This is a genomic window from Thiothrix fructosivorans (assembly GCF_017349355.1).
In the GTDB taxonomy this organism is placed as follows: domain Bacteria; phylum Pseudomonadota; class Gammaproteobacteria; order Thiotrichales; family Thiotrichaceae; genus Thiothrix; species Thiothrix fructosivorans.
In genome coordinates this window covers 1-115,343 of record NZ_JAFMPM010000005.1, presented here as the reverse complement: position 1 = coordinate 115,343, position 115,343 = coordinate 1, and the positions used below count along the sequence as shown (strand labels likewise).

Below are 115,343 nucleotides of genomic sequence, written 5' to 3'. Positions count from 1 at the left end.
CACTCTCCATATTCTACATGCCAAAGGAAAAAGCTTGATTCTAGACATAAAACTGCACGTTGTAGCTATCCAGCTATAGCAAAGCCTGTATACTGCCGAATAGATGGATGTCGAAAACCCAACACAATAGCTGACTTGGGAATTCCCGCATCCATCAATTCATTAGCAATCCCATATTCCGTACCGTCGTACTGCACCCAAATCTTACCATCAATCAACTGAATATGAATAACCGCACCTTGCAGATAATCATCCCCACGCCACCCTGCTTGCAATAAAACATAATTGCCATGCTCATCATCAAAACTCACACTGGATTTGATAACATCATCTGCGGAATCGTACTTGAGGTATTCCAGCAGGATTTTCTTGATGATTTCAGGGTAATTCAATTCGGTAGCCATTGCGTAATGACCTCGCTTTCAGGATCAAACACCAGAACTTTAACAATATTGCCATCCAGTAATATCTGACCGATTTCAACAGAGAAAATGGTATTCGCCACTTTATTGGTGACAGCCAGAAACAATTCCCGATCAGGCTCGGTTTGCAGCATGATTTGTTTATACAGGACGTATTGACCAATAGCCTGCTCCAAATCGTTGACATCGGATGCACCCGTAAAGCTCTTGATCTCAACCACAATCCGGCGCATACCTTTTTCTGCACTGAGGAGCATTTCCGCACCCAGATCAGCGAACAGGCGTTTCTTGCCAATGGTCAGTTTGTATGGGTCATGCGTGATCGTCCAACCGTCCTTGACCAAAGCATGTTTGACCGTTTCGTGGTAAATATCCAAGCGGGGCATGACTATCCTTTGCTGCAACCATCATTATGCTGAACATAGCACGGCTGGCAAACCGTCGCCATCCCGATTGAAACGCTCTGGGGGAAACATGCTACGCTTACCTAATTGCTTCATGCAGGAACACACCATGCAAATCACGTTAGACATTCCCGATCAATACCTTATCGACCAATCCCCCGAAGAATTAGGCAAACGCATCAAATTGTACGCTGCCCTGATGATGTTCCAAGAGGGAAGTTTGTCGGCGGGTGCTGCATCCGAGTTTGCAGGTGTTGACCGTTTTACCTTCATCGCCGAATGCCAGCAGTACAACATCCCGCTGGTTGATTCCGCACCGGAAGCACTGGATAGAGAACTGAAAGATTTGCGGAAGATTACTTGATACAAGCCATTCGATCTGAATCCCATTTCCCACCAGCATCTAAGCAGCTATCTACGGTCAAATAATCGTACAGCACATATCCAAGACCCTGTACTGCTAGAAAGCCGACAATCAACACCCGCTTCATTCTGCCAATACCTGACGATAAATATCCGCCACACTCAACACCATATCCAAACAAGGCAGCGCAATTTCATCATCCAACCGATCGAACTGCTGTAATCCCCAGCTACCATCCGCCAAACGCACCAACATATCCACCTGCACCTTATCCTGCGCAACCACCAGATAGGCTTGCAAGGAAGCAATGCTCTGATAAGCCAAGGATTTTTCCATATAGTCTTTACGAATGGTGGAATCAGAGGCAACCTCAACAATCAAACACGGCTTTTCAAAATAGTATTCATCAGCCTCATCATCTGCCGAACAACTCACCACCACATCAGGGTAATAATAGGTTTTGTATTTTGCTACCCGCACTTTTACGTCAGAGAAAAACACCTCGCAGCCTTTGCGGTTGGCTGCATCCTCCATTCGATTAATGAAGTTTCTAGCAATACGATTGTGCCGCTTGCTTGCGCCTGCCATCAGGTAAGTTTGCCCATCCACGTATTCGTGACGTTCAGCAGCAAGTTTTTCACCATCCAGATACTCAGCCTCGCTAAGGTATTGCCCCGACAGTTGACGCGCTAAAGGCATAACATTCTCCTACAACACCCGCCGATAAATATCTGCCACCCTAACCCGACATTGCAGCGTGCTGATTTCCACAACATCCTGCATGTCATGAAACTCGGAATAGACCCACTGCTTATCCGCTTGCCGCTGGTATTTTTCCACGCGGCAATAATCCTGCGCCACCAACAGATATTCCTGCAAAGACGGGAGCAGTTGGTAGTGGAAGAATTTCAGCCCACGGTCATAGGCTTCGGTGGATGCCGACAGAACTTCAATAATCACCAGCGGATTCAGCAATACATCGCCGCTTTCATCCTCAAATTGCTCATCGCCGCAAGTCACAACCACATCGGGGTAGCTGAACTTGTTGATTTTGTCGGTGCGAGTCCTGACTTTCATATCGCTGGAGTACACCCCACAAGGTTTCTCCAGCAGTTGCGCCCCCAGCGACACCACAAAGTTGGTGGAAATTTGGTTATGTTCGCGACTTGCCCCCGCCATCGCATAGACTTCGCCGTTCAAATATTCGCTTTTGAACTCGGCTTGGCGTTCGCGCTGGAGGTATTCCGCTTCGCTCAACAGGTAAGCAGGTTGCGCTGTCATGGCTCATTTCCCTTACATCGTTACCCCTGAACATAGCACAGGCAAGCAGCCACGCAAATCAGTTATAATCCGGCATCAAATCATCATGCACACGAGACACCCATGACCCTGAACACCCTCCTAACCCAACTCGCCACCGCCCCCGAACAAATCCGCTTCGCCGACGTACTCGCCACCATTGCGGCAAACTACACCTACACCCCGCAAACCTTCACCAACGGCAGCGGCGACGACACCGTAACCAACCCCGCAGGCACAAACGAAGGTTCATGCAAACTCTTCGCCTTCGCCCACCTGCAAGGTTTAAGCGCAACGCAAACCCTCGCCTGTTTCGGCGAACACTACCGCGACGTACTCGCCACGCCCACCGACACCAACCACGCCAATATCCGCACCTTCATGCGCCACGGCTGGGCAGGTATCCATTTCAACGGCAACGCCCTGCAAGCCAACCCTTAACTGGTAACACTATGACCCGCTACTTAACCATCACCCTCACTGCCCTGCTCCTCGTCGGTTGCCTCGACAAATTCGACAGCAAGCCTGACAGCAAACTGCAAGCGCAACTCCCCCCCGGTGCGACCATCACCAACGACGGCATATTGCTAGCCCAAGGGCGCGTCGTGGGTGTCAGCGATGGCGACACCATCACCGTGCTTGCCAGCAACAAACGCCAATACAAAATCCGCTTGCAAGGTATCGACGCACCCGAAAAAGCCCAACCTTACGGGCAAAAGTGCAAAGAAGACCTGTTGACACAGGCCGTCAACCTCACCGCGAACGTAGAAGCGCACAAGCTCGACCGTTACGGGCGCGTCCTCGGCAAAGTTACCGTCGAAGGCAAAGACCTCGCGCTCACCCAAATTCAAAACGGCTGTGGCTGGCATTACACCGCCTACGCCAAAGAACAAAGCGAGGCCGATCAAACCGCTTACGCCGCCGCCGAAAAGCAAGCCCGCAAAGCCAAACGCGGCTTATGGAAAGAAAAGCAACCCGAAGCCCCGTGGGATTTCCGCAAACACAAAGCAAAATAGGCGCAAGCGTCCTATGCTTGGGTAAGAACACAACAACACAGGGCGTTACTATGCAAGCCATACTCCCCGACTTACCCCCGCTGCCGCGCATCCTCGCAGGGCCTATCCTGCGGCGCGTCACCGTTGACAGTGCCAACGTTTGGCTGGCAACCAGCAGCGAATGCCATCTGGAATTACGCATTCTGGATGCCAACGGCACACGCATTAGCCAACCACCCGACCCCAAACCCCCACGCCGCCGCGCTCGCGTCACCCCGACAAGCTGGCAACTCGGCGCAAAGCTCTGGTTCACCTTGCTGGAAGCCTTGCCACTCGATGACGCAGGCACATTCCCTACCGACACCCTATTGTGCTATGCCATTGTTGACAAAACCCTTCAGCAACCACTGGATCTCAGCGATGTGTGCCTGCAAGGCGCGACTCACCCCAATTTTTACATTCCCAGCCAGCTCGGTGTGATTGCCTACGGCTCATGCCGCAAAGCACACGGTTTAGCCTTCAATGATGACGGCAAAGTGCAGCACCACGATTCCCTCGCCCTGCTCACCGACCAGTTGGAAGACACCCAACACGACCTCAGCCAACGTCCTGCGATGCTGTTTCTGGTGGGTGACCAGATTTACGCAGATGATGTGCTGCCGGAACTCATGCCCTACCTGCAAGCCCTCTCCCTGCAACTGATGGGCAAAAATATCCTACTACCCGATGGCAGTGACGTGTGCAGCATCAATACCCAAGAGCACATCGCCACCTTTAAAAAAGGCTGCGGCTTAACCTCCAGTTCGCAACACGCGCACGTCCTCAGTTTTGGGGAATACGCCGCCTTGTATTTGGTGACATTCGGCAATCGCGTCGGCTTTCAATACACGGCGACACGGCAAAATTTGACGCACTTTTCCAACAACGACCTTGATGACCTTGAACGCCTGAGCTTGCAAACCTTCCTCGACAGCCAGCCGCAAGCCCGCAAAGCCTTGGCGAACACCGTCACCTACATGAATTTTGACGACCATGACATTACCGATGACTGGAATCTCAATCGCAGTTGGTACGACAAACTGAGTAGCAGTGACAATGGCACACGCGTCATTTCCAATGGGCTGGCGGCGTATTGGGCATTCCAAGGCTGGGGCAACAACCCCGATAACTATAATGAGCGCTTTATCCGCGTCATTAAAGATCATCTGGATGACCCCACTGATCGGCGTAAATGCGCTGAATTCGATTTTCGCCTGTGGAAATTCCGCCGCTGGAGCTTTGTATTACCCACCACACCGCCGATTTTTGTGATGGATTCACGCACGCAACGCGATTTCGGCAGCAATAACCAACCGCCGCAATTGATGGATCGTTACGCACTGGATGCCATGCGCGGCGAATGGCTGGACATTGCCAATCAGCAGCAAACCCCGATTTTCATCACGGGAACACCCGTATTCGGCTTTTCTTCCATCGAATGGCTGCAAGATGTGCTGTACCGCATCGGCGTATTACTGGGCGGTTTCACCGGTCTATTCAGTGCCAGCGGCATGGACGTGGAAAGCTGGGTAGCGAATCGGCGCGGCTTTGCGTTTTTCCTCGACACCTTGCTGATGCGCATGAAGTTGCGCAACGTCACGTTTCTGTCAGGCGATGTGCATTACAGCTTCGCCAACCGTGCCAATTACAGCAACCGCAGCAATTTGCATGAACCGCCATCAGACACCAACAACTGGTGTTATTCCCCGACTCTGCACTGCTTGCAACTCACCAGCAGTGCGATGCGCAATACGCCCAAATCAGGGCGCTGGCTAGAAACGTTCCTCGCCAATTGGACGGTAAAAGTGCGTCTCGGTGCGTGCAGCCCTGAAACCTTGCCGTGGTGGGAACGGGTGTTTTTCTGGCGCTTTTTCCGCTACAACACTTGGGCGGTGGAAGTGAATGGCATTGCGGGACAAACCGACCAACCACCACCGCTTAAACCGTGGTGGAAGATCTTCCTGTTCTGGCGCATCATCAAAATCGAAAATTGGCGCATCAGCTTGCAGATGGATTTGAACTGGATCACCAGCCGCCCCAATGTGGCTCTAGTGTATTTGCAGAAAGGCGCAGTGGTGAAACAAGTCTTGCTGTCGGGCGATGCACGGGAAAACAATCTGACGTACCTCATGCCTGTAACAAACCAACCGTCACCAGAATCGGCGGCTTCATCGTAAGACACACACACGGGTTAGCATTCACCGCTACGATTTTTTTGTGGTTAACACGTCCCTCTACACAAATAAATGAGTAATACCGATGACTAACGCTATCCAGAACAAACCGACCTGCATTGGGTCACAAGACATCCAACGGCTTGCCCAACAAGGGCAAACTCGCGCTTTAAATGCGCGGGGTAATACGGCGAATGTAGGTGAAAAGACTGAGAAAAATCTCGGTAATTTGCTGTCAAATTGTGCCACTTCCATCGTAGCAGGCGGCAAACCTGCCAAACAACCGCCAACAACCAAACCGCCCGTCATCGCTGGGGGCAAACCTGCCACACCGCCGCCCACAACTAAACCGCCGATTATTGCAGGTGGTATGCCTGCCCCTACCAAACCGCTCGAACCACCCGTCGTTGCAGGCGGTATCACGGTTCAACCCGCACCGTTAGCCACTTGCTGAGAGCTGCACCATGTCCACTGAAATGAAGACACTCTGCCCCAGCGCCAACCATAAAGAAGTCGATGCTGTATTATTCGCGGTTGTTGGGGGAACGCCAGAACGCCCTGACGTGGCTTATTTGGATCAAACCCAGCCGATCACGGATGAAATCTTGCAATTGGCGGGCGAAGTAGACCCGACCGAAGTGTTTCGGTTTGCCGCGCCTTGCGCCACGACAGGGTGTCAACATTTCAATGGCGAGCAATCTTCCTGCCAATTAGCCGCCAAGGTCGTCACGCTTGTGCCGATGGCGGTGGCTAAACTCGCGCCTTGTGCGATTCGTAGTACTTGCCGCTGGTGGCAACAGGAAGGTGTCGCGGGTTGCCAACGTTGCCCGCAAGTGGTGACATTAAATTACGCCCCCAGCGAAGCCATGCGTACTGCCGCGACCGAGCACCTTAGCCCTTAAATGACCGGCGTTTTCGCTGGTTCGCCTACGACTTCACGTACCAGCTTGGGCACGAGAAAACCGGGAAGGCATTGGCGAACGACGGCGAGCAAACGCACAGCTTCAGCGTCGGGTACTTCAAAATGCGCCGCGCCTGCGACACGATCTAGCACATGCAGGTAATACGGTAAGACACGCTGGGCAAATAAATTTTCGCTCAGCTCGACCTGTGCCTGCACACTGTCGTTCACACCGCGCAATAGCACTGCCTGATTCAGCAACGTTACGCCTGCTGCATAGAGCGCGGCTAACGCTTGCCGCACATCCGCCGCCGCCAATTCTTGCGCGTGATTGGCATGGATCACCATGACCACTTGCTGTGGAATGGCTGCGATTACCTGCAAAAATCCCGCATCAATCCGCGACGGCAACACGATAGGCAAACGTGAATGAAACCGCACCCGCGTTACATGAGGAATCTCTGCTAATTGCCCGAAAAACAGCGCTAGACGTTCATCGGAAAGCGTTAGTGGATCGCCACCGCTCAAAATCACTTCGCGCACATCGGGATTAGCACGGATATACGCCAACGCGCCTTCCCATTCGCCCTTCACCGGATTCGAGTCGCTGTACGGAAAATGCCGCCGAAAGCAGTAACGGCAATGCACCGCACACGCGCCCGTCGTTACCAGCAACACCCGCCCGTGATACTTGTGCAATACGCCCTCTGCCACCAACGCGTGCTGATCGCCGACGGGATCGTAGTTGAAGCCTTCCACTACTTGCAACTCGTCATCCAACGGCAAGACTTGGCGTAACAACGGGTCGTACCAATCGCCGTGCTTCATACGAGCGATATAGCTGTGAGGAACTAGCAGGCGAAACTGGCGAGCAGCGTCCGTGCTCACACCTCTCCCTTCCAGCCCCAACGCCTGCATCAGCACCAGCGGATCACGCACTGCACCTGCTAGTTCACGCTGCCAAACGGCTATCGGTGTTTGTTTAGAAAGCAACATAAGGAATATCCGAATGGTTGAAATCATCACCTTTGAACAACAACGGCTCACCCGCGTACTTCGCCAGTGCATACGAACAGCAATCGCCGATATTCAACGCGGCACGATGCCTCCCCTTCCCAAATTGCCGCCAACCTTCGCGGACAAGCTGCGTCTGTTCGGCATTCATGTCCACAATTTCAACCTGCAAGCGGTACAGCAGCAAATCCAGCTCACGCCCGCCAGCTTCGCCTTTGCGACTTTCAATCACGATGCTGCATTCCAGCAAGGAAAAGGCACTCATCAAACGTTTGGGGTCATCGAGGATAGCTCTGGAGATAGCTTCGGCTTCTGGTTCACCCAATAAAATGGCGATAATGGCAGAGGTATCAATTACCACAAGGTATTTACCCCGTGTTCGTCATAACCGAGGATTTCATCGGGGCTACGGGTATCAAGATTAGGCAAAGCACTGCAACGCCGAGAGATCGCCATAATCTCATCCAGCTTGCTGTTCACCCTGCGGAAACGCCGCAGACGCTCCAATTTTTCTTCTAATGCCATAATGATAGCGGAAGTCATGTTATACCCCGTCAGTTGCGCGATTTCGCGAGCCAACTGTTCGGCGCGTTCGTTGCGAATGCTGAGTGCCATTTCACACCACCGTTGTATTGAATATAAAGGATTGTATATACAATACGGCATTATGTAACTTCATGCCAATTTCTACCTGATTTTTTATCTGGATTCCGGTTATCATAGCGGGCTATTTTACGTTTAGATGATTTTGGAGACGGACTAATGGCCACCTATGGTAGCAATGATTTAAGAGTTGGTGTGAAGATTATCCTCAATGGCGACCCTTACACTGTCGTGGAAAGCGATTTTGTCAAGCCCGGTAAAGGTCAAGCCTTCACCCGCGCCCGCGTCCGCAACCTCAAAACCGGACGTACTATCGAACAAACTTTCAAATCCACAGAAACCCACGAAGGTGCTGACGTGGAAGACCGCGATATGGAATACCTCTATACCGACGGCGAAAACTGGACATTCATGGACAGTGCCACTTTTGAACAGCTCGAAGCGGGTGCAACCGCGATGGCTGATACTGTCAAATGGCTGAAAGGCAATGAAAAGTGCATCGTCACCCTGTGGAACGGCGTACCGCTCCAAGTGACTGCACCCAACTTTGCCGAACTGAAAATCACCCAAACCGACCCAGGTGTACGCGGTGATACGGCTACTGGCGGCACAAAACCGGCTACATTGGAAACTGGCGCTGTCGTCAAAGTCCCGCTTTACATGGAAGAAGGCGAAATCCTCAAAATCGACACCCGCACTGGCGAATACGTTTCCCGCGTCAAAGCGTGAATCTAACCGCCTTGCACGAACGCGCATCCCTGAACCATCAGGTGCGCGTTTTTTTTGCCGAGCGCGATGTGCTGGAAGTCGAAACCCCGGCACTCTCGCAAGCGGGCAATACCGACCCGTTCATTGACAGCTTCAGCGTCAATACGCCGCACGGCTTGCGTTATTTGCACACCTCGCCGGAATACCCGATGAAACGTTTGCTGGTGGCAGGTGCAGGCGACATTTACCAACTCTGCAAAGTATGGCGACGCGATGAAAGCGGCACGCGCCATAACCCCGAATTCAGCTTGCTGGAATGGTATCGCCTCGGCTTTAGCTGGCAGCAACTGATGCAGGAAGTCGCGGAACTGTTGCACACGCTGATTCCGCACTTAGCCAAGCCGCCGCGTTTTTGTAGCTATCGCGAATTGTTCCTTGAAACGCTGCGACTTGATCCCCATCTTGCAACAGAAGCGGAACTGTCCGCCTGCGCCCGTGCGCACGGGATCAACCTAAGCGGCGTCATGCCCGCGCAAAGTTGGCGGGACTTGCTGTTAACCCATTGCATTGAACCGCATTTCCCAACTGACCAATTAACCTTCGTTTACCACTACCCTGCCAGTCAAAGCGCATTAGCGAAGGTTACAAACGTTGATGGGCAAACAGCAGCAGAACGTTTCGAGGTGTATCTTGGTGCGTTGGAACTCGGCAATGGCTATCAGGAACAGACCGATTCTGCGCAGAATCGGTTGATTCTGGTACAAGATGCCCAAACACGTGGCGACGACATCCCCGTGGATGAACGGTTTCTTGCGGCGCTCGAACAAGGCTTGCCAGAATGCGCAGGCGTGGCATTGGGGGTCGACCGTATCCTGATGTGTCGAATGCAAGTGAATGACCTGAAACAAGTTATCGCTTTTCCGTGGGAGGTGGCATAATAGCCACCGAAAATAACATTCAAGGAGATTGAACGTGGACTTTCTGATATCTAACGCTCATGCTGAAGGTGCTGCCGCACCAGCGGGTGGTGGCATTGAAATGATTTTGATGATGGCGGTTTTTTTCGCCATTATGTATTTCATGATTATTCGTCCTCAGCAAAAACGTGCTAAAGAGCACAAGCAAATGCTGGACGCGTTGAGTAAAGGTGATGAAATCGTCACCGGCGGTGGTGTACTCGGCAAAGTCGCAAGCATCAACGAAAACTTTGTCGAACTGACCATTGCTGATAACGTCGTCATCAAAGTACAAAAACAAGCGATTACTTCTGTCCTGCCTAAAGGCACGATGAAAGGCGCTTAAAAAGGTGAGTGAGGGGTCAGCCCCCTCACACCCAACCCACACGGAATCCTATAACAATGAATCGCTATCCACTCTGGAAATACCTGATGATCGCCGCAACGTTGGTGATCGGGCTACTCTACTCTATTCCCAACTTCTTCCACCCTGACTATGCGGTGCAACTCGTCCCCAAAACAGCGCAAATCTTGCTTGACCCAGCGGCGATGCAGCAGTTTGACACCGTACTGAAAGCGCAAGGGCTAGCCGCAACCGCCAGCGAAAATGACGGTAAACTCAGCGTATTGCGCTTTAGTGACGACACCACCCAAGGCAAAGCCTATAAAGCGCTCAAAGAAGCGGTGGGTGAAAACTACGTGGTTTCTCTGAATTTGGCGGCAACGACACCGAGTTGGTTACGTGCCATCAATGCCAGCCCGATGACCTTGGGTCTCGACTTGCGCGGTGGGGTGCATTTCCTGATGGAAGTCGACATGAAAGCCGCCGTGGATAAGCAGCTCAATCGCTATGACGACGAATTTCGCGATTTGATGCGCAGCAAAAACATCAAATACCAAGGCATTGAACGCCAAGGCGACACCTTGCTGGTAAAATTCCCCGATGCGCCTAGCCGTGATGCTGCGGATCAGATCATGCGTGAGGAATACAGCACCGCCTTGCAATTCACGCCGGTAGTAGCTAGCACGAACATTCAAGTCAGCATTGCGCAGACAGAATTGCTCACCATTCAAAAATCAGCATTGCAACAAAACATCACCACCTTACGCCGCCGCATCAATACCCTCGGCGTAGCAGAACCCGTGATTCAACAGCAAGGCATGAACCGCATTGTGGTGCAGTTACCGGGCGTACAAGACACGGCTGAAGCCAAACGTGCCTTGGGTGCAACCTCTACGTTGGAATTCCGTTTGGTGGACATGGAAAATGACCCAACGGTAGCGAAACAATCCGGCAAAGTCCCGGCCAGCTCGCAACTGTATCAAAGCCGTGATGGACGCGATGTCCTCCTCAAACGCAAGGTTATGCTGACGGGTGAATTCATCGTCAATGCGATGTCAGGGCGTGACAATCAAAACGGTCAGCCGATTGTGAGCATTACCCTCAACAGCGCGGGCGCAAAACGTTTCAGCAAAGTCACCGGCGAAAATGTCAAAAAAGACATGGCGGTGGTGTTGATCAGCAATGTGTCAGAGACTCAGGAAATCGACGGCAAAACCGTGCTGAAAACCAACCAAGTGGAAGAAGTCATCAGCGTTGCCACCATTCAAGAACAATTGAGCAAAAACTTCCAAATCAGCGGCTTAGATTCTCCGCAAGAAGCGCATGAATTGGCGATGGGTCTGCGTGATGGTGCATTAGCCGCACCGGTTTACATCGTGGAAGAACGCACTGTTGGCCCTAGCATGGGTCAGGAAAATATCGAAAAAGGCTTTAACTCCAACTTCTGGGGATTTGTCGCGGTCGTCGCTTTCATGCTCGTGTATTACCGCATGTTTGGGGTTATTTCCAGCCTCGCGTTGGCCGTCAATGGCTTATTCCTGTTTGCGTTATTATCCATTATTGGTGCAACCCTCACTTTGCCGGGTTTGGCGGGTATCGCCTTGACATTGGGTATGGCGATTGACGCAAACGTGCTGATTAACGAACGTATTCGTGAAGAATTACGCGCAGGCGCACCGCCACAACAAGCCATTTTCGCTGGGTATGACCGCGCGTGGGGCACTATTCTTGACTCCAACTTGACGACCTTGATCGCGGGTATCGCCCTGTTTATGCTGGGTTCTGGCCCAATCAAAGGTTTCGCGGTGGTGTTGTGCTTGGGTATTTTGACCTCCATGTTCAGTGCCGTTACCGTTTCCCGTGCGATGGTGAATCTCATGTACGGTTCTAAATCACGTCTAGAAAAGATCGCCATTTAAGGGGGCTGTATCATGTTAGAGTTTTTTCATTTCACTAAAAGCATACCGTTTATGCGGTATGGCAAAATCACTACCGCGACTTCACTGGCAACATTCTTGTTCTCGGTGTTTGCGCTGGCGTTTTATGGCTTGAATCTAGGCGTAGACTTTACGGGCGGTACGGTAATGGAGGTGCGTTACGCACAAGCCGCACCGTTAGACACCATCCGTGAAGCCATCAAAGCCACCGGCTACCATGAGGTTGCCGTGCAAAACTTCGGTTCGACGCAGGATGTACTGATCCGTTTGCCGTTGAAAGAAGGCGTGTCCAGCGCCCAAGTCAGCGAGCAAATCATGGGCGTGCTGAAAACCAGCACCCCTGATGTTGCCCTGAGCAAAGTCGATTTTGTCGGCGGGCAAGTCGGGCAAGAGCTGTATGAAAACGGCGGGCTGGCACTGATTCTGGTGGCAGCGGGTATTATTATTTACCTCGCCTTCCGATTCGAGTGGCGCTTTGCGGTTTCTGCAGCGATTGCAAACTTGCACGACATTGTGATTATTCTGGGGCTGTTTGCCTTCTTCCAATGGCAGTTTGATTTGACGGTATTGGCAGGTGTGTTGGCGGTATTGGGTTACTCGGTGAACGAATCGGTGGTCGTGTTTGACCGAATTCGGGAAAATATCCGTACCATGCGCGATGAAACCATTCCCGACATTATCGACAGTGCGATTACTACCACGATGTCGCGTACCATTATTACCCACTTAGCCACGCAAACGATGGTAACGTCCATGCTGTGGTTTGGTGGTGAAGCTCTGCATAACTTTGCCTTAGCACTCACTATCGGGATTATGTTTGGTATTTACTCATCGGTATTGGTGGCAGCGCCACTGCTGCTGCTGTTTGGCCTGAAACGCGAACACATGTTGCCGAAAGAGAGCGAAAAGATCGAAGGGATGAATGCCGACGGTTCTGTTGTATAAAGTAATTCCATCGCTGTATAGGTGAGACAACCACGTAAAAAATACCACCTTCCTTATTGGCAGGTGGTATTTCCACACAAATAAACCCTATTTATTTAAACAACACTAGAATATTCGGTATATTATTCCAGATAAACGAGCTAACGATCATTAGGCAGAGAATCTCCAGACTGGTAGTATGTTAAGTCTTAGCAACCACTCATGGATGGGGCAATACAATGGAAATATACCGTTTTAATTGTCGTACTGATGATAAAACCGCATGGAAATGTTCAGCCGACATTATCAATAAATCTTCTGACATCAAAAAAGAATACAAAACGTTCAATACGCCTGAATATACCGGCTTGCGAGACAAAATCGCTGAATACATTAGCAAAAATCAAGACAAGCTGCTCCCCGGCAACAATACCGTAGATATTCCAGCAAGCATTCTCGGTGATGCATTACAAAGCAAGGCAAAACAAGACAGCAACAAAAATAAACAGCCATTAAATACACAAGCTAATAAAAAAGCCGCCATCCAAGGAAAACACCCTATTCAGTACATGGGTACTGTTCAGAAACGCTACCCTGAAGAAGCGAGTGAGTTTACATCTGAACTGCTGTCATTCTGTAACAAACACCGCATTGAACCTAACACCCTAATGAAACTAATGGCTGTAGAAACAGGAGGGAAGTTTGATACCACAACACAAAATGAGGATGGGTACGCATTTGGTTTAATTCAATTTACACGACAGGCTGCAAATGACATAGGCGTTCCATGGGAAACGATCAAAAGTGCATCATTGGTTGAACAATTTCAATATGCTGAAAAATATCTAGAAAAACAGGCGCGCAACCAAGGTGTAAATCTCGCTGATCTGAATTTGGAAAACCTTTATCTATTAATATTGTATCCAAAAGGCATTAAGTCTCCACCAGATGCTGATGCCATTGTCATTCCTGCAACTGATGTAAGGAGCTACAACTCAAACATCTCAATAAATGAAAAAGATGGTGACAATGATGGTTTTATCGAACGGGGAGACATTAGAGCGAGAATTGCAAAATGGTAAAACCAACTATATATAAACAATACCTGATAATTATTTTCCTTGCTGCACTTTGGATATCCTCCCCCGTATTAGCGGACGATGGATACTATTATTCTTACCCCATAACTGCAAAGCCAAGCTCTCCAGATTGGTGGCAACGCGTTAATGGTGGCAAGCTGAAACCGCCCCCTATCACTGACATTGACGGTTTGATTGAGCCAGAACTGTTTGAAAAGCACTGGCAAGCCCTATGTTCTATATCAAATCAAAACACACCTGACTTCAATACAATTCCAAAAGGATATGCAGGGCAACTTATCTTGGTCGATGACCATTACCATGAAGCAGGTTACAAATGTTACCGTAACAAGGGTAAAGATGGATACAAGGTTATTTTGCAAAAAGAAAACAACGGATTTCGCTTTATAGCACCTATCGAATATATAACCGATACCGCAAAAATATTTCATACAGAAGAATACCACCTCGCCCTCTATGACTTTCTCGCAAGCGATGTGCGAACGGATGTCACACTTTACAAAGGTGCTTACGACAGCAGAATGGGGTTCTATGATTTTATTATTAAGACTGGAAACAAACTGTCGGGTATCGAATTTGATGAACTGGATTGGAAATACGTATTCTTTGACCTGACCCCAGATGAAATAGAAAGATGGTATGTGCGTCACAACACACGCGATACCTATCAATCATCAGACTCACACTCTCATAGCAAAGGCAGCACAATAAGCGATGGGACTCAGTACATATTTAGGGAAACAGGCGGACTAACGATCTTGTCCGACAAGGGAAAATTGAAAAATCTCCCCGTTTTGGTCACTTACCCGCACTGGAAAAAAGTCAGATTCATCCCTGCTTCTGATGACAATCAAAAAAACCTTTCTGATCTAACCGTCTTGATAGGCCAAAATCTCACTCGCATGAAAGGCGAAGAATCTGCTTGGGCAAGCCATTGGATAACTGGCGAAGGTATGTTGACCCTTGATAACGGGCAGCAAGTAAAAACCACTAACGCACAACGTCTGCAAACATGGCTAGAACGTTACTTACGTAAACAAGATGTCAGCCTCAAAAAGGTGCAGGAATATTTCTTTACGCAAGATATCTGGGTTTATCTATCGATGGATCATCAGTAAGTCAGCCAAGCGTATTCCTACCCCAAACGCACTTGCTGGTAATCATCGCTCTGCATTTCATTCAAGCGGCTCAACGCCCGCTGAAACTCGAAACGTAGCCGATGCCCCTGATACAGGTTTTCCAGCGCAATCGTCGTCGAGAAAATGAACTGCACATTGCGATCATACAATTCGTCGATCAAGTTGAGGAAACGGCGTGCTGCCGATTCATGCTCTTCAGTCAACACATGCAGCCCAGACAGCACAATGTAATCAAAGCGTTCCGCTAATTCGATATAGTCGCTGGTAGAACGCGCTGTTTCGCACAAGGTCTGAAAATCAAACCACACAATATTCTCAGCCACGCGATGAGTTGGCAAAATGCGCCCTTGCACTTCAATGTCATGCCCGATCACCACCCTGCCCGTTGCCAGCTCCGCGAAACACTTTTCCAACTCGTGTTCCACCAGCACTGCGTCATCGTCTTCCAGAAAACTGTCATGACTGACGTGTTTCAACATGCGGTAATCAATGTGGTTATCCAGCTCCACAACGTGCGTGTGCTTTTTCAGCAACGCAATCGCAGGCAAGAAACGTTCACGTTGCAAACCGTTCAAATACAAATCATCCGGTGGACGGTTCGAGGTCGTCACTACCGTAATACCGTGCTTGCACATCGCATCCAACAAGCCGTGTAGCAACATGGCATCGACAATATCCATCACATGAAATTCGTCAATGCATAGCAAACGTACTTCCTGTGCCAATTGCGCCGCCATCGCTTCCAACGGGTTACGATGGTGTGCAAGTTTTTTCAGCTCTTCATGGATGAAAAACATAAAATGGTGATAATGCATCCGGCGCTTTTCCGCCAGTGGCAGACGGGCATAGAACATATCCATCAACCACGTCTTACCGCGTCCGACGCCGCCCCATAGGTAAGCGCCGCGCACCGGCTCAATCACAGCAGAAACGTTATGCTTCTTGGAAAACATCGCCAACAACCCACGCGAGCGCGACATAGGCGCTTGCTCCACAGGTCTGAGCAAGCCATTCCAGACTTCCTGCAATACCTTGATACCTTCGAGTTGAGCAGGATCTTGCTGGATCGCACCCTCCTTGATGGCATCGTGATAATGCTTCAGTAATGGCATAACGCTTCCTTCTTTCATGACACAATAATTCCTAAGGCATTATTAACCAATTCTTGTTGCTGTGCAGCATGAACTTTTGAACTACCGACCGCTGGCGATGCCGATGCCGGACGGCTGGAAACATCCAAACGTGCCAAACCACCCAACACAGTGCGCAATGACGGCTGAATGCTCAACCATGCACCTTGATTCAACGGCTCTTCCTGACACCAGACATTCACGTCGATGTTTGGATAACTATCCAGCAACGCATTCATATCCGCTTCGGGGAAGGGATACAACTGTTCGATACGCACAATGGCAACGTGATCCAAACCGGATTTACGACGCTGTTCCAACAAATCGTAATAGACCTTGCCGCTGCACATGACCAAACGCGTGACGTTGAGTGGATCAAGTGCATCCATTTCGTCGATGACATTTTGGAAGCCACGCTCTGTCAGGTCTGCCATATTGTTCACCGCCAACGGGTGGCGTAACAGACTTTTCGGGGTCATCACAATCAGTGGAGTACGGTAATCACGCACCATTTGGCGACGCAACATATGGAAGGCTTGCGCGGGCGTACTCGGCACACACACCTGCATATTATCTTGAGCGCACAATTGCAAATAACGTTCCAAACGTGCCGAGGAGTGTTCTGGTCCTTGACCTTCAAAACCGTGTGGCAGCAACATAACTAAGCCGCACAGCAAACCCCATTTTTGTTCGCCAGAACTGATGAACTGGTCGATAACCACTTGCGCACAGTTAGCGAAGTCACCGAATTGCGCTTCCCAAATGGTCAGGGTATTCGCTTCAGTGGTAGCGTAGCCGTATTCAAAGCCCAGTACCGCTTCTTCTGACAACAACGAGTCAATGACCACGAAAGGTTCTTGCTCAGGGGTCAAATGCTGCAAAGGTATATAGGTTTCGCCCGTTTCTTGCTCATGGAAAACCGCATGGCGGTGGAAAAACGTACCACGACCACAGTCTTCACCGGATAAACGAATCGGGAAACCGGCTTCGATCAAGCTGGCATAAGCCAGATTTTCGCAGAAGCCCCAGTCCATTGCCTGTTCGCCAGCCGCCATTTTCTTACGGTCAGCAACAATACGGGCGACACGCGAATTCAGCTTAAAGCCTTCGGGTGCAATAGTGAGTTTTTCACCCAGCTCACGCACTTTCGCAGCCGTAATGGTGGTATCCGCAGGCATATCCCACTGACCACCCACAAACTTCTTCCAGTTCACTGGATGCTGGTTTTGTACTTCGCCTTTTTCCAGCAAGTAGGGCACAGTTGGTGCGCCTTCGGTCAATTGCTGGCGACAACGTTGCACGCGTTCTTGTGCGTCTTCCGCCGTAATAACACCCTCAACGGTCAATTGCTGAGCGTAACGCTCACGCGTACTCGCCATTGCGCGGATTTTGCGGTACATCACTGGCTGCGTTGCGGATGGCTCATCCGCTTCGTTATGACCGTGGCGGCGGTAGCACACCAAGTCAATCACCACATCTTTCTTGAAGGTAGCACGATAATCCATCGCGATTTGCGTGATCAGCAACACCGCCTCAGGGTCATCACCGTTAACGTGGAAGACAGGTGAATCCACCATTTTAGCAATGTCGGTACAATAGAAAGTGGAACGCGCATCCGCTGCTGCACTGGTGGTAAAGCCGACTTGGTTATTGATCACGATATGGATCGTACCTGCTGTGCGATAACCACGGGTATCTGCCATTTGCAGCATTTCCATGTTCACACCTTGCCCTGCGAAAGCAGCATCACCGTGCAACACCACTGGCACAATTTTGTTATCGCTGTCTTCAGTCCAACGGTCTTGCCGAGCGCGAACCGCTCCTTCCACTACTGGTCCCACTATTTCCAAATGCGACGGATTGAACGCCATCGCTACGTGCACCGCACCACCCGGTGTCATCATGTCAGACGCGTAACCCATGTGGTATTTCACGTCGCCCGTGCGACCGCTGAACGCATATTTGCCTTCAAACTCGCCGAACAACAAACCAGGGGCTTTACCTAAGACGTTAACCAGCACGTTCAAACGTCCACGGTGCGCCATGCCGATTACCATTTCTTGCGCACCCAACTTACCGGCGTGTTGAATCAAGGCATTGAGCATGGGGATTAAGCTTTCGCCGCCTTCCAATGAAAAACGTTTTTGCCCAACGTAATTGGTATGCAAATAACGCTCTAAACCTTCCGCTGCGGTAAGGCGATCCAAAATTTCGAGTTTTTGATCGGCGCTGTAAGCGGCTTTGGAACGTACTGTTTCCAGACGTTGCTGAATCCAACGCTTTTGTTCGGTGCTGGTGGTGTGCATGTATTGCACGCCAACATGCCCACAATACGTCTGTTCCAATTGCGCCACGATGTCCCGCAAGGTCATCTGATCCGGTGCACACAATGAACCTGTGTTAAAGGTAGTGTTCAGATCAGCTTCGCTGAGGGAATGGTAAGCCAGCGTCAACTCTTTAACGAAAGCCGGGGCATTTTCATCCAGTGGATTCGTTTTTGCGTGGAAGTGTCCTTGGAAACGGTAAGCATTGATAAGCTGTAACACTTTTACTTGCTTGCGTTCATGTTCCAGATCAGCGCCGCTATTGGCAGCAGGTGCAGCATAGGCTTGTGGCTTAGCTGCATACGCACGGAAATAGTCTTTCACTAAGGAATGGCGGGTATCGCGATCGTGTCCATTGACTTGTGGCAGTGCATCAAAATAGTGCTGCCAACTCGTCGGGATTGCCGTGGGATCTTGCAAATAGCGTTCGTACATTTCTTCTAGGTACAGGACGCTGTTACCGTCTAATTGTGTATCCGCATTCCAAGCCATAGCCTGCCCGTCTCCTTTGTTCATGTTTCCAACCTACATTGATGGTAAATATCAAACATTTGTGACTTGACGCGGTGCAGCAAATTAGTGCATTGTCGACACATTGGTATGCAGATGTGCATTGCTACCCCGTTTTTCAGGTCAAACACTGTCATTTCTTGGTTATAGTGTCGACATTATAGCTTTAAAGTGTCAACAATGTCAGGATGTTTTTCTTGAAAAAACGCTGTTTCGCGGTATTATTGTCAACACAATAGACAAGATGTCGACAAAACGAGGTAGCACCATGGCTTTTCTGACTGCTTGCAAATTGCAAGATCCGGTAACGATTGCAGACAAATTATTCCTTGATCTTCGACGTGCCATTCTGGAGGGTGAGATCCCCGCTGGAAAGAAAATTAGTGAGCCAGAACTGGCAGCTTCCTACGGGGTGAGTCGCGGCTCATTGCGTGAAGCCATTGGCAAGCTGGAAAACTGCAACTTGGTGACACGCAAGCCCAATATTGGTGCACGCATCATCGGATTTTCCACAGAATAACTGATGGAAATTTATCAAATCCGCGAAGCCACCGAAGGTATGGCTGCACGGTTAGCTGCTGAGAACATGACAGAAGAGGAATTGGAGCGTTTGCGCAAGATTTTAGCACGCCACCAAGCCGAAATTGCTCAACATCAGGACTACTCCCAGCAAGATGTTGACCTCGATTTCCACTTCTCCATTATTCAAGGCAGCAAAAACAGACGCCTGATTCGCATGTTGTGTCAGGACTTGTACGACCTCGTGCGGTTTTACCGCTTCCGTCTCAAGTCCGGCTTCAACCGCAGCGAGCAGGCGTTTCAGGAACACAACCTGATTGTGTCCGCCATTGAGCGGCGCGATGGGGAAATGGCGGAAACGCTGATGCGCCATCACATCCGTGCCTCGCGGGATTATGCCCGCAAGATGCTGGAAGAGATGCCGCAAGCGGAAAGCTGACCGCAAACACGACTTTCTATCAACGGGGATTATTCATGAAGACCGCGAACAAACGACCGCTTTCACCCCACTTGCAGGTGTATAAGCCACAACTCACCTCGGTGCTGTCTATTCTTCACCGCGCAACGGGTGCTGCTTTAGCTGTGGGCACACTGCTAGTGACGTATTGGCTCACCAGTATAGCTGGGGGTGAAGAATCTTTTAACAGTGCCAATGCCATCCTCGGTTCGTGGTTTGGCAGGTTGGTATTGTTCTTCTGGTCTTGGGCATTGTTTTACCACTTAAGCAACGGCATTCGCCATTTGATGTGGGACAGCGGCTTTGGCTTAGATCTGCCCACCGTTTACAAGAGCGGTAAAATTATGGTGGGCGCATCCTTGGCGCTAACGATTCTGCTTTGGCTTGTCGCCTAAACCCTGTTGAGGAATTGCTACAATGAGTTTATTGACACCTTTTAAACGTGCCAGCGGCTTAGGAACGACCAGTGATGGCGTTAAACACTGGTGGATGCAGCGCGTGACAGCGGTTGCATTAATTCCACTGACCTTGTGGGTCGTGTTTGCCGTTGCAGCTCACTCAGGCGACGATTACGCCACTGTTGCAGCATGGTTTGCCACACCGTTTACCACCACGATGCTGACCTTGTTCGTATTCACCGCATTCCTGCACGCCATGCAGGGGTTGACCGTGGTTATCGAAGATTACATCCATCATGAAGGCTATAAAATAGCTGCCATGATCGGCATGAAATTGATGTTGGTGTTGCTGGGGACTAGCAGCGTCTTAAGTATTTTACGGGTCGCTTTCGCGGGCTAATGACAGAGGTTGATCACACAATGACTGAATACAAAATTGAACATCACACCTACGATGTTGTGGTCGTAGGTGCGGGCGGTGCAGGCTTGCGTGCTACGTTCGGGATGGCGGTAAAAGGCTTGTCTACCGCCTGTATTACCAAAGTTTTCCCTACCCGTAGCCATACCGTGGCAGCACAGGGCGGCATGTCCGCAGCCCTCGGCAACATGGGACCCGATAAATGGCAATGGCACATGTACGACACCGTAAAAGGCTCGGACTGGTTGGGTGACCAAGATGCGATTGAATACATGTGTCGCGAAGCGGGCCCGGCGGTGATCGAACTGGAACATCAAGGTGTGCCGTTCTCCCGTACTGAAGAAGGGCGTATTTATCAACGTCCTTTCGGTGGTATGACCACCGATTTCGGCAAAGGCATTGCACACCGTACTTGTGCAGCGGCTGACCGCACGGGTCACGCGATTTTGCACACGCTGTATCAGCAATCCTTGCGTCACGATGCGGTGTTCTTCATTGAACATTTCGCGACTGACTTGATTATGGATGAGGAAGGCGTATGCCGTGGCGTACTCGCTTGGGATTTGGCTAACGGCATTCTGCGCATTTTCCGGGCGCAAAAAGTCGTACTGGCAACTGGCGGTTACGGACGCGCCTACTTCTCAGCCACCTCTGCACATACGTGTACCGGTGACGGTAACGGCATGGTGACTCGTGCGGGCTTGCCATTGCAAGACATGGAGTTCACCCAGTTCCACCCAACCGGCATCTACGGCTCTGGCTGTTTGATCACCGAAGGGGTGCGCGGCGAAGGCGGCTACCTGACCAACTCCAAAGGTGAACGCTTCATGGAACGTTACGCACCGAATGCCAAAGACTTGGCTTCGCGTGACGTGGTAAGCCGTGCCATGACTATCGAAATCAACGAAGGGCGCGGCGTAGGTAAAGACAACGACCATATCCATCTGCATTTAGAGCATTTGGGTGCAGAAGTCATTCACGAACGTCTGCCGGGTATCGCCGAAAGTGCGCGTATTTTCGCAGGCGTGGATGTCTCAAAAGAACCTATCCCCGTATTGCCAACCGTGCATTACAACATGGGCGGTATTCCCACCAACTATCACGGCGAAGTCGTTACCCTGAAAGACGGCGAACCCGATACCGTTGTACCGGGTTTAATGGCTATCGGTGAATGTGCCTGCGTATCCGTGCACGGTGCAAACCGCTTGGGTTCAAACTCCTTGCTGGACATCGTGGTCTTCGGGCGTGCCGCTGCAAACCGTTGCGCCGAAACCCTGACAGCAGGTGCAACTCAGCACGAACTGCCTGAGGCGGGCGTGCAAAAAGCCTTGGATCGTTTCAAACGCATCCACAACGCTAACGGCAGCAAGAGCACCGCGCAAATCCGTGATGAAATGCAACGCACCATGCAGAAACACGCAGCGGTCTTCCGTACCGGCGAGTCCATGAAAGAAGGCGTGGCGAAAATGAATGAGATTTACGCCAGCTTCAACGATGTAGCGGTCAAAGACCGTGGCTTGGTGTGGAACTCTGACCTGATGGAAACCTTCGAGCTGGCTAACTTATTGGATTGTGCGCAAACCTCCATTAACTGCGCCTTGAATCGTGAAGAAAGCCGTGGCGCACACGCCCGTGAAGACTTCCCCGATCGCCACGATGACGAGTGGATGAAGCACACCATTGCATGGCTTGATGAATCCGGCAAAGTCTCCATCGACTACCGCCCCGTCCACACTTACACGTTGACGGATGAAATTGAATACATTGAACCGAAGAAACGGGTCTACTAAGGAGCATTGTCATGGCTGAATTTACCTTACCTGCCAACTCGGTTGTTAAGAGTGGCAAAACATGGCCTGCTCCAACTGGTGCAACCCGTGTAAAAAACTTCCGTATTTACCGTTACGATCCCAGCACCGGTGAAAATCCACGTTGGGATACGTACCAAATCGACCTCGACCAATGCGGGCCGATGGTGTTGGATGCGTTGCTGAAGATCAAAAATGAGATTGATCCGTCCTTGACCTTCCGTCGCTCCTGCCGCGAAGGGATTTGCGGTTCTTGCTCTATGAACATCGGCGGCACGAATACGCTGGCGTGCATCAAGGCGATTGACGCATTTGAGGGCGACCTGCAAATCAGCCCCCTGCCACACATGGAAGTGGTGAAAGACCTTGTGCCAGACTTGACGCATTTCTATGCACAATACGCGTCGATCAAACCGTGGATGCAGACCCAAACCCCTGCGCCACCCGACCGTGAACGCCTGCAATCCCCTGAAGACCGTAAGAAATTGGATGGTTTGTATGAGTGTATTCTGTGCGCAAGCTGCTCCACGTCTTGCCCTAGCTACTGGTGGAACAGTGACCGCTATTTAGGGCCTGCGGTACTGTTGCAAGCAAATCGTTGGGTCGTGGATAGCCGTGATGAAGCCACTGGCGAACGTCTGGACAATCTGGAAGATCCATTCCGCTTGTACCGTTGCCATACCATCATGAACTGTACCAATACGTGTCCGAAAGGCTTGAATCCTGCCAAAGCCATTGCCGAACTCAAGCAAAAAATGATCGAACGGAGATAATATCCCCCCATCCCCAGCCCTTCCCCCGCAAGGGGTGAAGGGAGCGGACGATAACAACAGGACATACTGCATCATGAGTGAACTTTCCCGTCTAAAAATGCGCTGTAGGCGCGGCTTGAAAGAACTGGATGTCATCTTTCAGCATTATCTAGAATGCCACTACGCCACTGCTAGCCCCGCAGAAATTCAGCAATTGGATGAGCTACTCACCCTACAAGACCCGATAATCTGGGATATGTTGCTGGACATGACCCCCATCCCCGTCCCTTACACAGGCCTGATTGCCAAGCTCAGAGTCGTCAATGACTGAACAGCATCAGGCAGAAAGAATGGTGCGCCTACGCTGGGCTTGTCGGCGTACTTTGCAAGTATTGGATAGTCCACTTGGTGAATTCTTGCGAGATTGCTTTCAGGATTTGACGATGGGCGAACAATTTGCGTTTGAACGCTTATTAAAATCCAAAGATCAGGAGATTCTCGACTGGTTAATTGGCAATCGCCAACCCAGAGACACCGGAATGTGCGCTATTATTGAGAAAATACGCCAACATCATGACCTGACCGCCGGAGAATAACCCATGCCTGAGTTACATGACCTTTCCCCTGCTGCCGCTTACGCGTTGCTGCAAACGAATCCAAACAGTGTTTTGATCGACATTCGCTCGTCGATGGAATACTTATTTGTGGGGCATCCGGTAGGGTCAGTACACATTGCGTGGATCGACGAACCCGATTGGTCTCCCAATCCGCATTTTGCTGCTGAAGTCGAGCAATTATTGACGGGGAAATTCAAAGGCTGTCAGCCACACACGGATATTAGCGTTATGCTCATTTGCCGCAGCGGGAAACGTTCACGCGACGCAGGCAATGCCTTGTTATCCGCAGGCTTTCAACAGATCATGCACGTTGATGAAGGCTTTGAAGGTGAACGTGACGACGACCATCATCGCAGCACCTTGGGTGGCTGGCGTTTTCACGGTTTGCCTTGGGAACAATGCTAATATAACCGACCTACTAATGGTCAGTGGCTTCCTACCATTCATGCTATTTTAACCCTATTGATTATCAGGTTGTAATTCACTGTATTGCATACTATAAAAAGTGTGTCCTGTGACTTAATCTGATAATGACTCAAGAAAAGGAGTTTCGACTGCATGAAAGCAAAATCATTAATCGTGCTATTGCTAGCCGGTATTTGGGGGGTAGGTAGCTGGTGGTGGTATACCTGCAAAGTCAAAGGCTTCTGTGGTGCGGATACGGCTGCACAAATGGCCAGTGGCGCGGCGGCTACGGCAGGAAAATCCGCTCAAGGCGATATTGACAGCGATGGTGATGGTATTCCTGATGCAAAAGAAGCGTCGATGGGCTTGGATGCCAATAAAGCCGACAGTGATGGCGATGGCATTTCCGATTTCATCGAATTGGCACGTGATCCACAAGATACCGATGGCGACGGTAAAATTGACGCTATTGATGACGATGATGACGGTGACGGTGTACTGACCTCTGCTGAAAATCCTGACCCTAATGGTGATGGCAATACGGATGACGCAGCGGATGCCAATGGCAATAAATTGGCTGATTACCTTGATGCAGGTGCAACTGGCGCAGGCAATGCTGACAAGCAAACCACCGATGCAAATAAAACCGTTGCCGACGACAAAGCTAAAGCTGACGCAGACAAAGCCACTGCCGACGCAAAGGCTAAAGCTGACGCAGACAAAGCCGCTGCCGACGCAAAAGCTAAAGCTGACGCAGACAAAGCCGCTGCTGATACCAAAGCCGACGCAGATAAAGCCGCTGCCGACGCAAAAGCTAAAGCTGACGCAGACAAAGCCGCTGCTGATACCAAAGCCGACGCAGATAAAGCCGCTGCCGACGCTGGCAAAGTCACGATGGAAACTGGCGCAGCAACTCAAGGTAGCGATATTGGCCCTGCAACCCTGCACTTCCCAACCGGTTCAGCCAATCCACAACTAGCAGCAGAAACCAAAGCCTACTTTGAAAAAGTTGCCAAGTTCTTAAAAGACAATAGTACGGCGAAAGTAACCATCGTTGGACATACGGATAACAAGGGTGATGCTGCTAAAAACAAAGCATTGGGTCTGAAACGTGCCGAAATGCTCCAAAAAACCCTCATTGGTCTCGGCGCACCGCAAGAGCGCGTCACTGCCTCCTCTGAAGGCCCTGACAAACCGATTGCAGACAACGGTACTGAAGAAGGTCGGACAAAAAATCGCCGTGTCGAAATCAATCCTGTAAAATAACCTGATTTGGAGTTGTCACCATGTTTAACGACATTACCAGCCGTCTCCCCGACATGACCAGCGCCAGTCTGGATGTCATTGTCATGCTAGCAGGCGCGTTTCTGCTGGGTTTTCTGTTCTGTTATTTCCGCAACCGCTCAAGCCACGGGGAGTAAGCCATGAAGCAAACAAGTGCTGACTACACCTTTGGCATTGCCAGTGTTGAGATCATCTTATTGCTCTTGGGCGCATTCTTGCTGGGCATGTTGTTATGCTGGTTGCTGCGCAAAATGGGGATTTGCTGCAAAACACGTAACCTAAACGTAGAACATCGACCCAGTTCAGCCAGCGTCTCATCCAACACGCAAGAAGGTGGACGTACCCCGCGTGAGTTTCCGGGGGCAGATCTTAAGACAGGTGGTTACACCGCCGACATCAACAGCCTCTTGCGTAACCGTGAGCCCGTGCCGCCACCCGTGCCTTCCACCCCCAGCCGTGCCGCGACTACCGTTGACCTATCAACTGGCGGAATCGCCACGACAGCCACTGGTTTCTCGCTGGCTGGCATGGCGGCTAGCGGGCATAAAGACGACTTGAAAAAGCTCGAAGGCATTGGTCCCAAACTGGAGCAAGTGCTCAACGCCGTCGGCATTCAAAACTTTGAACAGCTTGCTGGCATGACACCCGAACAAATCAAACCGATATTGGAAGCGGCTGGGAATCAATTCAGAATGCACGATCCCAAAAGCTGGCCTTACCAAGCTGAGCTGGCGCAAAAAGGTGAATGGGAACGCCTCAAGGAATACCAAAATTTGCTCATTAGCGGGCATGATTAACCGTTAGTTCCCCCTAAAAACCGGCAATTGTTGCCGGTTTTTGCTAGCAGGATGCTAGCCGCGCCCCACATGAATAAGGAATGACACTCATGGACACCGCCAATAACACCTATACCTTCGGCATGGCAACAGGCGAGATCGTCAGCCTGTTGCTGCTCACTTTTCTCGTAGGTATGTTGCTATGCTGGCTGCTTCGCCAAGCAGGGCTTTGCTGCAAAACTCGCAAAACATTCACACCATTACCGAACAGTAAATACCATACCCGTGACTTCGACATAAATACGACCAATGCCCATGCCAAACAGGCTGTGCCGGACGTGTATGTCCCCAAAGTTAAGATGCAACCCAGACTGGTGGAAATACCCGAAGAAATAACGCTACCGGCATGGATAGCAGCCATCGACCCGCACAAACCGATCATTGACCCACCCGATATGACATTGGCTACCGACACGGATCTGACGGTAGATACTGATTTTACGCTGGATACCGATCTGGATATGCCCATCGTGCAAGCATCCTCATGGTCGCTTCCAGCAGCTCCCACTAGCATCGAACTACCAGAAATTGATCCATTACTAGCTGCAATAGATCCACACAAACCCATCATCGACCCACCTGATATGGAATGGGAAACACCACTATCACTGGAAGCACTGACCATGCCAATTGAACCACCGAGTGCCGATCTCGACGAGCCACCGCACGATCCGCTACTGGCGGCAATTGATCCACACAAACCTATTATCGACCCACCTGATATGCCCGAAGCAACACCAACCACTGGTAATCTTTTGAATAGCTGGTTACACAAAGCCAAAGAAGGTGTCGAACACCTCACCGAAAAAGCGACACCCGCAACCAACGAATGGCTACACAAAGCCAAAGAAATCGGCAACGAAATCTCCGCCAAAAGCAGCTCACTCACGTCTGCTGAAACACTCGCCAAAGGTGGTTCTACCCTCGCCGCACTAGCCGCCAGTGCCAAGGAACTCACCGAAAAGCTCGCCAGCAATCTGTCGACCAAACACGATGATCTGCAAAAACTGGTCGGTATCGGTCCTACTTTTGCCTCGGTATTGCACCGTGCAGGCATCCACACCTATGAGCAGTTATCGGAAACATCTCCCCAAAAACTCCAAGCACTGCTGATTGTGGAAGACGAACAGTTCAGCAAACACGACACCTCAAGCTGGCCTAAGCAAGCAGCTCTCGCTGCTTACGGTGAGTGGGCACAACTCAAAGCATACCAAGACAGCCTGTCACCCTAATCCTTAAAAGCACTGCGCAGGTACTGCACCATCGACCAAACGGTCAGTACCGTCGCCACTGCCAATGCCACCATACCCCATTCCCGCAGCGGAAAAATCCCAAACAAATCTTGATTGTAGAGCAAGAAAATCAACGCAATGATTTGCGCGGTGGTTTTCAACTTGCCGATAAAAGCCACCGCTACTTTGGAACGATTGCCGGATTCCGCCATCCACTCGCGCAACGCTGAAATCACAATTTCGCGCCCAATAATAATCGCCGTTGCCAAGGTAATCCAAACATTGGTTTCGCGTTCCACCAGCAAAATCAACGCCACGGCAACGATCAACTTATCCGCAACGGGGTCAAGAAATGCGCCAAAGCGTGATTCTTGCTGCCACAACCGCGCCAGATAACCATCTGCCCAATCGGTCACGCCCGCAATCCCGAATAAGGTTGCCGCCGCCAACGGTGCCCAAGGTCGATCCAAATAAAACAGAAATACCAACAGCGGAATAAACGCAATTCGCAGCCACGTCAGCAACACCGGCAGGTTGAACACCATATCAACTCTCTTCCCCGTTAAAGAAATCATAAATTTTACGGGCGAGTGTCGCACTGATGCCGGACACTTTCGCCAACTCTTCTACACTGGCTCGCTCAATCGCTTTCAAGCCACCAAACTGTTGCAACAATACTTGCCGCCGCTTTGCACCCAAACCCTCGATTTGTTCCAACGGCGACTGGGTACGTGCTTTTTGACGACGCGCCCGATGCCCCGTAATCGCAAAGCGATGCGCCTCATCACGGATTTGCTGAATCAAATGCAACGCGGCGGAATGTTCCGGCAAGGCTAAACGCCCTGTACCCTGCTCAATAATCAAGGTTTCTAAGCCGGGCTTGCGTCCCTCGCCTTTCGCGACACCGACCACTTCCACGCCCGTAACGTGCAACTCGCGCAAGACATCCAACGCTTGCGCAACCTGACCTTTACCGCCGTCAATGAATAGAATATCAGGGAGTTTGCCTGCTTGCTCGACAGCATGACGAAATCGCCGAGTCAGCGCTTGATGCATGGCTGCGTAATCATCACCTAGCTGGATACCGTCGATATTATAACGGCGATATTCCGTTTTTACTGCGCCATTCAGATCAAATACTACACAAGATGCCACCGTTGCTTCACCCATTGTGTGGCTGATGTCGAAACATTCCATACGCGCAGGCAAACTGTCCCGCTGCAAGGCTTCCTGCAAGGCGAACAAGCGTTGCTGCATTCCCGCTCGTGACAAGACCTGCATTTGCAAGGCTTGTTCGGCATTGCGTTGCGCCAGTTCGACCCATTTGCTGCGTTCACCGCGTTGCGGCTGGCGAATCACCACTTTGCGACCTTGCTTGAGCGTGAGCATATCCGCCAACACATCGACATCATCGGGCATTTCCGACACCAGAATTTCGGCAGGTACGTCGTGATTCAAGTAATACTGTGCCAAAAACGCACTCAGAATAGTCGCCATGCTAACGTCGTCATCGGGCAAACTGGGGAAAAAATTGCGGTTGCCGAGATTATTGCCATTACGCACCGTGAATACCTGCACGCTAGCCAGCCCTGAACCGACGCAAAGCGCCACCACGTCGACATTGCCATTGCTACCGCTGACGTATTGCTGCTGGGAAATGTGCCGTAAACTCTCGATCAAATCACGGTATTCCGCTGCCTTCTCGAAATTCAGGGTTTGCGCGGCACTCTCCATTTTTTGCACCAAATCATCAATCACTTCTGGGGTGCGACCTTGCAAAAATTGCACGGCATGGCGAATGCTTTGGTCATACTCCGGCTTGTCGATCAGCCCCACGCACGGCGCACTGCACCGCTTAATCTGGTATTCCAAACACGGGCGCGACCGATTGGCGAAATAACTGTCTTCGCATTGCCGTGCTTTGAACAATTTTTTCATCAAGTGCATGGTTTGGCGTACCGCCCCGACGCTAGGGTAAGGGCCAAAATATTGCCCCGTTTGCTTGCGTGACCCTCGGTAAAATTCAATGCGGGGGTATTCGCCCGCTGTAATGTGGATGTAGGGATAGCCTTTACCGTCTTTCAGCAAAATATTGTAGCGTGGCGCGTGTTGCTTAATTAAGTTGCTTTCCAGCAACAAGGCTTCTGCCTCGGTATTAGTAATCGCAAGGGCGACGTTGCAGACTTGCTTAACCATCGCGAAAATGCGCGGATTGGTCAACGTGCCGCGAAAGTAGCTAGACAGGCGGTTTTTCAGGTCTTTAGCCTTACCGACGTAGAGGATTGTGCCGTCTTTCGCCAGCATACGGTACACGCCCGGCTTGTGCGGCACGGTCTTGAGAAAATCTTGGGGGTCGAAACGGGGCAAGTCGGTTTGCATAGTGGGTATTTTGCCACAGCGTGGGTGAAGTTGCGCGGCAAGAATTGTACGCGAATTTGCACCACTGCCCCGTGCCCACTACCATCAGAGTTTTCATCAATTAAGCCGCTCACTATGCCTGAATTTGATCTCAAAGCCATCGAAGATAAGCTGGTTGCTGCCCGCACCAAACTGATCCTCGACAAACCGTTTCTCGGTGCGCTGGTATTGCGGCTGCCGTTACACATTGCCAACCCCGCATGGTGTCCGACCACGGGGACAGATGCTCGCAAGTTCTACTACAACCCCGAATACGTGCAGGAATTACGCACCGACGAGGCGCAATTTGTGCTGGCACACGAAGCCTTGCATTGCGCCCTATCGCACTTCGCCCGCCGCGCCCACCGCGTCAAACACCGCTGGGATTTGGCGTGCGATTACGCCATCAACCCTATCCTGATCGCCGATGGGCTAAAACCGCCACCCGGCATGATCATGATGAAAGAATACGTCGGCATGAGCGCTGAGGAGATTTACCCGCTCCTCGATGATAACGACATGACTGAAACGCTGGACCAGCACCTTTACGACAAGGAAACCAACCCATCGGAAGGCAGCAGCGACACCAGCGAAAACCCGCTGGATAACCGCGACAAACAAGACAATCCCACCCATGCGGATGACACCTCCGAAGAATCCGATACGGATGCCGAACCAGACACCGACACCCCACCGCAACAACCTGCTGAACAAGATGCCAGTGAATCCGGGGAAGCCGAATCCCAACTGCAAGATGCCAGCGAAGGCGACGGCAAAACTCAACAACAATCCCCCAATGAACCCACCGAAGACGGCGAACCCCCACCACCACCGTTAAGCCAGCAAGAAGCCGAAGACCTCAGCGTACAATGGCAACAACGCCTTGCCGGAGCAGCACAACAAGCACAACAAGCCGGAAAACTCAGCGGCATCATGAAACGCTTGGTGGAAGAATTGCTGCAACCTCGCCTACCGTGGCGCACCTTGCTGGCGCACTACATGACGGCGATAGCACGCGATGATTACAGCTACGCCCGCCCTTCCTCCCGCCGTGGCGACCCCGCGATTTTCCCGACACTCAAAAGCTACCAAATCAATGCGGTGGTCGCGCTGGATGTGAGCGGCTCGGTGAATGACAAAGAATTGCAGAATTGTTTGTCGGAAATCAACGCCATCAAAGGGCAAGTTCGCGCTGCCGTCACGTTACTCGCGTGTGATTCCGAAGTAGTAGCAGGTTTTCCGCGCCGTTTTGAACCGTGGGAAGAAGCGACATTACCGCAAGCCATGCCCGGTGGTGGCTCGACCGATTTCCGCCCTGTGTTTGAATGGGTGCAAACCCAAGATCAGCAGCCGGATATTTTGGTGTATTTCACGGATGCGCAGGGGTATTTCCCCAAAGTGCAACCGAATTATCCGGTGATATGGCTGGTGAAAGGCAAGTCACCCGTGCCGTGGGGGACACGGGTGCAGTTGAATTAACGCTAAGATTGCACGCAATCAACACAACATTCGGGCGTGTTGTGGCGGAATGTTGCCATTATGTTGGTGGACTCACATGAATCATTAGTGAATTTGCGTCACTTTCCTTACTTAGGAGTGGTAAATTAGTAGCCATATAGATAGAATCAGCTAATTGCGAGAAAGCTGATTATATACGGGTGATGAAAGTTATGGGGGCTCAAGCTGTGTGGCAACGTGTTGTCTTAAGCGGATTATTGTCGGTTTTTCTGTTTATCAGCAGCGTAAGCGCGGGGTTTGCTGCTGAAAACTTCTCTAGTCATGCCTATGCACTCTATCCCACAGCGGCGGCACTGGAAAAAATTAGCCCTTTACACCGTATTTCCCTACAACAACTAACTGATCAAACCCGTATTAGCCAAGCCGTCACTACCTCACTTGCCGCAACTAACGTGATGCCGCTAGGTCATCGAGCCTTACTCAACCTCGACCTTGATTTCCTGCAAATTGCTAAAACGGCTGATCTGCTGACGGATGCCAAAGGCAAACCATTGTTGGTTACGGTAGGAGATGGCAGTAACTTACCTGATCACGGCATTTGGATGGACAAAGGGGTAACCGCCGTTGCAGCACGGGTTGGTGAGTTTTTTCCGGCAATATAAGCTTGCTGGCGGGGCAGCAGATTTCATCAGCTTAGATTATCAAGCGTTAGCCTTGAACGCCGATGACATTAAAGCGGCAGGAGAAGCTTCTGGGGATTTGGCAGCTTATTTACTGGCTATTCAAACCGATACACGCTTTGCCCCCATCCAAACACAATTAGGCTTTGCCGATTTAATCTCCATGTATGCGGGGGATACACAAGCCACCCAACGTCAGCAAACATGGAACGCGGTAATGAAAGCGCGGATGGCAGCATACTTAAACCAAGCCTTCTACACGCCTTTGCAAGCACAATTTAAAACGGCGCAAGTGGTGGCGCGTGATCAAGCCTATTATTCGGGCAGCGTAGCGATTCCCGGTGAAAACACCAAAGCCAGCGCGGCGATAGGCACAGGGCAGAGCAAAACCTTGAGTGGGCAGATGCCGAAGGCAGGGTTAGCAATCAATCAGACTACTTATACTGCCAGTGCCTTTAATGCTTTCCGCTATGAAATCAATCGTTTGCGAGGTTCTGCATTAGCTTCAACACGTCCGCTTTACCCTTATTTGACTAACAAAAACCAAGCAGCAGTGACAACGGGTTATACCGCGTTATTAACAAATTCTGACTTGTATCAGGAAATGCTTTTGCACGCAGGGCTGACCGGAGCACGGAAATTCGTGTATTTGAACAATACGAATTCGGCAGCGGATGATGCACTGGTTAATCAAGTATTCGGTGAGTTTGACCAACAGGTAGGCACAACCGCAGCGCTGACCCGCTTGGCTGATAATGGGGTCGATTGGGCACAACCTTTTGTGCTAACCCCAGCAACAACTGCCAATGGCAAAGTTTGGCGCTTTACCCCAAAGTTGGCGACTGGGGCGAATGTAGCGAGTGTCACGGAAAGTGATTATCCGGCTAAATTTGCTTTGGAGGGTGGCTTACACGTCACTGTACCCAGTGCGCGAGTGCAAACCGTTACAAAGGCAGTGTCCAACCAAGGGGTTTGGTTGCGTGAGGAAGCGTCAGCGGAATTACTGACTTGTCCAGCACCTGTGGCAGGACAATCTTGCGTGGCTTATTACAAAGGCACAGACACCAATACCCAACCAGCGCTGATACTGGAACAACCTATCAGTGTGGATGACAGCGGCAGCAATTCGCCGTTATTTGTAAAAAATTGGCTGTCGGGTGGGCCAGATGCAGGCATTGGGGCAGACGGATTTACGGCGCAATACCATGCTACGTTGAATGTTTTAGGTGGTGATTACCGTTTTACCTTAAAAGCGGATGATAGCGTGCGCGTGTGGATTGACAATGTACTGGTTCTGAATGGCAACACCACCGCAGCGACCGCTACCCGTACCTTGACAGCAGATTTGGCATTGACAGCAGGCGCACATACGGTACGCATGGAATACACCGACATCAATTCCAATGCCGCAGTGGATTTATCGTTCAAACGCATGGCGTGCAGCTTGTCCAGCGGCAAAATGTGCCTGACATTCGTCGATAAAACCAGCAAAACACTGATTGCGGATACCACCACCACGCAAACAACGAATGGCATCCAATTCGATTTCAGCAAGTTTACTTTTCCACAAGGAATCGACCTGTCCAGCGGCTTATTGATGCGTTGGGATGGCCTGTTTAACATCGCCAAGGCGGGAGATTATGCATTTGACATTCGCCACGGGCGCGGGGCACTGAAAATATGGGTAGACGATGTATTGCTCTATGAAAATACGGGTTCTGTCGCCAATAGCCTCAGCCAAGCACTAAAAAATCTCTCAGCGAATAATCACCGTATCCGTGTGGAACTGAAAGCAGTCACGGGCAGCTATCTGGACATCCGCTGGCTGGCGGCTTTGGGCAATTGTACCACAGTGCCACAAGGGACGTTTTGCGGGGAATTCTTTGACAACATGAAGCTGGAGGGTGTGGCAAAACGCTTCCAAGCAACCAATGCGATCAATTTTGATTGGGGCAGTGCCGCACCCATGAGTGGTGGTTTTCCGGCGGACAACTTCTCCGCGCGTTGGACGGGGGATTTTACCTTTGAAAACGGTAATTACACCTTCACCACCACCACGGATGATGGGGTAAGGGTGTGGCTGGATGATCGCTTGCTGATTGATTCTTGGAAAGATCAGTGGAACGGTGTCAATAAACAAGGTACGCCGATTAGCGCTGGAAAGCACCGCGTGAAAATGGAGTATTACGAGAAAACCAGCGGCGCCCTCGCGAAGCTGGATTGGGTAAAAGTGACGGATGGTTGCACCACGCTCCCAGACAACAAGTTCTGTGCAGAGTACTACGCCAACAACAGTTTGACCGATGGTCCTGTGAAGATTCGCGAAGATGCCAGCGTGGATTTTGCTTGGAAAAACACCTCCCCCATACCAGATATTGTCCCCGTGGATAAGTTTTCAGTGCGCTGGCAGGGCAATTTTAACTTTGTGGCGGATAAGTATCGCTTCATTGCCCAAGCAGATGACGGAATGCGTTTGTGGGTGGATGGCAATCTGGTCATCAACCAGTGGCAGACAAATGCCAATAGTGAGTATACCTATGACCTGCCGATGACCGCAGGTAAGCACCTCATCAAAGTGGAATATCACGAAGAATCTGGGGATGCGACCGCACGTCTCTCTTGGGCGCAAATGAAGGAATGCAATGGCATTCCAGTGGGTAGCTTTTGTGGAGCATTCTTTGATGGAGATGCCTTAGCAGGCACGGCAGTGCGCACTCAAACCACTCCAACACTGGATTTTGACTGGGGCGCTAACCGCCCAATGCAAGGCGTAAAATCTGATTTGTTTTCGGCACGTTGGTTAGGGGCATTTGATTTCAATGCGGGTTACTACCGTTTCACCGGCGAAGCAGATGATGGTGTCCGTGTCTGGATAGACGATGTGCTGGTGCTTGATCATTGGTCGATGGACTGGCAATGGCAAAGCAAGGTGCAATCCGTACCGTATGTGTCGAAAGGGCGACATACCGTCAAAGTGGAATACCGTGAAAGTTATGGCAGCGCCAAGATCAAATTGAGCTGGGCAGAAGTCGGCGGCTGTGCGGTCACGCCCGACAATGCGTTCTGCATGGAATTGTATAATAACCAAGATTTGAGCGGCTTCGCTCGACAAGTGTTAAAAACAGATGCAATAAACTTCGATTGGGCAGAGGGGCAGCCTGATCCGCTGGTGACAAAGGATGGTTTCTCGGCACGGTGGACAGGTAAATACCTCTTTGGTAACGGTAACTACCGCTTCGTTACCGATACCGACCAGGGGGTGCGTTTGTGGGTGGACGGCGTATTGGTTATCGACAAGTGGACGCAACAGAACAGTAAACAGCAGAAAGTCCTCAAATTGGCAGCCGGTTTACACACGCTGAAAATGGAGTATTTCGATTCATGGTCAGTAGCAAGAGCCAAGTTGAACTGGAGTAAGGTGCTTGAATGCAGTGCTACGCCGGAAAACCAATTCTGTGGCGAGTTCTACGCAACCCCTGATTTTAGCGGCGATGTCGCTGACGTGGTGTTGGCTGACCAGATTAATTTTGACTGGGTGGGTACAGCACCCAGCAGTTTCGTACCTAGTGACCGCTTCACAGTACGCTGGACGGGGAATATGCGCTTTGAACAAGGTTTATACCGTTTTCTCACCGATGTGGATGATGGGGTTAAAGTCTGGGTGGATGGTACTTTGCTGATTGATGCATGGACAGCCAAAGCACCGTGGTATGGCAAGCAGCGACAGCTCAGCGCCATGACGGCGGGTGTGCATAAGATCAAAGTGGAATACCTTGAAAATACAGGCAATGCTAAAGCAAAAGTCTGGTGGGAAAAAACGCCGGATTGCAGCACAGAAATCCCACAAGGCAAGTTTTGCACCAGTTTTTATAACACCAAGGATTTGACGGGCAAGGTAGCCGAAACCCGTTACGACGATGCCATCAATTTTGATTGGGGCAACACATCTCCACAAACGGGTATTAATGCGGAGAATTTTTCGAGTCGCTGGCAAGGTAAGTTCGATTTTGCTGAGGGCGAATACACCTTTACGGTCAGAAGTGATGACGGCTTCCGCTTATGGGTAGACGGGCAAGCACTGGTGAATGCATGGAAAAATCAGGGAGCAACAACCTATACCAAACGGATTTTCCTGACGGGGGGGCTACATACCGTTAAGGCTGAATATTACGAGGCCACTGGGGCAGCCGTAGCGCAAATGAATTGGAAAGCTGATCAGCTAAGTGAACCGCAAATGCCAGCAAACTTGCGCACCACAACGCTAGCACAGGATAAAGTCATCCTCGCATGGGATAACCAACCGATTGTCACCCAGTACAAGGTTTATAAGGATGGCCTTCTGTTAACCACCGTATCCACCCCCAGCGCCACGGATACGCTCGTGCAAGCCATGAAGCTATACAAATACACCGTATCAGCGGTATGGCCTAACGGTAAGGAATCCCGCCAAGCGACACTTACAGTCACCGTTCCCGATACGCAAGTACCCACCGCTCCAACCAAACTCGCGGTGCAAGCACTGACACCTGTGTCGGTCACGCTGACATGGACGGCAGCAACGGACAATATTGCGATCAAAGGTTATCAAGTCTGGCGCGATAATAAGCTGCTAGGGGAAACCAGCACAGAGGGATTTGTGGACAATACGCTACAAAGTTCGGGTAAATATTCTTATAAAGTCATGGCGGTGGATACGTCCGGTAATCTGTCGGCAGCTTCTGCTGCATTGAGCGTGACGACGAAGGATGGTACTGGCCCGACAACCCCAACAGGCGTAATCGCCGAGGTATTGACTCCTACCCAAATTGTATTGACATGGGAACCTGCTTCGGACAACGTGGGAGTTGCCAGCTACCGTATTTTGCGCAATGGCGTACAAATCGGCACAAGCACCCAAACCCGTTTTACTGACAGTAAAGCCATACAAAACACCCTGTATCGTTATCAAGTAGTCGCCTTGGATGCGGCGGGTAATACATCTGCTCCTTCTGCTGCGGTAGAAGTTACTAGCGGCGATGCCACTGCACCCAGCGCTCCATCCAATTTGACAGCACAGGTCAATACTACCCAGCAGGTACGTTTGGCTTGGGATGCGGCGACTGATAATAAAGGCGTTACTAAATACCGTATTGTGCGGGATGGACGCTTACTGGGTATGACCGCTCTGTTGGCTTACACCGACACAACGGTGCAAATTGGACGCAGCTATACCTACACAATCAAGGCACTGGACGCAGCAGGCAATGTTTCACTCGACAGCAATGCCGTGACCATCAGCCCAGACGGTATTTGTGAAACCACCCAGTTGTATTACCAACAGCAGGTGGAAAGTTCCATGAATAACTGCATCACCTGCCATGTGGCAGGCGGTATGGGACAAAATACCCGCTTCATCCTTTCCACGGCAGTGGATGCCAGCGCTCGCAATCTCGGTGCACTTAGCAGCGTTACCCAAACCTTGGGCAAACAAACAGTACTGGATAAAGTCAGCGGTAAAATAACCCACGGCGGTGGGGCAGTATTCACAGCGACATCCACTGACTACACGCTGCTATCCAATTTGTTAGGGCAATTAGAAACACCAGGACAATGCACTAACGTGCCGGATGTGAATGAGCCGGTGATGACCGCATCGTTGGCAGCGAACTGCGCCAGTTGTCACGGTACGTCAGGGGTCAGCGCTGGCCCTGCAACTCCCGGACTGGGCGGCATGGGCAAGCAATACTTAAGCAAAGTTTTGGCAGACTACCAAAGTGGTCATCGCGCTTCCACCGTCATGAAACGCATTGCCAAAGGGTATTCAGCCGATGAAATCAGCCGTTTGGCAGAGTTCTTCTCACAACAACCATTCATTGCGGCAACCCAAAACACTAATGCTACCCAAGTAGCACGAGGTCGGGATTTGCATACTCAATATTGCGCATCGTGCCACACGTCGGGCGGGAAAGATGTCAGTTTGACAGGCACACGTCTGGCAGGGCAATGGAAGCCATATATGCAGCATACTCTGAAAGATTACGCGGCAGGTCGTAGCCAAACCAATGCCAAGATGGCTGATGCGATGAGCTTGCTGTATAAGGCAGCGGGTGACAATGGTATCGCGGCTCTGGCTGAATTCTACGCCAGCAACGCGAAAGATACCCAACCACCAGAAAAACCAACGGATCTGGAAGCTGTTTCTTACACCCCCACCAGCACCACATTGACGTGGGTCGATTCTAGCGATGATTGGGGAGTTCTCCATTACGACATTTACCGTGATGGGGTGTGGGTTGGCAAAACCAGCTTTAATACTTTCACGGATTCTGGCTTGAAGGCAGGCAAGTACCAGTACACCGTAGTAGCTGTAGATATTTTTGGCAATCGGTCGGTGGTGAGTAGTGCGGTAACATCGGTCATCACCAGCGATGAAGTTGCACCGGATGGTGTGCTGTTGATGAATTATTCCGACACATTACGCAAAGCTTCGTTGTTATTGCTGAACCGCCTGCCAACCCAAGCAGAAACGGATGCAGCCAATACGGAAGAAGCCTTCCGCGTCACCCTGCGTCAAATGATGGATGTGAAAGGAGCAATGGATGCGTTTGTCTACCGCGCAGGGCATGAAGTATTCCTGAGCAGTGGAGCAGCCAGCATCGGTAGTGGTTCGGGGCTTTCTGCTAGCGACTTCCCAGCCATTAACAGCCTAACACAGGATGAAAAAAATGCTGCCAGTGATGCCGAGCGCAAAGAACCCGTGTTCTTGCTGCAATACCTTGTGGGTAACGATAAACCGTGGACGGATGCGTTAACCGCTGATTACACCGTTACCAACCCGCAACTGGCGAAAGCCTTGGGTGCAAACCCCGTCAGCGGCAGCTTTACCAATGCGACGGACGCGAAAGAGTTGCGTCCAGTCCGTATTCCACAGGTATCAGCACGCTACCCCGGTAAGGCATTCGCCCATGCAGGAGTAATGAGTACCAATGCCTGGTTGTCACGCTTCCCAACCACGGATACTAACCGCAATCGCCACCGTGCTTCACGGCTGTACAAACAGTTCATGGCACTGGACATTGAGGCATTGGCGCAACGTCCGCTGGATGACAGCAATAACGGTAATTATCTCGTACCGACTATGCAAAATCCTAACTGCATGGTGTGCCATACCATTATGGAACCGGTAGCTGGGGCATTCCGCGACTGGGGTGTCAATGCGCGTTATCTGCAAAACTTCGATGGGACAAAAGGCGGTAAGGATTCCTTGGCGAATGTTTATAAGTCCGGCAGCTATCCCTTGGATAACAATGGGCAACCGTGGTATCACACCGACGATACATGGTATCGGGATATGTTCCCCACCGGCTTTAATAACAGTACTGCCCCCGGTGGTTACGGCAATTATGCGAGTACAACCTGGGCAAGTTCCGCGAATCTGCTAAAAAGCCCTTCCGCCGAAAACGGTGTTACTGGCTGGACAGTGAATAAAGGCATACTGGAAACGAGCAATACTGCTGCGTGTTCGCGCATCCCACGCACACCCAAGACAGGTAGTTATCTATACCAAATTGGTTCTTGTAACACGCCTGTGAATGAAACCTTGGCATGGCAGGATGTAGACATTAGCTCATCCGCCATTCAAGTTGATCAAGGTAAGGCTGAGATCGATTTTGGTGCTTATTTCAGCTCCCTTGGTGGGCAAGATACCCCTTCCGTATGGGTCGAATATCTGGACAGTGCAGGCAAGAGCCTCGGTAAAACAGCCGTACTGACCGATAAGACTTCGTGGACTTGGACAGCTAAAACAGCAACGGCGAAAGTACCGAAAAGTGTTCGCAAACTGCGTTTTACCGTACAAGGGCTGCGTTCTACCCAAACATGGGCGGACAAATACACCGATGCGTATTTGGATGATCTATTCCTCCTTTTCAGGATACCCGACAGCAATGTACTGAACATTCCGGGAACACAAGACAACCTGCAATGGTTAGGGAAACAATTGGTACAAGACCCGCGTTTTGCTAAGGGTGGCGTGTATTTCTGGTACAAACCACTGTTCAAACGCGAACCCCTCAAAGCGCCGGTTGATCCGAATGCGGCGGGTTATGCCACCCAAATGGCTGCTTACAATGCGCAAGACGAAATCTTGATGCAAATAGCCAGCCGCTTTGCCTACGACCAAGGGCATGGTGCATGGAACGTCAAAGATTTGCTGATTAATATGGCAGCAAGCCCCCTGTTCCGTGCCAAAGCAGGCGATTTGTCGACAGAACGACAGCAGGTACTTGCGGACACGGGTTTGGCTCGCTTGCTGACACCGGAAGAATTGCACGCCAAAATCAAATCCCTCACAGGAACGGACTGGTCGCCTTTCCGCCCAGAAAATGCGTGGAACAGCAGCATGGGGCAGTTCTACGGTGGCTTTGACGGTGGCAGACTGCAAAGCAAACCCAATACCGACATGAACAGTTTAATGGGCAATATCCCCGAACGCATGGCCATCGAACTCAGTTGCAACGCGGTAGCGGATGATTTTCGACTCACCGCGAGCGGGCGCAAGCTGTTCCCATTCGTAGAAGCCACGGACACGCCAGTGTATGAGAAAGTTGATACCAGCACCCTCAACCTGCTGGTCAATTCGGGTGCAGAGAACGGCTTGGATGGCTGGACAGTGGAACAAGGCACAGCACGGGTATTATCTGGCAAAGCGGGCACTTGTGAAGGTGGACCTTCGATCAATAGCGGCAAGGCAATCTTCAACCCCGGTAGCATTTGTACCAACCCAACCCCGCTAGGACGCCTGTATCAGAACGTGGATATTACCGCATGGAGTGATGGTATTAACGCAGGTCAAACCAAAGCGTTGATTGACACCAATCAAACCAAAGCACTGGTTGATACCAGTAAAGCCAAAGTATTGTTCGGGGCAGCGTTGCGCGGCTGGAGTGTGAACAATGATGAAGCCAGTGTGTACCTAAGCTTCCGTGATGCGGCGGACAACGAACTGGCTACCAGCCAAATCCTTTCAGCTAAAGAAGGTTATTGGAAAACGGAAATGGCTTACGCCTCTATTCCAGCCAAAACCCGTAGCATCCGCTTCTACATGCAGGGCAAGCGCATCGACACCAGCACCAATCCGAACAATGACTCGTTCGTGGATGACACTTACTTACGGGTGATTATGTCGGACAGCGGCTATATGCCTGCCGGAGAGAAACGGGTACGCACCAATTTACAATACCTGTATCGACAATTCCTGAATGAAAAACTGGCAATAGACGATCCTGAAATCACGCGCAGCTTCAGCTTGTTTAGTGATGTATGGGCAAGCCGTAACGACAGTACGGATGCCGCTTGCCGCTTGTATTCCAGTTGGGAAGACCCGAACTACACCAAACGTGCGTGGGGCGTGGTCATGATGTACCTGATGAACGATGCCCGTTTCCTGTATGAATAATCAGCGTATAGGAACGGAGGATAGGCTATGAATAGACGTGACTTTCTGAAACTGGCGAGTGCGGCGAGCTTGGCTAGTGTATTGGCTGGGGCTGGGCGTAGTGCTTATGCCGCTAATTTGCATACGGGCAAGGTATTGCTGACCATACATCTGGGCGGAGGCTGGGACCACAGTTCCTTTTCCGACCCGCGTGAAAACCCTGCCATCAACCAATGGGCGAGTACCTTGAAAGCTGGGGGAGCAGGCAATTTGCGCTTCGCCCCAATGGCGGAGAACACCGCCTTTTTCAATAAGTATTACAACTCAATCTTGGTTATTAATGGGATTGACATCCAAACCAATGGGCATGATGCAGCTAGCCGTACCCGCAATACTGGCAATTTGATGGATGGCTTCCCTTCCACCAATGAGTTGTATGCGGCGGCGGTGGGGGCTGCGTTGCCCATGCCCTTTGTGCGCCAAGGCGGGTTCGACAGTACGGTGGGAATTATGCCGTTTACGGCACTGCCGGACGAAAACTTGTTACGTACCTTGGCTAATCCAAATTTTAATTCTGGTACGAAGACTTATTACGCGCCATCCCATTTAGATTTGCTGCACCGTTACGAGCAAGACCGCCTGACGGTGCAACAGCAACAGCCGGATAATCTGCCACGTTGGCAACGTAAGCTGGAGGAGCTGCAACGCGCCCGTGTGGGCAGTGCAGACATCAAAGCCTTGGGAACAGTATTGCCTGCTACGTTAGATACTAATGATTTAGCGGGGATGAAACGCAATGGCATCCGCGAATTACACATGTTCTTGGTATTGGCAGCAGCGGGCATGACGGCAACGGGGAGTTTTGGGACGGGTGGCTGGGATTCGCACGGCAATCATGACAATGCCCACACCAATACCTTGACCGACATGACGCGCTTATTGGATTACCTGTGGACAAAAGCCGACAGCATGGGGTTAGGCAATCGGCTAGTGGTACACGTCACTTCCGATGTAGGACGCACACCCAATTATAATGCCACCAACGGCAAAGACCATTGGTCATTGGGTAGCGATTTCATCATGGCGAAAAACGCACCGTGGGCAAACCGTATCGTTGGTGTCAGTGGACCTGCACACCAGCGCGTCAAGATTAACCCTAACACCTTACTGCCAGATAATAACGGCGTTTATTTACAAACCAAGCACATCCATACCGAACTGCGTAAATTGCTTGGCATTGACAGCCATGCGTTAGCACAGCGTTACAGCCTCAAGGCAGAAGCAATGGCTTTGTTTAACCCCGCTGTATCCAGTGGCATCAGGGTTTAGGGAGAAAATGACTATGACACACGTAAATCGTCGGAACTTCCTTAAAGCGTTAGGGGCAGGTGGTTTGGTCTTAATGTCCGGGATATCCACACGGAGTTGGGGCGCAAACGCGAATGTGGTGATTGTCGGGGGCGGCACGGGTGGGGCGACAGCCGCCAAATACCTGAAGTTGGCAGACCCCAGCATCAATATTACACTCATCGAAAAGAACCCATCCTATTACACTTGCTACATGAGCAACGAGGTATTGAGTGGTGAGCGCACCTTGGATTCCTTGCAATTCGGTTACGACGCGCTGAAAAAGCGTGGTATTACTGTCGTACAAGCCGAAGTCACCGCGATTGATGCCACGGCACGGGTGGTAAAAACCACTGCTGGCAATTTCAGTTATGACCGTTGTATCGTTGCACCGGGGATTGATTACCGTTACGAAACCGTGGCGGGATACAGTGCCACCGTCGCCGAGCAAATTCCCCATGCGTGGAAAGCGGGCCCACAAACTACCCTACTACGTTCCCAACTTGAAGCTATGCCCAACGGTGGTACATTCGTGTTGGTTGCCCCACCAAACCCTTACCGTTGCCCACCAGCCCCTTACGAACGTGCCAGCCAAGTAGCCAATTATTTCAAAAAGTACAAACCGAACAGTAAGGTCATTATCCTTGACCCCAAAACCAGCTTTACCAAACAGCCCTTGTTTGAAGAAGCGTGGATGAAGTTGTACGGTTACGGCAGCAATAATGCCTTGATTGAATGGGTGGCGGGAGCGGATAAAGGGGTGGTTAGCCTAGATGCAGCCACTAAATCAGTTACCACGGTGGGCGGACAAACGCTCAGTGCAGGTGTGCTGAACCTTATTCCGGCACAAAAAGCGGGAGCGTTGGCATTTACGGCTGGTTTAACGGATGCCAGTGGTTGGTGTCCGGTAGGTTTTGCCAGCTTTGAGTCTACGTTGTATGAAAATATCCATGTCATTGGAGATGCATGCATTGCTAACCCCTTACCCAAATCAGGGTTTGCAGCCAACTCTGAGGCGAAAGCCTGTGCGTTGGCGGTAGCAGCGTTATTGAATGGACGTGAACCGGGACGAACCTCATTCAGTAACGGCTGCTACAGTATTGTCGGTGATGGCTATGCCATGTCCATTGTCGCGTTGTATCGACTATCGGCGGATCGGCAAATCATTGAAACCATACCCAACTCTGGGGGAACATCACCAATAGCCGCTTCCGATGAAGATCACTTGATTGACGTGCAATATGCTTATAGCTGGTATAACAACTTTACTCGTGACGTATTTCTTTGATGGATGCGCCGACCTGAATTCAGCTTTGAACCACTACTCGTTTTGGGCATTTATGCGCGTATAATCTAACGCTCTTAATACCCACACGGATGTCGTTCATGCTGCTAAACCTCGAAAAGCCCTATACCGGCAAATACGCCCTGCATCACCTTGGTTTTCGCCCGTTTTTCCTCGGCGCGGGGTTGTTTGCCGTGATTGGCATGATCCTGTGGGCAGGCATTTACGGCTTTGGCTGGTCTGGTTTACATGCCGATTACCCCGCCATTCAGTGGCACGCGCATGAAATGGTGTTTGGGTATGCCGTTGCAGTCGCCGCTGGCTTCCTGCTCACTGCTGTTAAAAACTGGACAAATCAGCAAACGTTGCACGAAGAGCCGTTGCTGGTGTTAGCAGGGGCATGGGCATTGGCTCGCTTACTGCCGTTTGTTGGCGTGCCGCTGATAGTGGTCGCCAGCGTCGATACGCTATTTTTACTCTGGCTCGCCATCGCCCTTGCCCGCCCGATTATTCGTAGCAAGCAGTGGAAACAATTGGCACTGGTCGGCAAGATTGCCTTACTCGTTCCTGCCAATATCGCGTTTTACCTCGGCATCTTGGGCTATTGGGCAGAAGGTGTGCAAGTCGGCTTGTATGCTGGTTTCTATATCATTTTAGCGCTAATTTTTACGATGGGGCGGCGCGTTATCCCCTTTTTCATTGAGCGCGGCGTGGGCTGCCCGTTCACGGCACGCAATGATGTATGGGTAGACCGTTTCAGTCTGGTGCTGTTCCTGCTGTTTGCGGTGGCAGATGTGATCGCGCTGGCAACGGGCAACGCGATGGCAGTATTGCTCACGGGCATCTTGGCGTTGGTGCAAGCGGTATTGCACGGCTTCCGCTTGCAAGGCTGGTATCACGCCAATATCTGGGAAAAGCCGCTGTTGTGGGCGTTGTATCTGGCGTATGGCTGGTTAGTGATCGGTTTCTTGCTGAAATTCCTCCACCTTGCAACAGGCATTGCGCCGGTGTGGATTCATGCGTTTGCGTATGGCGGCATTGCGCTGATGACGGTCGGCATGATGACGCGGGTTTCGTTAGGGCACACCGGGCGCGATGTGTCTGAGCCGCCAGCGATTTTGCCGATCATTTTCTTGCTGTTGTTTGCGGGTGCATTCGTGCGCGTGGTGAATGCGGCGCTTGTTCCAGAGTTTTACGCTATGTGGATTCTGAGCGCTCAATTGCTGTGGATTGCCGCGTTTGCGCTGTTTGTGTGGCAGTATGCGCCAATGCTGATTAAGCCGCGTATTGATGGGCGGTATGGTTAAGGGTTAGTCCTCACAAAATCGCCAACACTTCCGTCAAGGATTCAATGGTGTAATCCGGCTCAAACGGGTGCGCGTCGGCTTCGCGCCGGTAATGGATGGTGGTCATGCCGAAACGCTTGGCCACCGCCAGATTTTCGCGGCGGTCGTCGATGAAGGCAATGTGTTCACCCCCTACTCCGCTGGCTGTTATCAGCACTTCGTAAATCGCCGGTTCCGGCTTTTGGCACTTGACCACGCCGCTGATAATGCGCGGCTCGAAACGTTCACTGAATGCAAACCGCGCTTCCAACATGTCACCCCATTCTGCCCCTAAATTGGAGAGGATGCCGAGGCGGTAACGTTGTGACAGCGCGTAGGTCACTGCCGCCAAGTCCGCATCCAATTCAAAAAAGTTGAGGAATTGCTGGCGGATGGGTGATTCCAGCGTCAAACCGATACCTTCCCAAAACGCCGCTTCGCTAATCTGCCCGCCCGTGTAAGCATCATAATACGGCTTGACGGCAGCTTTGGTCATGGTAGGTGATAACAACGGCAGCAAACCGTGGGTGACAAGGTGTCCGTCGGAAATCACGACACCGAACAGGTCGAAGGCGATGAGTTTGAGGGTGGGTTGCATGGCTTAACTCTCGATTATTGGTGACAATGGCGTTATAAAGGCAACACGACGCGCAGCTCTTCGCCGAGTTCGTAAACGTTGACCTCTTTGCCAATCTGCTGCATTTCGCGGTAAATCATCGGGAAACCGCGCCCTAAACGGTCAATGTAACGCAGGTTATCCATGAATTTCAGCAGCACCGGATTGGAAGCATAAGACACTCCAGAACGCAGTTTTTCCACCGTAACGGTATTGGGCAAACGCCCCGGACTGATGCACTCAATGCGGTCATCAAACATGAAAATACGGATGCGAGAGCCAGCAATGGCGTAATTGCGGTGGACGCAGGCATTCACCACCATTTCACGCAACACCTTATCGGGCGGCAGTTGGCGGGTATCTTTGCGCTTCATGCCTTCGATGGTGGAGGGGCGCAACAGATTATTTTTCATCACGGCGACGGCAGCATCCACTTGCTGGGGCAATGTACCAATGATTTCTTGGCGGTCGATCAACTCAGCCGCGATTTCTAAACCGTTAAAGTGGGCAAACATAATGGCAGCTTGCGGCAAATAGCGTGACGGGTTGATCCCGAACATTAGCAAACCGCCAATGGTGGGTTCACCGGAGGGCGCAAGAATATCGGTATTGATCAATAACTGACGGCGGGCAATATCCGCTTCCTTAGAAAACTCAAACCCGTAGTTGGCGAAATAGCTATCGAGTGCTGCCATATTGAGGTCGTTGATACTGGCGTTGGCGACTGGCAGGGTGTCGTAATGGAACACGCCGGACATTTGAAATAAGCGCATCAATTCGGCTTGTGTCGCCACGCGATTGGTTGAGCCGACCCGCATCAGGTATTTATCACCCGTTTGGTAAGGCTTGTCGCTGCCTTTGGGAACAGCGACTACCGCAACCCGCGTTGCATTGATCGCGACGGTTTCGTAAGTCACGGTCAAGGCGGGAATCACGGCTGTGCGGGCGATATTCATCACCCACTCTTCGAGTTGGTCTGAACCGTCGATGCCAAGCACTGTGCCATCATCCGCCACACCGAGCAGGATTGTACCGCCAGCACTGTTGGCGAATGCCACCATTTCACGGGCTAAGGCTTCAGGGCGCAGCGGCAATGCCTTGAATTCGACGGCGGCGTTTTCGCCTTGTTGGATCAGGGTTTGGAGTTCTTGGGGAGTCATGGTTCGGCTCTGGTTGTAGGAGGGGCTATAAACACTCCTCCAAAAATTTCTGTTTCACTATCAGGTAGTCTAGACGATTTTTCTGCAATACCAATAAATTGGCTGTTTTTCACCTATCCAGCCCCAGCCATTTTTCTTCCAGCCTTGCCAAACGAATATGGACATCATCCGTATGGTAAGAACTCAATATGCTTGGATCAGGCCAAGATCCTGAAACATTTTTAACATTTATCTCCATATATTTCACCGCTATATTTTTTATTTTTTTGCTCCTCGATTCCAATATTATTTTAGATATATATTCTCTTTTGCTCAGCAAAGAAAAATCCAGCTCTTAAGTTCAAAAACATTGAAACAAAAAAATTAATTATTAGCGCACTTGCCTCCTTCACCCCTATCAACCACACTAACCAGCATCATTACATCACTGGAGTACTCCATGCTACGCCAAGTCCCTACCCTACCAGTGTGCCAAAACCTCGACGAACTGTTAAACGAAGTCCAATACAAGCGTATAACCCGCCAAATGCAGCAAGCCTTTCAAGATATGCAGGAAGCTGACCTCAGCGAGTTACTGGATGATGCAATTCAACATTCACGCCGCACCATTCAACCATAACCAACCCTAGAAATATCCCACCTATAAACAACCTGCTAAACTGCCTCCATAACCCAATAATATCACTGCATTACCGCTATTTGAGGAGGTCGTTCCATGAAATACATCCTACCCATTACGCTGGCATTACTAGCGGTATCAGCCTACGCCGCTGAACCCGCCGCCGCCCCCACCCAACTCGAAGCCGGTCTAGTCAACCCCGGCGCTATCGACAAACCCGCGTGGTTCAAAGAATCCTTCCTCGACCTGCGCGATGACATCAAAGAAGCCAGCGCCGCTAACAAGCGCTTGGTGCTGTATTTCTACCAAGACGGCTGCCCGTATTGCGCCAAACTCATCCAAGACAATTTCGGCAAGCAAAGTATTACCGACAAAACGCAGAAAAACTTCGATGTCATTGCGATTAATATGTGGGGCGACCGCAGCGTAACCGCTGTTGACGGCAAAGAAACCACCGAAAAGGTATTCGCGACTGACCTCAAAGTGCAATACACCCCCACCATGCTATTCCTCGACGAAACCGGCACAGTGGTATTGCGCGTCAATGGCTATTACGCCCCCGAAAAATTTGAATTAGCACTGGATTTTGTATCCGGCAAACACGAGAAAAACGGCAGCTTCAAAGAGTACTACAGCAAGCTCAAAGCCGAAGGCAAAGCGGTTAATGCCGACAAAACTTACACCTTGCCCAACGCATTGCCTGCCCCGCTACGCCTGCAAGATGCTCGCAAAGACAGTAAACGCCCACTGCTGGTAGTCTTCGCCCAGCAAGAATGCGACACCTGCGATGAACTCTACAACGACATTCTCAAACGCAAAGAAGTCGCCTATTCCCTCAGCAATCTCGATTTAGCACAAGCCAATCCAGACGACACCGCCAACATCCAAACCCCTGATGGCAAGGAAATGACGGTCGCCGAATGGGCAAAAGCGTTAGAAATCAAATACAGCCCCAGCCTCGTCTTCTTCGATACCGCTGGCAAAGAAGTGTTCCGCACCGAAGCCTACTTCAAAGCCTTCCACACCCACGGCGCACTCGATTACGTCACCTCCAGCGCGTATACGTGGATGCCCGAATTCCAACGCTACCTGCAACACCGCCGCGAAGCCCTTGCAGCCCACGGCTTCCCTGCGGATTTGATGGAATAACTACTGCAACGCCTTGCTTAAATGCCCCGCAAACGCGGCGGCTGGCATAAACCCAATCTGCCGGAAGGGGCGCAATTCCTCGCCATTTTTGTTGAAGAACAGGATGGCAGGTGGCCCCACAATCTGAAACTGTTTCAATAAGGCCTTGGTTTCGGCATTCGTTGCGGTCACATCCGCTTTAACCAAAATGGCATTGCGCAACAATGCCTGCACGGCGGGATCAGCAAAGGTGTACTTTTCCATTTCCTTACACGTCACGCACCAGTCGGCGTAGAAATCCACCATCACCGGCTGACCTTTCGCATCTTGCACCGCTTGCTGCAACTCCGCCAAGGTCTTGACGGTATTGAACTGCAACCCCGTCGGCGCACCCGCTACCCCACCCGCAGCGTTAGCATTCTGCCCCACGCTCAAACCTTGCAACGGTTGCAACAAATCCCCTTTGCCCGTCGCACTGCCAACCATCAGCAAGCTGCCGTAGATCAGCAACAAAATACCTACACCTTTCCAGAATTTGCGCCAACCGCTGACGTTTTCCGGCAAGTGGCTCAATGCGCCAAGGAAAATCGCGGAGATCACCAACAATGCTGCCCACAATAACAATACGAGCGGTGCAGGCAAAATGCGCTCCAACATCCAAATCGCCACTGCCAGCATCATGACGCCGAAGACCGCTTTCACCGCCTCCATCCACATGCCCGCACGCGGCAACCACTTCCCAGCGGAAGTTCCCACCAGCAACAATGGAATCCCCATCCCCATGCTCAAGGCAAACAATGCCATGCCGCCCAATACCGCGTCACCTGTTTGCCCAATGTAAATCAGCGCCCCCGCCAGCGGTGCAGCCACGCACGGCCCCACAATTAACGCTGACAACGCGCCCATAATGGCAACGCCAATCACGCTACCGCCTTCCTGTTTATTGCTGAGATGATTCAAACGGCTCTGGATGCTGGATGGCATTTGCAATTCGTAAAAGCCAAACATCGACAGCGCCAGCAACACAAAAATGGCACTGAACGTCCCCAACACCCACGGATTTTGAAACATCGCTTGCAAGTTTTGCCCGAACATCCCCGCCAACACGCCTGCGACGGTATACGTCAACGCCATTGCCAATACATAAGCTAACGATAGAATGAAGGCTTTGCGCCCCGTCATGTTTTTCTGCCCCACAATAATGCCGGACAGAATCGGGATCATCGGGAACACACACGGCGTAAATGCCAACAATAAACCAAATCCCAAAAAGCCCAGCAAGGTCAGCGCGACATTACCATTCGCCAGTGTCGCCGCAATTTGATCTTGTTCGGAAAGCGGCGCAGTTATCGTAGGCTGTGCCGCTTCAGCGACCGCCCCCGGCAATTCCGTTTCTACCCACGTCACCGTGGGTTGTTCACCCGCCTCCACTTCCGGCAAGGTGACTTGGAAGGCTTTGCGTTCTGGCGGGTAACACAGCACATTTTCCGCACACCCTTGCCAACTGACATCCAGTGTAAAATGGGCGGCAATGCTGGGATTACTGCGTTGCAACGGCAAGCGAATGTCAGCGACATTGTGGACGGCTTCGATTTTACCAAAGAATTCATCTTGCTTAACGTCACCACTGGGGAGCTGGGCTTGTCCCAAGGTTACGCCATCGGCTTCAGAAATTTTGACAAGAAATTTGTCTTTGTAGAGGTAGTGATCAGGAGCAATGACCCATTGCAACTTTACGTTGTCGCCTTCCAGCGTAGGTTTGCCTAATGCAAACGCCTGTTCGGATGTCAGGCTTTCATCGCCAAAATCAAACGCCGTATCGGCGGCAGTCGCCACGCCCATCACCAAGCAACAAAATGCGATCACGCCATAGCGCAGGTAGCGGAACAACCGCTGTTGAATACCCATATCTACCTCTCCTCCAACCACTAACCATTATTATCAGTACGTCAGTGTAATAGAATTAGATGCAAATTGTCAGAACACCGAAAAATTGACCTAGATCATTCCTGACCCTGCTAATCCATCACATGATGAGCGCAGCCCATCAACAGGAGAAGACCATGAAACCCTATCAACGCATCCTTGTGCCAGTCGATTTCACCAAAATCAGCAATACCATCGTCGCCCGTGCCAATGAATTGGCGAACTTTTACCAAGCACATCTTACCCTGCTCAATGTGTTGGAAGACGCATCACTCGGCAATGTTGCCTTCGGTGGCACTGACAAGCTCGGTATGTCACCCGTCATGCGAAAAAACCAAACCAACTTAGCCACCGAGAAACTCCGCAAGCTCGCCGATAGCCTGAGTGGCATCGCCACAATTGCACTGGAAACCACCTACGCCAGTGGCAAGCCCAGCGAAGCCATCATCCAATTTGTTAAAGACAACGGCATTGATCTGGTGGTAGTCGGCAACAGTGGCAAGAAAAGCGTGCTGGGTTTCATGGGTTCTACCGCTGAAGCTACCCTCAAAGGCGTTCCCTGTGATGTAATGGCGGTACGAATAATGGATTGAGCATCGCCCTACATGAAATCCCCTAAAGCCTTGCAGGCAACTGTCCTGCTCATGTTGCTGTTATCCACTCACTTGACCCATGCAGATGAGTGGACAGGCAAGGATAAGTCTCTGCATTTTGGTGTCTCTGCCGCGTTGGGCGTTGCTGCCTACGCACAAACGCATGACCGAACCAAAGCGTTTGCGTGGGCTATCGCGCCGGGTGTTCTCAAAGAAATTGCAGATAGCCAAAGTGATGGCAATCAATTCAGTAGCAAAGATTTAGCATGGGACGCACTCGGTGCATTCGTTGGCGTACAAGCCGGACATTGGGTCATCGGTCATCAGCAGATTGCTTGGGTAACGACGTTTTGAACCACTCATGCTAGAAGCCACCTTACGCATTCTCAGTATCATCTTTCCGGTCTTCGCGTGCGCCGCTATGGGTGCGGCGTATGGCTATTTCCGCCGCCCCGATATGGCGGTGGTGAATCGTTTGAACATGGAATTCTTTGCGCCCTTTCTGGTGTTCTGGGCGCTGATGGATAAACCGTTTGATTTCGTGGCATACCGCGACCTAGCGATTGGCGGGATAACGGTAGTGCTCGGTTCGGGTTTGTTATTGTTGCCAATTGCGTGGCTATTACGCATTAATCTGAAAACCTTTTTGCCGCCGATGATGTTCAATAATTCCGGCAATATGGGTATTCCACTGGTGCTGTTTGCGTTTGGGGAAACCGCGCTGCAAGCGGCGATTGTGCTGTTCATTATTGAAATGGTGCTGCATTTTACGGTGGGATTTTACATCCTCAATCACCGTACCAACCCGTTTAACTTGCTGAAAATGCCAATGATTCAAGCCACGATTCTGGGGTTATTGTGCAGCAGTTTACACATTACCTTGCCGGATGCCTTGGCAAATACCGTGAAACTATTGGGGCAAGTGTCAGTACCGCTATTGCTGTTTTCCTTGGGCGTGCGTTTATTGGATGTGAATTTGCGTGATTGGAAACTCGGCACATTTGGCGCAATCGCAGGGCCTGCGGCGGGCATTGCTTGCGTGTATTTGGTCATGCCGTTGCTGCACTTAGATGCCACCCAATACGCGCAATTGCTGATCTTTGCCGCACTCCCTCCGGCGGTGCTGAATGTGTTGGTGGCGGAACAATATCAGCAAGAGCCGGATCGCGTTGCCTCGATTGTACTGCTGGGTAATCTTGCCAGTTTACTCATTATGCCTGCTATACTGTGGTTCGCATTGTCATAATAACAGTAGACAACATTAGGAGGATTTCAACGTGTTACGTACCATTCTATTGACTGCGTTTGTATCACTGAGCGTGTCCATATCCACCGTGATGGCGGATGACAAGCCAGTAACCACGCCCAGTGCTTCATTGGCAGATAAACCTGCACCTGCCGCAGATACCAAAGCAACCGAAACAACCACGACACCTGAAGTGGAAATCCGCGAAGCAGCCAAATTCTTCGACGAAAGCTTCAATGACATGAAGGAAGAACTCGCCACCGCCAAAGCCGACGGCAAAAAAGGCGTGCTGATGATGTTTGAAATGGACGAATGCCCGTTCTGCCAACGCATGAAAAGCACTGTCCTCAACCGCAGCGATATTCAAGATTACTACAAAGAAAACTTCCGCATTGTCAGCGTCGATATTGAAGGCGACGTGGAATTAACCAACTTTAAAGGTGATGCCACGACTCAAAAAGACTTTTCCTTGAAAGAATTCCGCGTGCGTGCCACGCCCGTATTCCAATTCATTGGCTTGGATGGCGAGCCAATGAAAAACGGGCGGCTAACCGGCGCAACCAAAGACGCGGATGAATTCATGCTGTTTGGCAAATACGTCGTCGATAAAAAGAATGAGGAAACACCGTTCTCGAAATTCAAGCGCGAGCAAGGTGGCGATGCGGCTGCCAAGGCTGATGATGCGAAGAGTTAAGGCTTGCTGGTGGGGGGTGTTATCCCCCCTGATCATCTTCACGAGTGTGCAAGCTGCCGATGTTCCTGACCCGTTGAGCCTTGATCAGGCAGTCAACTACGCGGAAGGTCATCCCCGCAGCCAGCTAGCACCTGACATTGCGTTGCGCCACCCTGCCCCGCAGCCGCTGTATTTGGATTGCCATAATCTGGCGTATAACAGCAATACGGGGGCAGACAATCAGCGCGACCGCTTGCTGCCCAACCTGATTGCGCCGCTAGAAAAACAACGCCTCGACATTATGGAGCGGTTTTTCGATGTGGTACTGGCAGATTCGAGCGCGGTGCGTGATAACGAAAACATGGCGGTGTATTTCATCCCACTCGACCGCACGCGTACCCGTTTGGAGTTGAAAGAGTTTTCGGAATTGGATGTGGCGGAACTCGACGCAGAATACCAAGTAGTGCGCCAGCAAGGAGCTGCCAGTGCTGCCTCGCAACGCTTAACCCGTTCGCTATTGGCGCAAGCCATCAATAATCCGCAAAAACTGCCGAATGAGCTGAATCCACCCACGATTGGCGCATTTCCAACCGAATTACCGCCGTTGGATGAATTGGTCGAAACCAGCCTGAAAAACAACAAATGGCTGGATGACCGCCGCGACGATGCCACCGCCGAAGAACGCGCCGTCATCGACATGGAATTACGCCAACACCTCCTCGAATTGCTGCTGCGTTTGGATGTGTTCAAGGTAGCCGAAGAACGTTCCCAAGCGGAAATTCTGTGGCGTGATTATTATCTGGAACGCAGCCGCACGTTGTATGAGCAAGAAGTCAAATCCGACATTGGCGATGCGATGACCCAGCAAAGCAAAGCCCGCTTGCAACAACAGCAAATCCAATTCTGCCGCGCCCTGACCTTTGCGCAATTAAACGCCTTGCAAGGCAATCCGGTTTGGCCGTTGCCGAAACCTGCCCCGAAAACAGAGGATAAGCCAGCATGAAACACTTCTCGACTACCCTCCGGCTCGTATTACCTGCCCTGTTGCTGTGCAGTTTGCCTGTGCACGCACTGGAACTGAAAGGTCGTCTGGAATGGCAGCACAAGGTGGATATGCGCGTCGTCGAAAACGGTGTGATTGATGCGGTGAATGTGACCACGGGGCAACATGTCAACAAAGGTGATTTACTGGTACGCATGGATCAGCGCAAACAAAAAGCGGCGTTGCTGGAAGCCAAAGCGCGGGTAGCCCGTGCCACGTTGAGCATGGATGACGCGGAACGTGATATGGCGCGTACCCAAGAGCTGTTTGATCGCGGTTTGATTGCCGAGGAAGAACTCAAAGACGGCGAGTTGAAAAAAGCGGTAGCCACCACCGAAATGGAATCGGCGAAAGCAACGGAAGAAGCCGCGCAAGTCGCCTTGGGGCATACCGAACTCAAAGCACCATTTGCGGGGATTATTGCCGCCAATAATGCGTGGCAAGGTGCGGTGATTTTTGCAGGCAAGCAAGACCAGCCGCTGGTTAGCCTAGCACCCGATGATCAGATGTTGGCACGTGTGTTGGTGACGGCGGATGTTTTGCGGCGTTATGCGGTGGGTTCGACAGCGCAAGTGCAGGTGAACGGCGATAACCGTAGCGGCAAAGTCTACAGCCAAGGCGTGGAAGCGGTGCGGATCGAACCGGAAGGCGCGATTTACGAGCTGGATATTCTCTTTAAGCGCAATGCGAAAGAGGTGTTACGTCCGTCGGAATCGGTGCGGGTGATATTGCCTTAATATTTTTTAGAAATCTTCCTTCTAATAAGGAAGATTTCTACTAAAATAGCAGTATGACTAAGAAAGAACTGCTGAAAACATTGATCCGTGACTTCCACCTGCGCGATATTCCCGCGCTGAAGCCACGCCTGTTAGACATCCCCTTACACCTCAACAAAGTGGTGACATTGACAGGCGTGCGGCGTAGCGGCAAGTCATCCATCCTCTTGCAAGCTATTGAACAATTACGCCAAACCGTGCCGCGTGAGCAGATTGTTTACCTGAATTTTGAGGACGAGCGGTTGGATCTCGCTACCCACGAGCTGGATTTGATTGTGCAGGCTTACCGTGAACTGTATCCAGCATTGGATTTAGCGCAGTGCTACTTTTTCTTTGACGAAATCCAAAATATTCCACGTTGGGAGTTGTTTGTGCGGCGGCTGGATGACAGTGTGTCGCGCCATTTGTTTATTACGGGGTCTAACAGCAAATTGCTGGGAAGCGAAATCGCGACGGCTTTGCGGGGTAGAACCTTGCGTTATGAAGTATTTCCACTGTCATTTGGCGAATATCTGGCGTTTCAAGGGATTTTGCCTGACTTGCATTCTTCTCAATCCGTCGCCTTAATCAACGTTGCTTTTGAACAATTTATGCTGCACGGTGGCTTTCCTGAGGTGGTGTTGCTGGATGATGACAACATCCGCCGCAAGCTGCTGACCGAATATTTCGATGTGATGATCTATCGCGACCTGATCGAGCGTTATCAGGAACGTAATGTGCAAGCACTCAAGTTTTTTCTACGGCGTTGCATCGAAGGTGTGACTAGCCCGTTATCAATCAACAAAATTCACAACGAACTCAAGTCTGCGGGATTTCGTGTCAGCAAAGACACGCTGCACCAGTATTTGGAACAAGCGAATGCGATTTACTTGCTGCAATTGGCGTACAAATATGACCCGTCATTGGTGCGGCGTGAATTAGGCGACAAAAAAGCCTATATCGTCGATAACGGCTTGATCAATGCCTTTAGCTGGCGAGCGGGGCAAGACAAAGGCAAGTTGCTGGAAAACCTGATGGCAATGGAGTTACGCAAGCAAGGGTTGGAACTGCTGTTTGTGAAAGGGGCGCAGGAATGCGATTTTGTGGTGCAGCAACCAACGGGCGAGTTGTTACCGATGCAGGTGTGTTATGAGTTGGGTGATCCCACCACCCGTGCGCGGGAGGTAGCGGGATTGCTGGCAGCTTGCCGTTTTTGCGGTGTTCAGCAAGGGGTGATTGTGACGCGGGATGAAGACGCGCAGTGGCAGGAAGACGACGGGGTAACTATCAAGGTTGTGGCTGCTTGGCGGTATTTGCTTTGCGCGTAATCGGTTTTAAATCAAGCTGCCATTCCCAATTTGAAATGGGTTTCTATTTCATCCCAAGGGACAAACACCAGCCCGTTTTTGTCTTTTTGCACTAGCCCCAATTCATGCAGTGTTTGAATGTCAGTATGCACATTCTTGTAATCGCGTCCTAACAATTGCGCCAATTGGTTGATGTTTTGTTCGCCGCGTCGCTTCAGAACATCCAGCAGTTCCCAGCGTTTGGGAGTGAATGCCCGCATGAAGCCAGCCATGCTTTCAAAACTCAAGCGATTGACGGGGCTGGCGGGTTTACCGCTTTTCCAGACATCCATGAAGTCTTGAAGTGCGTCTTCTGCTGTGCCGATATAGACCAATAGTGTTTTATCGTTCATGTTTTACCCTCTTTACATCGTCTAAAAAGTCCCTCACCAACACATCCAAGCCACTGAATGTGTAAGGATATTCCTGCCCGTGAATATGTTTGTGGTCGCCCTTGCCGCGTTCGTTGTCATAACCGACAATTCGTTCCCCATCTTTGCCGTAGTACAGGCTGTACTTGTAATGGTGCTAGCTACCAAACACGGGTTTAGGCAGATCCCAGATGACAAGCTGCTGGATTGCGCCATCATCAAAAGCATGTTTACTGTCGAGGAGTTTCTTGGCTTTCATCATGGTATGATATGCCATAACGAAAGGATTACAAGCGCAGAATGTACGCTTTCGACTCAATCCAAACGCTGCAAATACGCCGCCCCACCAATCGAGCGCATCTGCCGCAAAATCCGCCCCTGCCGCGCCCGCACATACCCCGATGGCTTCACCGCGCTGTATTTACTCGGCGCGGGCAACACCGCTGCCAGCAATGCCGCATCCGCAGCCCCCAGCTTGCCGACCGACTTATGCAGCAAATTCGCACTCGCCGCCCCCACGCCATAATCCGCCTTACCAAACTGCGCGGTATTCAGGTAAACCTCCAAAATCCGCTCTTTCGACCAAAAGATTTCCATCACCCCAGCAATGCCCCATTCCAAGCCCTTGCGCACATAACTCCGCCCTTCCCACAGGAACAGGTTTTTCACCAACTGCTGAGTAATCGTGCTACCGCCGCCTTTGCCGCGCCCGCGCATTTCCGCCCGAATCGCCGCCTCGGTCGCCACCATATCAATGCCCCAATGTTCCGCAAACCGTTGATCTTCGGAGGCAATCACCGCCAACTGCATGTGGCGCGGAATCTCCTCCAAACTCACCCAGTCGTGGCGCACAAACGGCGTTTCCGCGCTAAAGATGGCCACCACATCTTGCCGCAACATAAACGCCGAGGTCGGCACCGGCAGCCAGCGAAAAATCAGCAGCCAGACCACCAGAGCAAGCAGCATCGCCAGCGGTACACGCCATAGCCAATGCCAATGCCAATGCCAATGCCAATGAGGTTTAACGGTGTTGAATAATAATGTTAGCAATGCATCCCCTCCCACAACAGGCGGCACTGTAGCCAGTTCATTGCTAGGATACAATACGTCTATAGCGGTTTTACTCTCGATGGGGGAATTCCCGTATCTCCACCACGCAAGTATTGCTAACGGCACAATTCGTGGTCAAATTACTGTCTCGCAAGCTCCCCAAAGCCGCATCATGCTGGCGTTGTATCGTTTGCAATGTCAACAAGTGCTGCTGCGCCTGCAACAACTGCACTTGTGCTTGTAAAAATGCCTCACGCTCCGTTTGCGCAGGGAGCGCTGCATCCTCTGTAGAACAAGCGTTCAATAAACTGAGGCATACCAACATACCTAATACCGTCTTTTTCATGCTCACTTTACCTACCATTAATCAGGTAACTACTATAACGGGAATACGAAGAGTGGCTTTACGCCTTCAAGCGGGAACATGCTACCATCTGGTAACTTTGGCACAGAACGTATACGTACATCATGACAATAGCTCTCGACATTCAAGGCTTACAAAAAACCTACGGCAACGGTTTCACCGCGCTGAAAGGCATCGACTTGCGCGTGGAACAAGGCGACTTCTTCGCCCTACTCGGCGCAAACGGGGCAGGCAAATCCACCACCATCGGCATTGCCAGCTCCTTGGTGAATAAAACCGCAGGCAAGGTCAGCATTTTCGGCTACGACCTCGACACCCAGCGCGAACAAGCCAAAGCGCAAATCGGGCTAGTGCCGCAAGAATTCAACTTCAATATCTTCGAGCCAGTCGTCGAAATCCTCGTGAATCAGGGCGGCTATTACGGCATCCCGCGTGCGGAAGCGTTTGCCCGTGCCGAAGTCTTGCTCAAGCAACTCGGCTTGTGGGAAAAAGCCCGCGACCAAGCCCGCACCCTCTCCGGTGGCATGAAACGCCGCCTGATGATTGCACGTTCCCTCATCCACCAACCGCGTCTGCTCATCCTCGACGAACCCACGGCGGGCGTTGACATCGAAATCCGCCGCTCGATGTGGGAATTCCTGCGCAAGCTCAACGCGGATGGCACCACCATCATTCTCACCACCCACTATCTCGAAGAAGCCGAAAGCCTGTGCCGTAATATTGGCATTATTGACCGTGGCGAGCTGATCGAAAACACCAGCATGAAACAGCTTCTCAACCGACTGGACACCGAAAGCTACGTCTTCGACCTTGCCAGCCCCGTGGATATATTGCCGACCACCAGCAACCTGTGCCATTTCACCCTGCAAGACCCGACTACCGTGGAAGTCGTGTTCCACAAAGAACACTATTCGCTCAATAAAGTCTTCGCCTTCCTCAATGAACACGGTGTCATCGTCAACAGTATGCGTAATAAAACCAACCGCTTAGAACAGCTTTTCATGGATTTAGTGGAGAACAACAAGCATTGAATGCACAACAACAATGGACAGCCTACACCACCATTCTGGTCAAAGAAGTGCTGCGTTTCACACGAATCTGGGTGCAAACTATTGTCCCCCCCGTGATCACCACTGCGCTGTATTTCGTCATTTTCGGTAACTTAATCGGCTCGCAAATTGGCGACATGGGCGGGCATAGCTACATCGACTTCATCACACCGGGGTTGATCATGATGACGGTGATTACCAACTCCTACGCTAACGTGGTGTCGTCGTTTTATGGCAGCAAGTTTCAGGGCAATATCGCCGAAATGCTGGTGTCGCCCATGCCGAATTGGATCATTCTAGCAGGTTTTATTAGCGGTGGCGTAGCGCGGGGTTTAGCCGTTGGGCTGGCGGTCACATTGGTGTCATTGCTGTTCAGCGACTTGAGCGTGCAACACATTTTCATCACCTTTACCATCGTACTGCTGACTTCCACGCTGTTTTCGCTGGCGGGGCTGATCAATGCGGTGTACGCGAAAAGTTTCGATGACATCACCATTGTGCCGACTTTTGTGCTGACACCGTTGACGTATTTGGGTGGGGTGTTTTACTCGATTGCGATGCTATCACCACTCTGGCAGAACATTTCCTTGCTGAATCCCGTGCTTTACATGGTAAATGGCTTCCGTTATGGCATTTTGGGTGCGTCGGATATGTCGATCTGGCTGAGTTACGGGGTAATCATGGCATTTATCCTGCTGCTGGGCTGGTTTAGCCTGCATTTGTTGAACAAAGGGATTGGGATTCGCAGTTGAGTGTGATCATTATCGGCGGCGGCCCCGCTGGGTTGATGGCTGCCGAACAACTTACCAACATGGGTTACAGCGTGGATTTGTACGACGCGATGCCCACACTGGGGCGCAAGTTCTTGCTGGCAGGCATTGGCGGTTTGAACATTACCCACTCTGAACCGTTTGACGCATTTTGCAGCCGCTACGCCGAACGTCAACCGCAATTACAACCGCTGTTAGCACGTTTTGGGGCAGAGGAATTGCGGGCGTGGTGTGCGGAATTGGGGGTGGAAACGTTTGTTGGTACGTCGGGACGGGTATTTCCCAAGGAAATGAAGGCTGCACCGCTGTTGCGGGCGTGGTTGGCACGGCTGAAGCGTAACGGGTTGCGGGTGCATCCGCGTCATCGTTGGATGGGGTGGGATCCACATGGGCAGCTCATGTTCGAGACACCTCAAGATACAGTTATCGTTCCCTACACCGCCGTCATCCTCGCGCTCGGCGGTGGTAGCTGGAAAAAACTCGGCAGCGATGGCGCATGGGTCAAACTGCTAACCGACCGTCACATCCCCCTCGCCCCCTTAAAACCCGCCAACTGCGGCTTTCTGTGTGCATGGAGCGAACACCTCAGCAGCCGCTTTGCGGGTTCACCCCTAAAATCCGTCACCCTAAGTTTCACAGCTCTTAACGGGAAAACCGAAACGCGTATGGGTGAAATGATCATCACAGAACGCGGTGTGGAAGGCAGCGTGATCTACGCCTTTGCCGCCCGCTTGCGTGATACCCTCAGTGCCCACGGTTCAGCCACCTTCCATCTGGATTTGCTTCCCAACCACAGCCACGCCCAGCTTGAAGCCGCTTTGCACAAAAAGCCTGCCAACAAAACGCTGGGCAACTTCCTGAAAAGCCACTGGAAACTGGATGGGGTAAAAGCAGCACTGCTGTTTGAAACGCTGGATAAAACCCACTGGCAGAACATTCCACTGCTGGCAGCAACCTTAAAAGCCATTCCCATCACCGTGACCGCCACCACGCCAATAGACGAGGCCATCAGCACCGCAGGCGGCGTACCGTTTGAAGCCTTGGATGAAAATTTGATGTTGCGGCACTTACCGGGAGTATTTTGCGCGGGGGAAATGTTGGATTGGGAAGCGCCGACAGGCGGTTATCTCCTGACGGCGTGCTTCGCCAGCGGACGAGAGGTCGGAGAGGGCGTCATCCGCTGGTTGGTACGCTGACTCACTTACTCATCCCGTAACTGCCGCAGCTTCTCAGGCGCTAATACCACGATTTGCGCATTTTCTTCGCGGATCACGCCCTGTTCCTTCATCCTGCCCAACACCCGCGAAAACGTTTCCGGTTGCAAGCCCAACCGAGCCGCTACCAGTGCTTTGGTCGACGGTAGCTGGATACATTGTTCATCAGCCTCTGCCGACAAAAAAGCCAGAAAATAGCCCGCCACTTTTTGCTGGGCGGTAGACATACTGAGCGCATGGATGTCATTCACAAACCGGTGTACCCGCAAACTCAGGCTTGCCAGCATTTTCAGCGCCAACCCAGTGTTTTGTTCAACCTGTGCTTTGATCACCTCAGCGGGGATCGCAATCATCTCCAGCGCGTCAATCGCACTCGCACAAACGGGGTATGGCCTACCCAATAAGGCCACTGATTCAGCAAATGTTTCACCTGCGCGGATGATTTCAATCACTTTTTCCTTACCATCATGGGTCAGGCGGTACAGGCGCACACTGCCTTTCAGCACCAGAAACAACTGGATTGCCGGGTCACCTTCAATAAACAGTTGCTGACCAGCGACACAAGACACTTTACGGGAAGCATTGGCAATGGGTAGCAAGTCGTGTTGGGTCAAATTTTGAAAGAGGGGGGCAATACGCAGTAACTGCTCCATGTTGCATCCTTGTCGTGAGGGTATTGGCATCGTAAATACCTGAGCGTAATGGAAGGACTTGACGGCGGTCAAGGCAAGCGCGATCAAGAATGCCTAGAGTGCCCGACACCCGCTATTCAACCAAAGGAAAAACCACCATGTTTTGCTATCAATGTGAACAGACCATGCGCACCGATACCCTCGACGGCTGTGCTACCGACAAAGGCGTTTGTGGCAAAGATGCCAACACCTCTGACCTTCAGGACATCCTGATTTACCAGATCAAGGGTATTGCCCAGTACGCGCAACTTGCTCGCAGCGTCGGCGTCATCGACAAAGCGGTGGATGACTTTATTCAATACGGTTTTTTCACTACCCTGACCAACGTCAACTTCACCGCGACACGCTTTGTGAACATGGTGCAGGAAGCTGCCCATATCCGTGACAGCATCAAAGCGCAATACGTCGCTGCTGCAACGGCGCAAGGCAAACCGCTCGTAGAACCCGCAGGCCCAGCACAGTTCCAACCTGCCACCGACATGGACGGCATCCTCAAACAAGAATCCGTTGCGGTGGTAAACAAAGATCACGAGCTAGTAGGCGAAGACGTGAACGGCTTGCGGGTGCTGATTACCTACGGCATGAAGGGCGTGTGTGCCTATTCCCATCATGCGCGGACACTGAGCTATCACGAAGACGACATTGACGCTGAAATCGAACGGATTCTGGCTTACCTGACCACGAATCCCACCGACATTGAAGACCTGTTGGCTCAGGCATTATCCGCAGGTCATCTGAACCTGAAGGTCATGGATTTGCTGGATCGTGCTAACAATGGCACATTTGGTGATCAGGAAATTACCCAAGTACGTGTTACCCCTGTGGAGGGCAAAGCCATCCTCGTCAGCGGTCATGACCTGCACGATCTGGCGCAGATACTCGAACAGACCAAAGACCAAGGCATCAACGTGTATACCCACGGTGAAATGTTGCCCGCCCATGCCTACCCCGGCCTGAAAAAATACGCGCATTTGGTAGGGAATTTCGGTGGCGCATGGCAAGACCAGCAACGCGAATTTGCCGAATTCCCCGGCCCGATCATACTCACATCCAACTGCATCATTGAACCAGCCAAAATTTACCGCCAGCGCATCTTCACCACCGGCCCAGTCGGTTGGCCCGGTGTGCGTCACATTGATAACGGGAATTACGCGCCGCTGATTCAAGCTGCCAAAGCATTGCCCGGATTCAAGCAGGATGAGGAAGCCAAAACCATTACCACGGGCTTCGGGCATAAGACTGTGCTGGGCGTAGCTGACAAAGTGGTGGATGCAGTTAAATCCGGCGCTATCAAGCATTTCTTCGTGATCGGTGGCTGTGACGGCGCAAAACCGGGGCGCAATTATTACACCGAACTGGCAGACAAAACCCCAGATAACACCATTATGTTGACCTTGGGCTGCGCCAAATACCGCTTCAACCAGCATGACTACGGTAACATCGGTGGCATCCCGCGCCTGTTGGATATGGGGCAATGTAACGATGCCCATTCTGCCATCAAGGTCGCAGCGGCACTAGCGAATGCGTTTGAATGCGGCGTGAATGAACTGCCGTTGTCACTGATGATTTCCTGGTTTGAACAGAAGGCCACGGCGGTGCTGTTATCCTTGCTGGCGGCTGGAGTGAAAGGTATTCATCTGGGGCCAAGCCTGCCGCCTTACCTCACGCCCAACCTGCTAGCGGTGTTGTCGGAACGCTTCGACCTGCGGGTTAACCACTCGCCGGAAGAAGACCTGCAAACCGCACTGGGCAGAGCGGTAGCCTGACATGCCAACCCACCACATACAACTTACCACCAGCGACGGACAAACCCTATCCTTCGCCTGCGAGGCAAGCGAAGACCTCATTACAGCGGCGGAGAAAGCGAATATTTTTCTGGCAGCCCAATGCCATGCCGGGTCTTGCGGGGCGTGTATTGCTCAGTGCGAATCCGGCGAATTCACCTTGGGTGAATGCAGCACGGATGCTTTGAACGATACTGACCGCGCCAAGCAACAAGTATTGCTGTGCCGGACATTTCCCCGCAGCGATTTGACCATGCGTCTGCCGTATGCTCATAGTCTGGTACGCTTTGAAAAAATCCCGGTACGTGAAGCCGAGATTGTCGCCAAAACCTACCTGACCGAAGACACCATCAAGCTTGATCTGCAATTGCTGCCGGATGACGACGGCAATCTGAGTCTGGATTTTGAACCGGGGCAATTCGTGGAACTAACCCTTCCCGGCACGGACAGCAAACGCGCTTATTCGCTAGCGAATGCACCGAACTGGGATGGCACACTGGAATTTCTGGTTAAACTGCGTCCACACGGGAAGTTTTCGAGCTTCCTTCACGAGACGGCAATTCCGGGCATGAGACTGACGCTGGAAGGACCGCTTGGCACCTTTATTCTTCAGGATAATGGCTTGCGCCCGCGTTATTTTGTGGCCGGAGGTTGTGGTTTGGCCTCAATCATCTCCATGTTACGACGCATGGCAGAATGGGAGGAACCGCACCCAGTCAAACTGTTTTTCGGCTTGTGGAGCGAAGAGGAAGTGTTTTTCCAGCAGGAGCTGGCTGATCTGGCAGCAATCTATCCGAACCTTCAGTACCAGATTTGCGTGACCAATGCTTCGGCGAGCTGGTCGGGGTATCAAGGTTCGGTGGTGGCAGCGTTTGCCGAAGCCTTGCAAGCAGAAGAGAGTAAACCGGATGTGTATATTTGCGGTTCCCCCGGTTTGATTGAGGGCATTGCAGAAGTGGCGGAACCATTGGGGATTGCGCGGGATGCGCTGTTTTACGAACGTTATATTGCCAATACGCCGGATACAGAACCGACCCGTTGTGAGGTAAGTTAACAGCGTGCTTCGCCAGCGGATGAGAGGTCGGAGAGGGCGTCATCCGCTGGTTAGCATCAGTTAGTGACGAGCATCCAACTCCGCCGCACTAAAACCCGGCATACGTGCCGCCATAATCGCATTCGTGAACGTCGCACTCGGACGCATCACCGCTTTGGTCTTTGCAGAATCGGCAAAGAAATAGCCGCCAATATCCACGGGTCGCCCTTGAGCGTCCTTCAGCTCTGCCAGAATTTTTTCTTCATTTTCCGTCAGGACTTTCGCCAGCTTGCCAAAATGCTCCGCCATTTCCGGCTCTTCGGTTTGCTTGGCAAGCGCTTGCGCCCAATACATCGCCAGATAGAAATGATTGCCACGTGTATCCAATTCGCCAGTACGCGGTTTCGGTGACTTATCGCTCAACAACACATTCCCGATAGCGTCATCCAGCGTGACCGAGAGCACTTTGGCTTTATTGCTACCGTATTGTCTAGCCACCTGTTCAAAGGAAACCGTCAGTGCCAGAAACTCCCCTAAGGAGTCCCAGCTTAGATGGTTCTCTTCCAACAATTGCTTCACCAAGACTGGTGCAGTACCACCTGCACCTGTTTCATACAAACCGCCGCCTTTCATCAAAGGGACAACCGACAGCATTTTGGCACTCGTGCCTACTTCCATGATCGGGAACAGGTCAGTCAGGTAGTCACGCAGAATATTGCCGGTCACGGAAATCGTGTTCTTGCCACGAATAATACGCTCCAGACTGAAACGCATCCCGCGCAGGGGGGACATAATGCAAATATCAACATCCGTCAGATCGTGATCCTTCAGGTACATTTTCACCTTCTTGATCAGCTCGTATTCATGCGGACGGTACTCATCCAGCCAAAACACCGCAGGCAATTGTGATTCACGCGCCCGTCTGACCGCCAGACCCACCCAGTCACGCACCGGCAGATCTTTGGTCTGGCACATACGCCAGATGTCGCCCGCTTCCACCTTTTGTTCAATCAGGACATTGCCCTGATCATCCACAATACGCGCCACGCCATCTTCGGGAATTTCAAAAGTCTTGTCGTGCGAACCGTATTCTTCGGCTTTTTGTGCCATCAAACCAACGTTCGGTACCGTACCCAGTGTTCTGGGGTCGAACGAACCGTGGGTTTTACAGAAGTTAATGATTTCCTGATAAATCCGCGCAAAGGTACTTTCCGGCATCACCGCCTTGGTATCTTTCAACTTACCCGCCGGGCCATACATTTTGCCGCCATTGCGGATCATGGCTGGCATCGAGGCATCCACGATGACATGGTTCGGGGAATGCAGATTGGAAATGCCTTTGGCGGAATCCACCATCGCCAGTTCCGGGCGATGTTCGTAACAGGCATGAATATCCCGCTCAATTTCTTCACGCAACGAGGTCGGCAGCGTGGCAATTTTTTCATACACACTGCTCATGCCGTTGTTCGGATTGACACCCAGTTCCTTGAACAACTGCGCGTGTTTTTCAAACAGCTCTTTGTAGAAAATCTTGACGCAGTGGCCAAACACAATCGGGTGCGAAACTTTCATCATGGTGGCTTTGACGTGCAGCGAGAACATGACGCCGGTTTCCTTCGCGTCATCAATCTGCTTTTCATAGAACTCGCACAGCGCTTTTTTGCTCATGAACATGCTGTCGATGATTTCGCCTTCCAGCAGGGACACTTTAGGCTTGAGTACGATGGTTTCGCCGCTCTTGGTCACCAGATCCATGCTGACATCGCAAGCATGATCCAGCGTCAGGCATTTTTCACTGCTATAGAAGTCACCGTGATGCATGTGCGAAACGTGTGTCCGTGACGCTTGACTCCATTCCTTCATTTCATGCGGGTAGGTTTGGGCGTAACGCTTGACGGCGGCGGGGACGCGACGATCCGAATTGCCTTCACGCAGCACCGGGTTTACCGCACTGCCCAGCACTTTGGAGTAACGGCGCAGCAGGGCTTTTTCTTCTTCGGTTTGCGGATCTTCGGGGTAATCTGGCAGCGGATAGCCTGCTGCTTGGAGTTCTTTGACCGTGGATATCAGTTGCGGTACAGACGCACTGATATTGGGCAGCTTGATAATATTGCTATCCGGTTCTTGTGTGAGTTGCGCCATGACTGCCAGCTCATCCGATACCTGTTGTTCTGCTGTCAGATAGTCCGAGAACTCGGCAAGGGTACGGGCAGGTAGCGACAAATCGCTTTTGGTGATTTCAATACCCGCACCTGATGCAAAGGTACGAATAATCGGTAGCAAGGAACAAGTCGCCAGCAGTGGCGCCTCATCCGTCAAGGTGTAAATTACTTTTGGTGTATCATTATTCATGTAAGATCATTCCTCATAGCGTCATTGTCTTACAATTTTATATAGAATAAGCGAAATAAGCCACTAAATCCGCAGATAAAAACACAGATTGTCGACAATCAAGGCGAGTGTGATGCCTATGCGCTGCTTTGATACCTTTGTTGCAGCGCACATAAATATTCCTGTAACATCTTGAGCACCTTTTGGCTTCGTTGGATTTCGTTGGCTATGTCAGAATCTGCACTCAACCTCAATCCTCTCGCGGGTGGCATTGCCACCACTATCCTGCAAGGCTTTAACCGACACTTTGAGATTTTCCAGCAAATCACCTCCGGCGCACGGCAGCGGTTTGAGGATGCAAATTGGGATGCGGTACAAGCAGCCTCACAAGAACGTATCGTGCTGTATGACCGACGCGTGAAAGAAACCATCGAAACGATGCGCGAGCTGTACCACATTACCAGCATCGACCCCGAACTGTGGCGCGAAGTGAAATACTGTTACATGCGCCAGTTGCTCGACCACCAGCAGCCAGAACTCGCCGAAACGTTTTATACCTCGGTGTTTTGCCACCACTTTCCGCGCCAGTACTACACCAATACGTATATTTTTGTGCGCAGCTCCATGTCAACCGAATACGTCGATTCGGAGGAAACCAGCTACGTTTGCTATTACCCCCACAGCATTGGGCTGCGGGAAGCCATTACGCGTATTTTGAAGAACGCGGGTTTCGGGTTGCCCTTCGAGAATTTAGGGCGGGATTTGCGTAATATTTACCGCGCCATCGTCCAACACTACCCCGGCAAAGCATCACGCAAAGCGCAATTAAATTTTCAGCTTTCCGTGATTCGCCACCCCTTTTTCCGCAACAAAGCCGCGTATATTGTCGGACGCATGATCAATGGGCGTGACGACATCGCGTTTGCGTTGCCTATCCTCAATAATGAGAACGGTGGCTTGTACATTGATACGCTACTGCTGGGTGAAAAACAGCTTTCAGTGGTATTCAGCTATTCGCAGGCGTATTTCATGATGGAACACCAAGTGCCTTCAGCGGTAGTATCCTTCCTGCAACAATTGCTGCCACGGCGCAATACCTCGGAACTGTATTCGGCGATTGGCTTACACAAGCAAGGTAAATCGGCGTTTTACCGCGACTTTTTGCATCACTTGCGCCATTCCAGCGATGCATTCGTGATTGCACCGGGGATACGCGGGATGGTGATGATGGTATTCACCCTGCCCTCCTACCCCTACGTGTTCAAGATTATTAAAGACAAATTTGCACCGCAAAAGGAATTCACGCGCCAACAAGTCGAAGCCAAATACCAGTTGGTGAAACGCCATGATCGGGTCGGGCGCATGGCGGATATGTTGGAATATTCCAATGTCGTCCTGCCTGTCGAACGTTTTGTGCCGGAATTGTTACAAGAATTGCAGGAAACCTGTGCCAGCAGCATCAGTTTTGACGGCGACAGCGTGATATTCCGGCACATTTATTTAGAGCGGCGCATGATTCCGCTGAATATCTTCATCGAAACCGCCGACGATGCCCTTCTAGAACGGGTCATCGAAGACTACGGTAACGCTATCAAACAACTGGCGGGTGCGAATATTTTCCCCGGCGACTTCCTCTACAAAAACTTTGGGGTCACGCAACTGGGGCGGGTGGTGTTCTACGACTACGACGAAATCACTTACATGACGGAATGCAACTTCCGCAAGATTCCGCCGCCACGCTTCCCCGAAGACGAATTCCGTTCCGAACCGTGGTATTCGATTGAGCCAAACGACGTGTTCCCAGAGGAATTCGGCACGTTTCTGCTATCTACGCCCAGAATCCGCAAGTCTTTCCTCAAATACCACCGCAACTTGTTGGATGCGCGTTACTGGCAGGCGAAAAAAGACAAGATCGTGGCAGGGCAATACGAAGATGTGTTCCCGTATCCAGAGGCATTGCGCTTCAAGCGATAGTATACTCACGGCATGAGTGAACCAGCCGAACCCGACTTTTTGCAACAACCTGTCACCGCCCTGCGTGGGGTCGGTGATGCGGTAGCGGAAAAGTTGGTACGGTTGGGCATCTTGCGGGTGGCGGACTTGCTGTTTCACTTGCCGATGCGTTATCAGGATCGCACGCGCATTTACCCCATCGCCAGCCTAAAAGTCGGGCAAGAAGTGCTGGTCGAAGGTGAAATCGACTACGCCGAGGTGGTGCAACGTGGGCGCACCATGTTGCTGTGCTACCTCAACGACGGCAGCGGCACGCTGATCTTACGCTTTTTCCACTTTACCTCCGCCCAGAAATACAGCTTGCGCAAAGGCGTGTTACTGCGCTGTTTTGGTGAAGTGCGCCAATCCGGCATGAAGCTGGAAATGGCACACCCCGAATGCCACTACCTCAGAGCCGATGCCCCCGAACCGATTGCGAACACGCTGACCCCCACATATCCCACCACCGAAGGTTTGCAGCAACGCAGCCTGCGCCGCTTAATCGACTTGGCGTTGGAGCATGTCGACACATTACCCGATCTATTGCCGGAAAACGTAGTACGGCAACACCGTTTTCCGCCACTGGCGCACGATTTACGCAAATTGCATACGCCGCCATCCGGTTCAACCGTGGAAGGAATGCGCCCGCATCGGCTGATTTTCGAGGAATTGCTGGCGCATCAGCTCGGTGTGCAACAAGCACGGCACGAACTTAAACAAGTGCAAGCGCACGCCATGCGGGAAGACAATCGCTATTGGCAGCAATTACGTCGCGCCCTACCCTTTGCCCCTACGAACGCACAAAATCGCGTGATTGCGGACATTACCCACGATTTGCAGCAAGACGTACCGATGAATCGCTTGGTGCAAGGCGATGTCGGGTCGGGCAAAACACTGGTCGCCGTCGCCGCAGCCTTACACGCGATTACCAACGGCTTTCAGGTCGCGCTCATGGCACCGACTGAATTGCTAGCGGAACAGCATTACCAAAACTTGGTACGCTGGCTCGAACCCTTGGGTATTGAAACGGTATACATTTCTGGCAATCAAACCCCACGGCAACGCCGCCGCAAGGTGGAGAACCTGCTGCTGGGCATCGGGCATATCGCGGTCGGCACACACGCCCTCTTCCAACGCACGGTGGAATTCTTGCAATTGGGGCTGATCATTATCGACGAACAGCACCGTTTCGGCGTGCATCAGCGCATGGCATTGCGCGAAAAAGGCAAGCAAGGCGAGCATTACCCGCACCAATTGGTGATGACAGCGACACCGATTCCGCGCACGCTGGCAATGACAGCTTATGGCGATTTGGATTATTCGGTGATTGATGAATTACCGCCGGGACGTACACCGATTACCACCGTTGCCCTGAACAATGAGCGCCGCGATGAGGTCATCGAACGGATCTCAGCCGCATGTCGCGAAGGTCGGCAGGTGTATTGGGTTTGCACATTGATCGAAGAATCCGAAGCGCTGCAATGTGAAGCGGCGGAAGTCACCGCTGCGACGCTGCACGAACGCTTGCCGCATGTGGCCGTTGGACTGGTACACGGGCGGCTGCATGGTTCGGAAAAAGAAAACATGATGCGCCAATTTAAGCTGGGGGAAATTCAGCTTTTGGTAGCAACGACGGTGATTGAGGTGGGGGTGGATGTGCCGAATGCGTCATTAATGGTGATCGAAAATGCCGAACGCATGGGTTTGTCGCAGTTGCACCAGTTGCGCGGACGGGTTGGGCGCGGCAGTGTTGCCAGTAGTTGCGTATTGCTGTATCAACATCCGCTGGGCAGGACAGCGCGGAAACGACTGGATGCGATGCGTACTACCACCGATGGTTTTATGATTGCGGATATTGATTTGGAATTACGCGGTCCCGGTGAAGTGTTGGGGACGCGCCAGACAGGCGATGTGCGCTTGCGCGTGGCGAGTTTGCTGCGTGATCAGCATTGGCTGCCAGCCGTGCAAGCGGCAGCGCGGGATGTGGTGGCGCATTACCCAGAGCGCGTGGCAGCGCTGACGCAACGCTGGTTACAGCAGCCGGATGGCGAAACGGCGACGCAGTTTTTCCAAAGCTAAACACCTGCTATGCTAACATCAGCACTAGGCAAATCAGTGGGTGACGTTATGGCAGCATTGGCAGAGAAATTTGATTACCTTTCAATAGAAGACTATTTGGCAGGCGAAAAGATCAGCGAAATCAGGCATGAATATGTGGATGGTCAAGTCTATGCAATGGCTGGAGGTAGCCTCAAACACAACCTGATTGCCGCCAATATCTCAGGACTGTTGTGGAGTCATTTACGGGGGACTTCCTGTGTCCCGCTGAGTAGCGACATGCTGTTGAAGACGTTGGGTAAACGCTTCCGTTACCCCGATGTTGTCGTCGTGTGTGACGATGATGCCTCAGACGATGATCAGATCAGAGAAAGCCCCATCCTCATTATCGAAGTGCTCTCCAAAAGCACCCGCAAAAAAGACAAAGGCGAAAAACGGCTGGAGTACCTCGCCATCCCTAGCCTGCTAGAATACGTGCTGATTGAGCAAGATTTTGCCGAAGTCGAAGTGCAACGCCGCAGTGCCAGTTGGCAATCCGCTTATTACTTTCTGGGGGATGAGGTAGTGCTGGAATCGGTCAACGCCACCCTGCCCGTCGAAGCCATTTACGAGCGGGTTAAGAATGACGATGTGTTGGCGTGGTTGGAGCAACAGCAGGCAGGTTAAGTGCTACAAACACAACCATTCCAACACATGGCGAATGTCGATGCTTAAACCGTCTTGTACCACCGTTTCACTCTCATCCAACGTCAAAATCAGTGGCTTGATGGGCTTGTGCAACTCCGCTGCGGCAACCGCAAACACACGCAATTCGCGCTGACGGGTGGCGCTATCTTGCAGCGTTGCACACACTTGAATCAGTTCGTAGCAATCATCCCGCTCCACTAAAAAATCCACTTCCAGATTATTGGCCGTCTTGTAGTAAAAAGCGTTTTCATGCCGCCGTTTCAGTTCCAAAAACACAATATTTTCGAGATTCTGAGCAATCTTGGCGGATACGCTGAATGACACGTTATTGGACAAGCCAGTATCTACCGCATAGAATTTCTTTGGATTAACCACCTGCTTTTTATACGAATAATCAAATTTGTTGAGCGTAAAAATCAAGTAAGCACCTTGCAGAAACTCCACATACTCGCGAATCCTCTCAAACGACACATTGAAGGTGTTTTTCAGCTTGTTGTAGGCATTCAAAGTGGCGTTATTCGACAGCAAAAACAGCGACAATTCCTGAAGAACCGCAAAATTATTCAGCTTATGACGGCTGACAATATCGCGTAGCAAAATCGAGTCGAAGTAAACTTTAAGCGTTTCTTTCGCCAGTAATTCGTCATCGGTTAACGCAATTTTGGGGAAACCGCCAAACGCCACGTAGCGCCTGAAAAGCTGCTTGACCTTAAGCTGTTGCTGGATAAAGTCCGCCCGTGAGTGAATCTCAACCGCGTGGAATAGCAAGAATTCTTTGAAGCCCAGCGGGTAAACTTCCACATCAAGGTAACGCCCGGTGAGCGCCGTACCGAATTCCACCCCCAGCAATTGCGAATTCGAGCCAGTGACGTACAACTTGCTGCTGCCTATTTCGTATTCCTTCAGCACCCATTTTTCCCATTGGGGAATGTTCTGCACCTCATCCAGCATAATCACGGTGTCGCCTTGCGGCTGCACGTATTCCAGCCACGTTTCCTTGATTTTTTCCAACAGGGTAAGCGGCTCGAACAAAGAGAAACGCTGATCTTCAAGGTTCACGAACAGGATGTTTTTGGCGGGCATTCCACCCGCTTGCAGGCGTTTGATTTCGTTGGTCAGTAGAGTTGATTTACCGCTGCGGCGCACGCCCTTGATCACAATCACTTCGCCGGACTTGGCTTTGCGGGCGATTTCTTGCTCGTACAATGGGCGGCTGAAAGTGGGGGGTAACGGCTTGTTCCAAGCGTTCCAATCGCTCAGGATAACGAAGATTTTGTCTTTTTCCATGAGGAGTCCTCCGATTTTACGACTGACTATACATTAAAATCAGTCAAATATACGACTGATTTACCTTCTTTTCATGTCATGAACGGACGGGTAATGCCAACCAAAGTATCAGCAACCGTAGGGGCAGACCCCTGTGTCTGCCCTCTTCGCCTGAAAAAGGGCAGACACGGGGGTCTGCCCCTACATGTGCAGGGTATCGTTTCCATCAGATGGGGTTTGTGGTGATGTTACGTGTGTAAGGTATCGGTTTCCCATTGGGCTGGATTGGTGGTGATGTAGGCGGCAATTTCACGCAGGGATTGTTCGGTGCGGATAATGTGTTCCCAATAATTACGCTGCCATAATTTGCCGGAAAATGCCTGCCAATGATGGTATTTAACCCCATCGACATACTGTTTCGTGGTCATCGTTTTAAACCGTTGCACCACATCCGGCAAGCGACAACTTCGGCTGAGGAGTGTCGTGGAGAGTGATGATTCCGTGGATGTGGTTGGGCATAACGACAAAGTGTTCAATACCGATGCCGGGGTAGTGGTTTGGGATTTCATCCCACACCCTTTGTATCATTTTTCCCGCATCATTCGGGTGCATTTCACCATCCCTGATGTCCCCAAACAGGCATTCACGGTTATGGGTGCAAATGGTGACGAAATACAGACCGTTTTGGGAATAATCATAGCCGTGCAGACGAATAGAATGCCGATGATGAAGATCAGGATTATAATTTGACATTCCTGTTATCCCCCTTATTATTTGATTTATTAATACGTTAAACCCCACGAACGAAAATATCCACCGTAGGGGTAGACCCCCGTGTCTACCCTCTTCTCTTTAATCTTCCTTTCTCTTCTCTCGCTATCCGTCTCTTTCTGGGGTCAACCACCGAGAAGAAAAGAGGGGGAGGAAGAGGGCAGACACGGGGGTCTGCCCCTACGATTATTTATCCTTTTCTTGGAAAAAAGAATTTGATTATATGCAAAAATGCCGTCGGCAGGGGTTGCACCCCTGCACCCTGCAAAAGCTCGTCTGACTCCAACAAACGCTACGGCTACTCCGATAACGCCGCTGCATTTGCCGGACTCAGCCGCGCCAAGACTTTGCCGCTTCGCGGCCTGTTGCGGCTAAAGCCGCCCTGCTTGGCTCAACTTGACCTAGGGGAGGACGAGGCGGAAGCCGTAGTCGTTGTCCCGATTATCCGGCGTGAGGAAGTCACGGTTAGCGGAACGCACGAGCCGAGCAGCGCTGCGCCACGAGCCACCGCGCAACACGCGGTAAGTGCCACTAAAAGCACCTTTAGGGTTACTGACAGGAGAAGACGAATAATCCCCATACCAATCTTGACACCATTCCAACACATTGCCATGCATATCACTCAGACCATAGCCATTCACCGCAAAACTCCCGACAGGCGCGATATACTCAAATTTGTCACCACAGGAAACATTGTCACAGTTGACATTTCCCTTGCCAATCGCATTGCCCCAAGGATAAGCAGTATTCGCACCACCAAGCGCCGCGTATTCCCATTCTGCTTCGGTCGGCAGGCGATAAGTTTTACCCGTTTCTTTATTCAACCACGGAATATATTTCTGAGTAATATCATACCAACTGACATTGATCACTGGACGATTGCCACGCCCCAAACCCTTATATTCTGCGTGCGGGCAAACTTTGGCTTGTTCACAAGCATCCCATTGGTCGAAGGTCACTTCGTATTTGCCCATCCGAAAAGCATTGAGGGTGACTTCGTGAGTGGGTTTTTCATCGTCATCACACTTATCCATACCACTCACTACATCACGGCTTTCCACGCACCCCATCGTGAACGTACCTGCCGGAATCGACACCATTTCAGGCTCATACTCTAAGCGAATAGGCTTGAGTTCGACATTCAGTGTTTGATCACCCGCAGCAATAGTGAACGCCTTTTCCTGCGGCTGATAACCATCAGCTTCGACTTTCACCACATAATCATCTGGCTGCAACAAGATACCAGAGCTATAACCCACACCACCCGACAGGCTAATTTTGGCATTCTCTGGCTTGGTGTTAATCGTCAGCGCGTAACGTATCGCCTCCAACGTCAGGCTAACTGCTGCATCTTGATCCTTGATGGTGACAACCTGTTCAACAGGTTTGTAACCATCAGCCATTGCTTTGACCGTGTATGCACCCGATTTCCACACTTTACCTGCTTCATAGGCATCGCCATCAACCGTGATAGCTGCATTTTCCGGCGTAGTTTTGACGGTTAACTGATAACTTTTGGGTACTTCCGGTTCGACAATTGGCGGCGTAACAGGCGGTTTAGACTCAACTGGCGCAGCGACAACCTTGGGTTGAGCAACAGGCGCGGCTGGTTGCACCAGCGCAACGAGATATTCCGCAGAAAAACCGCCCTTTTGCTGCCAATACACACCCCCACCTGCCACCGCCACAGCAGCCACGCCCGCTAACACCGCACCCATCCGAGATTTCGATGCTGGCGGTGGCTGAAGTGGCTGAGAACCACGCCCTAAGAACCCGTAAATCTGTGCTGCCAATTCAATAAAAGCAGGATGATCGCCTTTGCCATTCCAACCAGTGAAATCACCCGCCTGCAACAATCCAAAACCAAACGGTAACTCAATCGCATCAATCCTGATTGGAAACAGCACATTGCGGCTTTTAGCTTTGTTGGCTTCCTCCAACACCCATTCTGACTGTATCGAATGCTTTGACCAAACCACCACGACACAACGGCTATTGTTAATGGCTTCTTCAATCTTACGATGCCAATTTTCGCCTGTGTGGATAGACTGATGATCCCAAAACACTGACCAGCCCTGTTGCGCCAATGCTTGAAACAGCGGCTTTAAACGGTCACGGTCTTTGGTCGAATAACTGAGAAAAATATCGTGCATACTGATAACTGATAGCAAATTTCCGATAAACGGATAATAAACGATCTGACAACTAGAAGGGATGTTTTGCATCACAAAGTTGCGCTATTCTGTCAGCGTTATTAAACACACTGAAGGACTGCTTATGATCTGGCTCGACTGGCTGACCAAATGGAAAATGACCAAGCTGCAACTCAACCCGCCCTTCCTCAACATCGAACTGAAATTTGCGGATGCTGACAAGGATGCCGCGTGGGAAATGTACATCGAACTGCTGACCCGCATCACCACCCAAACGCTCGATACCGCTGACGGGGATGAAAAAGCCGCACTCGACAGCATCTACTCGCTGTTCCCCACCACTCGCAGCATCATCAAACAAAACGGACGCGACAGCCTGCAATTCACCAAACTGGCGATAGTGGTACTGAACCAAATTATCCGCCCCTTCACGTCAAAATGGCACAAACTCTCCGATTCTGGTGCATTCGGGGATGCCGCGCAACGCCTTGCCTTCCGGCAAGAACTGACCGAACTACAAGCCGATTTGCGCCGCTACACCGGAATGCTGGGCGAAATGGCGGGCGTGGAAGCTGACTTGCTACAGTTGCAACCACCGGATGGCGAAACGGCGACGCAGTTTTTCCAAAGCTAGTTTTTACCGCTGCCTATGCTGGCAGCACGCCCGCCTTTCCGCTACCATTCCTCATCTGATTGCCAACCCCGCTGAAAGGAAACACATGGACGCACAACCCAAAGACCCCCATACCGTCATTGTCAGTTTGCGCGATAAAGCGGACACTTACACCTGCAATATTAACGCCGGTAAACACCAAATGGTTGCAGATGAACCCGTACCACTAGGCGGTGATGACCTTGGTGCCGCCCCTTATCAATACTTGAAAGCGGCGCTGGGTGCGTGTACAGCCATGACTATTCGCATGTATGCCGAGCGTAAGAAATGGCCTGTCGAAAACGTCATCGTCACCTTGCGGCATAGTCGTGATGCCCATAAACAAAGTGCGTTTGAGCGCGACATCCACATCGAAGGCGACCTCACCGCTGACCAGCGTGAACGCCTATTGGATATTGCGGATCGTTGCCCCGTCCACAAAACCCTGAGCAACGGTGCTACTATCCTAAGCAAACTCATTGATTAACCTGTTGAAGAACCATCATGTTACACATTTACAATAGCCTGACTCGCCAAAAAGAAGTTTTCACACCGCTTGAACCCGGACAAGTGCGCATGTACGTGTGTGGGATGACGGTTTATGACTACTGTCATCTGGGTCACGCACGGGTCATGGTGGTATTCGACACGGTATACCGTTACCTCAAAACCAGCGGTTACGTGGTGGAATACGTCCGCAATATCACCGACATCGATGACAAAATCATCAAACGTGCTGCTGAAAACGGCGAACCGATGGATGCGTTGACCCAACGTTTCATCGACGCAATGCACGAAGATGAAGATTCTCTCAATGTGATGCGCCCTGACGCTGAACCGCGTGCCACGGGTAACGTCCCCGAAATGCTGGCGATGATTCAAACCTTGCTCGACAAGGGCATGGCGTATCAAGGCAAGAATGGCGACGTGTATTACGATGTCTCCAAATTCAACGGTTACGGCAAACTCTCTGGGCGCAAGTTGGACGAGTTACGGGCGGGCGAACGCGTCGCGGTCGATGAAATCAAAGACGATCCGCTCGATTTCGTGCTGTGGAAAGCCGTGAAACCGGGCGAACCCGCATGGGATGCGCCGTGGGGGCAAGGTCGCCCCGGCTGGCATATCGAATGTTCCGCCATGTCGCAGAAACTGTTGGGCGATCATTTCGACATTCACGGCGGCGGCAGCGATTTGCAGTTCCCGCACCACGAAAATGAAATCGCGCAAAGCGAAGGTTGCATCGGGCATAAACACGTCAATTACTGGATGCACAATGGCTTCATCCGCGTCAACGATGAGAAAATGTCGAAGTCGTTGAACAATTTCTTCACCATCCGTGAAGTCTTGAAAGATTACAAAGCGGCGGAAGTGCGTTTCTTCATCCTAAACAGCCATTACCGTAGCCAGTTGAATTACGGCACAGATCAGTTGGATGCGGCACGGGCATCATTGTCACGTTTGTATACCGCGATTCGTGGCTTGCCAGAATCGGGGCCAGCGGCGTATACCTATTACGAAAAGCGTTTTATCGCCGCGATGGACGATGATTTCAACACGCCAGAAGCGATTGCGGTGCTGTTTGAGCTAGCGGGCGATATTAACCGCATCCGCAAAACCCAAAGTGATGCGTCGGCTGCGGCATTGGGTGCGCTGCTACAACGCCTCGGTAACGTCGTGGGCTTGTTGCAAGAGGACCCAGAAAGCTGGTTCAAAGGTGCGGCGGGTGCAGGGGATTTGGACGATGCAGCAATTGAAAGCCTAATTCAGCAAAGATTGGATGCCCGCAAAGCCAAGCAATGGGCAGAATCTGACCGTATCCGCGACGAACTCAAAGCACAAGGCGTGCTGTTGGAAGATGGCGCGGGCGGCACCACATGGAAACGAGCATAAACATGAAAAAAATCACCATTATTGGGGCGGGTTTCGCTGCCCTGAGTTCTGTGCGCGAATTGCGCAAACACGATAAAAACGTCGCAATCACCGTCATTGCGCCACGTGCTGAATTACACTATTTGCCAGGGATTATTTGGATTCCGAGCGGTATCCGTAAACGTGAAGATTTGATTGTGCCGTTAGGCAATTTCTTCAGCCGCATGAATGTCACCTTTCACCAAGGCAATGTCACAGGTTTGCGCGATGGCGGACGCATTGTCGAAACCGATAATGGCGACGTGGCTAACGATGCGCTGATCATTGCTTCTGGCGGGCGTTTCATCAAGAAGTTGCCGGGGATCGAACACGCGATTACGCCGTGCGAAGGCATTGCGGCGGCAGAAAAAATCCGTGACCGTTTGAATGCGCTGCAAGGCGGCACGATTGCGATTGGTTTTGCGGGCAATCCGAATGAGCCAAGCGCGATGCGTGGGGGACCGATGTTCGAGTTCCTGTTTGGCACGGATACCTTGCTGCGCCAACAAGGTCGCCGCGACAAATTCAAGCTGGTATTTTTCAGCCCTGCCGATAAACCGGGCAACCGTTTGGGTGAACAAGCCGTGAAAGGCTTGCTGGATGAAATGCAAAAACGCGGCATTGAAACGCACCTCGGTCACAAAATGAAAGGCTTCGAGGCCGATAAGGTGAAAACCGAAGGCGGCGAATTTGCGGCTGATTTGATTCTGTTTATGCCGGGGATGACGGGCAATCTGTGGTTTGATAACACCACCCTGCCCCGTTCTTCCGGCGGTTTGCTCAAAGCTGACAAGCATTGCAAGGTCGAAGGATTCGACAAGGTATATGTCGCAGGCGATTCCGGCAGTTTTCCTGGCCCTGATTGGATGCCGAAACAAGCGCACATGGCAGATTTGCAAGCGGAAGCTGCGGCGAAAAACGTGTTGGCGGAACTTAATGGCGGTGTTGCGGATGCCACTTTCAAGGTTGAATTGATGTGTATCGTCGATTCCAACGCGAAAGGCATGTTGGTTTATCGTACTGAACAGAAGAATTTGATGTTACCAAATTGCCGCGTATTCCATTGGGCGAAGCGTGGGTTTGAGTGGTTGTATCTTCGGCAATACCGTTGATGCTCAAACGCAGAGGGCTTATCAAAAGAAAAACCGTGCTCAGTTGGAGCAGCGGTAAAGACAGTGCATGGGCGCTGCACCTGCTCCAGCAAGACCCTGCCATTGAACTGGTGGGCTTGTTTACCATCATCGAACAAAAACACAATCGTGCCTCTATGCACGACACCCGCATCGAAATGTTACATCGCCAAGCGGATGCCGCAGGTTTGCCCATTGAACTAGTAGTACTGCCAGACGAATGTAGCAATGAGCAATACGATGCCATTATGCAGGCATACATCGTATCCGTCGCCCGAAATCAAGTGGAATGCATGGCGTTTGGCGATCTTTTTGTGAGTGAAATTCGCCAATACCGCGAACGGCAATTGCAAGGCACTGGCATTAGCCCGTTGTTCCCACTGTGGGGTATGTGTACCCGATACTTGGTTGAAACCATGCTAGCGGCGGGTTTGCACGCACACATTAGCAGCGTTGATCTGAATAAACTTCCAGCACACTTGGCTGGCAAACGCTGGTCTAAAGAGGTGATTGCTGACTTCCCAGATGGCTGCCACCCTTGCGGCGAAAACGGTGAAATTCACACCGTAGTCGTGGCTGGCCCCATGTTCAATAAACCCATTCCGGTAAACGTCGGTGCTGTTATTGAACGTGATGGATTTGCTTATGCCGATATTATTCCGCAAAGTTTAGGAGTTTAGCCGTTGCTATTGCAACCCAACCACCATCAAATCCCTTTTCCTTTTTTTGCTGTAGATGCTACTTTTTCTGAAGAACAGTGCGTGATGCTTGAGCAGCTCTTTGTGCAAGACAGCGAGTGGCAACATCGGGATGGGGCGTTTTACCGCTGCTCACTGCGCGACGTTACTGACGAGATTCCTGCAACGTTTCATGCCGAAATACTCGCTCGAATACGCGAGATTACGGGATTACCACTCGTAGAACGTTTTATGGTCACGGCGCAACGGATGCTGCCCGGACACGTCATTGGCATCCACAGCGACCGACCGTTCTTGGGCTATGAGATTGCGCGTTTGGTCTTGCAACTCAATAAGCATTGGCAAGCTGAACATGGTGGGGTACTGGAATTATTTGCCTCACCAGAAGGCGAAGCGGTATTCAAGGTTAACCCTGAACACAACAAAGCCTTTGGCTTTTTGCTGCACCCGAAGTCTTATCATGGTGTCACCGAAGTGACCCAGCCGCGCCAAACCGTGGTCTTCAATTTCTGGCATGTCGCGAATACGCCCGAACTTGAGGCTCACATTAAAGCCTTGTTCGCCAACCTGCATTTCTCGGAATTACCTGCTGCACTCGACCCTATTGCCTCGGCTGCCGAAGCAAGTTTGCCTGAAGAGGTGACATTTCGAGCAGGCACAGCGGCGATTGCGCTGCATCGCTGGGGCTATGACGCGGCAACGGTTGTGAGTGGATACCAGTACAGTGCAGGACTGGATGGCAGCGAGTCTCACGATGCAGAAACCTATGCAGCCGTGCGGCTGGCGGACTGGGTGGCGTATTTGTATCGGGATTCGTTTGATTTGGCTCGCTGGGGAGTCTTGCGCGGTGAACTGGCAGGAATGGAAAGGTTTACGCGCTTGCTGCCCACATGGCGGCTTTGTTTGCCGGAATGGGAATAGTCACCACAACATTCAATTATGGCTAATTCGTAACTTCGATTCCTGATTAGCCAAATATGCAGTTTCTGTAAGCAAAAGAAACCCCTGATTCACAGAGTAAAACGTGCCATTTCCCACTTTTTAGATCGTGTTAAATGGAAGAATACGCCACAATCCCTTGAAATTATTGACATCCAGCCCAGCATATGTGGCAGGATTCTGTTTTTAATGGCAACATTAAGTCGCTTATTTTACTTTACATCTTTAAGGAGTACCAATGAGTGACCGTCCTCCAATTCCTGCTGAAATACGACGAAGAGTTCTCGTAGAGGCAGGTCATCGATGCGCCATTCCTACTTGCCGTTATATTGACGTTGATGTTCATCACATCGTGCCTTGGGAAACGTGCCAAAAGCACGAATATGAAAACCTGATTGCTCTTTGCCCTAATTGCCATAGACGAGCGCATAAGTTCAACGAAATTGATCGAAAATCCCTATATCATTACAAGGCTAATCTCAGATTCACTCACGACAGATTTTCTCAGCTTGAAGTGGATATACTCTTTGAATGCGCACAAGTGGCAGGCCAACACCTTATGTGGGCACCTTTCAATATGCTTCTGCTAAAGCGACTTATTGAGTCTGGCTATGTTCAGTACACCTCCACTCCTGCCGGTGTAACCATTGGTGGAATGAAGTCAAACCCTGACTACATCTGCATTACAAAAAAGGGACTCGATTATATTGGGTCGCTTGGTGAGGTTGATCTATAAGGTATAAGCAACTATTCAAAAGCACGTAGCCTCTTACCACGTTAATATAAACACAGATTAAACACCCAAAAGAAAACCCCGACCAGCGGGGCTTTCTCTTATCTTTCTCCCTTCACCCCTTGCGGGGGAAGGGCTGGGGATGGGGGGTAATGTATTCCCGCAGGATTACATCATCCCGCCCATACCACCCATGCCGCCCATATCAGGCATTGCACCGCCGCCATCTTTCTTCGGCAGTTCAGCGACCATTGCTTCAGTCGTGATGATCAGGCCAGAAACAGATGCCGCGTTCTGCAATGCAGTACGGGTAACTTTAGTTGGGTCAAGGATACCCATCGCGATCATATCGCCGTACTCGGAAGTACGTGCGTTGTAACCGTAGTTACCTTCGCCCGCTTTTACCGCATTCAGGATAACGGATGGCTCATCGCCAGCGTTAGCGCAGATTTGGCGCAGTGGCTCTTCCATCGCACGCATCGCGATTTGGATACCAACGTCTTGCTCGTGGTTGTCACCTTTCAGGTCTGCAATCGCTTGCAGCGCACGTACCAGTGCCACACCACCGCCAGGAACCACGCCTTCTTCAACCGCAGCACGGGTAGCGTGCAGGGCATCTTCAACGCGGGCTTTCTTCTCTTTCATCTCGATTTCGGTAGCAGCACCGACCTTGATGACCGCAACGCCGCCTGCCAATTTGGCAACGCGTTCTTGCAGTTTTTCACGGTCATAATCAGATGAAGTGGTTTCGATTTGTGAACGCACTTGGTCAACACGCGCTTTAATATCATCAGGAGAACCTGCGCCATCAATGATGGTAGTGTTGTCTTTGGTGATATTGATGCGTTTCGCTTGACCCAGATCGTCCAGCGTGACTTTATCCAACGCCAAACCGACCTCTTCAGAAATCACGGTGCCGCCAGTCAGGATAGCGATGTCTTGCAACATGGCTTTACGACGGTCGCCAAAGCCCGGTGCTTTAACTGCTGCCACTTTAACGATACCACGGATGTTGTTAACAACCAGTGTCGCCAGTGCTTCGCCTTCGATGTCTTCCGCAATGATCATCAGTGGCTTGCCTGCTTTAGCAGCACCTTCGAGGGCTGGCAGCAGTTCACGGATGTTGGAAATTTTCTTGTCGTACAGCAGTACAAACGGGCTTTCCAGTTCAGCCGACATGCTTTGTTGGTTGTTCACAAAGTATGGGGACAGGTAGCCACGGTCGAATTGCATCCCTTCAACCACGTCCAATTCGTTGTCCAGACCTGAGCCTTCTTCAACGGTGATGACGCCTTCTTTGCCCACTTTGTCCATTGCGGTCGCAATGATGTTGCCGATAGCGTCGTCAGAGTTAGCAGAAATGCTACCAACTTGCGCAATGGCATTGGTGTCAGCGCAAGGCTTGGACATCTTGTGCAGTTCAGCAACCGCAGCGATGACCGCTTTGTCGATACCGCGTTTCAAATCCATTGGGTTCATGCCAGCAGTCACAGACTTCATGCCTTCACGCACGATAGCTTGTGCCAGAACGGTTGCAGTGGTAGTACCATCGCCTGCTGCATCAGAAGTTTTGCTTGAAACTTCTTTAACCAACTGTGCGCCCATGTTCTCGAATTTATCTTCCAATTCGATTTCTTTGGCAACGGAAACGCCGTCTTTGGTCACGGTCGGTGCACCGAAAGATTTTTCCAGCACGACGTTACGGCCTTTGGGACCCAGAGTAACTTTTACAGCGTTTGCCAGAACATTGATGCCGCGAACCATGCGAACGCGAGCATCATCACCAAAACGTACTTCTTTAGCACTCATCTTATAATCCTCTTAATTAGTCTTCGATAATCGCCAACAGGTCTTCTTCACGCATGATCAGGACTTCCTGACCGTCCATTTTTACTGTTGTACCGGCGTATTTACCGAACAGAACTTTGTCACCGACTTTTACTTGCAGCGCGATACGCTCATTGTCATCGCCAACTTTGCCAGGACCTACCGCAAGGACTTCGCCGCGATCAGGCTTTTCAGTAGCATTGTCAGGGATGATGATGCCGCTGGCAGTTTTGCGCTCTTCTTCCATACGGCGTACTACAACGCGGTCATGCAATGGACGGATATTCATGGTCAGTATTCTCCTCAAACCAATAGGATTAGGACATTAGGGTTGTTGTTAGCACTCAAGGCTAGTGAGTGCTAATAATAGGGATGGCTTAGGCAAAGTCAAGGGCGGTCGAGTGAATTTTTTGTATCATCAGTGCGGCGAATGACTTCGCCCTCGATGTCAGTACCGGAAGAACGCGACGTTTGCGTGTGCTGATAACCAGCAACAGACACCATACCGTTCTTCAACAGGAACTTCACGAGCAGGTAGCGCGTGGGGGGCAATAATAGGATTAACCCTATTATATCTGTGAAAAATCCGGGGATGATAAACAGCAAACCACCCAGCAGCATCATCGTGCCTTCCAGCAAAGACTGCGCCGGACGTTGCCCAGCCTGCATATCGCGTTGGAATTTTGCCAGTGTGGACAGCCCTTGGTGACGCAATAAATACATACCCAAGAAGCCAGAAAGGATTAACAGCAAGATGGTCGCCAGTGCGCCAATGGCACTGCCGACTTTAATGAGCAGCCACAGCTCAATGAATGGAATCACCAAAAACAGCACAGAGAACACAGGAAAGCGACGCATGACACAAGATTCCATTCAACTAATTGTGTTGACTATATCGGTCTTAGGATTGGCTTTTCAAGGCAACCCCAGAAATATCAGGCTGCTTTCACCTCCAGCGTGCGCTCACTTTCAAGACGATCACGCAACTGCACCAGCGGGATCGGTCGCCCACAATAATACCCTTGCGCAAAATCAACCCCAATCTGCCGTAAACGTACCAACGTTTCGCCGTCTTCGACCAATTCAGCAATCGTTAGCAAGTTCATCACCTGCCCCACTTCATGCACCGCTTTTACCATCGCCGCATCGACGGGGCTAGACACCAAGTTATGCACGAAATTACCGTCGATTTTCAGGTAACTCAACGGTAATTCCCGCAAGTAACTCAGTGAAGAGAAACCACTGCCGAAATCGTCCAGCACCAAATGGCAACCCAAACTATGTAACGCGTTCATCACCCGTTTGGCGTGGACAAAATTACTGATCGCCACGGATTCGGAAATCTCAAAGCAAATCATACCGGGGTCAATACCAAACTGATGAATTTGCTGCTCCACGTAGCCAAATAGTCGCGCATCTTGCACCGACTGCCCCGACAAATTAATCATCAGACGTATTTCCTGACATGGGGTTTTGCCATCATGATTATTACTGCGGCAAAGTGCCAACATTTCCAAGGAGGCTCAATATGTGTTTCAGGGTCTTATCGCAGCAGCAGTGAAAGCAAGGAATGTAGGGCTGCTTGCCCCCGTTTCCTGAGGTTGTGCAAATACTCAAAGAGCGCAAGGTAACACGGCAGCTTTTCTTGTGAGATGCCCCGATGTGGGCGTAACCATGAGCGCAACAGTGACCAAAAACCTTCCATCGTGTTGACGTGAACTTCATGGAAACCGTCACCATCTTCATCACGGGCATATTCGCCTGCACCATGATTGACGGTTTTGTGGGCATAACCCCATGCCTCCAACCGGCTGTAAATGTTGTACTCATCGGTGTACACCAGTGTGCTTGCCGTCACCGTTTCCAAAATCAGCGGCTTGATCGTCACTTGTTTCACATTCGCCAGCATACGGATCATGACTTCCCCCGAACGCTGGATCATGCCGAAGATGGGTGGTTTGTCCTTTTCCAGTGTCCCACGTCCCGGCGCACCTTTCAGGGCGCGGCGGCGGCCTTCACGCCCTGCATCCGCTACAGCTTCGGGATTTCCCTTGTGTCCGGCTTTGACGTAGAGTTCATCAAACTCAACATTCCCAGACAGGCTTACTGGCGTTTTTTTTCTCGACACCACGCCGTAACTGTTCCGTCATCGCCTGAATATCATCCTTGTTCAACCCCAATTCGCGGGCGATTTGTTGGTTGGACAGATTCAACGACATCAGGTACAGGCACAACACCCACACCTTCAGCGGCTGGTGGTGACCTTCAAACACCGTCCCCGTCAGATCATCAAAACGCTTTTGGCAATCCTTACACTGGTAACGTTGGCGTTCCTGCTGGGTGTCATTCTTGCCTCGACGGATTGTTTCCTGTGAACCGCAGTGCGGACAAATCACCCCATTAGGCCAACGCAGGGAACGGACTTGCTCGAAACAGGCGGCATCACTGGTCAGGCTGGAAATACTGATGAGCGAGGTCATGAAGCCTCTCCTTGGTTATCGGAAATGGCTAACTTTACCGCTGTCCGTGACGTTTGCAATGCCAAGAAAGACAAGACCCTGAAACACATATTGAGCCTCCAAGGATTTACGAATAATCCAACGGTCAATACTGGTCATTAAATCCAGTCGGTCGGCTACCGGCAAGAAACTGCCCGGATTCAACAAAGCTTGGCGAAACGGTAAACGCAATAAAATTTCATACTGGCGGAAACGTTGAGTACGCTCAGAATGCAGTGGCACAACCGGCTGTGCAAACAGGATAAAACGGTCTTCACGAATTGCATCTTTGAGCAATTTACCCCAATCATGTACGCGTTGATTGGACATGGCTTCGCGTTTTTCTTCTTCATGAACAAAAACTTGATTGCGCCCTAATGCTTTAGCGGTGTAACACGCTTTATCCGCATCGGAAAACAACTGTTTGATTTGCAAAGTAGACGCAGGCATAAACTCCAACAAGCCAACACTCGCACCAATCGTAAAGACCTTACCTTCCCAACTAAAACGGAAATTACGCAACTCGGTTAAAATGGATTCCATAATGCTGCGTCCCTTTTCCAGACCGCAACCTTCTAAAAATACGGCAAATTCATCGCCACCAATACGTGCCACTTTATCGGAGGTACGCACTGCCCGACGGAATATTTGTGCCACTTGTTTCAGCAGTTCATCCCCTGCCAAATGTCCACAGGTGTCGTTGATAATCTTGAAGTTATCCAAATCCACACTTGCCAATACATGGCTACGCGTCAATGCTGACGTATCATGGGCAAGTTGCTCAACGTATTGTTCAAAGCTAGTGCGATTCATTAAATCAGTTAATGCATCCCGCGAGGCTTGGCGGTAGAGACGATTAATCACTTTTCGGTCAGCCGTCACATCACGAAAAATAAAAACAATGGCTTTACACTGCTCCAAAATGCACGTTGTGTTTAACTCCACAAAACGTTCTTCACCCACACGCGGGTGCAGCTTCACTTGACCAAATTGCAAAGGATGATTGGGATGAGTCAGATTGGTTTCAAACGCTTTTATCTCAATGGAATTACCTTGTAAATCATCTAGCTTCAGCACTTTACTGATATGTTCACCCAGCACTTTGTCGCGTGACCAGAGTGTTAATTTCTCGGCACTGGTGTTCATGTAAGTAATATTACCTTGCTGATTGGCAACAATCACGCCACCGGCTAAGGCATCCAACACCCATTCGGTATTGACTTGATCTTGCATAGCCAGAAGTTCTTCAGTGTTGGGTGTTATGTTAACGTCGGGCAACGATGTTCTTGAGGCTATCAATGCCGTGCGTTTCAACAAATAAACAGCACCCACTTGTGCCGCCAGAATGGCAAGCAATAAGTGCGGCACTGTCTCTGTCAACCCAGACAGAGCGTCTGTCATGAATAGCTTACTGAGTTGACCACTGGACAATACCCAGACACACGCCAACGCAACCGCAATCGATGACAGGATTGGAACGACAAATCGCATCAAATCCCCCTAAATACTAGGTATCTCTATAATAATTATGATTAAATACTGGCTTCGATTATAACGATTTTACCGCGTAACTGCCACTCCGCCCGTCTGATAAAAAACCGTCAGACTGCACAGTCTATCACCTAAATCAAATAGGGATACGCGTGTTTAACCAATACCCGTTAATATATTTTCTCAACTTTATTAAAAGCCATGCTTGACAATATCATTAAAGAAACGGAATATAACATCCTATTACTCTTAACATAATGCAAAAGGAAAGGTGTTATTCATGTCGAATGTTGATATTTCCAATCTTAGCGTCGCTGAACTAGAAAAATTGAAAGGCAGTATTGATAGCGCAATCGCTAACCGCCGTGATACTGAACTATTGACTTTACGTCAAGCGATTGACGATCTGCTTGATGAAGCAGGGTTTACACTTGACGACGTATTACAAGTACGTAGCGTCAAGAAACGTGCTGTAAAAGCTAAATACTGCAACCCTAACAATTCAGAAGAAACTTGGAGTGGGCGTGGCAGAAAACCTATTTGGGTACAAGGCTGGGTCAATGCTGGTCATGACCTGAATGAGTGCTTAATTCCAGAGTAACGTCATACTCTTGGCAAACGGAAGCCTGAATGCCACAAACACTCAGGCTTCTGTTGTAACACCACCACTGTTTGTTGCAGAAATCACACTATTAGCGGCTATTCAAACAAAAATGCCCGCATGACACAAAATGGGGCGAAGATATTTTGCCGATCACGCGCATTTACTCTACTATTACTCGCATCTAGTTAAACCATGTTGAAAGATGAGTAGTTATCTAAACCTGATTAAGACGTACCGCAGATTCCCTAGCATAAGCAACTTACTGTGCTTCATTCTCTTGCTAGTTGTTTCAGTGCAAGCGCACGCAATCAAACCAGAAGAATTATTACAAGCGGATGATGCCTTTAAGTTCAAGGCTGAGGTGGTTGCACCGGATAAAATCAAAGCCACTTGGGAGATTGCGGAAGGTTACTACCTGTACCGTGAGCGCTTCAAATTTGAGACAACGACGCCTGATGTGACACTCGACGTCCCCGTGTTTCCCAAAGGTGACATCAAGAATGACCCTAATATGGGGCAAACTGAGGTCTTCCATCATGACATTGTGGTTGAAATCCCCTTCAAACGCGGACAAAACGCCGCCCAAGCCGTCGAATTAGCACTCAATGTCAAGTATCAAGGCTGTGCCGATGCAGGTATATGCTTCCAACCCCAGAAAAAAATAGCGGCACTACAACTGAGTGCGACAGAACCAGCAGCGACGCCTAAATCCGACAGTGCAGCACTGCCTGACATTATCAAACAAGCCCAAAAACCGAGTGCGGGGAGTACCTTGCCGGTTGATAAAGCCTTCGTATTCGACATGGCAGCCGTCGACAAAGGCACGCTAAACGCACGCTGGATCATCCAACCCGACCATCATTTATATCGCCCTAAAATCAAATTCACGGTCAAAGAACCACTTGGCATTACCTTAGGAACACCCCTATTCCCCGCTGGTGAAACCGTTCAGGACGAATATTTTGGTGAAATCGAGGTTTACGGCAAAGACTTTGATGTCCAAGTCCCCATTCTGCAAGCGACTGGCTTACAAAAATTGGTAGTGGAAACCGAATATCAGGGCTGTGCTGACAAAACGGGCGTGTGTTACCCCCCCGTCACCCAAACCCGCGAATTAACACTCACGGGCTTACCCGACGCCAAACCGCGTGCTAATAGCGATACTGATGCCATTGCGCAAGCGCCGCTCAATAAACAAGATGCGCTCACGCAGCGCCTTGAAGACAGCTCCTTGGTGCAAATCATTGCGATTACCTTTGGTTTGGGCTTATTACTGGCTTTCACGCCATGCATTTTCCCAATGATCCCTATTTTGTCGGGAATCATTGCCGGTTATGGCAATACATCTTCCCGCAAAGCCCTATGGCTCTCAGTGACTTATGTTGTTTCGGGCGCGGTAGCTTATGCCATTATTGGTTTTGTTTTCGGCTATTTTGGGCAAAACTTACAAGCCGTATTACAGCACCCGATTGCCATCGGTTTAATGAGTGCCCTGTTTGTAGCACTCGCGTTTTCGATGTTTGGTTTTTATGATTTACAATTACCAAACAGCCTGCAAAGCCGTTTAAATGAAATCAGCAATAAGCAAGAAAGCGGTAGCTTTGTTGGCGCTGCCATTATGGGCTTTCTCTCCACGCTCATTGTGGGGCCGTGTGCTGGCCCTGCGATTGCCGGTATTTTAACATTCATTACCCAAAGCCATAACGCATGGTTGGGGGCTGCTGCCTTATTCTCACTGGGCATGGGCATTGGTGTTCCCTTAATCCTCATCGGCACATCGGCTGGACATCTCCTACCCCGTGCTGGCGTGTGGATGGATACTGTAAAAGCACTGTTTGGCATTATTATGCTGGGCGTGGCAATTTACATGCTTAGTCGCATTGTTTCTATTGAGATCACGATGGCACTGACGGGCATTCTATTGGTCTCCTCCGGTGTCTACATGGGCGCATTGGAAAAAATTGATGAAGATGCTGGTGGCTGGGGTCGCTTCTGGAAAAGTACGGGGATGCTGCAATTATTTTACGGCGCACTCATTCTGCTTGGTTTATCGGCGGGCAGCACTAACCTGTTACAACCGCTGAAAGGTATCTTTTCTGTCGGTATAGCAAACGCCCAACCCGCTGAAACCATGAGCTTCAAACGTGTAATAGGGCTTGATGGCTTAGAAGCCGCCCTGCAACAAGCCAAAGCGCAGAAACGCCCCGTGATGCTCGACTTCTATGCGGACTGGTGCAGTTATTGCCAGACAATGGAAAAAGTCACCTTTAAAGATCCCGCCGCCGCCAAAGCACTCGGTAATACACTATTTTTGCAAGCGGATGTCACCTCACAAAGTGAGCATGACCTAGCATTGCAAAAACGCTTTGATGTAGTCGCTCCACCGGCAATTGTATTTTTCAACGATGCGGGGGAAGAATTGCGTGCCTTGCGTCTCGTTGGAGACATTACGCCAGAACAATTACGCACACATGCCGCCACCTTCATGCAGCAAGCGGTAAAATAATCAGCATGAGTTAAGTTAGCACTGCATACTATTGCCCCGAAGATTTACCGTCACTAACGGAAACAGGAGTGATTTTATGCATAACAATAAAGACTATTATAATGAACAAGAAGATGAAGTCTTCCACCTAGAAAAAGCTGTCGCTGCCATCGATGGCAAAAAAATCAAGCCGCATGTGATACGCCGTCATGTGGAAGATTATTTAGAACGCAAAGCGCTAGAACGTCGCCTGAAGGATATCTTTGAAGACGATTTATAAACAAACCATGCAGTAGAGACGCAACTGCTTGCGCCTCTACTGTTTCCCTTCAGGAATTAGAGCGTAGTGGTAGCGTTAGTCACAGCAGTAACGGCTTCCGGTAATTGCAGCGCAGTACGCAAATCCAGTAAATAAGCCTGCTCTGCTTCATTGGCAACATCAATAATCGCGGCGGATACCAAGTAAATTTCGGTAGCAACAGCTAAATCATGGTTTGCCAAAGCGGCAATGCTTTTAGCGTCTAATGGATTCCCTAATTCGCTCAGAATCATGTCATTCACATCCCCATCTAACTCAGCATCGACTAATTGCTGACGAATACTTTCCAATTCCGTCGAATCCACATGACCATCTGCTTTTGCCGCAGCAATCATGGCTTTCATGAGAATTTCCGCACTGGCTTTCGGCGCTGGAGCTTCCAATAAAGCGGGTTCAGCCGCTTGTGCCGTACCGGCTGCGCCCGGCGCATTTTCCCATTGGCGATACATTTGATACGCTAAACCACCCAATGCCGCAAGGCTACCGACTTTTACTGCCGCACCCGTGACACGCCGCCCCGCACCTGTCCCCAGCAATAACGCCAACACGCCTGCTGCTGCCGCGCCAGTTTTCATGCCAGAAAGCATTTGGTCACGTTGTGCGCCTTCAGCGGGAAGCCCTAATTTTTGTTCTGCCAGTGTCTGACCTTTTTGAGCAATGTCTTTACCGGATTGCAGCATTTGATCCAGAAAACTTTTCATATCCATTGTGATCTCCTTGTTTTGATAATAGATAAGGCTTGAAACGGCGTTATTTGAAACCTGCTAAAGGCGTAGTCGTCTGCATCACTTCGCGAATGAATTCCCGCGTAATACGCCGTCCTTTGGTTAAGCTGGCGGCATCCAACTTATCCAGTACCGCCATGAGCGTAGCCATATTTAACGGATAATGCCGCTCAATATATTTCATGACGTGTTCGGATAATTCAAATCCGCGTTGATGCGCCCGCCACGCCATCGCTTTTAAGCATTGTTCATCATGTACAGGGTGCAAGCGGTAATCGGGTCCCCACAATAAACGTGACGCGAAATCCGGCAAAACACACTGCATATCACGCGGATTAATGCGTGAAGCCATGATCAGCGGCTGCTGGTTGGTACGGCAGGTATTGATGAGGTTCATTAACGCCACCTCCCAATCGCGTTGTCCGATAATCGCCTCTAATTCATCCACAGCGACCAAATGTTTACCCGCCACACCAGCTAATAGTCGTGTGCCGTATTGCGCACAACTGCCGAGCGGTAGATAGGCTGCCATCATGCCGCGTTGATAATATTTCTCGCAGTACGCTTGCAACAAATGGGATTTACCCGCTTGCGTTTCACCCCACAAAAACAGTTGTGGAAAGTCTTTTTCAAAACCCCGCTTCATGATGCCTAGCAACTCGGCATTTTCTGGTGTCACAAAAAATGAACTGAAGCGATGACCTTCGCGAATCCCAACGTTCAGTGTCAGTTGTTGCATCATTCTTGCCCTTTTAACGCATCATCTACCGCATTAATGCTGTAAATGTGGCTTTGTTTGTAAGTATCGTGGATATAGCGCAGCAGCACCGCGAGTACCGCTGCAACGGGTAAGGCTAATAAAATACCAAAAAAGCCAAACAATTGCCCACCCGCTAACACTGAAAAAATAACAGCAACGGGGTGTAAACCAATGCGCTCCCCGACTAACAGGGGCGTTAGCAATGTTCCTTCAATCATCTGCGCTACCCCAAACACCGCCAAGACCCAGAAAAGATCAAACACATCTTGCGTTTGGAACAGCACCGCACTCCCTGCAATTGCCACCCCAACAATAAGACCGAGGTACGGCACAAAACTCACCACCCCCGCAATCAAGCCAATCAGTAACGCAAATTCCAACCCAACCAAGGACAAACCGAGGGAATAAATCACTGCCAATGACAGCATAACCATTAACTGCCCCCGCAAAAATGCCCCCAGAACGTCGTCTGATTCCCGCGCCAATCTTGCTACCAAGGGTGCACTGGAGCGTGGCAGCAAATCATCCACATAAGCGACCATCCGATCCCAATCACGCAACAGGTAAAAAGTAATAATAGGAATCAACGCCAAATTGGCAACCCAACCCAACACCACAAAACCGGATTTGGAAATGGTGTGAATAGCATTACGAATAATACCGCCCGTTTCTTGCCAATGCTCAGCAATGACAGCTTTGATTTTATCCACCTCTAACACACTGGTATCGACGTGGAAATGTTCCTGCAAATACGGCGCAAGCACATTCACTACCCAATCAAGATAAGCAGGCACTTTGCCAATAAACAACTTCACCTGTGTTTCTAACACGGGCAATAGAAACAGGAAAAACATGACGATGAATAAAAAGAGCGAGAGAAATACTGCCGTGACCGACAGAGTACGGGATAGTTTCCACGATTCTAGCCTATCAACTAATGGATCACCCAGATAAGCTAATAACGCTGCCGTCAAAAACGGGGTCAAAATCGGTGCAAGTAAATACACCAAGCTCACGACGATGCCCGCGATAACTAACCAAAACCAGCGACCACTATCGAGAATCATGTTTCACCTTTGCGCCACGCATAGCGCCCCCATAACCAAATATACGCAGCACCACTTAACACGGTTGTTACCGCGACACTCCACTGCAAACCGAGATTAAACCACGGCGGCAAGGGGTAAAGCGCTACATGCAGTAGCGTCGTTGCCAACAGAAAAATTTGCAAGCCAGTGTTCACTTTACTGATGATTAGCGGACGCATATCCAACCGCCCCGTAAACAGGCGATAAGCAATTGCACCGAGCACAATTACCACATCACGTCCCATCACTAAGGCAATTAACCACCACGGTAAATCCCCTTTTAAACCAAATACGATGAATACTGCGACCACGAATAGCTTGTCAGCCACCGGGTCAAGCATCGCCCCTAAACGGGTCAGCCAACCGTAACGCCGGGCCAGAAAACCGTCGAGCGCATCCGACAACCCCGCCAATACCAGCAAGGTCAACGCCCACTCATACGCTTCCTGCCACAACAACCAACAAATCGGCGCGATGGAAAGAATACGTATCACTGTGATGATATTTGGAATTTGTTCCCGCACGTTAAATCCATTTTTTTACACAAAGAAGGCTCCCGATGGAGCCTTCATCATATAACGGATTATAGGTTATGTGCCGGATTTCCGACGATAACCTGCGTTATTACATCTGAACGGGGATTAGCGTGACTTCAACGCGGCGATTTTGCGCACGACCGTAATCAGAGCTGTTATCCGCAATCGGGCGGCTTTCACCGTAACCTACTGCCTGCATACGCTGTGCCGCAACACCCGTGCTTGCCAGATAAGTACGCACGCTATTCGCACGTTGCTGTGACAGTTGCAGGTTAGACGCGTCGCTACCAACGTTATCCGTGTGACCAGCGATTTGTACGCGGGTTTCTGGGAACTGGTTCAGCGTGCTCGCCAAGTTGTTCAATACACCGTAGAACTGGGGCTTAACACCTGCTTGTGCAGTATCAAACGTAATCGCATCCGGCATGGTCAACACGATATTGTTATCCTGACGGGTAACTTCTACGCCAGTCCCTTGCATGTTTTGACGCAATGCTGCTTCTTGTTGATCCATGTAATTGCCGATAGCAGCGCCTGCAAGACCACCGACGACTGCGCCAGCGATGGTGTGCCCTTTGTCTTTGTCGCCGGTATTTTTACCAACAACTGCACCACCGATAGCCCCAATCAAAGCGCCCTGTTGCGCACGCGTCATTTCGCCCGTGGGGCTACAACCCGCCATCAATGCCGCAGAAACAGTACCAATCAACAGAGTACGCATGGAAATTTTCATAAGTGAACACCTCAATAATTTATAGTATATCGTCACGGTGTTTAGAACCTAGTTAGCCCACAGAGTTCCCGATAACGATTGTATGAATTTTGACTCAAACCTGCGCAGGATACTAGCCATTAAAAAGGAATCGGGCTGTTAATGGTTAAAATCTCCCCTGATTGCGGGTGTGGGAAGCAAATGGCGGCGGCGTGGAGCAGTAAACGCGCTGCCTGCGCACAGATAATGGGGTCGGCGTATAGCTCATCACCGAGGATCGGGTGTCCGAGGGCTTGCAGATGTACACGGAGTTGATGGGTGCGCCCTGTCAACGGTTCTAGATCTACGCGGGTCGTATCCGCTACCGCATCGTATGCCAGCACTTGATAGCGCGTTTGTGACGGTTTACCCCATTCAAAGCTGACGATTTGGCGCGGGCGATTAGGCCAATCGGTCATTAGAGGCAGGTTGATTTCACCACGGGTAGGTGACACTTTTCCTGTAACGACTGCGGCATAACGTTTGTGGACTTGGCGGTTTTGAAACAGGATGCTTAGAGAACGTTCCATCGTTTTACCGCGTGCCATTACCATGATGCCGGATGTCCCCATATCAAGGCGGTGAACAATGAGTGCATCGGGGAATTCGGCTTGCACACGGGTAATCATGCAATCGTGTTTATCTTCACCGCGACCAGGAACAGAGAGTAGACCAGTGGGTTTATCGACCACGATGAGGGAATCATCGAGGTAGAGGATGTTCAGGTCGGTGTGGGTGGGAGGGTTATAATCAATCACAGAAAGCCTATGTGCTAGACGCAAAAAAGGCTAGTTATTGCTAACTAGCCTTTAAATTTGGTGCCGGGAAGAGGACTCGAACCTCCACGGGGTTGCCCCCACTAATACCTGAAACTAGCGCGTCTACCAATTCCGCCATCTCGGCAATTCGCAAAGCACTAATGCCTTGTGAGAGGCGAAATATATAGAGCTTGCGGCATCTTGTCAAACACCAAAACGCGTTTTTATTACATTTTTTTGTTACACTGCGTCCATACGAAAAGACAAACCACACAAGGACACAATTTGAAGTTTAACGACCCCCATAGTCAGCGCGAAGCCGAAAAGTACGAAAATCCCATCCCCAGCCGCGAGGTCATCTTGCAACTGCTGGCGGAACAAGGACAGCCGCTAGACTTTGCTACCCTCACCGAAGCGTTGCACCTGCACGATGAACGTGATGTTGATGCCCTGAAAAAACGCCTGCGTGCGATGGAACGTGACGGGCAATTACTCTATAACCGCCGCCGCCAATACGTCCCCATCGAACGCACCGACCTGATTGCGGGGCGCGTCATCGGGCACCCTGACGGCTTCGGCTTTCTGAAACCCGATGACGGCACACCCGACCTCTTCCTGCACGCCAAGCAAATGCACGGGCTGATGCACGGCGACCGTGCCCTGTGCAGCGTGCGTGGTCTTGATCCCAAAGGTCGCCGCGAAGGGGCGGTCGTCGAAGTGCTAGAACGTGGCACCACCCAAGTCGTCGGGCGCTATTTCATGGAAGGCAATATCGGCTTTGTCACCCCTGATAATTCGCGCATCAGCCAAGACATCATGATTCCTCCTGATGCCGCAGGCAATGCCAAACCCGGTCAAATCGTAGTCGCCGCGATTGTCGAACAACCCTCCAAACGCGCCCAGCCCACTGGCAAAATCGTCGAAGTACTCGGCGACCACATGGCCCCTGGCATGGAAATCGACGTAGCCATCCGCAGCCACCAACTGCCACACGGCTGGTCAAGCGACATCACCGAAGAAGCCGATAAATTCGGCTACGAAGTGCCCGAATCGGACAAAGCCGACAAACGCCGTGAAGATCTGCGCGACACCCCCTTCGTCACCATCGACGGCGAAGACGCCAAAGACTTCGACGACGCGGTTTACTGCGAACGCGACGGCAACGGCTGGCGCTTACTGGTGGCGATTGCCGACGTATCCCACTACGTGCAAGCCGATTCTGCGATTGGACGCGAAGCCACCGAACGCGGCACATCCGTGTATTTCCCCGGCAAAGTCATCCCGATGTTGCCCGAAATCCTCTCCAACGGCTTGTGCTCCCTCAACCCGCACGTTGACCGTTTATGCATGATTTGCGACATCCAAATCGGCGCACGCGGCAAACTGATCAGCTACCAATTCGTCGAAGGCATTATGCACTCCGCCGCCCGTCTGACTTACACCGAGATGGCGAAGATCGTGGTCGAGCGCAATATGGATGCGCGTCGTCAACACCCGCAAGAACTGTGCGAACACCTCGACGACCTGTATTCGCTGTACCACGTCTTGCGCAAAGCGCGTGACCGCCGAGGCGCAATCGACTTTGAAACCGCCGAAACGCGCATCGTCTTCGATGCCGAACGCAAAATCGAAGCGATTGTTCCCACCGAACGCAACGACGCACACAAGCTGATCGAAGAGTGCATGATCCTCGCCAACGTATGCGCTGCAACCTACCTCAGCAAGTACAAAATCCCCGCACTCCACCGCGCCCACAAAGGCCCCACGCCGGAAAAGCTCGCGGATTTACGCCAATTCCTCGCCAGCCTCGCACTAAGTTTGGGTGGTGGCGACGAACCCACCCCGAATGATTACACCGCGCTGCTGAACAGCCTAGGCGACCGCCCTGACCGCAATATGATTCAAACCGTGTTGCTGCGTTCCATGTCGCAAGCCGTGTACAGCCCCGACTCCAACGGGCATTTCGGCTTGGCACAACCGTATTACGCGCATTTCACCTCACCAATCCGGCGTTACCCCGACTTGCTGGTACATCGTGCCATCCGCCACTTAGTGCGCGGCGGCAAAGTCAAAGACTACCAATATTCCCACAAAGACATGGTAGCCCTCGGCGAACACTGTTCCATGACCGAACGCCGTGCCGACGATGCCACCCGCGACGTGACCGCATGGCTCAAATGCGAATACATGCAGGAACACATCGGCGAAACCTTCGGCGGTGTCATTACCAGCGTCATGGGCTTTGGCTTATTTGTCGAACTCAAAGACATCTTCGTGGAAGGCTTGATTCACATCACCGCCCTGACCAGCGATTACTACCACTTTGATGCCGCGCATCACCAATTGACGGGCGAAAACTCCGGGCGCATTTACCGCCTCGGCGATGCCATTAACGTCACCGTGGCACGCGTGGATTTGGACGAACGCAAAATCGACTTCGTACTCGCCAAAGTTGACGGCGAAGCCGACGCAACACGCACCAAAAAGCCCAGCAGCCGCAGCCGTAAACCCGCCAGCAAAGGCAAAACGGAACGCGAACCAAAATCTGATCCGACCGCCAGCCAAAAACCTGCCAGTCCTAAAAAACCGGCAAACAGAAAACCCCGTAAGAAGAAACCGACCACCTAATGTCAAAATCCATTATTTGCGGCGTACATGCCGTTGAAAGCGCCTTGCGCAACGATACCGAAAACCTCGGACAAATCTGGCTGGACAAACGCAGCCGCAACGACCGCCTGAAAAAATTGGAAAAGATGGCGGAAGAAAACGGAATGCGCGTCTTCCTCATTGATGAGGACAAACTCGACAAAATGGCAGGCAATAACCGCCATCAAGGCATTGTTGCCGAGTATTACAAACTCAAAGCGTGGACAGAAAACGACTTCTACGACATGCTTGATGGCATGAGCGAACCACCGTTTCTGTTGGTATTGGATGGCGTAACTGATCCGCACAATCTGGGCGCATGTTTGCGTACCGCCGAAGGTGCGGGTGTGCACGCGGTGATTGCGCCCAAGGATAATGCTGCCAGCATTACCCCGACCGTGCGCAAAGTCGCCTCTGGTGCAGCGGAAATCATCCCGTTTATCCCCGTCACCAACCTTGCCCGCACGCTGGAAACACTCAAAAGTCGTGGCATCTGGCTAACAGGTACAAGCGACAAAGCCAAGCAAACCCTGTATCAAGCTGACTTGAAAGGGCCGATGGCGCTGGTGATGGGCGCGGAAGGCGCGGGGATTCGCCGCCTGACGGAAGAATCGTGCGACTACCTGATTTCGATCCCGATGGCGGGGCAAGTGTCGAGTTTGAACGTGTCAGTTGCGACGGGCGTATGCTTGTATGAAGCCCTACGCCAACGCCAAAGCAAACCTGCTAAGTCTTAAGGGCTGGTGTAATAGTCGTATTTCGTGAGCATGTCGTTAGTAAACCGCCATGCTTCGTTATACGACAAGCCACTGTTGTCAGGAATCACCACTTTCACGTACAACTCTGTGCCGTGCTGCGCCTTCAAACCGCCTAACTCACTTTCCAGCGCTGCACGCGTCACACTTTGAGCAGCAGCCTCACCCGGTTTGCGGATGCTGTAACCCGATTTGCTGTACATCACTTCCACCACTTTTTTGCCTTTGGCAGAACGCGCAGGTTGCAGCAATTTCTGGTATTTCTGATCCAATTCGGTGAGTTCACCCTGCATACTCAGCAGCTTTTTCTCGCTCTCATCCACCTTGGTACGCAAGCCTAGCGCTTCGGTGTTTTTACTCGCCAACTCGGTTTGCAGCATACTGAACGACTGTTCACGTTGCGTCAGCGTGCTAGCTTGTTCCTGTGTGAGTGCTTGTAAGCGGGAAAGTTCGGTATCTTTGCTAGTACTCGTAGTGCGTGCTTCTTCAGCTTCGGCACGGCTACGCAATAAATCCATTTCTAAAGACGCCGAACGTTGCTGCAAGTAATCCAATTGCTCTTCCAGCGTGGCATTGGCTTTGAGCTGGAATTCGGCGACTTGTGCGGATTTTTGCGCGGCGACAGCCAATCGTTGTGCTTGCGTGGCGGCGGATTCGGCTTCTTGCTGCGCAACTTCTTGGGCTTGCACGCTGTTTTCTAATTCATCCAGCAACTTGCGATTATTGAGCGCCATAACAATAATAACCAACAAGAATATCTTGAGGATCACCATCATCACATTGCTGAAAGACGACCAAAAGCCTTCTTCCAAATCGTCTTGACCGCCGGTTAATGAAGGAAAACCGCCGCTCATGGCTGTTTATCCTTGGCATCCAAGCGGAAACCTTCCCGTAATGATTCGCGAATCACCCGAATATCGTCGCCGCTATGCCCCACCGCGCTTTGCAACGCATCCGCCGCCAGTTGCAAACGTTCACCGGCTTGCAAAAAGCGATTTTGCACCTGATTAATGGTTTCTGCCGCCGTGCGCAATTCTGCCGCTAATACTGATACGTCGTGCAGCAAGTTATTACTCTGGTGTTGGAAGCGCGGCAAAATATACAGCGTGGTAACGTTTTCAACGTTAGTCAGCAATTGAGTACGCGCATCCTGCAAACGCAAGTAGAAATACGCAAAAAACACATAACACACAATCGAGGTCACGGTCGTACTCAGCGAGTTCGACATCCCGCCGATAATGTCCCACATGTTTTTCATATTATCGCTGGAATTCATTAAACCTGCCGCGCCCATTAACGCCACCGCCAGCGAAACCACCGTCCCAAAAACCCCCGCCAAAATCAGGATACTGTTAACAAAACGTACCAGCGTGAACTGCGCCGTCTGGCTAGCCACCAAGGTCGCGGCGAGCGCACCGTGGTTAATTTCCGCTTGTTGGCGAGCAATGGTCTGTACCGCGTGGTAGCGATCCACGATCAGAGAGGCATCCGACAAACCGTAAGCGGGGTTCGGTGCATTGTCTTGCAAGCGTTTTAAAAAGCGTTGCAGCGTATCTTGCTCGTGGGTATAGCTGAGAAAAATCATAATCATACGCACTAAGCCAGCTAAAAAGATCAGCAGCACAATGCCATTCAACACCAACCCAAGCTGCCCGGCTTGCGTGGTATTGAAAAATTGAGTGACGACCTCTTTGTTCAGCAAAATGCCCAGCCCCAATAGGAACAGGATCACCAACATCTGCAACAGGGTGAGGTAATAGCGCGTTTTAATCGGTTTCAACATCAGTTTCAGTATCCTTGACATACGGACGGCGTGGCACAGCTTCGACCGGCACAGGCTCAGTAATGTTCCGCCCCGATGAAATCCCCAACTCCGACAGTTTGCGCACGCCCGGCAACACACTGCGTTCCAACGAACCTAGCGCTTTGTTGTAGGTATCCACGCTGCTGCCGAGATTACGCCCCAAACGCTCCAGATGGTCAAGGAAAACCGTAAGGCGCTTATGCAATTCCTCGCCTACATCCCTTACTTTGCCTGCATTTTCAGCCAATACCGTCTGTTTCCAACCAAAGGCCACTGCCCGCAACAGTGCCACCAACGTCGAGGGCGTGGCAAGAATCACCTTGTCATTCAAGGAATCATCCAACAAGGTTTTATCCTGTTCCAACGCCGCACCAAGGAATTGCTCCCCGGGGATGAACAGCACCACGAAATCCGGCGATTGCTCAAACTGTTCCCAGTAACGTTTGCCTGCGAGCACTTTGACGTGATCACGCACATGGCGGGCATGGCGTTGCAAATGGCGATTGCGGCTGTCTTCGTTGTCGGCATTGACAGCATCGAGGTAAGCATCCATCGGCGCTTTGGCATCGACGATCATTTCCCGCGCATCCGGCATTCGGATCACCATGTCGGGGCGGATGGTGCGGTCACTATTGCTACGCTGGGTTTGCTCGACGAAATCGCAGTGCTCGACCATGCCGGAAAGTTCCGCAATACGCCGCAAACTGAGTTCGCCCCATTGCCCGCGAATACCAGGGGTGCGCAACGCGGAGGCAAGCCGCCCGGTTTCGCTGCGTAACGCGGTTTGATCGTGCATCATGCCGCGAATTTGCTGACTGAGCACGCCAAAACTCGCCAGCCGATCTTTCTCGATGTCACGAATTTGCGCCTCGGTTTTCGCCAAGGCATCGCGAATCGGATCAACTAAATGCTGGATAGAAAGCTGGCGTTGCTCCAAATCCGCACGGGATTCAACGTGCATACGCCCCATCGTCTCCTGCGCCAATTGCAAAAACTGGGTATTGTTGTCGCGCAACGCCCGCTGTGAAAGTGCTGAGAACGTATTGTGCAAACGGTCTTGCGCATCATCCAACAGGCGCAAGCGTTCCTCGTTGATTTGCTCTTCGGTTTGCCATTGCAACTGCAAGCGTTCAAGTTCACGGCGGGCTTGTTGCAAAGGTGCACTGTAAACAAAATGCGTGACTAATGCGCCCAACGCAAACATTATCACTGCGGTGATGAAGACAATATGTTGGTCAATGAACGCGCCTAATTGAAACGGAGCAGCCTCCATTAGTGCAACCAAGCGAGAATATCGGTAGGGTTGGCAATACTGCCATCGGCAGGCCAATGGTGATGTTCGTTATTGGCGTTGAGGTAGCCCCATTCGGCAATAAGCGTTGTCATGCCCGCATCGCGCCCCGCGACAATATCGCGCTCAGCATCGCCAACATACAAACACTGTTGTGGCGCAACCCCACAACGCGTTGCCCCCAACAATAAGGGCTGCGGATGCGGTTTCGCGACCGCCAATGTATCGCCGCCGATAACGCAGCCTGCACGCGTATCCAGTTTCAAATTTGCCAGTAACGGAAACGTCAGGTATTCGGGTTTGTTGGTAACAATTCCCCACGGAATCCGCGCTGCTTCCAACGCCGCCAACACCGCTGGCATCGTCTCAAACAAGCGTGAATGCGTACTGATATGGGCTTGGTAATAATCCAGAAACACCGCGCGACGACGCGTTATCTCGACAGCCGTTTGGGCAAGACCAAACGCCAGCTCCAACATACCGAGGCTACCGTGCGAAACCGTGTGGCGAACTTGCGCTAAGGTATAAGGTTCGCGTCCTTCGGAATGCAGCACTGCATTTAAGGCAGCGAGTAAATCAGCCGCTGTATCCAGCAGCGTGCCATCCAAATCGAACAACACACACTTTATTGGTAAAAAAGAACTTGTGGGCATCGTTTCCTGCTTAATGCTCGCGGTCAGGCAGGGCAATATTCAATTCTAACACGTCGAAATCAGAGCCTTTTTCGTATTGGACATTGACTTGATCATCAGTGATTGCCACGTATTTGCGGATAACTTCCATAATATCCCGACGTAATTGCGGCAAATATTCAGGGCCGTTGCGGTCAAGACGTTCATGCGCAATCACAATTTGCAAACGTTCCTTGGCAACCTTGGCGCTACCGGCTTTTTCCTGTTTAAAATAACTAAACCATCCCATAGATCACCCGAATAGCTTTTTGAAGAAGCCCTTTTTCTCCACTTCCAAGAAGCGGTGAGGGACTGTTTCACCTAGGAAACGGCGCACAAAATCATCATACGCCTGCCCTGCATCGCTCGCCTTATCGAGGATCACGGGTGCACCACTATTAGATGCTTGCAAGACACTTTGCGATTCAGGAATCACCCCAATCAGCGGCACTGCCAGAATTTCCAGAATATCTTCCATGCTCAGCATTTCGCCGGACTGTACCCGCGCAGGAGAATAGCGTGTAATCAGCAAGTGTTCCCGCACTGTCTCGCCTTGCTTGGCGCGATGGGTTTTGCTTTGCAGCAAGCCCAAAATTCGGTCGGAATCGCGCACGGATGAGACTTCGGGGTTCGTCACTACCACCGCATCATCGGCGTAATACATCGCCATGTGTGCACCACGCTCAATACCGGCAGGGGAGTCACACACGATAAAGTCAAAGCCCAACTCGTGCAATTCATCCATGACCCTGCCAACACCTTCGGGAGTCAGCGCATCCTTATCACGGGTTTGCGAAGCGGGCAGCACATACAAATTCTCGACATGCTTATCGCGGATCAAGGCTTGATTAAGTGTGGCTTCATTATTGATAACATTGACGAAATCATAGACAACGCGCCGTTCACAGCCCATGATCAAATCCAGATTCCGCAACCCCACATCGAAATCAATCACGGCAGTTTTGTAACCACGCATGGCAAGCCCGGTTGAAAACGCGGCACTGGTAGTGGTTTTACCAACGCCACCCTTACCGGAGGTGACGACAACTATTCTACTCAAAAGATGCTCCTTCTTTATAAAATGGCACGATTAGTATTCACTTAGCCATGCCTCAACGATATTAACAAATATCGCGAACTTTATTTAGCATAAAAATGTGTAAACTTTCAGAACATCGGGGCAATTTTTAATTTTTCACCTTCCAACCAAACCATTGCAGGCGAGCCTTTCAAATTGGTATCAATATCATCCAGCAAGCGATAATGACCAGCGATTGCCACCAGTTCGGCTTCTAATTTCTGACAAAAGATACGTGCACTGGTATCGCCACCAATGCCTGCCAATACCCGACCCCGTAAAGAACCGTAAACATGCACCGAACCACCCGCCAAAATTTCTGAACCAGCGCTCGTGTGCTGCAAAATTACCAGGCTGCCTTCGGGAAAATACACCTGCTGACCTGAACGTAACGGGCGATCAATCACTTTAACACTGGTCATGACCGTCGTGGGCACATCTGCATCGGCTTTTTCTTCACTAACCGAGCGTTCAACTCTGACGGATGCACCCGTCGCACGCCCTGCGCGTAATACTGCCCAACCCGCTTGTATTGCCGCCTCCACACACGTATCCGTAATATTACGGATACCCACGGGAATAAAGCCCAAATCTAGAATGGTTGCTCGCAAGCGCACCATATCCAATGCCGCGCAGCCATCACCCAACTGACTACAATCAACCACTAAAGGGCTATTAGCAAACAATTGCGGCACACTATCCCGCTTGTTTTGCACACCTTGGCGAATCAATTCTATCTCAGCGGAGGCCAGTCGCAACACACTGATCAAGGTCATTTCACCTTTTATTTCAATTAGTTCTCCTGACAAAACCCATACTCCTGACTAACAAACGTTTGAACCTAGTAAGCGCTGTACTCGACGAAAGGTACAACATCACCACTTTATCGTGCTTAAAATAGTTTTATAAAGGCATTTTTTTTACTTATAATTAAGATATATAGAACAGAATAAAAACTTTTTCCTGATTTCTTGATCCGGGGGCTTCATTACCATGTACCTTAGTACATTTTTACCACCACTACACCGTGGCATCAGCGCCGTGGTCTTGCTGATATTAGCATTGCCAGCGTTCGCCCAAGATGCGCCACCAGCGGAAGCCATCGCCACCCTTTCCAGCGCCGCCAATGCCCTTGACCATAATACGCCAGATGCCGCCACACAATTCGCCAAAGCCAAAGATCGTCTGAACAACAAACCAGAAGGCACAGACTTACAGCAAGGCTTACATTGGCTAGAACAAGCTGCCCAACAAGCCTACGCACCCGCGTTGTTTGAACTTGCCAATCTGTACGAGAACGGCAGCTATGTAAAGCAAGATTCGGCTAAAGCGGTCGAGCTTTACGAACAAGCGGCAAAACAAGGGCATTTGGATGCACAATACAATGTTGGGTTACTGTATTTGCGGGTCATCAAAAACACCGAAAAAGCCCGCTATTGGCTCGAACAAGCTGCCCAGCAACACGATGTCGAAGCACAATATAACCTTGCCCTGCTGCATGACTTTGCCAAAGGCACACAAGCAGACCCAGATGAAGCCACACACTGGTATACACAAGCTGCGCAACAAGGGCACAAAAATGCGCAATTTGATCTGGGAGTACGTTATTTACAAGGCATCGCGCTCACTCAAAACCTGTCACAAGCCCTGCACTGGTTTCGCAAAGCAGCAGAGCAAGGCGATCCCGCCGCTGCGTTTAACTTAGGCTTGATGTACGATCAAGGTAACGGCACGCCCAAAAATCTCCCTGAAGCAATACGCTGGTATCGTGAAGCCGCGCAGCAAGGTGAAGCAGGCGCACAGTACAACCTTGGCATTAAATACTTACTTGGCGAAGGCGTTACCCTTGATCATGACAAAGGCATTCAGTGGATACGTAAATCCGCTGAAGCAGGCAATCCGGCTGCCCAATACACTGTTGCATTCATGTATGAACAAAGTACGGATCTACCCAAAGATCCCGAAATGGCACTGTATTGGTATCGTCAATCCGCCGCACAAAACTACACCGATGCTCAATTAGCACTCGCCATTCTCTTTGCTAACGGGCAAGGCGTGAAAGTGGATCTTGCCCAAGCACATGAATGGTTTCACAAGGCAGCAGAAGCGGGCAACAGCAATGCCCAGTTCAACCTCGGCACGTACATGGCACATGGGATTGGCACAGCCAAAGATTTACCCTCGGCGGCATTTTGGCTTTCCCGTGCCGCGCTGCAAGGCAAAGCGGGAGCTGCGGCGAACCGCGATTATGTCTTAAAAATGTTAAGCCCACAGGAACGTAACACACTCGAACGCCGCCTAAAAACCATCACCAACCCACAGCATCAGGACAAGCAAGCCACCATCCGCTAGAATACGGGCTTTCCAGAACATAAGCTCGTATTCATGCCTGCATTGCTCAAGCCTCATTACCCTGCCACCCCTAATGGTCATAGCCGCTGGGGGCAGTTATACGGCGCATCCCTCGACTGGTTGATTGCCCAGTCCGCTCAAGGGTTTGATGGCTTGTTGCTCTTGGTTGTACCGGATGTGCATACCGCCTACCAGATGGAATCCGCACTGCAATTCTTCGCGCCCGAAATCCCGCGCCATATTTTCCCGGATTGGGAAACCCTGCCCTACGACGTGTTTTCCCCGCACGAAGACATCATTTCCGAACGCCTGAAAACGCTGGCAACGCTGCAAAATCTCAAGCGCGGCATCTTGCTCGTACCCGCCACCACGCTATTGCATCGACTTGCACCCACCAGTTATGTGCACGGACATACCTTCGTGGTGCGCAAAGGTTCGCCGCTCAATATCGACAAATTGCGCAAGCAACTCGAAGAAGCAGGCTACCGCAACGTCAGTCAGGTGATGGCACATGGCGAATACGCCACCCGTGGCTCGCTAGTCGATTTGTTCCCGATGGGCAGCCATACGCCCTACCGCATTGATTTGTTTGACGAAGAAATTGATTCGATCCGCACCTTTTCGCCGGAAACGCAGCGCACCGATGTGGTGGTGGATAGCATTGAATTGCTGCCAGCGCGGGAATTTCCGCTGGATGAAGCGGGGATTCGTACCTTCCGCCAGAATTATCGGGCGCAAGTTGAGGGGGATTTGACCCGTAGCCGCATTTACGAAGGCGTGAGTCAGGGCAAACCTCCGGCGGGGATTGAGTATTACTTGCCGCTGTTCTTTGAACATACCGCGACGCTGTTTGATTATTTGCCGAAGAAAACGTTGCTGGTACTCGCTGAGGGTGTGGATGCCGCAGTTAAGACGTTCTGGGAGACGGTGGAGTATCGGTATGAGCAGCGGCGGCACGATATTGAAAGGCCGTTGCTTGCGCCGGAGAAGTTGTTTCTGACAGCGGCGATGTTGGGGAGTTGGATTGGGGATTATCCACGGGTTGAGGTGCAGCGGTTTAAAGAAATCGCGGAAGAAGGGCGGCCACAGGGGACCGCCCCTACGGGGATTGGTAGGGGCGGCCCCCTGTGGCCGCCCTCTTCTGCCGTTGACCAGAATTCAATTAACTACCCCATCGCCGCCCTCCCCTCGTTGCTAATCCACGCCCGTCAAGAACAGCCCCTGTTCCTGCTGTTCAACTTCCTCAAAGACCTGCAAGGGCGCGTTCTGTTCACCGCTGAATCCGCCGGACGGCGCGAAGCCTTCCTCACGTTGCTGAAAGACAACGGCATTACCGTCAAAACGCTGGAAACCTGGCAGGATTTCCTCGGTAGCAAAGCCGAAATGGCGGTCACGGTCGCGCCGTTGGAAAACGGTTTCTGGCTACCCGATGCGAAGATTGCGGTCATTCCCGAAAACCTGCTGCATGGGGTGCAAATCCAGCAGCAACGCCGCCGTCGCAAAGCTACCCGCGATGCCGATGCGATTATCCGCAACCTGACCGACCTCAACGAAGGCGCACCCGTGGTGCACGAAGAACACGGGGTCGGGCGGTATCTGGGGCTGGAAACGGTCACGGCAGGCGGGGTGACGGCGGAATATTTGCTGATCGAATACGCCAACCACGACAAGCTGTACGTTCCCGTTGCCGCGCTGCATCTGGTCAGCCGTTACACCGGGGCAGACCCGGAACACGCGCCTTTGCACCGCCTCGGCAATGAGCAGTGGGACAAGGCACGGCAAAAAGCAGCGGAAAAAGCGCGGGATGTGGCGGCGGAATTGCTCGACATCCACGCCCGCCGTGCCGCGCAACAGGGGCATAGTTTCCCGTTTGACGACAACGATTACCGCCTGTTTGCGGGCGCGTTCCCGTTTGAGGAAACGCCGGATCAGGCACTGGCGATTGAAAACGTGATCAAGGACATGCGTTCCGCGCAGCCGATGGATCGGGTGGTGTGCGGCGATGTGGGTTTCGGCAAAACCGAAGTGGCGATGCGGGCAGCGTTCGTGGCGGCGAATGCAGGCAAGCAGGTGGCGATGATTGCGCCGACCACCTTGCTGGCGCAACAGCATTTGAACAATTTCCGTGACCGTTTTGCGGATTGGCCGTTCAATATCGAATCGTTGTCACGCTTCAAGACCGGCAAGGAAACCAACAAGGCGCTGGAGGCACTCGCCTCCGGCAAGATCGACATCGTGATCGGTACGCACAAGCTGTTGCAGGACGATGTGCATTTCAAGCAACTGGGGCTGGTGATTATCGACGAGGAACACCGCTTCGGGGTGCGCGACAAGGAGCAGATGAAAAAGCTGCGTGCCAATGTCGATATGTTGACCATGACCGCCACGCCAATTCCGCGCACGCTGAATATGTCGCTGTCGGGCTTGCGCGATTTGTCGATCATTGCCACCCCGCCGACGCAACGCCACGCCATCAAAACCTTTGTGTGCGAGTGGAACAAGACCATCATTCAGGAGGCGTGTGCGCGGGAATTGTCACGTGGCGGGCAAGTGTACGTGCTGCACAATGAGGTCAAAACCATCGACAAGGTAGAGCAGGAACTGAGCGCGATGTTGCCCGGCGTGACGGTGCGCCATGCCCACGGGCAGATGCGGGCGAATGAGCTGGAAAATATCATGAGCGATTTTTACCACCAGCGTTTCCAGATTCTGATTGCCACTACCATCATTGAAAGCGGCATCGACGTGCCGACCGCCAACACGATTTTGATCAACCGTGCCGACAAGCTGGGGCTGGCGCAGTTGCACCAGTTGCGCGGACGGGTCGGACGTTCACACCACCGCGCTTATGCCTACCTAATTGCGCCGCCGAAATCCGCGCTTACGCCGGATGCGGTCAAACGGCTGGAAGCGATTGAATCGCTGGAAGAATTGGGAGTCGGTTTCACGCTGGCGACGCACGATCTGGAGATTCGCGGCGCGGGCGAATTGCTCGGCGAAGGGCAAAGCGGACAGATTCAGGAAATCGGTTTCAACCTCTACAACGACCTGCTGGAACGGGCGGTGAAGGCGTTGAAGTCGGGCAAAGTGCCGGAATTGAGTGCCACCAGCCGCCGCACCACGGTGGAATTGGGTGCGCCTGCGCTGATCCCGGACGATTATTTGCCGGATGTCCATGCGCGGCTGATCCTCTACAAACGCATTGCCAGCGCGGAATCGCAGGCGGCACTCGACGAATTGCGGGTAGAAATGATCGACCGTTTCGGGCTGCTGCCAGAACCGACCAAGACGCTGTTCAGCGTCACGCGGGTCAAACTGCGGGCGCAGGAACTGGGCATCCGCAAGCTGGATATGCACGTCAAGGGTGGGCGGATTATCTTTGACGACAAGCCGAATATTGACCCGATGAAGGTGATTACCCTGATCCAGAAACGCCCGTGGGTGTTTAAGCTGGATGGACAGGATAAGTTGCGGTTTGAAATCGAACTCCCGACCGTGGAGGAGCGGGAGGAGTGGGTGGTTAAGTTGATGGGGAAGATTGGGGCTTAACTAGAGTCTGAAATTGCCACCAAGAGCAGTAACGCAGTTCGCGTCTACAATTTTTCATTAGGATACAAAATGAAACAAATTGGTGAGTCTGTCAAATAAACTGTGTAACAAATTTTCATAGGGCGGAGAGCGGGACGCGCTCTTCGCCGAACATCAGTAAAAAGGTCTGCAAAGCAGGCTTCCAGTGGTGGATAACCGACCACTTTTGCGAGGCTTCGCGCACCGCCAAATACAGGCTTTTGAGGGCTGAACTGTCACTGGGGAAGATGCGCCGATTGCGGGTGAACTTGCGCAAACTCATGTTCAGGGACTCAATCGCATTGGTGGTGTAAATCACCTTGCGGATTTCGGGTTGGAACTGGAAGAAGGGGATGACATTCGCCCAGTTGCCGCGCCATAGACGCACGACCGCTTTGTATTTGTCGCCCCATTCAGTCTCCAGTGCTTCCAGTTCGCGTTCCGCTTCTTCAGCGGTACTGGATTGGTAAATGCGTTTGAGGGCTGCCACCACACCTTTGGTGTCTTTGGCAGTGACGTAGCGCAAGCTGGCGCGAACCATGTGTACCATGCACAACTGGGTCAATGTTTTGGGGAAGACGGCATTGACCGCTTCCGGCAAGCCGTTTAAGCCATCCATGCAAGCCACATAGATGTCCTGCACGCCCCGGTGGCGTAGTTCAGTCAACACCGACAGCCAGAACTTCGCCCCTTCATTTTCTGCTAACCAGATGCCCAACACGTCCTTTTCACCGCGTAGGTTGACCGCCAGCACCACATGCGCCGCTTTGTTGATGACCTGCTTATCTTGTTGAACTTTAACGATAATCCCATCAAGCCAGACAATCGGGTAGATGTTGTCTAATGCCCGTGATTGCCAAGCTTTGGCTTCGCCTTGGACGGCTTCAGTCACTTCGCTAATCAGCGTGTGCGAGATGTCGACCCCGTACAGCCGTTTAACCGTGTCTTCAATGTCGCGGGTGGTCATGCCTTTGGCATACAGTGTCAGGATGTGTTCTTCCATCCCTGCCAGCCGTATCTGGCGTTTCTGCACCAGCTTTGGCTCAAAGCTGCCGTCACGGTCACGCGGTGTTTCCACCTGCAACTCGCCAAACTCGCCTTTGATGGTCTTGTTGCCTTTACCGTTGCGGGTGTTGCTGCGCCGTTGCCCTATATCGCTACGCTCACCCTTGTCGTATTTCAGGTGCGCGTCCAGTTCGGCTTCGAGGCTGCGGTTGATCATCCGTTGCAGGAGCTGGCTGTAAAGGTTCTTTACATCAGCAGGCGTTTTGCAATCGGTTAATAGCTCATCCATCAGGACGGGATTCAGGGGTTCCATGTGACTGCTCCTTGGCGGGTGTTTCCGCTGTTATATAGCAGTTACACAGTTCAGTTTACAGTCTCAAATTGGTTTTGACAAAAAGTTTTCTTTACTCGCTCAAGAAGCACATCTTGCCAAAAACACACTTTTATCTGGTTTTGATTTGCTATTAAAAGCAAACTTTTTTCAGGACAAAGACGGTTATTTTTACTCAGCTTTTTTCCATATATCCATTGGCATGGAACGAATTCTGAAACTAGCAGTTGTTACCCACTATATGCTAACGAATAACTATCAGACACCAACCATCAAACAGTTAAAGAAAGACTTCGGACACGACATCAGAACACTTTACACTGAGTCATTGAAACTATTACCTATCTATCTTCATCCAAATGCTGCAACACCGTCTAGCACACAAAACGATGAAGCATTGATTGATTTCTTCACAGAATACGGTGTTGGTAGTCGGTACTTCAACTTGAATGAAGTGTGTGAAGCAAAACAGGACAGAAGCCCACTAGACAAGTGGTTAGAGGCATCTCCTTATACACAAGTTCCCAAGCTGATGTAAGATAAGCAATTTACACCCATGAACTGGTCATCTAGCGAACTCACCGATCTTGATTTGGGAGACAAGCGCCTCGAAACACGCGCAGCCCATATTCTCAACGCCATGCTAAAAGTGCCCCAATCCAGTATCCCCAAGGCTTGCCAGAGTTGGTCAAGCACCTTGGCGACGTACCGTTTCTTCTGGAATGAAGCGGTGAGCCATGATGCTTTGATGGCATCCCACTTTGAAGCGACAGAGTGCCGAATTCGTCAACAAGACTCGCGGATTATCCTGTGTATTCAAGATACGACCGAACTGGACTTCAATGGACAGGAAACCGAGGGCTTGGGGCGGTTATCCTACGATAAGCAACGCGGGATGTACCTGCATCCGACCTTGTGTATTACCCCAGAACGTTTGCCGTTGGGCATCACCGATACGTGGATGTGGTCACGGGGATTGAGCAAAGCGGCCGACCAAGCCAACCCCAGCATCAAAGAAAGCCGTCGTTGGATTGAAGGGTATGAACGGGTAGCCGAACTGGCGGCACGCTGCCCTGAACACCGCTTCATCTATGCTGGCGACCGTGAAAGCGACTTTTACGACTTGCTCCAACGGGCGCAAGCCTTGAATTACCCGGCTGACCTGCTGATACGGGCGCAACATAACCGTGCATTAGGAGATGACCTCAAACTGTGGGATGCCATTGAGCAACAACAGGCGTTGACCCGTATCACCTTTACCAAACCGCGCAAGCAGGGTGAAAAGCCCCGCAAAGTGGTACAAGAAATCAAGGTGTTACGTTATACCTTGCGTCCCAAGAGTCAGCATCCGATGCTATTGACCTTGGTTCAAGCCAAAGAAATTAACCCACCCGCCGGAAAATCGCCCCTCATTTGGCGTTTAGTCACCAACCGTTGTGTGGAAACAGCCGATGCTGCCTGTGAACTTATCGACTGGTATCGAGCGCGTTGGGAAATCGAAATGTTTTTTGATGTCCTGAAAGTTGGCTGTCGCGTCGAAAAACTGCAACTGGAGACCAAAGAGCGCATCGAAAAAGCCCTCGCGCTCTACATCATGGTGGCTTGGCGGATTATGTTTCTGATGCGGTTGGGGCGTACCTGCCCAGAACTTCCGGCTGATCTGGTGTTTGACCCGCTGGAATGGAAAGTATCCTTCCGGCTCGGCAAAAAAGCACTACCCGATGGCATACCTACCCTCAATCAAGTGATCCGCAATCTGGCAGAACTGGGTGGCTTTTTGGGCAGAAAATCCGATGGCGAACCGGGGGCTAAAAGTATCTGGTTGGGCTATTCACGAGTGCTGGACTGTATTTATGGTATTCAGATGGCTAGTGAGTTGGGAATGGATTGATTTGTGTATAAGGAGATGGGTTAGAGGTAGCAAGTGACATCTACGAAGAGTACACATCACACCAAATACGGGAACGATCCGCCCTGAACTTAATTTATCGGATGGATAGAAAAGGAATTCGTAACGACTTCACTCCTCATCTCGATGAACATGATCATCCAATGACGGTGTTTGATTGTTTATATCGTCAGTATGTCGTCCAGAAAAGTACTCCTTTAATCATCTGGCGACTGATTGAAATACTGCAACCAATCCACTTCTTACTTGAATCAATGGCACATAGAACCCATGACGAAGAAACACAGCACAAGGACATGGTAATTCCACACTACGAAGATTTCTTCTATTTTTTGCGTGCTGATAAACAAAGCATCAAAAGAAGGAAAAAATGGTTAGATATATTCAACTCATAAAAATCCCAAATGAATGGATCAGACTACATTCATCCGTTAGATGCAAATGGCGAATGTGTGTCCAGACAAGAGTAATGAACGGGCTTTGGCGGATACGTCAGAACGTCCGCTGCGATACACCCTACCCACGGGAACGGGGGAAGCGGTAGTGGCAGGATCATGCAAAACAATCCCCTCTTCTTTCGCCAATTGCTCCAGCAACAACTGTACCAAGCGAAATTTATCCGCGTGGGGCAGTAAGGCTACAGATGGTAATAATTCAGCTATCGACATGATGAAATATCCTATCAATCACGTAAGCAGTTTACAGATTAACGCACCGTAAACACAAAGAACACCCCAGATTCTCCGGTAAAATTCAATCTCAAGTTAGTCTACCCGACCATGCTCAAATACGGCTGCGTGAAATCCGTATCCTTAGCAAACACCGTTAATTGCTTGTACACTCAAAGCTCTAGCAACAACCTCGGAGTAAGCATGAAGCAGGCAGTACAATTCTCCGTCAGCAAGCAGGGGCGTATTATCATACCTGCCGTTTTACGCGCACAACTCAATGTGAAAGCGGGAACACGCCTGATTGCATGGGTTGAAAACGGTCAGTTGGTGCTAAAACCCCAAGCGCAACTCTGGGCAAGTATCCGCAAAGAAGCACAAAAAATCCCCGCAGGACGCGACCTTGTGCAAGAACTGATTCAGGAACGCCACGAAGCAGCCAAGAGCGAAAACGCATGTGAGGCAACACGATGCACGTCTCTATCCGCGAACTAAAAAACTGCTTCTCCAAATACCTCAAATATGCCCAAGCTGGTGAAGAAATCATCGTCACCTCCCACGGCAATCCGGTAGCGCGTTTGACGCAGTTAGCACCCAACTTGCAACTTCGCGCTTCACAACCGCTGGATAAATTAGCGTGGGTACGACGTGGGCAAGCTGGCAAAAAACTAGGATTGCCTGCCGCGCAGCGTATTCGCTTAACAGAAGAAGCTTAGTAAAAGCCCAATAGATACAACGTCTGGATGCCCCCCAAAA

111 protein-coding genes, 1 tRNA gene and 2 pseudogenes are annotated in these 115,343 nt (G+C 51.1%); 67 read left to right on the top strand and 47 right to left on the bottom strand.

The genetic code is table 11. From position 1 onward, the window contains the following. Positions 1-65: 65 nt before the first annotated feature. Positions 66-404, bottom strand: a complete 339-nt coding sequence (locus J1836_RS01610) for a XisI protein (RefSeq protein ID WP_207249524.1) — start codon at positions 402-404, stop codon at positions 66-68. Then, positions 389-808, bottom strand: a complete 420-nt coding sequence (locus J1836_RS01605) for an element excision factor XisH family protein (RefSeq protein WP_207249523.1) — start codon at positions 806-808, stop codon at positions 389-391. Before J1836_RS01605 ends, J1836_RS01610 begins: the two co-directional genes overlap by 16 nt. Positions 809-935: 127 nt before the next feature. Between J1836_RS01605 and J1836_RS01600 the strand changes: the two genes are divergently transcribed. Further along, complete coding sequence (locus J1836_RS01600) at positions 936-1,190, top strand: UPF0175 family protein (RefSeq protein WP_207249522.1); 255 nt, start codon at positions 936-938, stop codon at positions 1,188-1,190. Between the two features lie 123 nt (positions 1,191-1,313). On the opposite strand, the gene J1836_RS01595 is transcribed toward J1836_RS01600, so the two are convergent. Both J1836_RS01595 and J1836_RS01590 read right to left on the bottom strand, forming a co-directional pair. Beyond that, complete coding sequence (locus J1836_RS01595) at positions 1,314-1,889, bottom strand: Uma2 family endonuclease (RefSeq protein WP_207249521.1); 576 nt, start codon at positions 1,887-1,889, stop codon at positions 1,314-1,316. A gap of 9 nt (positions 1,890-1,898) precedes the next feature. Next, the gene (locus J1836_RS01590) at positions 1,899-2,471 is read right to left on the bottom strand and encodes a Uma2 family endonuclease (protein ID WP_207249520.1); all 573 of its coding nucleotides are present in this window, start codon (positions 2,469-2,471) and stop codon (positions 1,899-1,901) included. A 102-nt stretch (positions 2,472-2,573) separates the two neighbouring features. Here J1836_RS01590 and J1836_RS01585 point away from each other — a divergent pair, with 102 nt between their 5' ends. The 5 genes from J1836_RS01585 (at position 2,574) to J1836_RS01565 (ending at position 6,599) form a co-directional block, all read left to right on the top strand. Next, the gene (locus tag J1836_RS01585; protein WP_207249519.1) at positions 2,574-2,930 is read left to right on the top strand and encodes a HopJ type III effector protein; all 357 of its coding nucleotides are present in this window, start codon (positions 2,574-2,576) and stop codon (positions 2,928-2,930) included. Between the two features lie 11 nt (positions 2,931-2,941). After that, a complete protein-coding gene (locus tag J1836_RS01580) occupies positions 2,942-3,505 on the top strand; it encodes a thermonuclease family protein (protein ID WP_207249518.1) in 564 nt (187 codons plus the stop codon). A 50-nt stretch (positions 3,506-3,555) separates the two neighbouring features. Then, positions 3,556-5,700, top strand: a complete 2,145-nt coding sequence (locus J1836_RS01575; RefSeq protein ID WP_207249517.1) for a metallophosphoesterase family protein — start codon at positions 3,556-3,558, stop codon at positions 5,698-5,700. An 82-nt stretch (positions 5,701-5,782) separates the two neighbouring features. Continuing rightward, a complete protein-coding gene (locus J1836_RS01570) occupies positions 5,783-6,151 on the top strand; it encodes a hypothetical protein (protein ID WP_207249516.1) in 369 nt (122 codons plus the stop codon). Between the two features lie 10 nt (positions 6,152-6,161). Beyond that, a complete protein-coding gene (locus J1836_RS01565; protein ID WP_207249515.1) occupies positions 6,162-6,599 on the top strand; it encodes a nitrogen fixation protein in 438 nt (145 codons plus the stop codon). On the opposite strand, the gene epmB is transcribed toward J1836_RS01565, so the two are convergent. Genes epmB through J1836_RS01550 form a run of 3 tightly spaced genes read right to left on the bottom strand, consistent with a single transcriptional unit; the run spans position 6,596 to position 8,227 of the window. Next, entirely contained in the window at positions 6,596-7,594 is a 999-nt protein-coding gene (epmB, locus tag J1836_RS01560) for an EF-P beta-lysylation protein EpmB (protein WP_242632689.1), read from the bottom strand. The genes J1836_RS01565 and epmB overlap by 4 nt on opposite strands. Then, complete coding sequence (locus tag J1836_RS01555) at positions 7,581-7,973, bottom strand: type II toxin-antitoxin system VapC family toxin (RefSeq protein WP_207249513.1); 393 nt, start codon at positions 7,971-7,973, stop codon at positions 7,581-7,583. The genes epmB and J1836_RS01555 overlap by 14 nt, the downstream gene beginning before the upstream one ends. Next, positions 7,967-8,227, bottom strand: coding sequence for a type II toxin-antitoxin system VapB family antitoxin (locus J1836_RS01550; protein ID WP_207249512.1), 261 nt, complete (start codon positions 8,225-8,227; stop codon positions 7,967-7,969). The genes J1836_RS01555 and J1836_RS01550 overlap by 7 nt, the downstream gene beginning before the upstream one ends. A gap of 147 nt (positions 8,228-8,374) precedes the next feature. On the opposite strand from J1836_RS01550, the gene efp reads away from it, so the two are divergent. The 7 genes from efp to J1836_RS01515 all read left to right on the top strand — a co-directional run bounded on the left by efp (position 8,375) and on the right by J1836_RS01515 (position 15,301). Beyond that, positions 8,375-8,944, top strand: a complete 570-nt coding sequence (gene efp, locus J1836_RS01545) for an elongation factor P (protein ID WP_207249511.1) — start codon at positions 8,375-8,377, stop codon at positions 8,942-8,944. Next, positions 8,941-9,861 (top strand): EF-P lysine aminoacylase EpmA, encoded by a 921-nt coding sequence (epmA, locus tag J1836_RS01540; protein WP_207249510.1) that lies wholly within the window; start codon positions 8,941-8,943, stop codon positions 9,859-9,861. Before efp ends, epmA begins: the two co-directional genes overlap by 4 nt. Positions 9,862-9,895: 34 nt before the next feature. Continuing rightward, a complete protein-coding gene (gene yajC, locus J1836_RS01535; RefSeq protein WP_207249509.1) occupies positions 9,896-10,225 on the top strand; it encodes a preprotein translocase subunit YajC in 330 nt (109 codons plus the stop codon). 56 nt (positions 10,226-10,281) lie between these two features. Beyond that, a complete protein-coding gene (gene secD, locus J1836_RS01530; protein WP_207249508.1) occupies positions 10,282-12,141 on the top strand; it encodes a protein translocase subunit SecD in 1,860 nt (619 codons plus the stop codon). A 12-nt stretch (positions 12,142-12,153) separates the two neighbouring features. After that, positions 12,154-13,104: a protein translocase subunit SecF gene (secF, locus tag J1836_RS01525; RefSeq protein ID WP_207249507.1), complete on the top strand. Its 951-nt coding sequence runs from the start codon at positions 12,154-12,156 to the stop codon at positions 13,102-13,104. 218 nt (positions 13,105-13,322) lie between these two features. Continuing rightward, on the top strand, positions 13,323-14,165 hold the full coding sequence (locus J1836_RS01520) for a hypothetical protein (protein WP_207249506.1): 843 nt from the start codon (positions 13,323-13,325) through the stop codon (positions 14,163-14,165). Further along, positions 14,159-15,301: a hypothetical protein gene (locus J1836_RS01515; protein ID WP_207249505.1), complete on the top strand. Its 1,143-nt coding sequence runs from the start codon at positions 14,159-14,161 to the stop codon at positions 15,299-15,301. The genes J1836_RS01520 and J1836_RS01515 overlap by 7 nt, the downstream gene beginning before the upstream one ends. A 17-nt stretch (positions 15,302-15,318) precedes the next feature. Here J1836_RS01515 and zapE read toward each other — a convergent pair whose 3' ends face one another. Beyond that, positions 15,319-16,434 carry a cell division protein ZapE gene (gene zapE / locus J1836_RS01510; RefSeq protein ID WP_207249504.1) on the bottom strand — a complete coding sequence of 372 codons (1,116 nt, stop codon included), beginning with the start codon at positions 16,432-16,434 and terminating at the stop codon, positions 15,319-15,321. 14 nt (positions 16,435-16,448) lie between these two features. Continuing rightward, positions 16,449-19,292 (bottom strand): 2-oxoglutarate dehydrogenase E1 component, encoded by a 2,844-nt coding sequence (locus J1836_RS01505; protein ID WP_207249503.1) that lies wholly within the window; start codon positions 19,290-19,292, stop codon positions 16,449-16,451. A 262-nt stretch (positions 19,293-19,554) separates the two neighbouring features. On the opposite strand from J1836_RS01505, the pseudogene J1836_RS21935 reads away from it, so the two are divergent. The 12 genes and pseudogenes from J1836_RS21935 (at position 19,555) to J1836_RS01450 (ending at position 28,012) form a co-directional block, all read left to right on the top strand. Next, a pseudogene (locus J1836_RS21935) lies at positions 19,555-20,244 on the top strand (GntR family transcriptional regulator). Positions 20,245-20,279: 35 nt separating this feature from the next. Further along, positions 20,280-20,657 (top strand): succinate dehydrogenase, cytochrome b556 subunit, encoded by a 378-nt coding sequence (gene sdhC, locus J1836_RS01495; RefSeq protein WP_207249502.1) that lies wholly within the window; start codon positions 20,280-20,282, stop codon positions 20,655-20,657. A 22-nt stretch (positions 20,658-20,679) separates the two neighbouring features. Then, on the top strand, positions 20,680-21,060 hold the full coding sequence (sdhD, locus tag J1836_RS01490; protein ID WP_207249501.1) for a succinate dehydrogenase, hydrophobic membrane anchor protein: 381 nt from the start codon (positions 20,680-20,682) through the stop codon (positions 21,058-21,060). Between the two features lie 20 nt (positions 21,061-21,080). Beyond that, positions 21,081-22,868 carry a succinate dehydrogenase flavoprotein subunit gene (gene sdhA / locus J1836_RS01485; protein WP_207249500.1) on the top strand — a complete coding sequence of 596 codons (1,788 nt, stop codon included), beginning with the start codon at positions 21,081-21,083 and terminating at the stop codon, positions 22,866-22,868. An 11-nt stretch (positions 22,869-22,879) separates the two neighbouring features. Next, a complete protein-coding gene (locus J1836_RS01480) occupies positions 22,880-23,659 on the top strand; it encodes a succinate dehydrogenase iron-sulfur subunit (protein ID WP_207249499.1) in 780 nt (259 codons plus the stop codon). A gap of 73 nt (positions 23,660-23,732) precedes the next feature. Beyond that, positions 23,733-23,969 carry an FAD assembly factor SdhE gene (locus J1836_RS01475; protein ID WP_207249498.1) on the top strand — a complete coding sequence of 79 codons (237 nt, stop codon included), beginning with the start codon at positions 23,733-23,735 and terminating at the stop codon, positions 23,967-23,969. Next, a complete protein-coding gene (locus J1836_RS01470; RefSeq protein ID WP_207249497.1) occupies positions 23,962-24,234 on the top strand; it encodes an FAD assembly factor SdhE in 273 nt (90 codons plus the stop codon). Before J1836_RS01475 ends, J1836_RS01470 begins: the two co-directional genes overlap by 8 nt. A 3-nt stretch (positions 24,235-24,237) precedes the next feature. Next, positions 24,238-24,660 (top strand): rhodanese-like domain-containing protein, encoded by a 423-nt coding sequence (locus J1836_RS01465; protein WP_207249496.1) that lies wholly within the window; start codon positions 24,238-24,240, stop codon positions 24,658-24,660. A 153-nt stretch (positions 24,661-24,813) separates the two neighbouring features. After that, on the top strand, positions 24,814-25,926 hold the full coding sequence (locus tag J1836_RS01460; RefSeq protein ID WP_207249495.1) for an OmpA family protein: 1,113 nt from the start codon (positions 24,814-24,816) through the stop codon (positions 25,924-25,926). Positions 25,927-25,946: 20 nt separating this feature from the next. Continuing rightward, entirely contained in the window at positions 25,947-26,081 is a 135-nt protein-coding gene (locus J1836_RS21730; RefSeq protein ID WP_278189457.1) for a hypothetical protein, read from the top strand. Positions 26,082-26,084: 3 nt separating this feature from the next. Continuing rightward, on the top strand, positions 26,085-26,741 hold the full coding sequence (locus J1836_RS01455; protein WP_207249494.1) for a helix-hairpin-helix domain-containing protein: 657 nt from the start codon (positions 26,085-26,087) through the stop codon (positions 26,739-26,741). Positions 26,742-26,830: 89 nt separating this feature from the next. After that, entirely contained in the window at positions 26,831-28,012 is a 1,182-nt protein-coding gene (locus J1836_RS01450; RefSeq protein WP_207249493.1) for a helix-hairpin-helix domain-containing protein, read from the top strand. Here J1836_RS01450 and pgsA read toward each other — a convergent pair. Both pgsA and uvrC read right to left on the bottom strand, forming a co-directional pair. Further along, the gene (gene pgsA / locus J1836_RS01445) at positions 28,009-28,557 is read right to left on the bottom strand and encodes a CDP-diacylglycerol--glycerol-3-phosphate 3-phosphatidyltransferase (RefSeq protein WP_207249492.1); all 549 of its coding nucleotides are present in this window, start codon (positions 28,555-28,557) and stop codon (positions 28,009-28,011) included. The genes J1836_RS01450 and pgsA overlap by 4 nt on opposite strands. 1 nt (position 28,558) lies before the next feature. Continuing rightward, positions 28,559-30,391, bottom strand: coding sequence for an excinuclease ABC subunit UvrC (gene uvrC / locus J1836_RS01440; protein ID WP_207249491.1), 1,833 nt, complete (start codon positions 30,389-30,391; stop codon positions 28,559-28,561). A 114-nt stretch (positions 30,392-30,505) separates the two neighbouring features. Here uvrC and J1836_RS01435 point away from each other — a divergent pair, with 114 nt between their 5' ends. From J1836_RS01435 to J1836_RS01410, 6 genes are all read left to right on the top strand, one after another. Beyond that, positions 30,506-31,888, top strand: coding sequence for a DUF2201 family putative metallopeptidase (locus J1836_RS01435; RefSeq protein ID WP_207249490.1), 1,383 nt, complete (start codon positions 30,506-30,508; stop codon positions 31,886-31,888). A 191-nt stretch (positions 31,889-32,079) separates the two neighbouring features. Further along, positions 32,080-32,529, top strand: a complete 450-nt coding sequence (locus J1836_RS01430) for a hypothetical protein (RefSeq protein ID WP_207249489.1) — start codon at positions 32,080-32,082, stop codon at positions 32,527-32,529. Beyond that, positions 32,492-41,983, top strand: a complete 9,492-nt coding sequence (locus tag J1836_RS01425; RefSeq protein WP_207249488.1) for a PA14 domain-containing protein — start codon at positions 32,492-32,494, stop codon at positions 41,981-41,983. The genes J1836_RS01430 and J1836_RS01425 overlap by 38 nt, the downstream gene beginning before the upstream one ends. A 27-nt stretch (positions 41,984-42,010) precedes the next feature. After that, positions 42,011-43,291, top strand: a complete 1,281-nt coding sequence (locus J1836_RS01420) for a DUF1501 domain-containing protein (protein ID WP_207249487.1) — start codon at positions 42,011-42,013, stop codon at positions 43,289-43,291. Between the two features lie 73 nt (positions 43,292-43,364). Further along, entirely contained in the window at positions 43,365-44,597 is a 1,233-nt protein-coding gene (locus tag J1836_RS01415; protein WP_278189456.1) for an NAD(P)/FAD-dependent oxidoreductase, read from the top strand. 98 nt (positions 44,598-44,695) lie between these two features. Next, entirely contained in the window at positions 44,696-45,901 is a 1,206-nt protein-coding gene (locus J1836_RS01410; RefSeq protein ID WP_207249485.1) for an NnrS family protein, read from the top strand. 10 nt (positions 45,902-45,911) lie between these two features. On the opposite strand, the gene J1836_RS01405 is transcribed toward J1836_RS01410, so the two are convergent. From J1836_RS01405 to J1836_RS21930, 3 genes are all read right to left on the bottom strand, one after another. Beyond that, positions 45,912-46,517: an HAD family hydrolase gene (locus J1836_RS01405; RefSeq protein ID WP_207249484.1), complete on the bottom strand. Its 606-nt coding sequence runs from the start codon at positions 46,515-46,517 to the stop codon at positions 45,912-45,914. Positions 46,518-46,549: 32 nt separating this feature from the next. Continuing rightward, the gene (locus J1836_RS01400; RefSeq protein WP_207249483.1) at positions 46,550-47,695 is read right to left on the bottom strand and encodes an RNA-binding domain-containing protein; all 1,146 of its coding nucleotides are present in this window, start codon (positions 47,693-47,695) and stop codon (positions 46,550-46,552) included. Positions 47,696-47,804: 109 nt separating this feature from the next. Then, positions 47,805-47,978, bottom strand: a complete 174-nt coding sequence (locus J1836_RS21930) for a hypothetical protein (protein ID WP_372447661.1) — start codon at positions 47,976-47,978, stop codon at positions 47,805-47,807. A 156-nt stretch (positions 47,979-48,134) separates the two neighbouring features. Here J1836_RS21930 and J1836_RS01395 point away from each other — a divergent pair, with 156 nt between their 5' ends. After that, positions 48,135-48,314 carry a hypothetical protein gene (locus J1836_RS01395; RefSeq protein ID WP_207249482.1) on the top strand — a complete coding sequence of 60 codons (180 nt, stop codon included), beginning with the start codon at positions 48,135-48,137 and terminating at the stop codon, positions 48,312-48,314. A 96-nt stretch (positions 48,315-48,410) separates the two neighbouring features. After that, a complete protein-coding gene (locus J1836_RS01390) occupies positions 48,411-49,463 on the top strand; it encodes a thioredoxin family protein (RefSeq protein WP_207249481.1) in 1,053 nt (350 codons plus the stop codon). Here the strand turns inward: J1836_RS01390 and dsbD are convergent, their stop codons facing one another. Further along, positions 49,464-51,350, bottom strand: coding sequence for a protein-disulfide reductase DsbD (gene dsbD, locus J1836_RS01385; protein ID WP_207249480.1), 1,887 nt, complete (start codon positions 51,348-51,350; stop codon positions 49,464-49,466). Positions 51,351-51,505: 155 nt separating this feature from the next. Between dsbD and J1836_RS01380 the strand changes: the two genes are divergently transcribed. The 7 genes from J1836_RS01380 to J1836_RS01350 are packed head-to-tail and all read left to right on the top strand — an operon-like array spanning position 51,506 to position 57,005. Then, a complete protein-coding gene (locus J1836_RS01380) occupies positions 51,506-51,961 on the top strand; it encodes a universal stress protein (RefSeq protein WP_207249479.1) in 456 nt (151 codons plus the stop codon). A gap of 12 nt (positions 51,962-51,973) precedes the next feature. Then, the gene (locus J1836_RS01375) at positions 51,974-52,315 is read left to right on the top strand and encodes a YfiM family lipoprotein (protein WP_207249478.1); all 342 of its coding nucleotides are present in this window, start codon (positions 51,974-51,976) and stop codon (positions 52,313-52,315) included. Positions 52,316-52,322: 7 nt separating this feature from the next. Next, positions 52,323-53,207, top strand: a complete 885-nt coding sequence (locus J1836_RS01370) for an AEC family transporter (protein WP_207249477.1) — start codon at positions 52,323-52,325, stop codon at positions 53,205-53,207. A 31-nt stretch (positions 53,208-53,238) separates the two neighbouring features. Further along, on the top strand, positions 53,239-53,901 hold the full coding sequence (locus J1836_RS01365; protein ID WP_242632688.1) for a thioredoxin family protein: 663 nt from the start codon (positions 53,239-53,241) through the stop codon (positions 53,899-53,901). Continuing rightward, the gene (locus tag J1836_RS01360; RefSeq protein WP_207249476.1) at positions 53,885-54,883 is read left to right on the top strand and encodes a TolC family protein; all 999 of its coding nucleotides are present in this window, start codon (positions 53,885-53,887) and stop codon (positions 54,881-54,883) included. The genes J1836_RS01365 and J1836_RS01360 overlap by 17 nt, the downstream gene beginning before the upstream one ends. Then, on the top strand, positions 54,880-55,659 hold the full coding sequence (locus J1836_RS01355; RefSeq protein ID WP_207249475.1) for an efflux RND transporter periplasmic adaptor subunit: 780 nt from the start codon (positions 54,880-54,882) through the stop codon (positions 55,657-55,659). The genes J1836_RS01360 and J1836_RS01355 overlap by 4 nt, the downstream gene beginning before the upstream one ends. A gap of 53 nt (positions 55,660-55,712) precedes the next feature. Then, complete coding sequence (locus J1836_RS01350) at positions 55,713-57,005, top strand: ATP-binding protein (RefSeq protein WP_207249474.1); 1,293 nt, start codon at positions 55,713-55,715, stop codon at positions 57,003-57,005. 11 nt (positions 57,006-57,016) lie between these two features. Here J1836_RS01350 and J1836_RS01345 read toward each other — a convergent pair whose 3' ends face one another. From J1836_RS01345 to J1836_RS01330, 4 genes are all read right to left on the bottom strand, one after another. Next, a complete protein-coding gene (locus J1836_RS01345) occupies positions 57,017-57,376 on the bottom strand; it encodes an HVO_A0114 family putative DNA-binding protein (RefSeq protein ID WP_207249473.1) in 360 nt (119 codons plus the stop codon). Beyond that, on the bottom strand, positions 57,366-57,506 hold the full coding sequence (locus tag J1836_RS21890; protein ID WP_372447660.1) for a toxin-antitoxin system TumE family protein: 141 nt from the start codon (positions 57,504-57,506) through the stop codon (positions 57,366-57,368). The genes J1836_RS01345 and J1836_RS21890 overlap by 11 nt, the downstream gene beginning before the upstream one ends. 203 nt (positions 57,507-57,709) lie before the next feature. Next, positions 57,710-58,444 carry a monofunctional biosynthetic peptidoglycan transglycosylase gene (gene mtgA / locus J1836_RS01335; RefSeq protein WP_242632687.1) on the bottom strand — a complete coding sequence of 245 codons (735 nt, stop codon included), beginning with the start codon at positions 58,442-58,444 and terminating at the stop codon, positions 57,710-57,712. A gap of 70 nt (positions 58,445-58,514) precedes the next feature. After that, positions 58,515-58,790, bottom strand: a complete 276-nt coding sequence (locus tag J1836_RS01330) for a hypothetical protein (RefSeq protein WP_207249472.1) — start codon at positions 58,788-58,790, stop codon at positions 58,515-58,517. 122 nt (positions 58,791-58,912) lie between these two features. Here J1836_RS01330 and J1836_RS01325 point away from each other — a divergent pair, with 122 nt between their 5' ends. Genes J1836_RS01325 through J1836_RS01315 form a run of 3 tightly spaced genes read left to right on the top strand, consistent with a single transcriptional unit; the run spans position 58,913 to position 61,823 of the window. Then, a complete protein-coding gene (locus tag J1836_RS01325) occupies positions 58,913-59,839 on the top strand; it encodes an ABC transporter ATP-binding protein (protein WP_207249471.1) in 927 nt (308 codons plus the stop codon). Further along, on the top strand, positions 59,836-60,609 hold the full coding sequence (locus J1836_RS01320) for an ABC transporter permease (protein WP_207249470.1): 774 nt from the start codon (positions 59,836-59,838) through the stop codon (positions 60,607-60,609). The genes J1836_RS01325 and J1836_RS01320 overlap by 4 nt, the downstream gene beginning before the upstream one ends. Before the next feature lie 35 nt (positions 60,610-60,644). After that, complete coding sequence (locus J1836_RS01315; protein WP_207249628.1) at positions 60,645-61,823, top strand: TIGR03862 family flavoprotein; 1,179 nt, start codon at positions 60,645-60,647, stop codon at positions 61,821-61,823. A gap of 5 nt (positions 61,824-61,828) precedes the next feature. Here the strand turns inward: J1836_RS01315 and J1836_RS01310 are convergent, their stop codons facing one another. After that, positions 61,829-62,494 (bottom strand): Crp/Fnr family transcriptional regulator, encoded by a 666-nt coding sequence (locus J1836_RS01310; RefSeq protein WP_207249469.1) that lies wholly within the window; start codon positions 62,492-62,494, stop codon positions 61,829-61,831. 137 nt (positions 62,495-62,631) lie between these two features. On the opposite strand from J1836_RS01310, the gene hcp reads away from it, so the two are divergent. Then, entirely contained in the window at positions 62,632-64,299 is a 1,668-nt protein-coding gene (hcp, locus tag J1836_RS01305; protein ID WP_207249468.1) for a hydroxylamine reductase, read from the top strand. A 1-nt stretch (position 64,300) separates the two neighbouring features. Then, positions 64,301-65,371 carry an FAD-binding oxidoreductase gene (locus tag J1836_RS01300; protein WP_207249467.1) on the top strand — a complete coding sequence of 357 codons (1,071 nt, stop codon included), beginning with the start codon at positions 64,301-64,303 and terminating at the stop codon, positions 65,369-65,371. A gap of 60 nt (positions 65,372-65,431) precedes the next feature. Here the strand turns inward: J1836_RS01300 and J1836_RS01295 are convergent, their stop codons facing one another. After that, positions 65,432-67,702 carry an NADP-dependent isocitrate dehydrogenase gene (locus J1836_RS01295; protein WP_207249466.1) on the bottom strand — a complete coding sequence of 757 codons (2,271 nt, stop codon included), beginning with the start codon at positions 67,700-67,702 and terminating at the stop codon, positions 65,432-65,434. A 207-nt stretch (positions 67,703-67,909) separates the two neighbouring features. On the opposite strand from J1836_RS01295, the gene aceK reads away from it, so the two are divergent. From aceK to J1836_RS01280, 3 genes are read left to right on the top strand one after another with little or no spacing between them, the layout of a single operon-like run. Further along, on the top strand, positions 67,910-69,655 hold the full coding sequence (aceK, locus tag J1836_RS01290; protein WP_207249465.1) for a bifunctional isocitrate dehydrogenase kinase/phosphatase: 1,746 nt from the start codon (positions 67,910-67,912) through the stop codon (positions 69,653-69,655). 12 nt (positions 69,656-69,667) lie between these two features. Next, a complete protein-coding gene (recG, locus tag J1836_RS01285; RefSeq protein WP_207249464.1) occupies positions 69,668-71,752 on the top strand; it encodes an ATP-dependent DNA helicase RecG in 2,085 nt (694 codons plus the stop codon). 9 nt (positions 71,753-71,761) lie between these two features. Then, positions 71,762-72,397, top strand: coding sequence for a Uma2 family endonuclease (locus J1836_RS01280; protein ID WP_242632686.1), 636 nt, complete (start codon positions 71,762-71,764; stop codon positions 72,395-72,397). Positions 72,398-72,400: 3 nt separating this feature from the next. Here J1836_RS01280 and J1836_RS01275 read toward each other — a convergent pair whose 3' ends face one another. The 4 genes from J1836_RS01275 to J1836_RS01265 all read right to left on the bottom strand — a co-directional run bounded on the left by J1836_RS01275 (position 72,401) and on the right by J1836_RS01265 (position 76,608). Further along, positions 72,401-73,705: an ATP-binding protein gene (locus J1836_RS01275; RefSeq protein ID WP_207249463.1), complete on the bottom strand. Its 1,305-nt coding sequence runs from the start codon at positions 73,703-73,705 to the stop codon at positions 72,401-72,403. 227 nt (positions 73,706-73,932) lie between these two features. Then, on the bottom strand, positions 73,933-74,112 hold the full coding sequence (locus J1836_RS21375) for a transposase (RefSeq protein ID WP_242632685.1): 180 nt from the start codon (positions 74,110-74,112) through the stop codon (positions 73,933-73,935). A 4-nt stretch (positions 74,113-74,116) separates the two neighbouring features. After that, entirely contained in the window at positions 74,117-74,437 is a 321-nt protein-coding gene (locus J1836_RS21370) for a transposase (protein WP_242632684.1), read from the bottom strand. A 419-nt stretch (positions 74,438-74,856) separates the two neighbouring features. Further along, positions 74,857-76,608, bottom strand: a complete 1,752-nt coding sequence (locus tag J1836_RS01265; protein ID WP_207249462.1) for an SUMF1/EgtB/PvdO family nonheme iron enzyme — start codon at positions 76,606-76,608, stop codon at positions 74,857-74,859. 124 nt (positions 76,609-76,732) lie between these two features. Between J1836_RS01265 and J1836_RS01260 the strand changes: the two genes are divergently transcribed. The 7 genes from J1836_RS01260 (at position 76,733) to J1836_RS01230 (ending at position 82,671) form a co-directional block, all read left to right on the top strand. Beyond that, complete coding sequence (locus tag J1836_RS01260; protein WP_207249461.1) at positions 76,733-77,242, top strand: hypothetical protein; 510 nt, start codon at positions 76,733-76,735, stop codon at positions 77,240-77,242. Between the two features lie 85 nt (positions 77,243-77,327). Beyond that, on the top strand, positions 77,328-77,747 hold the full coding sequence (locus J1836_RS01255; protein ID WP_207249460.1) for an OsmC family protein: 420 nt from the start codon (positions 77,328-77,330) through the stop codon (positions 77,745-77,747). Between the two features lie 17 nt (positions 77,748-77,764). Continuing rightward, positions 77,765-79,150: a cysteine--tRNA ligase gene (cysS, locus tag J1836_RS01250; protein ID WP_207249459.1), complete on the top strand. Its 1,386-nt coding sequence runs from the start codon at positions 77,765-77,767 to the stop codon at positions 79,148-79,150. Between the two features lie 2 nt (positions 79,151-79,152). After that, complete coding sequence (locus J1836_RS01245) at positions 79,153-80,280, top strand: NAD(P)/FAD-dependent oxidoreductase (protein WP_207249626.1); 1,128 nt, start codon at positions 79,153-79,155, stop codon at positions 80,278-80,280. Continuing rightward, positions 80,280-80,978, top strand: a complete 699-nt coding sequence (locus tag J1836_RS01240; RefSeq protein WP_207249458.1) for a Dph6-related ATP pyrophosphatase — start codon at positions 80,280-80,282, stop codon at positions 80,976-80,978. The genes J1836_RS01245 and J1836_RS01240 overlap by 1 nt, the downstream gene beginning before the upstream one ends. An 84-nt stretch (positions 80,979-81,062) precedes the next feature. Beyond that, on the top strand, positions 81,063-81,917 hold the full coding sequence (locus J1836_RS01235) for a 2OG-Fe(II) oxygenase (RefSeq protein ID WP_242632683.1): 855 nt from the start codon (positions 81,063-81,065) through the stop codon (positions 81,915-81,917). 256 nt (positions 81,918-82,173) lie between these two features. Then, a complete protein-coding gene (locus tag J1836_RS01230) occupies positions 82,174-82,671 on the top strand; it encodes an HNH endonuclease (protein ID WP_207249457.1) in 498 nt (165 codons plus the stop codon). Positions 82,672-82,836: 165 nt separating this feature from the next. On the opposite strand, the gene groL is transcribed toward J1836_RS01230, so the two are convergent. The 6 genes and pseudogenes from groL to J1836_RS01200 form a co-directional block, all read right to left on the bottom strand. Beyond that, positions 82,837-84,477, bottom strand: a complete 1,641-nt coding sequence (gene groL, locus J1836_RS01225; protein WP_207249456.1) for a chaperonin GroEL — start codon at positions 84,475-84,477, stop codon at positions 82,837-82,839. Positions 84,478-84,493: 16 nt separating this feature from the next. Continuing rightward, positions 84,494-84,784, bottom strand: a complete 291-nt coding sequence (gene groES, locus J1836_RS01220; protein ID WP_207249455.1) for a co-chaperone GroES — start codon at positions 84,782-84,784, stop codon at positions 84,494-84,496. A gap of 98 nt (positions 84,785-84,882) precedes the next feature. Then, positions 84,883-85,353, bottom strand: coding sequence for an FxsA family protein (locus J1836_RS01215; RefSeq protein WP_207249454.1), 471 nt, complete (start codon positions 85,351-85,353; stop codon positions 84,883-84,885). 77 nt (positions 85,354-85,430) lie between these two features. Next, positions 85,431-85,943 (bottom strand): EAL domain-containing protein, encoded by a 513-nt coding sequence (locus tag J1836_RS01210; protein ID WP_242632682.1) that lies wholly within the window; start codon positions 85,941-85,943, stop codon positions 85,431-85,433. Between the two features lie 95 nt (positions 85,944-86,038). After that, positions 86,039-86,975: pseudogene (locus J1836_RS21885) on the bottom strand (IS1595 family transposase). Between the two features lie 15 nt (positions 86,976-86,990). After that, positions 86,991-88,484: a diguanylate cyclase gene (locus J1836_RS01200; protein WP_207249452.1), complete on the bottom strand. Its 1,494-nt coding sequence runs from the start codon at positions 88,482-88,484 to the stop codon at positions 86,991-86,993. Positions 88,485-88,764: 280 nt separating this feature from the next. Here J1836_RS01200 and J1836_RS01195 point away from each other — a divergent pair, with 280 nt between their 5' ends. From J1836_RS01195 to J1836_RS01185, 3 genes are all read left to right on the top strand, one after another. Next, entirely contained in the window at positions 88,765-89,085 is a 321-nt protein-coding gene (locus tag J1836_RS01195) for an H-NS histone family protein (RefSeq protein WP_207249451.1), read from the top strand. 295 nt (positions 89,086-89,380) lie between these two features. Further along, a complete protein-coding gene (locus J1836_RS01190) occupies positions 89,381-91,594 on the top strand; it encodes a protein-disulfide reductase DsbD (protein ID WP_242632681.1) in 2,214 nt (737 codons plus the stop codon). A 76-nt stretch (positions 91,595-91,670) separates the two neighbouring features. Then, positions 91,671-91,853 carry a PA3496 family putative envelope integrity protein gene (locus J1836_RS01185; RefSeq protein ID WP_207249450.1) on the top strand — a complete coding sequence of 61 codons (183 nt, stop codon included), beginning with the start codon at positions 91,671-91,673 and terminating at the stop codon, positions 91,851-91,853. Between the two features lie 56 nt (positions 91,854-91,909). Here the strand turns inward: J1836_RS01185 and J1836_RS01180 are convergent, their stop codons facing one another. The 7 genes from J1836_RS01180 to J1836_RS01150 all read right to left on the bottom strand — a co-directional run bounded on the left by J1836_RS01180 (position 91,910) and on the right by J1836_RS01150 (position 96,655). Continuing rightward, positions 91,910-92,599, bottom strand: coding sequence for a DUF533 domain-containing protein (locus J1836_RS01180; protein ID WP_207249449.1), 690 nt, complete (start codon positions 92,597-92,599; stop codon positions 91,910-91,912). 43 nt (positions 92,600-92,642) lie between these two features. Beyond that, a complete protein-coding gene (hda, locus tag J1836_RS01175) occupies positions 92,643-93,359 on the bottom strand; it encodes a DnaA regulatory inactivator Hda (protein WP_207249448.1) in 717 nt (238 codons plus the stop codon). Beyond that, a complete protein-coding gene (locus J1836_RS01170) occupies positions 93,356-94,444 on the bottom strand; it encodes an AI-2E family transporter (protein ID WP_207249447.1) in 1,089 nt (362 codons plus the stop codon). Before J1836_RS01170 ends, hda begins: the two co-directional genes overlap by 4 nt. Further along, positions 94,441-94,959 carry a CDP-alcohol phosphatidyltransferase family protein gene (locus J1836_RS01165; RefSeq protein ID WP_242632680.1) on the bottom strand — a complete coding sequence of 173 codons (519 nt, stop codon included), beginning with the start codon at positions 94,957-94,959 and terminating at the stop codon, positions 94,441-94,443. The genes J1836_RS01170 and J1836_RS01165 overlap by 4 nt, the downstream gene beginning before the upstream one ends. Before the next feature lie 130 nt (positions 94,960-95,089). After that, a complete protein-coding gene (locus J1836_RS01160; RefSeq protein WP_207249445.1) occupies positions 95,090-95,734 on the bottom strand; it encodes a YiaD family glycine zipper/OmpA-like lipoprotein in 645 nt (214 codons plus the stop codon). A gap of 119 nt (positions 95,735-95,853) precedes the next feature. Beyond that, a complete protein-coding gene (locus J1836_RS01155) occupies positions 95,854-96,510 on the bottom strand; it encodes an RluA family pseudouridine synthase (RefSeq protein ID WP_207249444.1) in 657 nt (218 codons plus the stop codon). 58 nt (positions 96,511-96,568) lie between these two features. Continuing rightward, a tRNA-Leu gene (locus tag J1836_RS01150) sits at positions 96,569-96,655 on the bottom strand. A 140-nt stretch (positions 96,656-96,795) separates the two neighbouring features. On the opposite strand from J1836_RS01150, the gene rnr reads away from it, so the two are divergent. Both rnr and rlmB read left to right on the top strand, forming a co-directional pair. Beyond that, a complete protein-coding gene (gene rnr / locus J1836_RS01145) occupies positions 96,796-99,138 on the top strand; it encodes a ribonuclease R (RefSeq protein ID WP_207249443.1) in 2,343 nt (780 codons plus the stop codon). Next, positions 99,138-99,893: a 23S rRNA (guanosine(2251)-2'-O)-methyltransferase RlmB gene (gene rlmB / locus J1836_RS01140; RefSeq protein WP_207249442.1), complete on the top strand. Its 756-nt coding sequence runs from the start codon at positions 99,138-99,140 to the stop codon at positions 99,891-99,893. The genes rnr and rlmB overlap by 1 nt, the downstream gene beginning before the upstream one ends. Here the strand turns inward: rlmB and J1836_RS01135 are convergent. From J1836_RS01135 to minC, 7 genes are all read right to left on the bottom strand, one after another. After that, positions 99,890-100,765, bottom strand: coding sequence for a hypothetical protein (locus J1836_RS01135; RefSeq protein ID WP_207249441.1), 876 nt, complete (start codon positions 100,763-100,765; stop codon positions 99,890-99,892). The two genes, rlmB and J1836_RS01135, sit on opposite strands and share 4 nt — an antisense overlap. Further along, entirely contained in the window at positions 100,762-101,694 is a 933-nt protein-coding gene (locus J1836_RS01130; RefSeq protein ID WP_207249440.1) for a hypothetical protein, read from the bottom strand. Before J1836_RS01130 ends, J1836_RS01135 begins: the two co-directional genes overlap by 4 nt. Further along, positions 101,678-103,000, bottom strand: a complete 1,323-nt coding sequence (locus J1836_RS01125) for a DNA recombination protein RmuC (protein ID WP_242632679.1) — start codon at positions 102,998-103,000, stop codon at positions 101,678-101,680. Before J1836_RS01125 ends, J1836_RS01130 begins: the two co-directional genes overlap by 17 nt. After that, complete coding sequence (locus tag J1836_RS01120; RefSeq protein ID WP_207249439.1) at positions 102,988-103,659, bottom strand: HAD-IA family hydrolase; 672 nt, start codon at positions 103,657-103,659, stop codon at positions 102,988-102,990. The genes J1836_RS01125 and J1836_RS01120 overlap by 13 nt, the downstream gene beginning before the upstream one ends. 10 nt (positions 103,660-103,669) lie before the next feature. Next, on the bottom strand, positions 103,670-103,927 hold the full coding sequence (minE, locus tag J1836_RS01115; protein ID WP_207249438.1) for a cell division topological specificity factor MinE: 258 nt from the start codon (positions 103,925-103,927) through the stop codon (positions 103,670-103,672). A gap of 3 nt (positions 103,928-103,930) precedes the next feature. Continuing rightward, positions 103,931-104,737, bottom strand: a complete 807-nt coding sequence (gene minD, locus J1836_RS01110) for a septum site-determining protein MinD (RefSeq protein ID WP_207249437.1) — start codon at positions 104,735-104,737, stop codon at positions 103,931-103,933. Between the two features lie 107 nt (positions 104,738-104,844). After that, positions 104,845-105,564, bottom strand: coding sequence for a septum site-determining protein MinC (gene minC / locus J1836_RS01105; RefSeq protein WP_242632678.1), 720 nt, complete (start codon positions 105,562-105,564; stop codon positions 104,845-104,847). A 184-nt stretch (positions 105,565-105,748) separates the two neighbouring features. Between minC and J1836_RS01100 the strand changes: the two genes are divergently transcribed. Beyond that, positions 105,749-107,107 carry an SEL1-like repeat protein gene (locus tag J1836_RS01100; protein WP_207249436.1) on the top strand — a complete coding sequence of 453 codons (1,359 nt, stop codon included), beginning with the start codon at positions 105,749-105,751 and terminating at the stop codon, positions 107,105-107,107. A 33-nt stretch (positions 107,108-107,140) separates the two neighbouring features. Continuing rightward, on the top strand, positions 107,141-110,656 hold the full coding sequence (gene mfd, locus J1836_RS01095) for a transcription-repair coupling factor (RefSeq protein ID WP_207249435.1): 3,516 nt from the start codon (positions 107,141-107,143) through the stop codon (positions 110,654-110,656). Between the two features lie 115 nt (positions 110,657-110,771). Here mfd and J1836_RS01090 read toward each other — a convergent pair whose 3' ends face one another. Beyond that, positions 110,772-111,992 carry an IS256 family transposase gene (locus tag J1836_RS01090; protein ID WP_207249428.1) on the bottom strand — a complete coding sequence of 407 codons (1,221 nt, stop codon included), beginning with the start codon at positions 111,990-111,992 and terminating at the stop codon, positions 110,772-110,774. 220 nt (positions 111,993-112,212) lie between these two features. Here J1836_RS01090 and J1836_RS21355 point away from each other — a divergent pair, with 220 nt between their 5' ends. The 3 genes from J1836_RS21355 to J1836_RS01075 all read left to right on the top strand — a co-directional run bounded on the left by J1836_RS21355 (position 112,213) and on the right by J1836_RS01075 (position 114,314). Continuing rightward, positions 112,213-112,548, top strand: coding sequence for a hypothetical protein (locus J1836_RS21355; protein ID WP_242632677.1), 336 nt, complete (start codon positions 112,213-112,215; stop codon positions 112,546-112,548). An 18-nt stretch (positions 112,549-112,566) separates the two neighbouring features. After that, positions 112,567-113,901: an IS4 family transposase gene (locus J1836_RS01080; protein WP_207249434.1), complete on the top strand. Its 1,335-nt coding sequence runs from the start codon at positions 112,567-112,569 to the stop codon at positions 113,899-113,901. 101 nt (positions 113,902-114,002) lie between these two features. Further along, positions 114,003-114,314: a hypothetical protein gene (locus J1836_RS01075; RefSeq protein WP_207249433.1), complete on the top strand. Its 312-nt coding sequence runs from the start codon at positions 114,003-114,005 to the stop codon at positions 114,312-114,314. 36 nt (positions 114,315-114,350) lie between these two features. On the opposite strand, the gene J1836_RS01070 is transcribed toward J1836_RS01075, so the two are convergent. Beyond that, positions 114,351-114,587, bottom strand: coding sequence for a hypothetical protein (locus J1836_RS01070; RefSeq protein ID WP_207249432.1), 237 nt, complete (start codon positions 114,585-114,587; stop codon positions 114,351-114,353). Between the two features lie 204 nt (positions 114,588-114,791). Between J1836_RS01070 and J1836_RS01065 the strand changes: the two genes are divergently transcribed. Both J1836_RS01065 and J1836_RS01060 read left to right on the top strand, forming a co-directional pair. Continuing rightward, entirely contained in the window at positions 114,792-115,082 is a 291-nt protein-coding gene (locus J1836_RS01065) for an AbrB/MazE/SpoVT family DNA-binding domain-containing protein (RefSeq protein ID WP_207249431.1), read from the top strand. After that, entirely contained in the window at positions 115,058-115,303 is a 246-nt protein-coding gene (locus J1836_RS01060; RefSeq protein WP_207249430.1) for a type II toxin-antitoxin system Phd/YefM family antitoxin, read from the top strand. The genes J1836_RS01065 and J1836_RS01060 overlap by 25 nt, the downstream gene beginning before the upstream one ends. Positions 115,304-115,343: the final 40 nt, after the last annotated feature.

Bases quoted from the DNA above. Each gene is read 5' to 3' on its own strand.
- J1836_RS01505 (WP_207249503.1), bottom strand. From the start codon at position 19,292: ATGAACAAAGGAGACGGGCAGGCTATGGCTTGGAATGCGGATACACAA.
- J1836_RS01580 (WP_207249518.1), top strand. From the start codon at position 2,942: ATGACCCGCTACTTAACCATCACCCTCACTGCCCTGCTCCTCGTCGGT.
- J1836_RS01315 (WP_207249628.1), top strand. From the start codon at position 60,645: ATGGCTGCCGAACAACTTACCAACATGGGTTACAGCGTGGATTTGTAC.
- J1836_RS01185 (WP_207249450.1), top strand. From the start codon at position 91,671: ATGCATAACAATAAAGACTATTATAATGAACAAGAAGATGAAGTCTTC.
- J1836_RS01195 (WP_207249451.1), top strand. From the start codon at position 88,765: ATGTCGAATGTTGATATTTCCAATCTTAGCGTCGCTGAACTAGAAAAA.
- J1836_RS01235 (WP_242632683.1), top strand. From the start codon at position 81,063: ATGCTTGAGCAGCTCTTTGTGCAAGACAGCGAGTGGCAACATCGGGAT.
- J1836_RS01515 (WP_207249505.1), top strand. From the start codon at position 14,159: ATGGTAAAACCAACTATATATAAACAATACCTGATAATTATTTTCCTT.
- J1836_RS01200 (WP_207249452.1), bottom strand. From the start codon at position 88,484: ATGCGATTTGTCGTTCCAATCCTGTCATCGATTGCGGTTGCGTTGGCG.
- J1836_RS21730 (WP_278189457.1), top strand. From the start codon at position 25,947: ATGTTTAACGACATTACCAGCCGTCTCCCCGACATGACCAGCGCCAGT.
- J1836_RS21370 (WP_242632684.1), bottom strand. From the start codon at position 74,437: ATGTCAAATTATAATCCTGATCTTCATCATCGGCATTCTATTCGTCTG.
- J1836_RS01600 (WP_207249522.1), top strand. From the start codon at position 936: ATGCAAATCACGTTAGACATTCCCGATCAATACCTTATCGACCAATCC.
- J1836_RS01595 (WP_207249521.1), bottom strand. From the start codon at position 1,889: ATGCCTTTAGCGCGTCAACTGTCGGGGCAATACCTTAGCGAGGCTGAG.
- J1836_RS01210 (WP_242632682.1), bottom strand. From the start codon at position 85,943: ATGATTAATTTGTCGGGGCAGTCGGTGCAAGATGCGCGACTATTTGGC.
- J1836_RS01170 (WP_207249447.1), bottom strand. From the start codon at position 94,444: ATGATTCTCGATAGTGGTCGCTGGTTTTGGTTAGTTATCGCGGGCATC.
- J1836_RS01090 (WP_207249428.1), bottom strand. From the start codon at position 111,992: ATGGAACCCCTGAATCCCGTCCTGATGGATGAGCTATTAACCGATTGC.
- J1836_RS01415 (WP_278189456.1), top strand. From the start codon at position 43,365: ATGTCCGGGATATCCACACGGAGTTGGGGCGCAAACGCGAATGTGGTG.
- J1836_RS01275 (WP_207249463.1), bottom strand. From the start codon at position 73,705: ATGGAAAAAGACAAAATCTTCGTTATCCTGAGCGATTGGAACGCTTGG.
- J1836_RS01360 (WP_207249476.1), top strand. From the start codon at position 53,885: ATGATGCGAAGAGTTAAGGCTTGCTGGTGGGGGGTGTTATCCCCCCTG.
- J1836_RS01070 (WP_207249432.1), bottom strand. From the start codon at position 114,587: ATGTCGATAGCTGAATTATTACCATCTGTAGCCTTACTGCCCCACGCG.
- J1836_RS01380 (WP_207249479.1), top strand. From the start codon at position 51,506: ATGAAACCCTATCAACGCATCCTTGTGCCAGTCGATTTCACCAAAATC.
- J1836_RS01300 (WP_207249467.1), top strand. From the start codon at position 64,301: ATGCCAACCCACCACATACAACTTACCACCAGCGACGGACAAACCCTA.
- J1836_RS01260 (WP_207249461.1), top strand. From the start codon at position 76,733: ATGATCTGGCTCGACTGGCTGACCAAATGGAAAATGACCAAGCTGCAA.
- secF (WP_207249507.1), top strand. From the start codon at position 12,154: ATGTTAGAGTTTTTTCATTTCACTAAAAGCATACCGTTTATGCGGTAT.
- efp (WP_207249511.1), top strand. From the start codon at position 8,375: ATGGCCACCTATGGTAGCAATGATTTAAGAGTTGGTGTGAAGATTATC.
- J1836_RS01065 (WP_207249431.1), top strand. From the start codon at position 114,792: ATGAAGCAGGCAGTACAATTCTCCGTCAGCAAGCAGGGGCGTATTATC.
- J1836_RS01330 (WP_207249472.1), bottom strand. From the start codon at position 58,790: ATGAAAAAGACGGTATTAGGTATGTTGGTATGCCTCAGTTTATTGAAC.
- hcp (WP_207249468.1), top strand. From the start codon at position 62,632: ATGTTTTGCTATCAATGTGAACAGACCATGCGCACCGATACCCTCGAC.
- J1836_RS01475 (WP_207249498.1), top strand. From the start codon at position 23,733: ATGAGTGAACTTTCCCGTCTAAAAATGCGCTGTAGGCGCGGCTTGAAA.
- J1836_RS01255 (WP_207249460.1), top strand. From the start codon at position 77,328: ATGGACGCACAACCCAAAGACCCCCATACCGTCATTGTCAGTTTGCGC.
- pgsA (WP_207249492.1), bottom strand. From the start codon at position 28,557: ATGGTGTTCAACCTGCCGGTGTTGCTGACGTGGCTGCGAATTGCGTTT.
- J1836_RS01345 (WP_207249473.1), bottom strand. From the start codon at position 57,376: ATGAACGATAAAACACTATTGGTCTATATCGGCACAGCAGAAGACGCA.
- J1836_RS01120 (WP_207249439.1), bottom strand. From the start codon at position 103,659: ATGCCCACAAGTTCTTTTTTACCAATAAAGTGTGTGTTGTTCGATTTG.
- J1836_RS01400 (WP_207249483.1), bottom strand. From the start codon at position 47,695: ATGACTCCCCAAGAACTCCAAACCCTGATCCAACAAGGCGAAAACGCC.
- secD (WP_207249508.1), top strand. From the start codon at position 10,282: ATGAATCGCTATCCACTCTGGAAATACCTGATGATCGCCGCAACGTTG.
- dsbD (WP_207249480.1), bottom strand. From the start codon at position 51,350: ATGGGTATTCAACAGCGGTTGTTCCGCTACCTGCGCTATGGCGTGATC.
- J1836_RS01130 (WP_207249440.1), bottom strand. From the start codon at position 101,694: ATGTTGAAACCGATTAAAACGCGCTATTACCTCACCCTGTTGCAGATG.
- J1836_RS01480 (WP_207249499.1), top strand. From the start codon at position 22,880: ATGGCTGAATTTACCTTACCTGCCAACTCGGTTGTTAAGAGTGGCAAA.
- J1836_RS01565 (WP_207249515.1), top strand. From the start codon at position 6,162: ATGTCCACTGAAATGAAGACACTCTGCCCCAGCGCCAACCATAAAGAA.
- J1836_RS01395 (WP_207249482.1), top strand. From the start codon at position 48,135: ATGCTACGCCAAGTCCCTACCCTACCAGTGTGCCAAAACCTCGACGAA.
- recG (WP_207249464.1), top strand. From the start codon at position 69,668: ATGAGTGAACCAGCCGAACCCGACTTTTTGCAACAACCTGTCACCGCC.
- J1836_RS21375 (WP_242632685.1), bottom strand. From the start codon at position 74,112: ATGACCACGAAACAGTATGTCGATGGGGTTAAATACCATCATTGGCAG.
- J1836_RS01355 (WP_207249475.1), top strand. From the start codon at position 54,880: ATGAAACACTTCTCGACTACCCTCCGGCTCGTATTACCTGCCCTGTTG.
- J1836_RS01280 (WP_242632686.1), top strand. From the start codon at position 71,762: ATGCTAACATCAGCACTAGGCAAATCAGTGGGTGACGTTATGGCAGCA.
- zapE (WP_207249504.1), bottom strand. From the start codon at position 16,434: ATGCCATTACTGAAGCATTATCACGATGCCATCAAGGAGGGTGCGATC.
- J1836_RS01465 (WP_207249496.1), top strand. From the start codon at position 24,238: ATGCCTGAGTTACATGACCTTTCCCCTGCTGCCGCTTACGCGTTGCTG.
- aceK (WP_207249465.1), top strand. From the start codon at position 67,910: ATGTCAGAATCTGCACTCAACCTCAATCCTCTCGCGGGTGGCATTGCC.
- cysS (WP_207249459.1), top strand. From the start codon at position 77,765: ATGTTACACATTTACAATAGCCTGACTCGCCAAAAAGAAGTTTTCACA.
- sdhD (WP_207249501.1), top strand. From the start codon at position 20,680: ATGAGTTTATTGACACCTTTTAAACGTGCCAGCGGCTTAGGAACGACC.
- J1836_RS01295 (WP_207249466.1), bottom strand. From the start codon at position 67,702: ATGAATAATGATACACCAAAAGTAATTTACACCTTGACGGATGAGGCG.
- J1836_RS01585 (WP_207249519.1), top strand. From the start codon at position 2,574: ATGACCCTGAACACCCTCCTAACCCAACTCGCCACCGCCCCCGAACAA.
- rlmB (WP_207249442.1), top strand. From the start codon at position 99,138: ATGTCAAAATCCATTATTTGCGGCGTACATGCCGTTGAAAGCGCCTTG.
- J1836_RS01590 (WP_207249520.1), bottom strand. From the start codon at position 2,471: ATGACAGCGCAACCTGCTTACCTGTTGAGCGAAGCGGAATACCTCCAG.
- J1836_RS01570 (WP_207249516.1), top strand. From the start codon at position 5,783: ATGACTAACGCTATCCAGAACAAACCGACCTGCATTGGGTCACAAGAC.
- J1836_RS01135 (WP_207249441.1), bottom strand. From the start codon at position 100,765: ATGAGCGGCGGTTTTCCTTCATTAACCGGCGGTCAAGACGATTTGGAA.
- J1836_RS01215 (WP_207249454.1), bottom strand. From the start codon at position 85,353: ATGCGTCGCTTTCCTGTGTTCTCTGTGCTGTTTTTGGTGATTCCATTC.
- J1836_RS01610 (WP_207249524.1), bottom strand. From the start codon at position 404: ATGGCTACCGAATTGAATTACCCTGAAATCATCAAGAAAATCCTGCTG.
- minE (WP_207249438.1), bottom strand. From the start codon at position 103,927: ATGGGATGGTTTAGTTATTTTAAACAGGAAAAAGCCGGTAGCGCCAAG.
- J1836_RS01520 (WP_207249506.1), top strand. From the start codon at position 13,323: ATGGAAATATACCGTTTTAATTGTCGTACTGATGATAAAACCGCATGG.
- J1836_RS01435 (WP_207249490.1), top strand. From the start codon at position 30,506: ATGCCTGAATTTGATCTCAAAGCCATCGAAGATAAGCTGGTTGCTGCC.
- J1836_RS21355 (WP_242632677.1), top strand. From the start codon at position 112,213: ATGGAACGAATTCTGAAACTAGCAGTTGTTACCCACTATATGCTAACG.
- J1836_RS01240 (WP_207249458.1), top strand. From the start codon at position 80,280: ATGCTCAAACGCAGAGGGCTTATCAAAAGAAAAACCGTGCTCAGTTGG.
- J1836_RS01075 (WP_207249433.1), top strand. From the start codon at position 114,003: ATGGATAGAAAAGGAATTCGTAACGACTTCACTCCTCATCTCGATGAA.
- J1836_RS01460 (WP_207249495.1), top strand. From the start codon at position 24,814: ATGAAAGCAAAATCATTAATCGTGCTATTGCTAGCCGGTATTTGGGGG.
- J1836_RS01375 (WP_207249478.1), top strand. From the start codon at position 51,974: ATGAAATCCCCTAAAGCCTTGCAGGCAACTGTCCTGCTCATGTTGCTG.
- J1836_RS01230 (WP_207249457.1), top strand. From the start codon at position 82,174: ATGAGTGACCGTCCTCCAATTCCTGCTGAAATACGACGAAGAGTTCTC.
- J1836_RS01550 (WP_207249512.1), bottom strand. From the start codon at position 8,227: ATGGCACTCAGCATTCGCAACGAACGCGCCGAACAGTTGGCTCGCGAA.
- J1836_RS01370 (WP_207249477.1), top strand. From the start codon at position 52,323: ATGCTAGAAGCCACCTTACGCATTCTCAGTATCATCTTTCCGGTCTTC.
- J1836_RS01430 (WP_207249489.1), top strand. From the start codon at position 32,080: ATGGGGGCTCAAGCTGTGTGGCAACGTGTTGTCTTAAGCGGATTATTG.
- J1836_RS01605 (WP_207249523.1), bottom strand. From the start codon at position 808: ATGCCCCGCTTGGATATTTACCACGAAACGGTCAAACATGCTTTGGTC.
- J1836_RS01470 (WP_207249497.1), top strand. From the start codon at position 23,962: ATGACTGAACAGCATCAGGCAGAAAGAATGGTGCGCCTACGCTGGGCT.
- J1836_RS01455 (WP_207249494.1), top strand. From the start codon at position 26,085: ATGAAGCAAACAAGTGCTGACTACACCTTTGGCATTGCCAGTGTTGAG.
- J1836_RS01160 (WP_207249445.1), bottom strand. From the start codon at position 95,734: ATGAAAATTTCCATGCGTACTCTGTTGATTGGTACTGTTTCTGCGGCA.
- J1836_RS01390 (WP_207249481.1), top strand. From the start codon at position 48,411: ATGAAATACATCCTACCCATTACGCTGGCATTACTAGCGGTATCAGCC.
- J1836_RS01080 (WP_207249434.1), top strand. From the start codon at position 112,567: ATGAACTGGTCATCTAGCGAACTCACCGATCTTGATTTGGGAGACAAG.
- J1836_RS01410 (WP_207249485.1), top strand. From the start codon at position 44,696: ATGCTGCTAAACCTCGAAAAGCCCTATACCGGCAAATACGCCCTGCAT.
- epmB (WP_242632689.1), bottom strand. From the start codon at position 7,594: ATGTTGCTTTCTAAACAAACACCGATAGCCGTTTGGCAGCGTGAACTA.
- J1836_RS01405 (WP_207249484.1), bottom strand. From the start codon at position 46,517: ATGCAACCCACCCTCAAACTCATCGCCTTCGACCTGTTCGGTGTCGTG.
- sdhC (WP_207249502.1), top strand. From the start codon at position 20,280: ATGAAGACCGCGAACAAACGACCGCTTTCACCCCACTTGCAGGTGTAT.
- J1836_RS01310 (WP_207249469.1), bottom strand. From the start codon at position 62,494: ATGGAGCAGTTACTGCGTATTGCCCCCCTCTTTCAAAATTTGACCCAA.
- J1836_RS01100 (WP_207249436.1), top strand. From the start codon at position 105,749: ATGTACCTTAGTACATTTTTACCACCACTACACCGTGGCATCAGCGCC.
- hda (WP_207249448.1), bottom strand. From the start codon at position 93,359: ATGATGCAACAACTGACACTGAACGTTGGGATTCGCGAAGGTCATCGC.
- J1836_RS01245 (WP_207249626.1), top strand. From the start codon at position 79,153: ATGAAAAAAATCACCATTATTGGGGCGGGTTTCGCTGCCCTGAGTTCT.
- J1836_RS01060 (WP_207249430.1), top strand. From the start codon at position 115,058: ATGCACGTCTCTATCCGCGAACTAAAAAACTGCTTCTCCAAATACCTC.
- groES (WP_207249455.1), bottom strand. From the start codon at position 84,784: ATGAATATCCGTCCATTGCATGACCGCGTTGTAGTACGCCGTATGGAA.
- sdhA (WP_207249500.1), top strand. From the start codon at position 21,081: ATGACTGAATACAAAATTGAACATCACACCTACGATGTTGTGGTCGTA.
- J1836_RS01420 (WP_207249487.1), top strand. From the start codon at position 42,011: ATGAATAGACGTGACTTTCTGAAACTGGCGAGTGCGGCGAGCTTGGCT.
- groL (WP_207249456.1), bottom strand. From the start codon at position 84,477: ATGAGTGCTAAAGAAGTACGTTTTGGTGATGATGCTCGCGTTCGCATG.
- mfd (WP_207249435.1), top strand. From the start codon at position 107,141: ATGCCTGCATTGCTCAAGCCTCATTACCCTGCCACCCCTAATGGTCAT.
- uvrC (WP_207249491.1), bottom strand. From the start codon at position 30,391: ATGCAAACCGACTTGCCCCGTTTCGACCCCCAAGATTTTCTCAAGACC.
- J1836_RS01265 (WP_207249462.1), bottom strand. From the start codon at position 76,608: ATGCACGATATTTTTCTCAGTTATTCGACCAAAGACCGTGACCGTTTA.
- J1836_RS01350 (WP_207249474.1), top strand. From the start codon at position 55,713: ATGACTAAGAAAGAACTGCTGAAAACATTGATCCGTGACTTCCACCTG.
- J1836_RS01180 (WP_207249449.1), bottom strand. From the start codon at position 92,599: ATGGATATGAAAAGTTTTCTGGATCAAATGCTGCAATCCGGTAAAGAC.
- J1836_RS01575 (WP_207249517.1), top strand. From the start codon at position 3,556: ATGCAAGCCATACTCCCCGACTTACCCCCGCTGCCGCGCATCCTCGCA.
- J1836_RS01450 (WP_207249493.1), top strand. From the start codon at position 26,831: ATGGACACCGCCAATAACACCTATACCTTCGGCATGGCAACAGGCGAG.
- J1836_RS01325 (WP_207249471.1), top strand. From the start codon at position 58,913: ATGACAATAGCTCTCGACATTCAAGGCTTACAAAAAACCTACGGCAAC.